The organism is Agromyces albus, assembly GCF_004134825.1.
GTDB lineage: Bacteria > Actinomycetota > Actinomycetes > Actinomycetales > Microbacteriaceae > Agromyces > Agromyces albus.
Genome location: NZ_SDPN01000010.1, coordinates 1 through 111,660 on the forward strand (window position 1 = coordinate 1; position 111,660 = coordinate 111,660).

A 111,660-nucleotide genomic window follows, 5' to 3' on the forward strand; every position below is an offset into this window, starting at 1 on the left:
CGGGCGGCGGCCTCGCCGCGGGCACGGCGCTCCTCGCGCGCGATCGCGGCGGCCCCGCGCTCGCCGGGCAAGTGCTGATCTACCCGATGATCGACGACCGCGACGCATCCGTCTCCACAGTCCAGGTCGACGGCATCGGCGTCTGGGACCGCACCAGCAACCTCACGGGCTGGAACGCGCTCCTCGGCGACCGCCGCGGAACCGACGACGTGTCGATCTACGCGGCACCGGCTCGAGCCACCGACCTCTCGGGCCTGCCGCCTGCGTTCATCGACTGCGGCAGCGTCGAGGTGTTCCGGGACGAGGATGTCGCGTACGCCACGCAGCTCTGGGCCGACGGCGTGCAGGCCGAACTGCACGTGTGGCCCGGCGGCTTTCACGGCTTCGACATGATGGCGCCGCACATCGCCATCTCGCAGGCGATGACCGCCGCACGCGACAACTGGGTGGGCCGAATCCTCGGGGCCTGACTCCCTTCGGCACGTGACCTCCCCCGCCACCTGAACCTCCCGCGGCCGCGAGCCCGCCTGCCCCATCTCGCGGCCGCGGGACGACACCGCTCCGAGCGGAGCGTAGGGTGAGTGCACACGCGCAATGGAGCCCGATCATGCAAGAACTCGTCGGCCGCCTGACGGCACTCGATCCCGAGGCGAGTGAGACCCTCAAGGTGGTCTCGTACTTCGACACGCTCGTCGGCGGCAGCGTGGGGCCCGAGGCGCTCGTGCGCGGCGCGGCCGTGCTGAGCGGAGCGGTGGCCGGGTATCGGTCGGGCGGCCGGGTCATCCGGGTCTCGCACGACGGCGTGCGCATGGCGGATGCCGCAGCCGACGACCCCACGTGGCCGAGTCACGACGTCGGCCCCGACGCCGACGTCTGGATCGAGCGCGTGGGTGCCCCGCATGCGAACGACACGATGGTCGTGGAGCGCCTCGCCATCGCGATGGCGATCACCCTCGCACGGCGGGCGCCGGCCGCCGAGGGTGCCGTCGAGGTCGCGGTGAGCTCGGCCGCGACCGCCGAGGAGCGCGCGGTCGCCCTGTCGCGACTCCGGCTCGACGCCACGCCGCTCGTGCGGGCCGTCGCGCTTCCCGCCGATTCCATCGCCGCTCCCGAGGGGCCGTCGTCGATCGTCGCGACCGCGCACGGTCTCGCTCGCGCGGTGCTCGTGCGCGACGCTCCGACGCTGGCTCCCGGCATCCGCGCCGGCATCGGCCTGCCCGTCGCCCCCGAACACCTGCCCGAATCGTGGTCGTCTGCGCTCATCGCGCTGCGGCTGGGCTCCGCCGACGAGCCCGTCGTCGATGCGACCGAGCTCGGCGCCGTGCTGCTCGTCGCCGAGGCCGCCGAGGGACGGGCGCACCGGCATCCGGATGCCGCGGCCCTCGCCGAACTCGACCCGCGATCACTCGAGACGCTCGACGCGCTCGCCGACACCGGCAGCGTGCGTGCCGCCGCAGCGCGGCTCGGCATGCACCACTCGAGCGTGCAGGCCCGCGTGGCCGGGTTGGCGACGACGCTGGGATACGACCCGCGCACGCCGCGCGGTCGCACGCGGTATGCCCTCGCGCGGGCGCTCCTCTCGCTCGGCGGCCCAGAGCTCGGCTGATCGCGCCCGCGGTCAGCCATCGGGGTGGCCACCGTAGCTGCGGAGCTTGTACTCGGTGGTCACGAGGGCGAGCGTGAGTTCGCGCAGCTGCCGCCGAATGCGATCGCGCTGGGCGAGCATGATCTCGCGCCGCTCGCCTTCGGTCTCGGCGCCTCGTTCGACGAGGGCGATGTAGCGCTTGAGATCCTGCATGGTCATGCCCGACATGCGCATCCGGGTGAGGAAGACGAGGCGGCGCAGATTGAGTGCGGAGTATTCGCGGTAGCCGGCGCTGTTGCGGCCCGGCCGCACGAGGCCTTCCTGCTCGTAGTAGCGCAAGGTGTGCGGTGAGAGGCCGACGAGCGCGGCCGCTTCGGCGACGCTCTTCGGCGAGTCGTCGGGCGCGAACGTGGAGTCGTCGAGCGCCTGGAGCGCGTCGATGACACCTTCGAAGGCGTCGCTCTCGGTCGTGTCGAGCAGCCGCTCGATCAGCTCGTTCGTAGCCATCTGCACACCATAATCCGCGCAGTGTCGCCGTCAGAAGGCCCGCACTGCGGGCGCGACGCCGGGGAAGTCGGCGGACTCGCTCAGCGAAGCCCAGTGCCGCACCTCGTCGAGGGAGCGCTGGTAGGCGGACGACAGGTTGCGCACCGCCTCGGCTCCGAGCGGCAGGCGCAACGGCGCATCCGGCGCGTCGAGCACTTGGCGGATGATCGACGCCGCCCGCACCGGGTCGCCCTCCTGGATGCCGTCGGCCTCCGCCATGTTCACCCGCACGGCGCCGATCACTTGGTCATACTCGGCACTCTTGGCCGCGGTCCGCAGCACCTCGCCGGCGTTGAACTCGGTACGGAACCGGCTCGGCTCCACGATCAGCACCCGGATGCCGAACGGGGCGACCTCCCCGGCCAGCGCCTGCGACCAGCCCTCGAGGGCGAACTTGCCCGCCGAGTAGCTGCCGACCGCGGGGAACGACATCCTGCCGCCTTGGCTGCTCATCTGCACGATCGCTCCCGATCCGGCGGCGCGCAGGTGCGGGAGCACCGCGCGAACGAGCGCGGCAGGACCGAACAGGTGCTGCGCCAGCATGTCCCGCAGTTCTGCGTCGCTCACCTCCTCGGCGGCGCCGACCTGACCGGCGCCGGCGTTGTTCACCAGCACGTCGACGCGGCCGAAGTGTTGGATCGCACGGTCGACCACCTCTGACGCCGCATCCGTGTCGCGGACGTCATGAGCGAGCGGCAGCAGTCGTGCCGGGAACCGTTCGCGGAGACCGTCGAAGCGCTCGAGCCGCCGCGCCGTGGCGACGACGTGCTCACCCGCTTCGAGGGCCGCCTCGACCAGTGCCCGGCCGAGGCCGGAGCTGCCGCCGGTGATGATCCACGTCTTCTGCGACTCGTGCGACTCGTATCCGTTCATGTCCTCGACGCTACGGATTCGAGTGCACTCGAAGGCAAGCCCCTGTTTCACTGGTTTCGCTAACGTACGAGATACGCACCCCTCGTCAGGAGAGTCCCCATGTCATTGATCCGGCGACCAGTTTCGGGTTCTCGGCACCTCGCCACGCGCAAAGCCGGCCGATGAGCGCCTCCGTCGCGGCCGCCTGGCTTCTCATAATGTTGCCGATCGCGTTCAACGCTGCGTTCGCGGCCCTGGCCGTGAAGTTCGACTATCCCGACATCCTGCGCCGACCGACGGAGGAGATTCTCGAACGGTTCCGCACAGGCGGCTCCGGCCTCGTGCTGATCTGGTGGGCGTTCGCCATGACCGCGGTCCTGTTCGCGCCACTCGCTGTGCTCGTCTCCGGTGCGCTGCCCCGCGCCGACGCGACGCTCCTCGCCGTGGGAACCGCCGTCGGCGTGCTCGCGGCGGCTGTGCAGTTCCTGGGGCTGATCCGCTGGCCGTTCCTCGTGCCCTACCTTGCCCGCGCCGCTGCCGAGCCCGACGCCACTCCGACGCGCAAGGAGGCGATCGACGTCGTCTTCCAGGCCTTCAACCGGTATCTCGGGGTCGCCGTCGGCGAGCATCTCGGCTTCCTCCTCACCGGTGCGTGGAGCATCCTGGTCGGCGCCGCCGTCATCCAAGACGCTCATCTTCCCGTGTGGCTCGGCGTCGCCGGAATCGTCATAGGAGGCGTCCTCGCCGTGTGCTCGCTCGAGTTCGTCGGCCCGTTCGAACGCACGGGTTGGAAGCTCGCCGCAACGCTCACCCCCACCACGTACATCGTCTGGTCGCTCTGGCTCGTCGCGACCGGCATCACGCTGCTGGTGCTGTGACCGGGCGCTAGGGCGCGGCGACTCGGGCCCGGTCGCCGGCCACGAACAGTGCGCCGACCACGATGAACAGCCAGGCTCCCGACACCGGCAGCAGGCTCGCGCAGAAGACGCCCCAGATGGCCAGTATCCAGCCGAGCACACCCGGCACCCGGTTGCCCTGCCGGGCGGAGAACACCACGAGGATCCCGAGCGCGAGCAGCGGCACGGCGAAACTGCCCGGGGTGATCCAGAACGCCTCGGCGAACCGAAGCTGCTCAGCGCTCGGCCGCAGCGTCACCGTGCCCCACCAGCCGGCCGAGGCGATGTCTCGCCAGACATCCGCTCGCGCGATGGACGTCAGCACCAGGTGGATCACACTGCCGCCGATCGCCACCCAGCCGCCGGCCGCAGTGAGGCCGGATCTCTTCACGTCACGTTGTGCTTCGGTCGCCGTCATGGTCTGATCCTCGCAGGGCGATCGCAGCGAACGAACACCCGTTCGGAGGATGCGCCTGTCGTCGCGCGCACGCGCAGGCCCATCCAGGTCAGACGATGGATGCCGCGACGCCCGCTTGCCCGAGCCCGGCGCGATCGAGCGCCTCGATGCCGCCGTTCACGAACGCCGTCACCGCGTCGAGCGTGGCGTCGACGCCGAGGATGCGCGAGTGGCCGGCGCCCTCGGTGACGAGCAGTCGTGAGCGCTCGCCGTGGGCGGCGTGCAGCCGAGTTCCTTCGCTCGCCGCCACCTCGCGATCGCCGCGATCGTGCACGACGAGCAGCGGCACCCCGGCCGGGAGCGGCGTGGCCACGGCGTCGAACCGCGCGTAGGGATCCTGCCGGTCGGGCATGACGATGCGCGCGAACTCGCGAGCGAGCACGTCGGCGGTGGGCGCGCTGAGTCCCAGGCGGCCGGCGAACGAGTCGACGAGGAAGCGGGCATCGGCCATGCCCGAGATCGCCACGACGCCGCCGGTTGCCAGTCCCTCGCGCACCGCGGTGAGTGCTGCGAGCCCGCCGAACGAGTGGCCGATCACGGCGCGGAACCTGCCGTGGCGTGACTGCAGCGCCTCGATCGCGGCGAGGTAGTCGCGGATGTCGGTGCGCCGGCCTCTCGACTCCCCGTTCGCCGGCGCATCGAAGGCGACGAGTCGGTACCCCTCGGCCCGGAGCTCCCGCACGATGGGCGCGAACTGGGCGGCGCGGCCGCGCCATCCGTGCACCAGCAGCACGGTCTCGGGGCCGTGGCCCCATTCGTAGGCGGCGACGTCGCGGCCGCGAACGTGGAGTGAGCTGCGGGCGGCCGACTCGTGCACCGCGCGCTCGCCGGGGCGAACCGGCAGGGCGGGCCCCACCTTCTTGAAGAGTGGAAGCGCCAGTCGTGCCGCGACCTCGGGCGAGACGCGATCGGCGGCGCGGATGGCGGCGAGCGTTGCGGTCAGGGCGGGGTGCATGAGTGTCTCCGATCCGGGAAGCGAGTCGCGCCGAGGTGCGAATGCTCAATCAATACGAACGGTCGTACGTACACTATACGAACGATCGTGCGTAAACTGAAGGGCATGGACGAAATCGACGGTCGGCGATTGCGCGGCGACGCCTCACGGCGCGCCGTGCTCTCACGTGCCGCCGACCTGGCTTCCGTCGCAGGACTCGACGGGCTCTCGATCGGACGGCTCGCAACGGACGCGGCGGTGAGCAAGAGCGGGGTCGCGACGCTCTTCGGCAGCAAGGAGCGCTTGCAGCTCGCCACGGTCGAAGCTGCACGCCAGCGTTTCGTCACCTCGGTGATCGAGCCCGCACGTGCAGAGCCGCGCGGTCTCGGCCGAATCGTCGCGCTCCTCGACAACTGGATCGCCTACTCGCGCGACCGTGTCTTCCCGGGCGGCTGCTTCTTCGCCGCCGCGGCGGCCGACTTCGATTCGAAGCCGGGCGATGTGCGCGACGCCCTCGAGCGCGCGCTCGACGACTGGAGCGGCTACCTCGCCGCCTCGTTCCGCTTCGCGATCGAGCTCGGCGAGCTCCCGGCGCTCCACGATCCCGAGCAGCTCGCCTTCGAGTGCACCGCACTCCTCGACGCGGCGAACACCCGTTCGATCATGCACGGGTCGAACACGCCGTACCGATTCGCGCGCATCGGCGTCGCCGATCGCCTCGCATCACTCGGCGGGTCGCCCGACGTGATCGCGCGACTGCGCGACGTCGACGACGAGGCGGTTGCACGCCCCGGTGGTTGAGTAGCGCCGGGCGAAGCCCGCCGCGTATCGAAACCACCAGTCGTACATGGTGGTTTCGATACGGCTGCTTCGCGGCCTACTCAACCACCGGGGGTCAGTGCTCCACTGCCTGCGGGGGCAGCGCGGCCACGACGGGGTGGTCCTTGGCGATCAGGCCGACCTTCGCGGCGCCGCCGGGCGAGCCGAGGTCGTCGAAGAACTCGACGTTCGCCTTGTAGTAATCGGCCCACACGTCGGGGAGGTCGTCTTCGTAGTAGATCGCCTCGACCGGGCACACCGGCTCGCAGGCGCCGCAGTCGACGCACTCGTCGGGGTGGATGTAGAGCGAGCGCTCACCCTCGTAGATGCAGTCGACCGGGCACTCGTCGATGCACGCGCGATCCTTGACATCGACGCAGGGCAGCGCGATGACGTACGTCACGAGCCGACCAGTGCGCCGTCGCGGGAGATGCCGACCTGCTCGTCGCGGGGCACGACCTTCACGCGCTCGCGGACGAACGCGTCGGTCTCGCCGAGGGCGCGCTCGTGCGCGTCGAGCGCGAGCCAGCCCTCCCACGTCGTGTAGTGGACACCGCGGTCGTCGAGCAGCTCGAGGAGCGCATCGGGCTCGGCGACCGTCGGGGCGGGCAGCGCGTCGCGGTCCTCGATGAGGTTCGCGATCGTCTCCATCGCGTCGCCCTTCGTGTGGCCGATGAGGCCCACGGGGCCGCGCTTGATCCAGCCGGTCGCGTAGAGGCCGGGCACGGGCGAGCCGGCGGCGTCGAGCACGCGCCCGCCGTCGTTCGGGATGACGCCGTTGCGTTCGTCGAACGGCGCTCCGGGCACGGGCGAGCCGTAGTAGCCGACCGCGCGGTAGACGGCCTGCACCGGGTAGTCGACGAACGTGCCGGTGCCGACGACGGCGCCCGATCCGTCGCCGACGGGGGCGTTCCGCTCGAAGCGCATGCCCTCGACGCGTCCTTCGCCGAAGATCTCGACGGGCGTGTGGAAGAAGTGCAGGTGCAGCCGGCGCGAGGCGCTGCCCACCTCACGGGTACGCCAGCTCTGGAGCGTGCGCAGCATGACCTTGATCTGGTTGTTCGCAGCGGACGCGGCATCCACGCCGGCGAAGTCCTCGTCGGAGACGACGATGTCGACATCGGGCACCTCGCCGAGCTCGCGCAGCTCGATCGGGGTGAACTTCACCTCGGCGGGACCGCGACGGCCGAAGACGTGCACGTCGGTGACGGGCGAGCCCTCGAGGCCCGCGTAGACGTTGGCCGGGACATCCGTCGACCGCAGGTCTTCGGGGTGCTTCGCGAGCACGCGGGCCACGTCGAGTGCGACGTTGCCATTGCCGATCACGGCGATGTCGGTCGCGTCGAGCGGCCACGTGCGCGGCACGTCGGGGTGACCGTCGTACCAGGCGACGAAGTCGGCCGCGCCGTAGGAGCCGGGCAGGTCGACGCCCGGGATGTCGAGGTCGGCGTCGCGGATCGCGCCCGTCGCAAGGATCACGGCGTCGTAGTGCGCGTGCAGCTCGTCGAGCGAGATGTCGCGGCCCACGGTGACGTTGCCGATGAGGCGGATGATGCCGGCGTCGAGCATCTCGTGCAGCGAGTTCACGATGCCCTTGATGCGGGGGTGGTCGGGCGCCACGCCGTAGCGGATGAGTCCGTAGGGGGCGGGCAGCGACTCGAAGAGGTCGATCGCGACCTCGCCGCCGCGCTCTCGCACGGCATTGTTCAGGATGTTGCCGGCGTAGATCCCGGCGGGGCCGGCTCCGACGATCGCGACGCGAAGGGTCGGGAGGGTCATGGCTGTTGTGCCTTTCGATTGGAGATGGCCTCGGGGGCGTAGGGGCTGAGGGTGACGACATCGCCGACGACGATCACTGCAGGAGAGCGGATGCCGCGGTGCGCTGCCTGCACCGCGATCGTCTCGAGCGTGCCGACCGTGACCCGCTGGCCGGGTCCGTACCCATCTTCGACGATCGCGACTGGGCAATCGCCTCCGCGCTCGCCGCGGGCGAGGGTGGCTGCGGAGTTCGCAAGGGTGTTCATGCCCATGAGCAGCACGACCGTGTGGTCGCGGCCGCCACTGAGCTCGCGGAGCTGCTCGTGGCCCGTGACGACGCTGAAGGCGGTGGCGAGGCCGCGGTGGGTGAGCGGGATGCCCGCGATCGCCGGCACCGAGATCGCGCTCGTGATGCCGGGCACGACCTCGACGTCGATGCCCGCGGCGCGGCAGTGGGCGACCTCTTCGCTGCCGCGGCCGAACACGTAGGGGTCGCCGCCCTTCAGGCGCACGACGCGCTTGCCCTCGAGGGCGAGCGACACGAGCAGTTCGTTGATGCCGTCTTGCGGCACCGGGTGGTGGCCGGGGAGCTTGCCCACGTCGATGATCTCGGCGTGCAGGGCGACACCCTCGGCTGTGAGCCCGTCGAGCACGCCGCGCGCACCGAGCCGGTCGGCCACGATGACGTCGGCGGCCTCGAGGGCGCGGAGGCCGCGGATCGTGAGCAGGCCGGGGTCGCCCGGTCCGGCGCCGACGAGGGTCACGCGGCCCGGGATGACGGCGCTCACTTCGCACCCGCCACGAGGAGGCCCCGGCGGCGCAGCATCCGCCGCTCGAGGGGGGCGAAGAACGCGAGCTCGATCAGGATGCCGATCGCGAGGATCACGAGGATCGTCGCGAGCACGCCGCCGAGGTCGGCGAGTTCGCGGCTCTGATCGAGCATCGACCCGAGACCGAAGCCGATCGTGCCGCCGGTCGCGATGATCTCGGCGGCCATGAGCGAGCGCCACGAGAACGCCCAGCCCTGCTTGAGTCCGGCAACGTAGCCGGGCAGGGCGGCAGGCAGTACGACGAGCGTCGCGAGCCGGCCGGGCCCGGCCCCGAGAACGGTGCCAACGCGGCGCAGTTGCGGCGGCACCTGCTCGACGCCTGCGATGAGTCCGTTGACGATCGACGGCGTGGCGCCCATGAGCACGACGAAGTACACCGTGGCATCCGTGAGCCCGAACCAGAGGATCGCGGCCGGCACCCACGCGACCGACGGCAGCACCTGCAGACCCGAGATGATCGGCCCGATCGCGCGGCGCAGCGGCTTCACCTCGGCCAGTAGCAGCCCGAGCGGCGTGCCGACGACGACCGCGATGAGGAAGCCGAACACGCCGCGCTCGAGGCTCGTGAGGACCGCGAGCTGCAGGCGCCCGGCCTCCCACGCGTCGCCGATCGCGGCCGCGACGGCCAGCGGGCTCGGCACGATGTCGGGCCGCGGCTGCGCGATCACGACGTAGAGCTGCCACACGGCGATGAGCGCGACGACGAAGACGATCGGGGGCAGGACGCTCGTCGTGAAGCGATTCCACGCGCTCGGGGCGCGTTCTGGGTCGGTCTGCAGTCGGTCGAGGCCGGCCTCGAGGCTGCGGAAGTCCTCGTGGTCCGAGGGTCGAGTAGGCAGCGAAGCAGCCGTATCGAGGCCCGGCACGGATGCCTCGCCGGCGGAGTCGGGTCTCGATACGCGTCCGGCTTCGCCGGGCGCTACTCGACCGGCGGTCTTTGCGAGTGTCGTGTCATGCGGCATTTCGGCGGATCTCCTTTCGGAGCTGCTCGGTGATCTCGATCGAGAGCGCCGCGACCTCGGGCGACTCGATGCGGCGGCCGGCGGTCTCGGCGATGCGCCATTCTCCGGCGACACGGCCTGGCCGGCTCGAGAGCAGTACGACGCGCTGCCCGAGGCGCGCGGCCTCGCGCACGTTGTGCGTGACGAACACGATCGTGCGGCCGGTGCGGCGCCACACCCGCTCGAGCTCCTCGTGCAGGAGGTCGCGCGTGATCGCGTCGAGTGCAGCGAAGGGCTCGTCCATGAGGAGCACGGGCCGGTCCTGGGCGAGAGCGCGCGCGAGGGCGACGCGCTGGCGCATGCCGCCCGAGAGCTCGTGCGGACGCTTCTCGGCGGCATCCGCGAGGTTCACCGTGTCGAGGAGTTCGAGTGCCTCGCCCCGGCGGGCCGCGCGGGGCACCCCGCGCAGGCGCAGCGCCAGCTCGACGTTCTGCCGGGCGGTGAGCCACGGCATGAGCGCCGACTCCTGGAACATCACGGCGGCGCCCTCGGCCGGCACGTCGATGCTTCCCGTCGTGGGTCGGTCGAGACCCGCGATGAGGTTCAGCAGCGTCGACTTGCCGCAGCCCGAGGCGCCGAGCAGGCAGACGAACTCACCCGCCTCGACCGTGAGGTTCACGTCGTCGAGCACGAGCGGCCCGGCGCCGAAGCGCTTGCCGAGCTGCTCGATGCGGATGGCCGTCTGCCCGCTCATGTGGTGCTCCTACTCCTGGCCGAGGCCGCCGGCCGAGACCGGCTCCCCGCCATCGGACTCGAGGAGGCCGTTCAGCAGGCGCAGGTCGAAGAGCCCGTCGATCGAGCCGTCCTTCTGCGTGCCGGCTGCAAGGCCGTTCTTCACGAGGGTCTCGAAGGTCTCGGCGTGCGGGTCGACCGAGAAGGTCACGTGCTCGAGCGCGCGGGTGATGACCTCGTCGGCGAGCGGCTTGCCGGTCTCGGCCTCGATCGACGCGTTGATCACGGCAGGCGCCTCATCGGCGTGGTCGCCCAGCCAGGCGACGGAGGCCACGTGGCCCTCGAGCAGCGCCTCGACCGTCTCGGGGTGCTCGGCCAGGAACTCGGCACGCACGAGCAGCACCGTCGTCGGGAACGCGCCGTCCTCCCACAGGTCGGCCTCGTCGACGAGCACGTGAGCGCCCGCGTCGACGATGAGACGGGAGACCCATGGCTCGGGCAGCCAGGCGCCGTCGATTCCGCCCTGCTGGAACAGGGTGAGGGCCTGGGCGTTCTCGGTCGGCGTGATGTGCACGTCGCCGCCGCCCGTGGTGTCGGTCTCGAAGCCCTCGTCGGCGAGCCACGAGCGCAGCGCCACGTCTTGCGTGTTGCCGAGCTGCGGCGTCGCGAGCGTCGTGCCCTCGAGGTCGTCGACCGAGTCGATACCCTCGCGCACGACGAGTGCCGCACCGCCGGTGGCCGCGCCGGCGACGATGTGCGCCGACTGGCCTGCCGACTGGATGAACGTGTTGATCGACGGGTTCGGGCCGATGTACGTGGCATCGATCGCGCCGGCCGAGAGGGCCTCGATGGCCGCGGGGCCGGCGTTGAAGACCTGCGTCGTGAGCTTCGTCTCGCCGAGTGCGTCGGTGAAGAGGCCCTCCTCGAGCCCCACGAGCGCGGGCGCGTGGGTGACGTTCGAGAAGTAGCCGAGGCGCAGCTCGTCGGCGGGCCCGGTCGAGGCAGCGGCATCCGCCTCGGAGGCCTCGCCCGCGGAGGCGGAGCAGCCCGCGAGCATCATCGCAGCCACTCCAAGAGCGGTGATCGTCAGGGTGGTGCGGGTGGTTCGAATGTTCACGGTTGTCGCCTCCTTTTACTGTTCGGTGATGCCGGCGGCCAAGGTCTGGCCGTCGGCGGGGTGGATCACGAGGAACGAGCCGGCATGCCGGTTCGCTCCGTACGGTTCGAGCGGCAGCGGTGCCGCGAGGCGCAGGCGCGCCCTGCCGATGTCGTTCGCCTCGAGCGTCTCGGCGGGCTCATGGGCGAGCGTGTCGAGGTCGCGCTTCGAGTCGACGGATGCCACGAGTGCCTGCACCGTAGCCGTGCCGTGCTTCACGAGCACTCGTGCCCCGGGCAGCAGCGGCCGCGGGTCGAGCCAGAAGAGCTCGGCGTCGACGTCGCGGCGTCCCTCGGGGAGGGTGCCCGTCTCGACGATCACGGCGCCGCGCGCGGCGTCGATGTCGTCAGCGAGGCGCAGCGCCACCGACTGGGGTGCCACGGCCTCGTCGAGGGATGCGCCGGCCTGGTCGATGCCCGCGACGGTCGTCTCGATTCCCGAGGGGAACACGCTCACGCGGTCGCCGACCCGCACCCGGCCCGAGCCGATGCGGCCCGCGAAGGCACGGTAGTCGCGGAACGACTCGGCGCGCTCGGGGTCGCTCGCGACATCCGAAGCCAGGCCTCCCTGCGGGCGCAGCACGAGCTGCACCGCGAGGCGGAACGCGTCGAGCTCGGTCTCGAGCTCGTCGAGCGAGGGCAGTTGCTCGAGCAGTTCGAGGAGCGCGGGGCCGTCGTACCAGGGCGTGCGATCCGAGCGCGTGACGATGTTGTCGCCTTCGAGCGCCGATACGGGCAGCACATGCACGTCGTCGAGGCCGAGCTCGGCGGTGACACGGCGCACGTCGGCGTCGACCTCGATGAACGCCTGCTCGTCGTAGCCGAGCAGGTCGATCTTGTTCACCGCGATGATGACGTGCGGCACGCGCAGCAGCGCGACCACCGAGAGGTGGCGGCGGGTCTGCTCGAGCACGCCCTTGCGACCGTCGATGAGCACGACGACGGCGTCGGCCGTGGTCGCTCCGGTGACCATGTTGCGCGTGTACTGCACGTGGCCGGGGCAGTCGGCGAGGATGAAGCTGCGCGCCCCCGTGGTGAAGTACCGGTAGGCGACGTCGATCGTGATGCCCTGCTCGCGTTCGGCGCGGAGGCCGTCGGTGAGCAGTGCGAAGTCGAAGCCCGTGCCGTCGCCGAAGCCGCGCTCGGCCGAGGTGCGCGCAACGGCCTCGAGCTGGTCGGCGAGGATCGCCTTCGAGTCGTGCAGCAAGCGGCCGACGAGCGTGGACTTGCCGTCGTCGACCGAGCCGGCGGTCGCGAAGCGGAAGAGCGTGCCGGTCATCAGAAGTACCCGTCTTTCTTGCGGTCCTCCATGGCGGCCTCGGAGATGCGGTCGTCGGCGCGCGTGGCGCCGCGCTCGGTGAGGGTGGACTGGGCCACCTCGCGCACGACGCCGGCGACGTCAGCGGCATCCGATTCGACGGCGCCCGTGCAGCTCATGTCGCCGACGGTGCGGTAGCGCACCGTGCGGAGTTCGACGGTCTCGTTGGGACGCGGGGGCGAGACCTCGCCCACTGCGCGCCACATGCCGTCGCGGCGGTAGACCTCGCGCTCGTGGGCGAAGTAGAGCCCGGGCAGCGGGATGTTCTCGCGCTCGATGTAGCTCCACACGTCGAGCTCGGTCCAGTTGCTGATGGGGAACGCGCGCACGTGCTGGCCCGGGGTGTGACGCCCGTTGTAGAGGCTCCAGAGCTCGGGGCGCTGGTTGCGCGGGTCCCACTGGCCGAACTCGTCGCGCAGCGAGATGATGCGCTCCTTGGCGCGCGCCTTGTCTTCATCGCGGCGGGCGCCGCCGAAGACCGCGTCGTGCCGGCCGGCCGCGATCGCGTCGAGCAGCGGCTGGGTCTGCAGCGGGTTGCGGGTGCCGTCGGCGCGCTCGTGGAGGCGACCGTCGTCGATGTAGTCCTGCACGGATGCCACCTCGAGGCGCAGGCCCAGGCGCTCCACCGTGGCGTCGCGGAATGCGAGCACCTCGGGGAAGTTGTGGCCGGTGTCGACGTGCAGCACCGGGAACGGCACGCGCCCCGGCCAGAACGCCTTCGCGGCGAGGTGCAGCACGACGACGGAGTCCTTGCCGCCCGAGAACAGCAGCACGGGGCGCTCGAACTCCGCGACGACCTCGCGGATGATGTGGATGGCCTCGGACTCGAGCACGTCGAGCGCGTCGAGTTCGGACCCTCTGGTGGTCGAGTAGCGCGCGCCAGCACGCGTATCGAGGCCACCTTGCTCGATGTGGGTGGCCTCGATACGCGCCTCCGGCGCTACTCGACCACCGGTGGTGGGCGCCTCGGGCGCTACTCGACCACCGGCCGTGACGATCTCGGTCATAGGTGCAATCCGCATTCGGTCTTGGCGAGGCCGGCCCAGCGACCGGACCTCGGGTCTTCGCCCTCGGCGACGGGCTTCGTGCATGGCTCGCAACCGATCGACGGGTAGCCGTGCGACATGAGGAGGTTCACCGTCACTTGGTTGGCACCCGCGTAGTCGAGCAGTTCGTCGAAGGTCCACGCCGCGAGCGGGTTCACCTTGACGAGCCCGTTGCGCTCGTCCCACTGGAGGAGCGGCGTGTTCGCACGGGTCGGCGCCTCTTCGCGGCGCACGCCCGTGAACCACAGCTCGTAGCCGCCGAGGGCCCGCTGGAGCGGCTCGACCTTGCGGCGTGCACAGCAGAGGCCCGGGTCGCGGGCGAAGAGCTCGGCGCCGAACTCGGCGTCCTGCTCGGCCACGGTCTGCTCGGGCAGCACGTCGACGACGCGCACGTCGAGCGCACGGGCCACCTCGTCGCGGGTCACGTAGGTCTCGGTGAAGTGGTATCCGGTGTCGAGGAACAGCACGTCGACGCCGGGCAACTGCGCGGCGACCACGTGCGGCAGCACGGCGTCGGCCATCGAGCACGCGACCGCTGCGGCATCCGCCGAGAAGTTCTCGGCCACCCAGGCCACGACCTCGGCAGCGGATGCCTCGGGGCCGCCCTCTGGCGAGAGCAGCGCGTTGCCTGCCTCGACGAGCGCGCGCAGGGTGTCGGCGTCGCGACGGGTGGTGGCCTCGATACGCGTCGCCTGCGGCGTCGCTACTCGACCACCGGAGGCACCGAGGTTGCGGGCGCTCACTGGAGCGCCTCCTCGTCGGCTCGGTGCGCCCACTCGGCGAACGTCTCGTCGATCGCGGCGTCGCGGTCGGCGAGGAACCGGCGCACGAGGCGCTCGACGTAGTCGACGAGGCCGTCGGCGGTCACCTTGAGTCCGCGGACGGTGCGGCCGAGGCCGGCCTCCTCGCGATCCTTGGATGCGAGTCCGCCGCCGAGGTGCACCTGGAAGCCCGGCGTCTGGCCGCCGTCGCCGTCGGGGAGGAGCTGGCCCTTGAGCCCGATGTCGGCGGTCTGGATGCGAGCGCAGGAGTTGGGGCATCCGTTCACGTGCAGGCTGAGCGGATGCGGGAGGTCGAGCCCTCCGAGCCGCTCCTCGAGCGCGAGCACCGCGTCGGTTGCGGTCTGCTTGGTCTCGACGATCGCGAGCTTGCAGAACTCGATGCCCGTGCAGGCGATGGTGCCGCGGCGGAAGACGCTCGGCTTCGCCGAGAGGCCGAGCTCGTCGAGCTCGGCGACGACCTTCTCGAGGTCGCGCTCCTCGATGTCGAGCAGCACGAGCTTCTGGTGCGGGGTCGTGCGGAGGCGCCCCGAGCCGTGGCGCTCGAGGAGGTCGGCGAGGGCCGTGAGCTTCGAGCCCGAGACGCGTCCGACGAACGGGGTGACGCCGATGTAGTAGCGGCCGTCGTGCTGGCGGTGCACGCCGACGTGGTCGCCCTGGGTGCGGGGCTTCGGAGCCGCAGGCCCGTCGGGAAGCGGGGCGTCGAGGTACTCGGTCTCGAGCACCTCGCGGAACTTCTCGGGGCCCCAATCGGCGACGAGGTACTTGAGGCGCGCCTTGTTGCGCAGCCGCCGGTAACCGTAGTCGCGGAAGATCGCGGCGACGCCGAACCAGACATCGGGAACCAGCTCGGGGGCGACGAAGGTGCCGAGCCGCACCGCAAGGTGCGCGCTCGTCGAGAGGCCGCCGCCGACCCACAGGTCGTAGCCGACGCCGAGCTCGGGGTGGGTCACGGCGACGAAGCCGACGTCGTTGATCTCGTGCACGACGTCTTGGCTCGGGTGGCCCGTGATCGCCGTCTTGAACTTGCGCGGCAGGTTCGCGAGCTCGGGGATGCCGATGTAGCGCTCGGTGATGGCGTCGATCGAGGGTGTCGGGTCGATGAGCTCGTCGGCGGCGATGCCGGCGACCGGGGAGCCGAGCACGACGCGCGGCACGTCGCCGCACGCCTCGGTGGTGCCGAGCCCGACGGCTTCGAGACGACGCCAGATCTCGGGCACGTCTTCGACGCGAACCCAGTGCAGCTGCACGTTCTGGCGGTCGGTGAGGTCGGCGCTGTCGCGCGCGAACTCGGTGGAGATCTCGCCGATCACGCGGAGCTGCTGCGTCGTGAGCTGTCCGCCGTCGATGCGGACGCGCAGCATGAAGTACTCGTCTTCGAGCTCATGCGGTTCGAGGGTCGCGGTCTTGCCGCCGTCGATGCCGGGCTTGCGCTGGGTGTAGAGGCCCCACCAGCGGAACCGGCCGTGCAGGTCGGTCGGGTCGATCGACGCGAAGCCGCCCGCGGCGTAGGTGTTCTCGATGCGCTCGCGCACGGCGAGCCCGCCGTCTTCCTGCTTCCACACCTCGTTGGCGTTGAGCGGGGCGGTGCCGTCGATCTTCCACTGGCCGTGCGGACGCGAAGCGGGGCGCGGCGGACGGTTGCCACGTTCGGTGCCGGCCGGGCGCTGGGGAGCGGCATCCGTCGTCGTCGGGGTCGTCACGGGCTTCCTCCTTCCTCAACCGGCGCAGGGTGCGCGAACGGTGCTATTCGCTCGAAGCTAGGCGAGGTCGGCTGCTGCCGACAATGTTCGTTGTCACGCCCGGTCACGTCGTGTCTCATTACGTCACAGAGCGACGCGATTGTCCCCGTTGGGGTTGCGAAGCGCGAAAGTGTGATCGTGCGACGAGGTCAGCCGAGCTGAGCGGATGCCTCGGCGTAGCGGTCGAGCACGATGTCGACGAGTTCGGACGGCGCCGGCTCATCGGGCACGAGCAGCGGGCGCGCGGTGACGTCGGCGCCGGCGCGCACGGCGAGGCGGTCGAAGTAGCCCGGAGCGAGCAGGTAGTTCGCCACCACGACGCGCTCGCCGTCGGCCGCGGCCGAGCGCGCGGCGGCCACCGCGTCGGGAAGCGACGGCTCGGCGGCCGACAGGAAGCCGAGTGAGATGTCGCGGCCGGATGCCTCGGCGAGCCGCTCGGCCATGTCGCGGCAGTGCTCGACGGCACGAACGTCGCTCGACCCGGCGACGGCGAGCACGACATGGTCGCCGTCGCGGAGCCCTGCCTCCTCAAGGCGGCGCAGGAGCACGGTGACGAGTCGATCGTCGGGTCCGAGCGCGCCGGCGAGCACGACCGTGCGGTCGGTCTCCGCCTCGACGGCCTCGGTGAGGTCGACGTGCACGTGGTAACCCGCCGAGAGGAGGAACGGCACGACGATCGCGGGCTCGCCCGGCGCCAGGGTGGCGAGCGTCGCCGGCACGTCGGGCTGCTCGACGTCGACGTGCCCGAGCCGAACGGACGAGGCAGCCGACGGATGCCGCGCGGCCACGGCCGCCTCGACGGCCTCGTGCAGGCCGCGCACGGCCCGCCTTCCCTCATCGGAGGAGGTGCCGTGCGAGATGCCGACGAGAGCAGGGGGCCGTGCAGTCATCCGCCAATGGTGCCAAATTCGCCGAGGAGATGCATTTCGATGCGTCGTCTCGTGACCGCAGGCGCCGCGACGTCAGCCCTCGAGCACGAGCGCGAGCGACGTGTCGCCGCACGGCACGATGGTAGCGCCGCTCGGCAGCACCGCGGCATCCGTCTCCGTGACCGCATTGCGCAACGGCGTGAGCGCGTCGACGAGGCCGTCGAGCCGGAGCAGGGCACCCGTGGCACGATGCGGGTCGGTCGAGGTGACGATGCGGCCCGAGGCGTTCACGAGGGAGCACGGATGCCCCGACTCGCGGATCACCGGAAGCAGCACGCGCTCGAGGCGCGCGACGTAGAGGTCGGTTCCGACCATGCCCGCGAGCTCTCCGGCGGCCATCACGGGCGTCGTGATCGTGACGGTGTAGTCGTCGGTGCAGAGGTAGTCGACGTACGGGCCGGTGAGGTGCCGGGTGCCGGTGCGCTCGGGCACCCGCCACCACTCGAGCGTCGTGTAGTCGCGGAATTGCTCGGAGTCGGGGTCGTTCACCGCGTCGAGGCGGCGAAGCCCGGCGTCGGGCGCCGCGCGGAAGGTGTTCGCGCCGCTCAGCCACCACGCGAGGTGCCACGGTGCGTCGAGGAGGAATCCCGGCGTCGCGACGAATCCGGCTCCCGTGATGAGGCTGCCGGGTCGCTCGAGCTCGGGAGCCACGAGGGCGGCGATGATCGGGTCGAGCGTCGCCGCTCGTGGCTCGGGTTCGGTCGCGATCGCGCGCTCGACCGCGTCGCGCCAGCCATCGATCATCGCGAAGACGGGATCGATGGTCGAGGCGATGCGCTGCGCGATCAGTTGCGCGGTGACATCGACGGTGACGGTCATGCCGCGCCTCCTTCCGTTCGTTCGGCGACGGATGCCCCTGGCGGCCCGGTTGCCCCGGACGCCCCTGGCGGTTCGCTCGCCTCGAGCCGCACCTTCTCTTCGATGAGCCATTCGACGGCCGAGGCGATGTGCTCGGTCGTCACCCGGCGGGCCCGCTCGGGCTCCACCGCTCGGATCGCCTCGATCACCTCGAGTCGCGCCTGCCTGCTCCGGTCACGATAGTCCTGCTCACGCATGCAGAGCCAGAGCAGGCTTCCGGTCTCGGCCTGCAGGCGCAGCTCCTCGTGCACGAGTCGGGGCGACTGGCTGACCGCGGCGATCTCCAATTGGAAGCGCCCGACGGCCCGTCGGGCGCCACCCGGGGTCGTGAGGTCGGCGCGCTCGTCGATCTCGACGAGGCTCTGCACGTCGTCGTCGCTCGCGCGATCTGCCGCGACCTCGGCGGCCATGCCGGCGATCGCCGCGTAGTGCAGTGAGAGGTCGCGCAGCTCGATGCGGCTCTGCGCTCGCACGCGCTCGTCGACCATTCGCGTGGTCGCGTCGCGGTCGTGGGTGACGAAGCTACCGCCGTCGCGACCGCGCCGGGTGAGCACGAGACCCTTGTCGCGCAACGACTCGAGCGCCTCGCGCGCCGTGACGACGGCCACGCCGAGGCTGCGGGCGAGCTCGGATTCGCTCGGCAGGCGCTCGCCGTCGCGCAGCACGCCCGCGACGATGGCGTCGGTCAGGCGCTGCTCCACGAGCTCGGCGCGACCGGCGGCGTCGAGCGGGGAGAAGACGACCGCGCGCGTGGCGTCGGAGCGTCCGGTGGCCTGCGGCATCCCACCTCCCGGCATCCGTGCTCGCGATTCTGTGACATGACCGTAACACGGGCCTCTGGACATTTACATCTGGAGTCATATGATTTTGGAATCACGAACATCTGGTTCCAGATGTTTTGGAATGTCGAAGGAGATCCCATGACCGACGCGCAGCCGGCCATCCGCCTGACGGGGCTCACCAAGGAGTTCGGCTCGGTCACCGCCGTCGATCACGTCGACCTCGAGATCGCGGCCGGCGAGTTCTTCTCGATGCTCGGCCCCTCGGGCTCGGGCAAGACCACCGTGCTGCGCCTCATCGCGGGCTTCGAGCAACCCAGCGGCGGCACGATCGAGCTCTTCGGGCACGACGTCACGAAGCGCGCGCCGTTCGATCGCGACGTCAACACGGTGTTCCAGGACTACGCGCTCTTCCCGCACATGAACGTGCTCGACAACGTCGCCTACGGCCTCCGCGTGCGCGGCATCGGCCGCAAGGAGCGCAACGAGCGGGCGATGCGCGCGCTCGCCGCGGTTCGGCTCGAGCAGATGGCCGCTCGCAAGCCCTCGCAGCTCTCGGGCGGGCAGCGACAGCGCGTCGCACTTGCCCGCGCGACCGTGGTCGAGCCGAAGGTGCTGCTGCTCGACGAGCCGCTCGGCGCCCTCGACCTCAAGCTCCGCGAGCAGATGCAGGTCGAGCTCAAGGAGATCCAGCGCGAGCTCGGCATCACCTTCATCTTCGTGACGCACGACCAGGAGGAGGCGCTCACCCTCTCCGACCGCATCGCCGTCTTCAACGACGGCCGCATCGAACAGCTCGGCACGCCCGCCGAGCTCTACGAGCGACCCGGCTCCCGATTCGTCGCCGACTTCGTCGGCACCTCGAACCTCCTCGACGACGAGCGCTCGCTCGCACTCCTCGGCCGAGCAGGCGAGCACTCCGTGCGTCCCGAGAAGATGATCGTCGGCACGGCAGAGCAGTCGGGCGACGGGGTTCGCAACGCGTGGGGCACCGTGGTCGAGGCGATCTACCTCGGCAGCGGCATCCGTCTCGTCGTCGACCTCGACGCCGGCACCCGCGTGACCGTGCTCGAACAGAACGACCGGCACCGGGCGCACGACGACGAGCGCGGCGACCGCGTCGTCGTGAGCTGGCACGACGCCGACGTCGTCGCGCTCGCGACGGTGACGGATGCGGCGGCGTGACAGCTGCGTGAACAGACCAGCACCACACGGCACACCACACAGATACAGGAGAGAACCATGAAGCGCATTCCCCCCACGGCACGCCGTGGCGCGGCGACAGTGGGCCTCGCGATCGCCTCGATCGCGCTGCTCACCGCTTGCGGCACGACGGCGGCCAACGATGGAGGCGGCGAGGCGGCCGAAGAGCTCGGCGAATTCGAGGGCCAGGTCTCGCTCCTCGCGTGGCCCGGCTACGTCGAGGACGGCACGAACGATCCCGCCGTTGACTGGGTCACCCCCTTCGAGGAGGAGACCGGTTGCGAGGTCACCTCGAAGACCTACGGCACGTCGGATGAGGCGTTCAACCTCATGAAGACGGGCGAGTACGACGTGGTCGCGGCATCCGGTGACGCCTCCTTGCGTCTCGTCGCCGCCGGCGACGTCGCGCCCGTGAACACCGACCTCATCCCGAACTACGAGGGCATCTACGACTTCCTGAAGATGCAGTCGTGGAACTCGGTCGACGGCGAGGCCTACGGCGTGCCGCACGGCTACGGCGCGAACCTGCTCATGTACAACACCGAGGTGTTCCCCGAGGCGCCCACCTCATGGGACGTCGTCTTCGACAAGGCGAGCGAGAACTCCGGCAAGGTCACGGCCTACGACTCGCCCATCTACATCGCGGATGCCGCGGTGTACCTCATGCACCACCAGCCCGACCTCGGTATCGAGAACCCGTACGCGCTCGACGAGACGCAGTTCCAGGCGGCCGTCGACCTGCTGAAGGAGCAGCGCGCGCACATCGGCGAGTACTGGTCGGACTACCTCAAGGAGATCCAGGCGTTCGAGACCGGCGACACCGTCGTCGGCACGAGCTGGCAGGTCATCCAGAACGTGCTCGAGGGCTCGGGAGCGCCGACCGCGGTCACGCTGCCCGAGGAGGGCACGACCGGTTGGTCCGACACGTGGATGATCGCGTCGGAGGCGAAGAACCCGAACTGCGCGTACGCCTGGCTCGACTACATCGCGAGCCCCGAGGCGAACGCCCAGGCGACCGAGTACTTCGGCGAGGCGCCGTCGAACGAGGCCGCGTGCGAGTTCCGCTCCGAGGGATCGTGCGAGGCGTTCCACGCCGGTGACGAGGAGTACGCATCGCAGATCTGGTACTGGTCGACCCCGATCGCCGAGTGCCTCGACGGGCGCACGGACGTCGAGTGCGTCGACTACTCCGGCTGGACCGAGGCCTGGTCGGAGATCAAGGGCTGATGACGTCGACCCCCGCGGAGCTCCGTCCTCGTCGCACAGCGGCGAGGGCGGGCTCCGTCTTCCTCAGCACGCACCCGCGGGCTCGGCTCGCGCTGCTGCTCAGCGCACCGCTCTTCTGGCTCGGGCTCGTCTACATCGTGGCGCTCGTGCTGCTGCTCGTGACCGCGTTCTGGTCGGTCGACAGCTTCACGGGGCAGATCAGCCAGACGTGGACGCTCGACAACATCCTCACCGTCATCACGGGCTCGCTCTACCAGACGGTGACCCTGCGCACCCTCGGCGTCGCGCTGCTCGTGACCCTCATCGACGTTGCGCTCGCGCTGCCGATCGCGTTCTACATGGCGAAGGTCGCGACGCCGCGGATGCAACGCATCCTCGTCATCGCGGTGCTCACGCCGCTCTGGGCTTCGTATCTGGTCAAGGCGTACGCGTGGCGCTCGGTGCTCTCGCAAGACGGGATCCTCGAGTGGCTCGTCGCACCCTTCGGCGGACACACCCCGGGTTACGGACTGCCCGCCACGATCATCACGCTCGCCTACCTGTGGCTGCCCTACGTGATCCTCCCGATCTATGCGGGCCTCGAGCGCGTGCCCGACTCGTTGCTCGAGGCATCCGGAGACCTCGGCGGCAAGACCTGGTCGACACTGCGGCTCGTCGTCTTCCCGCTCGCGCTGCCGGCGATCATCGCCGGCACGATCTTCAGCTTCTCGCTCTCCCTCGGCGACTACATCACGGTGAACATCGTGGGCGGCGCGAACCAGATGCTCGGCAACCTCGTCTACACGAACGTCGGTGCGGCGAACAACCTGCCACTGGCATCCGCGATCGCCCTCATCCCGATCGTCATCATCTTCGGCTACCTCTTCCTCGTGCGCCGCACCGGTGCGCTCGACAACCTCTAGGGATCACGGATGCGACTCTCCCGCCTCTCCCGCACGACGCTCGGTCTCGTGACCGGGCTCATCCTCCTGGTCGTCTACGTGCCGCTGCTCGTCGTGCTCGTGAACTCGTTTTCGACGTCGACGTCGCTCACGTGGCCGCCGCCGGGCCTCACGCTCGAGTGGTGGGGGCGCGCGTTCCGGAGTGCCGGCGCCCTCGAGGCCGTCGGCACGAGCGTGCAGGTCGCGATCGTCTCGACGATCATCTCGCTCGTGCTCGGCACGCTCATCTCGCTCGCGCTCCAGCGATTCGAGTTCTTCGGCCGCGAGGCGATCAGCCTGCTCATCATCCTGCCGATCGCGCTGCCGGGCATCATCACGGGCATCGCGCTCAACAACTTCTTCCGCACGATCATGGGCGTGCCGCTCTCGATCTGGACGGTCGTCATCGCCCACGCGACGTTCTGCATCGTCACGGTCTTCAACAACGTCATCGCGCGACTGCGGCGACTCGGCACGAATCTCGAGGAGGCCTCGGCCGACCTCGGCGCCGGAGTGTGGACGACGTTCCGGCTCGTGACGTTCCCGCAGTTGCGCTCGGCGCTGTTGGCGGGTGGTCTGCTGGCGTTCGCACTCTCGTTCGATGAGATCATCGTCACGACGTTCACGGCGGGGTCGGGCGTGACGACGCTGCCGATCTTCATTCTGAACAACATGTTCCGGCCGAGCCAGGCGCCGATCGTGGCGGTCATCGCGGTCGTGCTCGTACTCGTGTCGATCCTCCCGATCTACATCGCGCAGCGGCTGTCGGGCTCTGAGCAGCGGCGCTGACTGCGAGGAGGCAGAATGTCCGGTATGGATGCCTCCCTCGCCACCGACTTCTCCGCGTCGCTGCCCTCGTGGCTCGTCGACGACCTTGCCACGCTCGCTGCGTCGCCGCTCGACACCCCCGAGGATCGGATGCGGCTCGTGAACGAGCTCGCCGATCGCAACTGGCGTGCGGGCAACGGCGGGCCGTTCGCGGCGATCGTCGTCGACGCGGCATCCGGAGCCCTCGTCTCGATGGGCGTGAACGTGGTGCTCGCGAGCGGGATCACCTCGATGCACGCCGAGGTCATGGCGCTGAGCCTCGCGCAGCGCGCGGTCGGCCGGTGGGATCTCGGCGCGGGCGGCGCCGACCTCGAGCTCATCGTCAACTGGCGGCCATGCGTGATGTGTTACGGCGCGACGATGTGGTCGGGCGTGCGGCGGCTCACGATCGCGGGCGAGGGGGCGGAGCTCGAGCGGCTGACGGGCTTCGACGAGGGGCCGATGACGGAGGACTGGGACGGCGAGTTCGAGCGGCGCGGAATCAAGGTGTCGGTCGGCGTCGGACACGACGACGCGATCGAGGTGTTCCGCGCCTATGGGGCGTCGGACGCGGTCGTCTACAACGCGCGCGGCTTGACCGAGACCGGCGGGGCGTAGCGGTTCACTCGGTCTCATCCGCGCGGTCGGTGCCGCGGTCGCGATCAGCACCGTGGGCGTGTCCGTGCGGTAGTCCGTGCCCATGCCCATGCCCGTGCTCGCTGCGGTGGGCGACGCCGTGGCCATGCTCGCCCGGTCGGCCGTGGCCGAACGAGCGGCCGTGCTTGCGCGGCATCCGCTCGTCGTCGCTCCAGCCGAGTTGGCGGGCGATGGCCTCGAGCGAGCTCATGGTGGTGGCGAAGTCCTCGGGGCTGACCGCGTCGGCGATGGTGGCGCGGAGTGAGGAGACGCGGCCATGCAGTGAGTGCAGGGCGGCGTCGCCGGCCTCGGTCAGGCTCCAGGAGCGGGGTTCGCCGGTGACCCAGCCGCGCTCGATGAGCGGTGCAATGCGCTCGGGGCGCGCCGCGAGCCGGTCGATCATGCGCGGGTCGGAGACGGTGCCGGCGATGAGGTTCAGCCGGCGCCAATCGCGGCGGCTGATGCCCTCGGCGGCGAAGAGGTCGCGCATCGTGTCGTCGAGGCGACGGTCGATGACGCGGAGCCAGTAGCCGAGGGGCCGCGGGCTCGTGGGGACGGTGGTGTCGTTGTGGTTGTCGTGGGTGGTCATGGGTGTTCCTTCCGTGACGCGGTGCGCGTCGGTGTTGCGGACGGCACTCGAGGCTCGCCCGCTGTGGGAGGTGCTCACGGGCGGCGGATCCGCTCACGCCCGTGTCGGGCACCTGATCAATTACATGCACTATTACATGTGCATGTAGACTTACATACATGAACGGATCGCGTCAAGTGCCGCCCGGCGAACGCTCAGAGTCGGATGACGCGCCCGACCACAACGATCCGGTAGCCATCATCGAAGCCGCCCTCGTCACGATGCGCCGCGATCAGGGCCGGCGTCGGCTGCAGCGCCGCGCCGAGGCGATCGAGCACGGGTCCGGGCACGCGCGCGGGCATGGCGATGGCCCCAGTTCCGGGCATGCTCACGCGCGCGATGAGCACCCGCGCGACGAGCACTTTCGTGGACACGGCCACCAACGTGGCGGCCGCCGGCCGGGCGGGCCGGACACCGACGGCGCCGAGGGCGACACGGGGCTGCGGCATCCGCATCTCCACGGCGGCCGCCGCGGGGATGGACTCGCGCAGGCCGCGCGCTTCCGCTTGCTCGACGCCCTCGAGGGCACCGAGCGCCCGCCGTCGGTCAGCGAGCTCGCCGACGCGATCGGGGTCGACCAGCCGCGCGCGAGCCGTCTCGTGCAAGCGGCGGTCGAGGCAGGCCACGCTCGGCGCGAGGTCGACCCGGTCGATGCGCGTCGCAGCGCGATCGTGCTCACCGCGGCGGGCCGAAAGCTCCTCGCCGACGCGCGGGGCACGCGCCGCGACGCCGTCGTGACCGCGCTCGCCGAGTTCACCCCCGAGGAGCGGGCCGAGCTCGCCCGCTTGCTCTCACGCTTTGTGGCGGCCTGGCCGCGCGACTGACCCGCTCGATCACGCGCGCCGAACGTTCGACGGGCCAGGTTCGGAGGACTTCGGGCACTTGGTAGGACGGACGCGCGGCTCCGCGTCCTACGAATCGGCCGAAGTCCGCCAAAACCGAAGCAGCATCTCGCAAACCCGAAGCAAGGTCATGCTGCCGACCTCAGGTGCGGTCGGTGACAGGCACCTTCACGAAGAGCATGAGCACAAGGCCCGCCGCCACGACGATCATGATGCCGAGGATGCCCCAATACGTCGCTCCGAATGCTGCGATGAGCGCCGCCCACAGCAACGGCGAGAGGAAGCTCGCCGCGCGACCGGTCGTCGCATAGAGGCCGAAGATCTCGCTTTCGCGGCCCGCGGGCGTCACGCGTGCGAGGAAGGACCGCGACGCTGCCTGGGCCGGGCCCACGAACAGCGTGAGCACGAGGCCGAAGATCCAGAACACGAGCTTGCCCGAGTCGTGGAGGAAGAAGACCGTGAGGCCGGCGACGAGCAGGCCGCTGAGCGAGAAGATGATGACGGCTCGCGGTCCGAACCGATCGTCGAAGCGTCCGGCGAGGATGGTCGAGAGACCGGCGATGAGGTTGGCGGCGATGCCGAAGGTCAAGACCTCGTTCGAGGTGAAGTGGAATGCGACCGCCGCGATCACCGCGCCGAAGGCGAACACGCCCGCGAGGCCGTCGCGGAACACGGCGCTCGCGAGCAGGAACCAGAACGTCGGCCGGGTGTCGCGCCAGAGCGCAATGACGTCCCTGACGAGCACCGCGTAGCTGCGGAAGAACGACACGCGCTCGCGATGCGGTGCGGGCGGGGCCTCGGGCACGTACACGAGCACGGGCCAGGCGAAGGCGATCGTCCACACGGCACATCCGATCGCGATCACTCGGAACGCGAGCCCGTTGTCGGTCGGCATGCCCCACCAGTCGAACGTGGTCGCGACCACCACGAGCACGAGCGCGACGATGCCGCCGATGTAGCCGAGGCCCCAGCCGAGCCCCGAGACCTTGCCGACCGTCTTCGGCGTCGACACCTGCACGAGCATGGCGTTGTAGTTGACGCCCGCGATCTCACTGAACACCGTGCCGGCGGCGATGAGCGAGACGCCGAGCACGAAGAACGCGGGCGCGCCCTGCACGAAGAACAGGGCGAACATGCACAGCACGAGCGCTGCGGTGGCGCCGCCGAGCCAGAGCTTGCGCCGCCCCGCGACATCCGCTCGCTGACCGAGCACCGGGGCGAGCACCGCGATGAGGATGCCCGCGATCGTGATCGCCCACCCGAGCCCGCTCGCCAGATCGGCCAGCCCGCGCTCGCGCAACGGGTCTCCCTCGGCGAGCTCCGCGACCGCCGGGTCGAGGAACGTGTCGCTCGTGAGGTACAGGGCCGTGAACACGAAGGTGAGGATCACCGAGTTGAACGGCTGCGTTGCCCAGTCCCACAGCGCCCACGAGAACACCTGTCGCCGCGGGATGACCCGACCCTCCTGCAACTCGAGGCCCATCACCTTCACGGCGTCGCTGTCGATGGGCGGCGGTTCGGGATGAAGGGTCATGACGTAAGCCTCGTTCGGTCGGATGAACGGAAGATGACGTGCCCCGAGGGGCCCGGCATCGCGGTGGATCGACGCTGATCCTGCTGCACTGTAACGCCCGCGGATGCCGCGGCGGAAGAGGACCTGCACGGCCGCGTCGACCGCCGTGCGTGCTTGACTGGGGCATGGCCACCGACGACGACCTCACCGAGTTCCTGCGCGTCACCGAGGTGGTGCGTATCGTCACCACGACCCGCGACGGCCGCACGATCGCCACCCCGATCTGGGCGGTCGACGTCGATGGCGTGAGTTTCATCCGCTCGGAGTACGGACACGACGGGAAGTGGTTCCGCCGGGCGACGACGAATCCCGGCGTCGGGTTCGAGACGCCCGCCGGTCGCCGGGCCGTCGAACTCGAGGCGATCGATGAGACCGACCCGCTCGAGGCCGCCGTCGACGACGCGCTGCGTGCGAAGTACGGGCGGAAGAAGGCATCGCTCGCCGCGATGCTCACCCCGCTCGCGCACGGCACGACGCAGCGCGTGGTGCCGCTCGGCCGCGCGCTGTAGCCCACCTGTGCGGTGGCGGCTCGCGCACGCGCGTTCGCCCGTGGCGATCACCTGCAAGGCGCCTGCCCGCGACTGCTTCACTGGACGCATGGCAGAGCACGACGAACTGTTCGACTACCTCCGCTCCACCGACACCGTGCACATCGTCACGACGACCCGCGATGGGCGCACGATCCCGACGCCGATCTGGGCCGTCGCGGTCGACGACGCGATCTACGTGCGCTCCGCGTACGGGCCCGACGCCAAGTGGTACCGGCGTGCAACCACCAATGGTGGTGTCGCGTTCGATACACCGGCGGGGGCACGCGCGGTCACCATCGAGGAGCCGAACGATGCGGAGCTCGAGGCGCGGGTCGACGACGCGCTGCAGGAGAAGTACGCGGCAGAACCGGCATCCGTCGCCGAGATGCTCACCCCGCTCGCCCGGGGCACGACGCAGCGGGTGACGCCCGCGCCCTAGCCCGCGTGCAGGGCAAGGGCAAGGGCGCGGGCAGGGGCACGAGCACACGCAACAGCACCGGCACCCCCACCTCACGCCTCACCGGTACACCTCGGCGATCAGCTCGCTGAAGAGCTCGTCGGCGTCGCACTCGAGGCGCTGCCGGCTGAACCAGTCGCACACGTTGACGCAGTCGCGGTGCAGCAGGTCGAAGCCCTGCGGATTCGACACCAGGTCGACGACCTGCGGCAGGTCGATCGCGACCACCCGCCCGTCGTGCACGAGCAGGTTGTACGGCGAGAGGTCGCCGTGGGCGAGCCCAGAGCGCGCGAGTGTGCGCGTGAACTCGACGATCTGCTGGAACAGCTCGCGCAGCTCGCCTGGTGTCGCGCGCACCTGGGCGAGCCGAGGTGCAGCGACGCGGCCGTCGCCGATGAACTCCATGAGCACCTCCGTGCCGCCCACCTGCACCGGGTAGGGAACGGATGCCCCGAGCTCGGTCAGCCGCTTGAGCGCCTCGAACTCGGCATAGGCCCACTGCACGCGGGCGACCTCCCGGCCGAACGTCGAGCTCTTCGCGACGGCGCGGGCGTCACGGCTGCGGCGGGTGCCGCGGCCCTCGGTGTAGATGTTGGAGCGGTGGAACTGGCTGTGCTCGCTCCCGCGGTAGCGCTTGGCCGCGAGCAGCACGCTCTGGCCCGGTGTGCCGGGCTCGGCTCCGGGCACGGCGCGTTCGATGAGGTTGACGTCGGCCTCCTTGCCGGTCTTCACGACGCCGAGCTCGGTGTCGATCGCCGCGGCATCCGTGACGAGCCAATCGGGACGCGGCATCGGGCCGCGTTCGGAGGGAGTGGTGGCCGGCCAGGTCGACCAGCGCTGGTCCTCGCCGGGTTCCGTGAGCTGGAACGCGAGGTCGCCCGCGTCGAAGCGCGGGGTCGTGAAGGGGCGGGATGCCGCGTGCGAGCGCACGACGGCGGATTCGTCGAGTGACGGGGTGATGTGCAAGGTGGTTCTCCGAGATTCACGGAGGCCACCGAGCGCCGGCGCGAATGCGCTACAGGCGGGCGGCCTCACAGGGAAGGGTGTCTGCGATGCGCACGACAAAGACGGTGTTCATCGATCTCTCCTTCCGATCTCGGGCGACGGATGCCGCGACGAGCGGCCCGCACGAGAGCATACGCCGCCGCCCAGCGCCGTGTCTACGGAATCCCGGCAGCTGTTCGCGCCGAGCCGAGTTGCCATTTGCGGCCGATTCGCGGCCTTACATGCGGCCGAACGTGGCAACTCAGCGCGCCGGCCCGCTCCAACCGCGCGCGCGAAGCGCTCGATCGAGCTGCGCGAGTGCGCGCCGAAGGGGCAGGCGACGCCCGACGCGGATGACGATCCAGCCATCGGTTGCGAGGTCGTTGAGGCGCTCCACGTCTCGGTGGAACTGTCGATCATCGGTGCGGTGTTGCTCGCCGTCGTACTCGAGCAGCACGCGGTGCTGGCGGAAGACGAGATCGCCATGCGTCATCCAGCCGGCCGAGAGCTCGATCGCGCCGTTGCATTCGGGTTCTGGGTAGCCGTGGCGCAAGACGTTGAGTCGCAACAGCGTCTCCCTTCGTGAGCATTGCCGCGGTGCGGTGGCTGAAGACCTGCCCCCGCGGCATCCGCGTGGCGTACGCCGTGCAGAGGGCGGCCAGATCGAGGTCGCCTTGGGAGGTGCGCACGCCCCGGAACGGTGTCGTCAGGTCGCGCGCACGAGTGCGCCGACGCGTGAGGCCGTAGGCGGCCGCCTGTCGCACCGTGAACGGCGCGGCTTCCAGTTCGGCCGGGAGTCGAGATGCTTTCGCCACGCGCGAGATCGTCTCCCGGACACGGCTCGCGGTTGCCGCGTCCGCTCGAAGCGTGGTCTGTCAGCGCGCCATCTGTGCCTGTCGAGGACCAGTCCAGCTGCCCGGTTGCCAGTTTGGGCCGCCTTCGGGCTGGCGGGGCGGCCGAAAGTGGCAATTGGCTCGGTGGACGGCCCGGATGTTGGGGGTGCGAGGTAGGGTCGGCGCCATGCGGGCAGGCGAGCGGCACGAGGCATCCGCCACCGTCGTGCTCGTCGAGGGCGAGAGCGACCGGCTTGCGGTCGAGACGCTCGCGGCTCGGCTCGGGTGCGACCTGGTTTCAGCGGATGCCACGGTCGTCTCGATGGGCGGCGTCACGAACTTGCGCCGACACCTCGCCGAGCTGTCGGCGGCTCCGGTCCGCCCGCGGGTGCTCGGGCTCTTCGATGCCGGTGAGCTGGCGTACGTGCATGCCGCCGTCGAGCGTGATGGGCTCGGAGGTGCGGGCGTCACCAGCGGCAGCGGCAGCGGCACCGACCCCGGCGCGACAGGCACGCTCGCCGGGCTCGCGTCGCTCGGCTACTTCGCGTGCGACCCCGATCTCGAGGGTGAGCTCATCCGCGCGCTCGGCACCGATCGGGTGGAGCAACTGCTCGCCGAGCACGGTGAGCTCGCGCGATTCCGCGGCTTCCAGCGGCAGCCCGCGCAGCGAGCGAGGCCGACGGATGCGCAGCTCAGGCGCTTCATGGGCACGCACAGCGGCCGCAAGGCGCGCTTCGCACCGATTCTCGTGGGCGCGCTCGAGGAGTCGCGCATCCCCGCGGTCCTCGCCGCTCTCGTCGCGGCGATCGGGGCGGGGGCGACGTGACCGGGGGTGGTTTCGATACGGCTGCTTCGCTGCCTACTCAACCACCGGGGGGTCGAGGAACGGCTGGAGGGCGTCGACCTCGGCCGGGTCGAGGTCGTCGGCGTAGAAGCGGTAGATGTTCGCCACCTGAATCGCCGCGGCTCCTTCGGGGTCGCGGGCGCTGATCGCCTCCACCAGGCGCGCCCCGTCGAGGGCGCTGCGCTGCACGATCGCGAGCTGGTCGGCATCTGTGCGAAGTCGACGCACCATGAGCTCGGACATGATGCCGCCGACGACATTGCCGCAGATCTCGATGAGCTGGTTGCCGGCAGCGCGCCGGATCGCGGCGTGGAACCGGGCGACGTGGTCGCTGAAGAACTCCGCGCCATCGGCCTTGATGCTCGCCTCGAGCTCGCGGTGGCGAGTCGTGATCAGGTCGAGATCGGCCTCGCTGCGATTCCTGGCCGCGAGCCGCGTGGCGCTGCCCTCGAGGAGCAGCCGGAACTGGAGCACCTCGACCCGCGAGACGCTGTCGAGGCGCGCGAGCTGCGACATCGACTTCTCGAGCAGGCGGGGAGAGTAGTGCGAGATGACCGGCCCGCGCGGGTCGCCCGGGCGGGACTCGACCACACCCGTCGCCTGCAGCACGCGCAGCGCTTCACGCACAGTTGCACGGCTCACCGAGAAGTCCGCCATGAGCTTGCGCTCGCCGGGCAGGCGGTCGCCAGCCTTCAGGTCGCCGTTCGCGATCGCGCTCTCGATCTGCAGCACGATCGACTCGTAGGCGCTGACCTTCTGCACGGGGGTGAATGGCACGAGGCTCCTTCGGTCTCAGAGGTCGAACGTAAACAGTGTGTTTCACGGCTTGACCGCGCTGGCTGGTTCATCATAGCTTTCCGTGTACTGGTCAGGCCAGTAAACCTCGTGGGTTCGATACGGCTGCTTCGCGGCCTACTCAACCACCGAACCAGTCCACCCACATTGGAGCCGTGCAGTGTCCCCCACCACTCGAACTCTCGCCGCCACGGCCGCCGTGGGCGGCCTCCTCGCCCTCACCGCCTGCACCGCCGGCGCCACCGCCGACTCCGCGAGCGGCGAAGCCCACGACGCATCCGTCACCATCGGTCTCACCGGCGAACCCGTGAACTTCGACCTGACGACGACCGCGGGATCCGCGATCCCGCAAGTACTCATGAACAACGTCTACGAGGGCCTCGTCGCGCTCGATCAGGACGGAGAGCTCCAGCCGAAGCTCGCCGAGTCCTGGACCGTGAGCGACGACGGCACGACCTACGACTTCGTGCTCGAGGAGGGCGTCACCTTCGCGAACGGCGAGGAGTTCACCGCCGACGACGTGAAGTTCTCGCTCGAGCGCATCGCGACCGACTGGGCGATCAACCAGCCCAAGATGGCCCTGCTCGACCACGTCGAGGTCGTCTCGCCCACCGAGGCGAGGGTCGTGCTGCAGAAGCCGAGCAACATCTGGCTCTACGACATGGCCGGAACCGTGGGCCTGATGTTCGACCCGAGCGGCATCGGCGATCTCGCCAACACGCCCGTCGGAACCGGGCCGTACACCGTCACCGAGCGCGTCACGGGCGACCACATCAGCCTCGCCGCTCGTGAGGACTACTGGGGCGAGGCGCCCGCGATCACCGACGTCGACCTGCGCTACTTCGCCGACGTCGTCGCGAGCACCAACGCGCTGCGCGCGGGTGACGTCGACATGCTCTACAACATGCAGGCGCCCGACCTGATCCCGCAGTTCGAGGCCGATGACGAGCTCCAGGTGATCCAGGGCTCGTCGAACGGCGAGATCCTGCTCTCGCTGAACAACGAGGTCGCGCCCTTCGACGATGTGCGCGTGCGCCAGGCGATCGCCTACGCCCTCGACCGCCAGGCGATCATGGATGCCGCGTGGGCCGGCTACGGCGAGAGCATCGGCGCCATGGTGCCGCCGACCGACCCGTACTACGAGGACCTGAACGACCTCTATCCCTACGACCCCGAGAAGGCCGAAGAACTGCTCGCAGAAGCCGGCGTCGAAGGCCTCTCGATCACCTTCGACGTGCCGACGCGCCCCTACGCGACGGCGGTCTCCGAGGTCGTCGTGTCGCAGCTCGCCGAGGTGGGCATCACCGCGACGATCGCGAGCGACGAGTTCCCGGCCGTGTGGCTCGACAAGGTGTTCACGAAGCACGATTACCAGATGTCGGTCATCCTGGCCGTCGAGGCCCGCGACCTCCTCGCGACCTTCAACAACCCCGACTACTACATCGGCTACGACAACAGCGAGATCGCGCCGATCGTGGCAGCCGCCGATGCGGGCTCGGAAGAGGAATGGGTCGAGGGCATGAAGGAGGTCGCAGAGATCACCGCAACGGATGTCGCGTCGCTGCCGTTGTTCCTGTTCCCGAACATCGTGGTCGCCGACGCACAGCTCGGCGGGATCGCGGGGAACGCCGTGACCGAGTCGCTCGTGCTCTCGGGACTCCACTGGAACTGACCGCCCGGCTGCTCCCGGCCGGCGCTCGATCGCGCCGGCCGGGGGCGGCATCCGCTGCATTCGATCCTGAAAGGGGGTGACCGTGGCCATTCGATTGCTGAAGCTGCTCGGCAGCTTCATCGCCACGGTGCTCGTCTCGACCGTCGTGGTCTTCCTGCTCCTGCGCGTGCTGCCCGGAGACCCGGCCACGGTCGCCCTCGGGATCGAGGCGACGACTGAGCAGCTCGCCGCCTGGCGCGAGCAGTACGGCATGAACACGCCGCTCGTCGTGCAGTACTTCGAGTGGCTCGGCGGGCTCCTCCGCGGCGACTTCGGGGTGTCGTACGTGACCGGGCAGAACATCAGCCCCGTGATCACCGACCGACTGCAGGTCACGCTCATCCTCGTCGGGCTCGCCATGGTGATCGCGATCGCGGTCGCCGTGCCGCTCGGCACGATCGCCGCCATCCGTCACCAGCGTCCGTCGGGAGCGATCATCTCGGGCGTCTCGCAGTTCGGTGTAGCCGTTCCCAGCTTCCTCGTCGGCATGCTCCTCATCGTGTTCTTCGCGATCGAACTGGACTGGCTCCCGTCGGGCGGCTGGGTGCCGCCGTCCGAGCCCGCCGAGTTCCTCCAGCACGTGACGCTCCCCGTCATCGCGCTGGGCACGGTGCAGGCGTCGATCCTCACGCGCTACGTGCGGTCAGCCGTGCTCGAGATCCAGCGCGAGGACTTCCTGCGCACGGCGCGCTCGAAAGGGCTCACCGCGAACGTCGCGCTCGTGCGCCATGGACTCCGGAACGCGGGCATCCCGGTGCTCACGGTCGTCGGCCTGCAGATGGCGGGACTCCTCGTCGGAGCGGTCGTCGTCGAGCGGGTGTTCACGATTCCCGGACTCGGCAGCTACCTCGTCGACTCCGTCGGAAACCGCGACCTGCTCGCCGTGCAAGCCGTCGTCGTGGTGCTGGTCATCGCGATCGTGCTGATCAACTTCCTCGTCGACCTCGCCTTCACCCTGCTCGACCCGAGACTCAGGAGGGCCGCATGAGCATCGTCACCACCACGTCAGGGGAGGCATCCGCTTCCGCCCCCGTCACCGCTGTTCCCGAGCCCGACACGACGAGGGACCAGGGCACCAATCCCGTCGGCAGCTCGGGCAGACGTCGCCGCGGCCCGAATGCGCAACTCGTCGTGGGCGGCGGTCTCATCGCCCTCATCGCGTTGGCGGCGCTCGTCTCCCTCGTCTGGACGCCGTACGACCCGACCCACGCAGTGGCGGTCGACCGCCTCCAGTCGCCGAGCCTCGCTCACCCGATGGGCACTGACCGTTACGGGCGCGACGTGCTGTCGGGCATCATGGCGGGTGCCCAGATCACGCTCCTCGTCGGCACCGTCTCGGTGCTCATCGGCGCGGCGATCGGCGTTCCGTTCGGAATCCTCGCCGGCATGCGGCCGAAGCGGCTCGGCGTGCTCATCATGAGCGGCAGCGACGTGGTGATGGCCTTCCCGGGCCTCCTGCTCGCGATCGTGTTCGGCGCCGTGTTCGGGGGCGGCACACTGAGCGCCATGATCGCGCTGGGCATCGGCTCGGCGCCCGCGTTCGCGCGCGTCGCCCGGTCGGGAACGCTGCAGGTGATGTCGATGGACTACATCTTCGCCGCGCGGGCGGCCAATCGCTCGGGCCTCGCGATCGCCCTGCGCCACGTGGTGCCGAACATCGGCGGCATGGTCATCGTGCAGTGCTCGGTGAACTTCGCGATCGCCGTGCTCGCCGAGGCGGGCCTCTCCTTCCTCGGCCTCGGCACGCTGCCGCCGACCCCGTCGTGGGGCCGGATGCTGCTCGACGCGCAGCAGTTCCTTGCGACCAGCGCGTATCTTGCGATCTTCCCGGGCGTCGCCATCGCCCTCGCGGTGCTCGGCTTCAACCTGCTCGGCGACGGGCTTCGCGACCGCTTCGACCCCAAGATGAGGAACCGATGACCTCCACCGCGCACCCCTTGGCGAACCGCATCCCCGTCGCCGACCACCCTGCACTCGACGTGTCGGGCCTCACCGTCGCCACTGACGAGCACGAGCTCGTCTCGAACCTCACCTTCCGCATCGAGCGCGGCGAGCGGGTCGGGCTCATCGGCGAATCGGGCTCGGGCAAGTCCGTCACCTCACTCGCCGTCATGGGCCTCCTGCCAGACTCGCTCACTGCGACCGGCCGGGTCACCGTCGGCGGCGACGACCGCAACGTCATCGGGCTCGGCGAGGCGCAGGCCGCGAAGCTCCGCGGCGCGAACATGGCGATGGTCTTCCAGGAGCCGATGACCGCGCTCAACCCGCTCTTGCGCGTCGGCCGGCAGATCGCCGAGTCGATGCTGATCCACGGCACGCAACCGGATCGCGCCGCCGCCGAGCGGCGAGCGGTCGAGCTGATGACGGATGTCGGTCTGCCGACGCCGGCCGAGACGGCGCGCGCCTACCCGCACCAGCTCTCGGGCGGCCAGCGCCAGCGCGTCGTGCTCGCGATCGCGCTCGCCAACGACCCCGAGCTGCTCGTCTGCGACGAGCCCACGACCGCGCTCGACGTGACCGTGCAGAAGCAAGTGCTGAAGCTCGTGCTCGAGACGGTGTCCCGCAGGTCGACCGGGCTGCTCTTCATCACGCACGACCTCGCGGTCGTCGGCGAGACGTGCGAGCGAGTGCTCGTCATGAACAAGGGCGTCGTGGTCGAGGAGGGCCCGATCGACCGGGTGTTCACGAGACCGCAGCATCCGTACACCCGAGGCCTGCTCGCGGCATCCGATCTCGATGCCACCGACACCGCCGGCCGACTCTTCACGGTCGCGACCGCCGCGGACTACGTGCTCGGCCGGTCGGTGCTGCGGACGGCTCAGCGGCCGAGCGCACCTGCGGCACCGGCTGCGCCGGCTGCACCCACGTCGGCGGCGCTCGTGCGTGCCGAGCAGCTCACGAAGCAGTACCGCCGCGACCGCACGTCGCTGCGCACGCCGGCGCCGACGGTCGACGCGCTACGCGGGGTGTCGTTCGAGATCGAGGCGGGGCAGCGGTTCGGCATCGTCGGCGAGTCCGGATCGGGCAAGTCGACCCTGCTCCGCATCCTCTCGGGCCTCGACCAGCCGACGTCGGGAACCATCGACGTCGTCGGGCGGCGCCTGAACGGCGCCCGCCATGCCGACCTCGCCGAGCTCCGCAAGAACCTGCAGATCGTCTTCCAGGACCCGATGGCGTCGCTCGACCCGCGCATGCGCATCGGCGAGATCATCGCCGAGCCGCTCATGAACGCCGCGAACCTGCAGGGCGGAATCGCCGTCTCGCGCAAGGAGCGCGCCGCCCTCGTCGCCGAGATGGTGCACGCCGTCGGGTTGCCGACCGACTCGGTCGAGCGGTTCCCCCACCAGTTCTCGGGCGGGCAGCGGCAGCGCATCTCGATCGCCCGGGCACTCGTGTGCCGGCCCCGCATCCTCGTCGCCGACGAACCGGTCAGCGCACTCGACGTGTCGGTGCGCGCCCAGGTGCTGAACCTGCTCGCCGACCTCGTCGACGAGTACGAGCTCACGCTCGTCTTCGTCTCGCACGACCTCGGCGTCGTGCGTCACCTCTGCGACCGCGTCGCGGTCATGCAGCGGGGCGAGATCGTGGAGCAGGGGGAGACCCGCGCCATCTATGACGACCCGTCCCACCCGTACACGCGCAGTCTCATCGAGGCGACGCCGACCATCCGACACACACAGGAGCAGGAATGACCGAGTCCGCCGCAGCGGCGACCTCCACCGCCGCCACGACCGCCTCGGCCCGCGCCTCGCTCTCCGGCGCGGCTCTCACCACTGCCTACGCTTCGGGCGACCTCTCGCCGGTCGAGGTCGCCGGCGCGATCCTCGACGACATCGACGAGCGCAACCCGGTCATCAACGCGTTCAGCGATCTCGACCCCGAGCAAGTGCTCGCCGACGCGCGCGCGAGCGAAGCACGCTGGGTGCGTGGCGAGCCGCTCGGCCGCCTCGACGGGATCCCCTGCACCGTCAAGGAGAACCTGTACCGTGCCGGCATCCCGGCCTTCGCGGGGTCGGGTGCCAGCGTGCCCGTCATCCCGGCGCGGAACTCTCCGGTCGTCGACCGCATCCTCGAGGCGGGCGGCGTCATCATCGGCTCGACCACGATGCCCGACTGGGGGATGCTCTCCTCCGGGGTGTCGAGCGTGCACGGCATCACGCGCAGTCCGTGGGACTCCACCCTCACGGTCGGAGGATCGAGTTCGGGAGCCGGGGCCGCCGCCGCTGCGGGATTCGGCACCGTCCACGTCGGCACCGACATCGGCGGATCGGTGCGACTGCCCGCCACGTGGCTCGGCCTTGCGACCCTGAAGCCGAGCGACGGCCGAATCCCCATCGACAATCCCTACCTCGGCCGAGTGGCGGGCCCGATCGCGCAGTCGGTCGCCGACGTCGCGCTCGGCATGTCGGTGCTCTCGCGTCCCGATGCGCGCGACTACACGTCGTTGCCACCCGAGGACCTCGACTGGGACGACCTCGACATCGACGTGCGCGGCAAGCACATCGCCGTGCACCTGGAGCCTGGCGCCGGCATGCTCGTCGACCCCGAGGTGCGAGCCGCGATCGAACGCGCCGCTGCCGCGTTCTCCGACGCGGGCGCCGAGCTCGTCGAGCTCGCGCCGTTCATCAACGACCGATTCCTCGACGAGCTCGACCTGTTCTGGCGCGTGCGCTTCTGGCGCACGTATGTCGACCTGAGCCCCGAGGCCAAGGGCCGGGTGCTCCCGTTCATCTCGACCTGGGTGCACGGCGGTGCGGATGTCTCGGGCCGCCGCGCACTCGAGGCCTACGACGCGATCGCCGAGATGCGCCGGGTCACGGTGGAGGCGACGCATCCGTTCGATGCCGTGCTCTCGCCGGTCTCTCCGGTCGCCGCGTTCCCGGCGGAGTGGCCGATGCCGTGGGGAGACGACGATCAGCGGATGTCCCACATCGCCTTCACGGCGCCGTACAACATGACGGGACAGCCCTCGTCGAGCGTCAACTGCGGCTTCACCGCCGATGGACGCACCATCGGGCTGCAGATCACGGGCCGGCGCTTCGCCGACCTCGAGACGCTGCGCTTCACGGCCTGGTACGAGCGCACGCGGCCAGAGTCGGCGGTGCCGAAGTGGGGCTAGCCCTGCCGGGCCTTCATGCGCGGGTTCAGCTTGTTGATCACGAACGTGCGGCCGCGTCGGCGCACGATCTGCGCTCCCGGGATCTTCTTCAGGGCCTTGAGCGAGTTGCGAACCTTCATGGCGTCTCCTTGTTGAGAATGATTATCAGCTAGCCTAGCTCCCAGTCGAGACGAACTGGGGCAGCATGCAGCACGATCCACCAAACCGAGGCGCAGGGCCGGTGCTCGGTGTCACCCTCGTCAGCGGCTTGCGCTCAGCCGACCGGAGCCGGTTCGCGGCATTGGCAACCGGCACGGCCGCGACGCAGCAGGTGCATCCGTCCTCTGCCGGCCACCAGGACTTTCCCCTCGAGCTCGCCGATCATCTCCTCGAACTCGCGGCACGGGGCCACGCGGGCAGGGTCGTCGTCGACCTCGACCCACGCGTGGACTGCCTCGAGGCCGGTCTCGTGCTCCGGCACCTCTTCGCGGCAGAGGCATCCGACGGGGTGCGGGTTCAATTGCGCGAACTCGTCACGACCGCCCGGGTCGCAGACATCCGCCGATGGCTCTTCCGTGAGGGGCCCGACCACACGCAGCAAGGCGACTACGACACGAGCGAGCGACTTGCGGCCCAGCTCGAATCGGCGAGCACGATCATTCTGGCCGACCTGACGGATGCCCCGTCGGTCGCCGCCCGCGAGGTCATCGCGCTCCTGAATCGCCTCAACCCCACGGCGAGGATCCTCCCTCCGAGCGAAGCCGAGCACCCCGCGGCCCGCTCGGTGCCCAGCGGCGACCGGCTCGAGGCACTCGGCCGCGACATGGGGTGGATGCTCGAGCTCGAGGGGCGCGCCGGCTTGCCCTCGACGATCGCCGGGATCGGCGCCTTCGTGTTCCGAGACCCGCGCCCGTTCCACCCGACGCGGCTCGGACAGGTCGTCGAGCACTTCCTCGATCCCGAAGACGCCGGCCTCATCGTGCGATCCCGAGGCCTCGTGCGTCTCGCCTCACGGCCGGGGAGGGTCGGATCGTGGTCGACGGCAGGGCGGGTGCTCTCACTCGACCCGACCGCGATGCTCAGCTGGGATGCGGATTCGCCGCAAGGACAGGAGCTCGTGTTCTTCGGCCGAGAGCTGCAGGCCGAGTATCTCAGCAACGTGCTCGGGGCGGCGCTGCTCGCCGACGACGAACTGCTCGCGGGGCCGATGGAGTGGGCGCGGTATCGCGATCCGTTCCCGGCTTGGGAGCTCGAGCACGATCACTGAGGTTCGGTGCGGGTCCCGGTCGTGGTGGTTTCGATACGGCTGCTTCGCGGCCTACTCAACCACCGGCTTGTCGCCGACCGACGCGCGCGCCTCCGCGATCACGAGCCCGATCTCCTCGAGGTGCACGGCCATGGCGCGCTCGGCCGCGTCGGCGTCGCCGGACTCGATCGCCGCGAGGATCCGGGCGTGACCCAGGCGGGAGACATCCCGGCCGCGCGGTTGCAGGTGTGAATACGCGCGTTCGCTGATCGTCCAGCTCGCGGTGAGGCCGCTGAGCGAGGAGAGCAGGCGGTTGCCGGCCGTCTCGGCGACGGCCAGGTGGAACTCGATGTCGAGCGACATGGATGCCTCGACGTCGAGCTCGGTCGCGGAGGCGTCGAGGATCTTCCGCATCTCGGCGACGGTGTTCGGGGTGGCGCGATTGGCGGCGAGGCGCGCGATCTGCGGCTCGACGACCGCGCGGAGCTCGGCCGACTCTGCGAAGTCGCGCTCCTCCTGCGAGAGGTGGGCCACGAGTCGCGCCGATGATGAGGGATCGTGCGTGACCCTCGTACCGCTGCCCTGCTGGCTGTGCACGAGTCCGGCGCTCTGGAGCTGTTGCAGGGCCTCACGCAGCGCCGCTCGCGAGACACCGAGCTCTGCCGCGAGCGCACGCTCGGCCGGCAGACGCCCACCGTTCGGGAATGCGCCGGTGACGATGAGCCGCTTCAGGTGCCGCGCCACGTCGTCGGCGACCGACGCACCATGCCTCGGCATGGGCCCGATCGGTTCGGCAGCTGCTGGCATCGAACTCATTCTCGACCTGAAGACGGAACTGGTGGGTGCCCCTGACGCGACACCCACCAGTTTCCCACGTGCACGTTACGCGTTCGCGTTCGCGCTCTCGAGCTGAACGGCGTCGACGTTCTGGGAGGAGAACGCCGCCCGCATCTGGTCGTAGTCGAGCTGCTTCTCCCATCGCGACACGACGAAGGCGGCGACGCAGTTGCCGAGCAGGTTCACCGAGACGCGCATCGAGTCCATGATGCGGTCGGCTCCGAGGAGCAGGGCGACCCCCGCGACGGGGAAGAGGCCGAGCGCGGTGGCAGTGGCCGAGAGCGCCAGGAACGACGACCCGGGAACGCCCGCCATGCCCTTCGAGGTGAGCAGCAGGATGCCGAGGGCGCCGAGCTGCTCGCCGAGCGAGAGGTCGACTCCGAACGCCTGCGCGAGGAAGAGCAGGGCGATCGACAGGTAGATGGCTGCGCCGTCGAGGTTGAACGAGTAGCCGGTCGGCACGACGAGGCCCGTGATCGAACGTGGGCAGCCGGCTGCGGTGAGCTTGGCCATGATGCGGGGCAGCACCGCCTCGCTGGAGGCGGTGCCGAGCGCGAGCGCGAACTCCGAGCGCGAGTACTTGATGAACTGCCAGAGCGGCACTCGAGCGAAGCCCCAGGCGACGAGGAAGAGCAGGCCGATGAAGATGATCGCGGCGCCGTAGCAGGCCGCGATCAGCACGGCATAGGTGCCGAGCGTCGCGATGCCGTACTGGCCGATGATGAACGCCATCGCACCGAACGCGCCGATCGGCGCGACCTTCATGATCCAGCCCATGATCTTGAAGATGATCGTCATTCCCGAGTCGAGCAGGTCGACGACGGGCTTCACCTTGTCCTTGCCGATGACGACGATCGCGGCGCCGACGAACACCGAGAAGAACAGCACCTGCAGGAGGATGTTGCTCGCGAACGCGCCCATCACGCTCTCGGGGATGACATTGAGCAGGAACTCCGACGCGGTCGGCAGTTCGCCGCCCGCCGTCTTCTCCTCGAGGGCGGAGGTGTCGAGCGACGCCGGGTCGATGTCGAGTCCGGCACCGGGCCTGACGATGTTCGCGACGATCATGCCGAAGACGAGCGCGAAGGTCGAGGCGATCAGGAAGTACGTGAGTGCCTTCACGCCGACCCTGCCGACCGACCTCACATCGCCGACGTGCGCGATGCCCGTGACGATGACGAGGAAGATGAGCGGCGCGATGATCATCTTGATGATCCGGATGAAGGCGTCGCCCAATGGCTTCAGCTGCGCGCCGAGGTCGGGGAAGAGCCATCCGATGCTCACACCGAGCACGATCGCCACGATGATCTGGAAGAACAGGGACTTGTAGATCGGTTGCTTCACACGGATCTCGTGCTCGGGTGTCTCTTCGAACAGCCCGTCAGAGGTATTGGCCATTGGTCGTTCCTTCGCGTCGGTCCGAGTGGACACGGAAAGTGGTCTGACCAATTAAGGCGGTGCGATGTTGCCCCGGCTTCGCCTCGGTGTTACGAAGGCGTAAAGCTTTCGGCGTGGATGAGCAGCGTCGCCACAATCGGCGCTGCCACGGAAAGGATGTTGCTGATGAAGGTCACCGTGAACCCCGTCACGTGCATTGCCTCGGGGAACTGCGGGCTCACCGCTCCGAACGTGTTTCGCAACCCGCCGGAGGATGGCGGTTTCGTGGAACTGATCGACGCGAACCCGCCGGAGTCCGAGTGGGAGGCGGTGCGCGAGGCGAAGGAGCTGTGCCCGTCGGCGACCATCTACGTCGAAGGTGACGACAGGCGCATCTAAGGCTGCAGTTCCTTGTGATGGATCACGAGGGTCTCAGCGGTCGAGCAATTCGCGCGCGGCGGCGGCGATGTGGTCGGCGTCGAGGCCGGCCCACGCGAGGAGCTCGGGACCGGATCCGGAGCCTGGCATGTCGCGAACCGCGAGGTGCGCGAGGGACAGGCTCGTGGGGCCCCCGGCGAGGAGCGCGTCGGTGACGGCCGAGGCGAGTCCGCCTTCGGGGTGGTGGTCCTCGGCGACCACGATCCGCCCCGACGTTGCGCCGACCGCGGCGATCAGGGTGTCGGCGTCGATCGGCTTCACCGAGTAGCAGTCGATGACCCGGGCGGCGACGCCCCCGTCGGCGAGGATCTCGGCGGCGCGCAGGCACGCGTGGAGTGTCACGCCGGCGCCGACCAGGGTCACCTGGTCGTGGTCACTCGAGCGCAGCAGCTTGGACCCGCCGACCGGGAACGCTTCCCCGTCCTCGTACAGTACGGGGTAGGCGCCGCGAGTGGTGCGCAGGTAGCTGATGCCCGCCGTCGACGCCATCGCCTCGACGAGCGCGGCGGTGCTGGTGGCGTCACTCGGGTAGAGCACCGTCGACCCGTGCACGGCGCGCATCATGGCGAGGTCCTCGAGTGCCATCTGCGAGGGGCCATCGGCCCCGATCTCCACGCCCGCGTGCGAGCCGACGAGTCGGAGGTCGACGCCCGAGATGGCGCCCATCCGGATGAAGTCGTGTGCACGAGTCAGGAAGGCGGCGAAGGTCGACGCGAACGCGCGATAGCCGCGAACGCTGAGGCCGGTCGCGGCAGCCACGAGCTGCTGTTCGGCGATGAACATCTCGAAGTACCGGTCGGGATAGGCGTGCGCGAACGCATTGGAGTACGTCGAGTTGCTCACCTCACCGTCGAGCGCGAGGATCCGCGGGTCGGCAGCGCCGAGCGCGACGAGCGCGTCGCCATAGGCCTTGCGCGTCGCCACTTCGTCGCTGAGGGCGTAGTGCGGGAGCGTCGCGGCCACCCCGGCCGGCTCGGTCGTCGCGTCGTCGGCGGACGCGGGCTCGGGCCGCGGGCCGCGAAGCACGAGATCGCGGATGCCGCCGAGCTCGGCGATCGCCCGGTCGGCCATGTCGTCGGGAAACGGCTTGCCGTGCCAGTCGGGCTTGTCCTCGACCTCGGAGAAGCCACTGCCCTTCACCGTCTTGGCGAGCACCACCGTCGGCCGTCCATCGTTGGGCTCGGCGGCCGTGCCCAAGGCGTCGTCGATGGCGCTCAGGTCATGGCCGTCGACGACGAGCACACGAGCGCCGAACGCCTCGGCCCGGCGGGCATACGCGTCGAGATCCCAGCCCAGCTCGGTCGGTCCGCTCTGGCCGAGGCGGTTGACGTCGACGATGGCGATGAGGTTCGACAACTCGTAGTGGGCGGCCTTGTCGAGCGCCTCCCAGATGGATCCCTCGGCCAGCTCGCTGTCGCCGCACAGCACCCAGGTTCGATAGGGCTGCCGATCCAGGTACTTGCCGGCCAGGGCGATCCCCACGCCGTCGGGCAACCCCTGGCCGAGCGATCCGGTCGCGACATCCACCCATGGCAGCACCGGAGTGGGGTGCCCCTCCAGGCGTTGCCCGAATCGCCGGTACCCGTTCATCAGCTCGTCGTCCGAGACGACGCCGACGGCCTTGTACACCGAGTACAACAGCGGGGAGGCATGCCCTTTGGAGAAGATCAGGTGGTCGTTGCCGGGCGCTGTCGGGGCGTCCCAATCGAAGCGCAAGTGCCGGGTGACGAGCACGGCGAGCAGGTCGGCCGCCGACATGCTGGAGGTCGGATGCCCCGAGCCGGCGCTTGTGCTCGAGCGGATCGAGTCGACGCGTAATTGGGCGGCGAGCTCGGCCACGGTGTCGAGGTCGATCTGGGACGTCTGGGTGATGGTCACGGTCGCTCCTTCATGACTGCGCCGCCGACGACGACGCTCCTGACGACGATGCGAGGAATTGCGTTCACCACCTCTTATTCACCCACGAGCTTGAGGCCTCCTGTGTGTCGTCGGCTTAGCGGGGGGCACCCGCTTCATCGTCGCGCTCGCGTCGTCTGGCTGGGGGGACCGGCGCTCTACGCACTCGGCCAGCGCTTCGCGCATGATGTCGCTGCGTTCACGGCGCATTTCCTCGATGGATGCGTTAAGGAGCGCTTCATCAGCGGAACCAGCATTAGGGACTCGATGCTCATCGTCGGCGTGCGCATGAACATTGGTTCAAGGATCGGCCCCATCGAGGGCATGTACCGAACCCTTAGCGCGCACTGCGACGCATCCGTGCCCCCCATCTGCACATGGTGGGCATAATCGTCTCGTGAGCAACGACGCCGAACGCAATGTGATCGATCTTGCACGCCACGGCACGTACATCGAAAGGCTGCAGGTCTCCGGCCTCCAGGCTATTGATGCTGAGGTACTCGAGGTGTTGCTCGCGGATCCGGATCCGCGAATTGTCCGTGCGACTCTTCAGAACACGAGGGTCACAACGGAGATGCTTCGGCATCTTGCGAGGACTCGTCCTGAGTTCACCGAGCCGGCCGCTCGTCATGTCAACGCGCCGCCGGAGCTGATGGGGATCGACATCATTTGGCACCTTGGTGCTGAATCTGTCGACAGGTTCTCGCGGCACAAGGCGGCTACGGAGGCTCAACGAGCTGCATTCATTCGCGAGTACCGCCAGGCCGGAGAGCGGCACCTCCACCGGTCGGTAGCAGATGTGTGGAGCATCGCCGAGCGAGAGGGCTAACAGCCGCCGTCGTCCAACGGCGGTAACGGCTCACGAGCGTGCCGGGGGTGTCGCCCAATGGCGACACCCCTTCTCGTCCGCGCGGCGGCTTGCCGTCTCCTAACGCCGCGCGCTGTCAAGCTTGACCCGGGTGCGCTGCCGACCGAGAGCCGCGGCCTTGTGCAGCGACACGTAGCCCACTTCCAGATTGGAAGGCAACGGCCCTAGGCGTGCATGCGCGCGCCTTTGATGAGCCGATCCACGAGGTTGCGGGGTCCTCGGATTCCGATGCCGACCAGGTCGAGACTCTTGGAGGCGACCGAGCGGACCGCGGCCCGGTTGGCCGCGTCGTGGGAGGTGGCGAAGAGCTCGCGGGTGTAGACCGCGACGGCGAGGCCGCGCTCCACCGACTTGCTCCTCGCCGCGCGCATCACAGCTGCATCCGCGCCGTAGACGAGGATCGGCTGGCGCAGCATGGGCAGGTACGTCGCACCGTCGGCATCCTCGTACGGCTCGCCGACCAGGTCGGGCTCGCTTGTGGCGATGCCGCTGACGAGGAAGGCGGTGACGTTCAGCTTCTGCCAGGGCAGGAGATCGTCGCCCACGAGGATGGCGACTTTGGTGTCGAAGCGGATGGGTGCACTCTCGGTCATGGTTCCAGCATCGCGTCGACTCCACGATCGGTCTTGTACGTTTCATACATGTCAGATGTGGTGCGTGCCTGGGGGCCCGACGTGCCCGGCATCCGGGAGGTGCTGCACGCGACCTTCGAGACTCACGCCTACCCGGCGCACACGCACGACGAGTGGACCGTCCTGCTCGTCGACGAGGGCGTGGTGGAGTACACCCTCCACCGGGAGGCGCATCGCACCAGCCCGTCGACCGTGTCGATCCTTCCGCCGCACGTCTCACACGACGGCAGCTCCGCGCTGCCGGGCCGGCCGTTCCGAAAACGAGTGCTGTATCTCGACGCCGGGTGGCTGCCCGTCGCCGCCGCATCGGCGGCGGTCGCACGGCCGATCCTCGACGACAGGGAGATCGTGCGGGCGGTCCGCGCGTTGCACCGAGCCGTCGTCCACCCCGCCGAGGACTTCGCCGCCGAGGTGCTGCTGCACGAGCTCCGGGACCGCATCCTCGACCAGGGCGGGGAGCGTCGCCCTACGCCGGCGGATCGACCGCTTGCACGCCGGCTACGGGACCTGCTCGACGAGCGGCTGACCGAGTCGTACACGATCGAGGAGGCCGCGCGAGTGCTCGGCGCTCATCCCAGCCACCTCGTGCGGGCCTTCTCCCGCGCCTATGGCATCGCCCCGCACCGCTATGTCATCGGCCGCCGGCTGCAACTCGCGCGCCGGCTCCTCCTCGTCGGCGAGCCGCCCAGCACCGCCGCAGTGGTGGCCGGATTCCACGACCAGGCGCACCTCACCCGTCACTTCCGCCGCGTGCTCGGCGTCACTCCGGCAGCGTTCGCGCGCGCGAGCTGAACCCGATCCGCCGCGATAATCCGCCGCCGCCAGCGCCGGAATACTGGGCATCCACTGTGAGTTGAGTCAGGTGCACTCAAGTTCCACGGCGTCAACTTGACACGTCGAAATGGCGTTGAGACACTTGAGTCGTCAGGGCTCAAGTCTTGACGCACCGACTTCGGTCGCGGGCCAGCACGGCCGGGCCGACAGCTCTGGAGCGCTGCGGCATCCGCTCGCGAGGCCTCCAGGCAGAAGGAGAGACAACATGTCACGAGCAGTAGGAATCGACCTCGGCACGACCAACTCGGTCGTCTCGGTCCTCGAGGGTGGCGAGCCCACCGTCATCGCCAACGCAGAGGGCTTCCGCACCACCCCCTCGGTCGTCGCATTCACGAAAGACGGCGAGGTGCTCGTCGGCGAGACCGCGAAGCGCCAGGCCGTCACGAACGTCGACCGCACGATCGCCTCGGTCAAGCGCCACATGGGCACCGACTGGAAGTCGTCCGAGATCGACGGCAAGAACTACACGCCGCAGGAGATCTCGGCGCGCATCCTGCAGAAGCTGAAGCGCGACGCCGAGCAGTACCTCGGCGACACCGTCACCGATGCGGTCATCACCGTGCCGGCGTACTTCAACGACGCCGAGCGCCAGGCCACGAAGGAAGCCGGCGAGATCGCGGGCCTCAACGTGCTGCGCATCATCAACGAGCCCACGGCGGCCGCGCTCGCCTACGGCCTCGACAAGGGCAAGGAAGACGAGCTCATCCTCGTCTTCGACCTCGGTGGCGGCACGTTCGACGTCTCGCTCCTCGAGGTGGGCAAAGACGACGACTTCTCGACCATCCAGGTGAAGGCGACCGCCGGCGACAACCGGCTCGGCGGCGACGACTGGGACCAGCGGGTCGTCGAGTGGCTCATCAAGCGCTTCAAGGACTCCACCGGCGTCGACGTCTCGAAGGACAAGATCGCCCTCCAGCGTCTCAAGGAGGCTGCGGAGCAGGCGAAGAAGGAGCTGTCCTCGAACATGAAGGCCAGCATCCAGCTGCCCTACCTCTCGCTCACCGAGAACGGCCCGGCCAACCTCGACGAGACGCTCAGCCGCGCCGAGTTCGAGAACATGACGAGCGACCTGCTCGACCGCACGAAGAAGCCCTTCGACGACGTCATCCGCGAGGCCGGCATCAAGCTGTCGGATGTCGCGCACGTCGTGCTCGTCGGCGGATCCACGCGTATGCCCGCCGTCTCCGAGCTCGTGAAGCAGGAGACCGGCCAGGAGCCCAACAAGGGCGTCAACCCCGATGAGGTCGTCGCCGTGGGCGCCGCCCTCCAGGCGGGCGTCCTCAAGGGTGAGCGCAAAGACGTGCTGCTCATCGACGTCACCCCCCTCAGCCTCGGCATCGAGACGAAGGGCGGCATCATGACGAAGCTCATCGAGCGCAACACCGCCATTCCCACGAAACGCAGCGAGACCTTCACGACCGCCGACGACAACCAGCCGTCGGTCGCCATCCAGGTCTTCCAGGGCGAGCGCGAGTTCACGCGCGACAACAAGCCGCTCGGCACGTTCGAGCTCACCGGCATCGCGCCCGCGCCCCGCGGCATCCCGCAGATCGAGGTCACGTTCGACATCGACGCCAACGGCATCGTGCACGTGTCCGCGAAGGACAAGGGCACCGGCAAGGAGCAGCGCATGACGATCTCCGGCGGCTCCGCGCTGCCGAAGGAAGACGTCGAGCGCATGGTGCGCGACGCCGAGGAGCACGCCGCCGAAGACAAGAAGCGCCGTGAGTCCGCCGAGACGCGCAACTCCGCCGAGCAGCTCGCCTACTCGATCGACAAGCTCATCAAGGACAACGACGACAAGCTGCCCGCCGACGTCAAGTCCGAGGTGCAGGGCGATGTCGATGCGCTGAAGTCGGCGCTCGCCGGCGACGACGACGAGGCCGTGAAGACCGCGTTCGACAAGCTCTCGCAGTCGCAGGGCAAGCTCGGCGAGGCCATCTACGCCCAGAGCCAGACGGCGGATGCCACGGCCGGCGCCGGAGAGGACTCGAACCCCACGGGCGAGCAGGCCACCTCCGATGAAGACGTCGTCGACGCCGAGGTCATCGACGACGAAGACACGTCGACGAGCTCAGAGCAGGCCAGGTAATCATGACCGACGAGAACCAGATCCCCGAAGAGCCGGTCATCCGCGACAAGCGGCGGATCGACCCCGAGACGGGCGAGGTTCGCCGTCCGGCGCACGAGGCCGAGACTGCCGAAGACGCCGAGGCGACGGAGGCAGCTGAGGCGGTCGAAGGCGCCGATGGCCCCGAAGCCGCCGCCGGCGCGGGCGAGACGATCGAGGAGACGGATGCCGCGGCATCCGAAGCCGACGACGACGTGCCGCTCACGGTCGACGACATCCTGAACGCAGCCACCGCCGAGATCCGGGAGCCGAGCGACGAGCACCTCGCCGACCTCAAGCGGGTCACCGCCGAGTACGCGAACTACCGCAAGCGCACCGAGGCGAACCGCGAGGTCGAGCGCGAGCGCGCCGTCGGCGCGGCCGTCGCCGTGCTGCTGCCCGTGCTCGACGACCTCGACCGGGCCGAGAAGCACGGCGACCTCGAGGGCGACGCCCCGTTCTCGACGATCGCGGCGAAGCTCCGCGCGGCCGTCGAGAAGCTCGGGCTCTCGTCGTTCGGCGAGATCGGCGAACCGTTCGACCCGCAGCGTCACGAGGCGATCTTCCAGCAGCCGAGCGACGAGGTCGACACCGACACCGTGGCCGACGTCGTCGAGACCGGCTACCTGCTCGGCGGCACGCTGCTTCGCGTGGCGAAGGTCGTCGTGAAGACCCCGCAGTAGCTCGATCCGGTGGTTGAGTAGGCAGCGAAGCAGCCGTATCGAAACCACACTGCACGGTCACTGGTTTCGATACGCGTCGGGCTCCGCCCGGCGCTACTCAACCACCGGTGTCGACCACCGGGCGAGTAGATTTCGAGAGAGGAGGTGCCGATGGCCAGTCAGGATTGGTTCGACAAGGACTTCTACGAGGTGCTCGGCGTCTCCAAAGACGTGAGCGACGCGGAACTCAAGAAGGCGTACCGCAAGCTCGCGCGCAAGTACCACCCCGACTCGAACCCCGGTGATGACGCGGCCGAGGCGAGGTTCAAGGAGATCAGCGAGGCGCACTCGGTGCTCTCCGACCCCGAGCAGCGCAAGGAGTACGACGCGATCCGGGCGATGGGCTCAGGTGCGCGATTCACCGCGCCCGGCGGCGGCGGCGCGGCAGGCGGCTTCGAAGACGTCTTCGGCACGATGTTCGGCGGTCAGGGCGGTCGCACGTACCAGCAGGGCGGCCAATACGACGACTTGCTCGGCGGGCTGTTCGGCGGCGGCCGATTCGGCCAGCCCACCGGTGGATTCCGAGGCTTCGGCGGCCCCTCGAAGGGCCGCGACGTCACCGCCTCGACGACACTCGACTTCCTCACCGCCACCAAGGGCCAGCAGATCACCCTGCAGGCCTCCGACGGCAGGCCGATCACCGTGAAGATCCCCGCGGGGGTCGCCGACGGGCAGAAGATCCGGCTGCGAGGCAAGGGCCAGCCCTCGCCCGACGGCGGCGAACCCGGTGACCTCGTGCTGAGCGTCTCGGTGCGCAAGCACCCCGTGTTCGAGCGCGACGGTCTCAACCTCCGGGTGACCGTGCCCATCACGTTCGCCGAGGCGGCACTCGGCGCGACCATCCAGGTGCCGACGCTCGGGGGCGACCCCGTGAAGCTGCGCGTCGCCCCGGGCACTCCGAGCGGACGCGTGCTGCGCGTGAAGGGCCGCGGCGTCGAGACCTCGAAGGGCACGGGCGACCTCCTGGCCGAGGTGCAGGTCGCGGTGCCCTCGCACCTGTCGAAAGACGCCGAGGAGAAGCTGCGCAACTTCATCGCCGAACTGCCCGACGAGAATCCCCGAGACGGGCTCATCGCGAAGGCCAGGGGCTAGGAGCGACCATGAACGAGCTGAGTCCGCTGTTCGTCATCTCCGTCGCGGCGGAGCTCGCGGGAATGCACCCGCAGACGCTGCGACAGTACGACCGGCTCGGTCTCGTCTCTCCGACGCGCACCGCCGGCAAGTCCCGCCGGTACTCGATGCGCGATGTCTCGCAGCTGCGCGAGATCGCCCAGCTCTCGAGCGAGGGCGTGAGCCTCGAGGGCATCCGGCGCGTGCTCGGCCTCGAAGACCAGGTCGCGTCGCTCGAGACACGCGTGCGCGAACTCGAGGCGGCGCTCGCCGACGAGATGCTCAATCGCCCCGGTCGTCGCGTGTTCGCGGCCGGCGCTGCTGGCGAAGTCGTCTCGATGCGCGCGGGCACGCGAGTGCGGCGCGAGAACGCCGTCGTCGTGTGGCGTCCGCTCGACCGCGAGTAACCAGCGCGCCAGAGATATCGCCGGCGTATCGAAAACCGCATACGTCGTGACAACACCGGGCTGCCTTGACTGGAGGCATGGCCTACAGCGAACACGCACGAACAGCGCCCCGCGGCATCCGATCGCTGCCGTCCACGTTCTCCTCGGCTGCCGCTGACCACCGCGGTGCGCTCGGCAGGGCGGATGCCGTCGGCACGGGAATGGGAATTCGATCTACGGGTGCGGGCCGGATGAGGCCGTCGTGTTCCGCGAGGTGGCGCCTCGCTTCGGCGTCGCACTGACGATCACCGATGCCGCGGCATCCGAGGCTACTGTTGGGCTGGCCATCGGGAATCGATACATCAGCGTCGGCCACAAGACTCCGATCACCAATTCCACACTTCGTTCGCTCAGCGAAGCCGGAGTCGCCTACATCTCCACCAGGAGCACGGGGCATGACCACATCGACGTGGACTTCGCGCGCAGCGTCGGCATCTCGGTCGAGGGTGTCGAGTACTCGCCCGACGGCGTGGCCGACTACACGCTGATGCTGATGCTGATGGCCGTGCGGAACGCGCGATCGATCGTCACCCGCGCAGAAGCCCACGACTTCAGGCTGAATCGCGTGCGCGGCAGAGAGCTCCGCGACCTGACCATCGGGGTCATCGGAACCGGCCGCATCGGTGCGGCAGTCGTGGAGAGGCTGCAGGGCTTCGGATGCCGCGTGCTGGCTCATGACCGCAATCCCAATACCCCTGCGGACCACGTCCAACTCGATGAGCTGCTTCAGCGGAGCGACCTCGTCACGCTGCATACGCCACTCAGCGCGGAGACGAGACATCTCCTGAATCGTCAGCGGATCGAGCAGATGAAAGATGGAGCGATCATCGTCAACACGGGCCGCGGTTCGCTCATCGACACCGAGGCTCTGCTCTCCGCGCTCGAGAGCGGCAAGTTGGGCGGCGCGGCGCTCGACGTGCTCGAGGGAGAGGAGGGCATCTTCTACGCCGACCGGCGAAACAGGCCGATCGAAAGCCGACTCGTCCTGCGATTGCAACGGCTGCCGAACGTGCTCATCACTCCGCACACCGCCTATTACACGGAGCACGCACTGTACGACACGGTCGAGAACACCATTCGCAATTGCCTCGAGTTCGGACGGCGGCAGCATGGCTAGGTTGAGGGTCGCGGTCATCTTCGGAGGGGCCTCGGAAGAGCACCCCGTCTCGGTCAAGTCTGCGCAAGAGGTCGCGCGAAACCTGAACCTCGCCAAGTACGAGCCGTTCTATCTCGGGATCACCACAAGCGGCGAGTGGAGGCTCTGCGAGAGCCCCGACCCGGGCTGGGAGAACGGCAACGGCCGTGCGGCAACGCTGTCGCCCGACCGAGGCGTCCACGGAGTGCTTGTTCAGACGGATGGCGGATACGACACGGTCCACCTCGACGTGGCGCTTCCCGTGCTGCACGGCAAGCTCGGCGAGGACGGCGCAATTCAAGGCCTGTTGGATCTCTCCGGCATCCCCTATGTGGGGTGCGACGTCCAGAGCTCCACCCTCTGCATGGACAAGTCCCTTGCCTATCTCGTCGTTCGAAGCGCAGGAATCGCCACCCCGAGGTTCTGGACGGTCGCGGCCGACGGGCAGGTCGACCCCGACCCGCTGCCGTATCCCGTTTTCGTGAAGCCCGCCCGATCGGGATCGTCGTTCGGCGTCAGTCGCGTGGACCGAGCGGAGGACCTGCCGGGCGCGGTGGAAGCCGCACGACGGTACGACTCGAAGGTGCTGATCGAGGAGGCGGTCCTCGGCAGCGAAGTCGGGTGCGCGGTGCTCGAGAGCGCCACGGACCTCATCGTCGGCGAGGTCGATCAGATCCGTCTGTCCCACGGCTTCTTCAGGATCCATCAGGAGGACGCGCCGGAAGTGCGCTCCGAGAACGCGGCCGTGGTCGTTCCCGCCGACATCACGGCAGAGGCGCGCCTTCTCGTGCAGCAGACGGCACGAGCCGTCTATCGCGCGTTGGGATGCAGGGGACTCGCACGGGTCGACATGTTCCTGAAGGAAGACGGAGAGGTCGTGCTCAACGAGGTCAACACGTTCCCGGGCATGACCTCGTACAGCCGATATCCGCGAATGATGGCGGCCGCCGGGCTCCCGCTCGCCGAGGTCATCGACCGGTTGGTGTCGTTCGCACTGAACGGACGACGTCGATGAGTGATGACTTCGTCTTCGTGGACGAGCTGGTTCCCGGCATCCGCTGGGATGCGAAGTACGCCACCTGGGACAACTTCACCGGCAAGCCCGTCGACGGATACCTCGCCAATCGGGTCATCGGTACGAGAGCCCTGTGCGGAGCTCTGGAGCGCGCGCGCGACCGAGCGACATCCCATGGCTTCGGGCTCCTCCTGTGGGATGGCTATCGCCCTCAGCGGGCCGTCGACGACTTCCTGCGCTGGTCACGGGCGCCGGAGGATGGCCGCACGAAACTGCGGCACTATCCGAACATCGACCGACCCGAGATGTTCGAGTTCGGCTATGTGGCCGCGAAGTCGGGCCATAGCCGGGGCAGCACCGTCGACATGACGCTCTTTCAGCTGGCGACCGGCGAACTCGTCGCCATGGGCGGCGACCATGATCTGATGGACTCCGTCTCACATCACGGAGCCGAGGGAATCCCGGAAGCCGAGGCTCGGAACCGGCAACACCTGCGTTCGATCATGGAGGCCTGCGGGTTCAGCTCCTATCCGGCCGAATGGTGGCACTACACGCTGCGGAACGAGCCGCATCCCGACACCTATTTCGACTTTCCGATCACGTAGGGCTGGTCGTCATCCGGTGTGCGCTGGCGCGGCAGGTAACTGCACCGTGACTCGGAGCCCTCCAGCGTCGAGCGGGGTGAGGGTGAGGGTTCCATCGTGCGCCTGGGTGATGCTCTTGACGATGGCCAGGCCGAGGCCGACACCTGCGTGGTGGGCGCGGATGCGTCCGGTGCCGCGCTGGAACGGTTCGGTGAGGGTCGAGACCAGCTGTGGCGTGAGCTTGTCGCCGCTGTTCTCGACCGTGAGCACGACGGACTCGGGGCGGGCGGTGGTGCTGACCTGCACGGTGCCGTGCTCGGTGACGTTGTGGACGATGGCGTTGTGCAGGAGGTTGGTGGTCAGCTGCAGCAGGAGCGCGTGCGAGCCGATGGTGGGGGTGATGTCGCCGGAGGTCTCGATGGTGAGCCCGCGTTCTTCTGCAAGGGGGAGGAGCGTCTCGGTGGCTTCTTCCGCGATGAGCGACAGGTCGAGGTGTTCTCGCGTGAAGGATCGCTGGTCGGTGCGGCTGAGCAGGAGCAAGGCCTCGGTGAGTTCGATCGCCCGGGTGTTGACGGCGTGGAGGCGATCGACGAGCTCGCGGGCGTCGCCGTTCGGATCGCTGCGGGCGACGTCGAGCAGCGTCTGCGTGATCGCCAGCGGGGTGCGCAGTTCGTGCGACGCGTTGGCTGCGAACCTCTGCTGTTCGGCGACGTGGGCTTCGAGCCGTGCGAGCATGGCGTCGAACCGGTCGGCGAGTTCGCGGAACTCGTCGTTCCGGCCGTCCAGTTCGATCCGGTGCGAGAGCGATCCCTTCGCAGCGATGCGCGTGGCCTCCGTAATCCGGGCCAGAGGCGCGAGCATGCGGCCGGCGAGGATCCACCCTCCCAGCAGACTGAACCCGAGCAGGAAGACCATCGCCCAGGCCGCGGCCGGAATGAAGGCGCGCTCGAGATCGCCGCGGTTGGGCATGCCGGGTCCGGGGGTCAGGATCGGGCCGTCTGGGACGTAACGCAGGAGGAACACCCACACGACCGCGAGCAGCAGGGCACCCGCGATCATGAGGAACCCCGCATAGCTGAGGGTGAGCTTGAGGCGAACGCTCAACCCGGGCGCCCTAGCCATCGTCGCCTTCCCCTTGACCGGCGCCGGGCGCTGCCTCGATGCGGTAGCCGACGCCGGGCACCGTGGCGATGATCGAGGGTTCGCCGAGGCGTTTGCGCAGCGCCGAGACGGTGATGCGCACGGCGTTGGTGAACGGGTCGGCGTTCTCGTCCCACGCTCGCTCCAGGAGCTCTTCGGCGCTGATGACCCCGCCTTCGGCGGCGACGAGCACCTCGAGCACGGCGAACTGCTTGCGGGTCAGCGCGATGTAGCGGCCGTCGCGGTAGACCTCACGGCGGAACGGATCCAGTCGCAGGCCGGCGATCTCTCGCACGGGCGGCCTGCTGTGCGCGCGCCTGCGGTCGAGTGCCCTGAGACGCAGCACGAGCTCTCGGAGTTCGAACGGCTTGGTGAGGTAGTCGTCGGCGCCGAGCTCGAAGCCGGAGGCCTTGTCGTCGATGCGGTCGGCCGCGGTGAGCATCAGGATCGGGATGCCGCTGCCGGAGGCGACGATGCTCTCGGCGATCTCGTCGCCGGATGGACCCGGGATGTCGCGGTCGAGGACGGCGATGTCGTAAGCGTTGATGCTCAGCAGTTCCAGGGCGGTGTCGCCGTCACCGGCGATGTCGGCCGCGATCGCCTCCAGGCGCAACCCATCGCGGATGGCCTCCGCCATGTAGGGCTCATCCTCGACGACCAACACGCGCATACTCGCAATGCTAGGAGCCGGTGCATATCGCCGGCGTATCGAAAGACCGATGGTTGAGTAGCCCGCGAAGCAGGCGTATCGAAACCACTGGGCTGCTCGGGGGGTGGTTTCGATACGCGTCGCGCTTCGCGCGGCGCTACTCAACCACCGGGGTCACCAGGCGGAGGGCGGGGCCTGGATGATCGGCACGGGCGACGTGGTCCAGTTCGCGCCGTTGCCGTAGTGGCTCGACGCCCACGGTGACGCCCAGATCGCCTGAGCCACCGCCGCGGCCGACGTGCCATCCTCGAGCGCAGCGACGATCGCGGTGTAGAACGAGCGCTTCAGCAGGTTGTCGGCCGCGTAGAACGCCGCGGTGTCGAGGCTGTCGTAGCTGCCGAGTCCGCTGCCGCCGCCCGAGCCGTGGCCGTTGTTCAGCGGGTTGTTGCGGTTCCACCAGTTGTCGGGACCGTTCTCCTCGCGCATCCACTGCAGGATCACGGTGACGTTCTGCTCGGTCACCGGCCAGTCGCCGTAGATGAGCACGAGCTTCGCCCAGTCCTCGTTGGTGCCGCTCGCGATGAGCGTCTCGGGGCCGGTCGCCGCCGTGTACGACTCGTGCGAGACCGGCGGCGCCGTGACATCCGGAGCGACGGTCACCGTCTGTGCCGTGCCCACCGATGCGCCCGCCTCGGCGACCGACATGTCGACGCCGGCGGGCGTGACCGGCGCGAGCGCGAGCGTGGCGACGATCGCGAACACGGCGATGGCAGCGCTCGGGGCGGCGAACCGGCGCTTCGATCTGCGGGCATGAGCGCCGCGCGCTGCGGCCGAGTTCCTGGCCGCGCGCGATTCCGCTGGTTGCCGTTCATTTGCGCCCCGCATGCGGACCCGAGGGTAGCAAACGTGCCCGAGAACCGCACCCAGTCGCCCGAACAGCTCGGCGCCCCGGCGCCGCCGCCCGTACCCTTGGGGCATGGCCTTCGACTTCGGCGCCCTGCGGCGTCACCCCGACGTCGAGGGTCACGGACTCGAGGCGTCGGATGCTGCAGACCGCCTCATCCTCGATGAAGCCGCCGCCCGCATTGCCGCAACCGACCCGGGCGAACTCGTGGTCGTCGACGACGCGTTCGGCGCCCTCGCGCTCGCCGCCGCAGGGGCCGGCGCCCGCGGCATCCGCTCGCATCAAGACGCGATCACGGGCGAACGCGCGCTCGCCGAGAACGCCGAACGCGCCGGCCTCGCGGATGCCGTGCAATCGATGCCGCTCGACCCCGAGCTCGTCGCGGGCGCACGACTCGTGCTCCTGCGCCTGCCGCGCTCGCTCGACCGGCTCGACGAGGTGGCGGGCCTCATCGCTATGCATGCGGCTCCCGGCGTCGCCGTGGTCGCCGGCGGGCGGATCAAGCACATGTCGCTCGCGATGAACGACGTGCTCGGCGCGTGGCTCGAACGGGTCGACGTGAGCCACGCCCGGCAGAAGTCGCGCGTGCTCACCTCGACGGGGCCGCGCGCGTCCCGGCATCCGGCGGCCGAGCCATGGCCGCGCAGCGAGCGGCACGACGACCTCGACATGACGGTCGTCGCGCACGGCGGGGTGTTCGCGGGCACGGGCGTCGACATCGGCACGCGCTTCCTGCTCGAGCAGCTCGGCGACGCGGTTCCGGATGCCGCGAGCGCCGTCGATCTCGCCTGTGGAACCGGGATCGTGGCCGCGTGGCTCGCGCGCGCCAGGCCCGCGCTGACGGTGACGGCGAGCGATCGCTCGGCGGCGGCCGCGGCATCCGCTCTCCAGACGGCCGAGGCCAACGGCGTCGCCGACCGCGTGCTCGTGCACCGGGCTGATGCGCTCGAGTCGCTCGCCGATGCGAGTGAGCCGTTCGTCGTGCTGAACCCGCCGTTCCACAGCGATGCCGCCGTGCACGCGGGCATCGCGGCCCATCTCTTCACGGATGCCGCGCGCGTGCTCGCCCCGGGCGGCGAACTGTGGTGCGTGTGGAACTCGCACCTGCGGTACCGGCCGTTGCTCGAGCGGCTCGTCGGCCCCACGCGCCAGATCGCACGCAACGCGAAGTTCACCGTGACGGCGTCGACGGTGACAGACGACGCACGCTGACGCACGCCTGACGGGAGGGGTGCCACACGACGACACGCGCGTTTGCATGATCGCAATGCAACCGGGTTCCCTCGCGGGAAAGGTCGTGTCAGGCTTGTGGGATGACCGACACACTCGAGCACCTCGACACGGAAAGCGTCGTGAACACCGCGATCGACATGCCGTGGAGCACGATCGTGTGGGACGACCCGGTCAACCTCATGACCTACGTGAGCTACGTGTTCCGCAGCTACTTCGGCTACCCGCGCGAGGAGGCCGAGCGGCTCATGCTGCGGGTGCACCAGGAGGGCCGCGCCATCGTGGCCACGGGCAACCGCGAGGCGATGGAACGGCACGCCGAGGCGATGCACGGCTACGGCCTGCAGGCGACGGTGTCGAAGGCCGCGCCATGATCGTCGCGGGCCGCGACGGCGGCGAGGGAGTGCGGCTCGTGCTCGAGACCGAAGAGGCGATGCTGCTCTCCGAGCTCGCCGACCAGGTCGACTCGGTGCTCCTGCTCGGCGAGGTCGACGACCCGGCGCTCGGCCGGCTGCTCCCGAACGCGTATCCCGACGACGTCACGGCGGCCCAAGACTTCACCCGCTACACGCGCGACAGCCTCGTCGACGGCAAGCGGCAGGCCGCCCAGCAGGTGCGCGACGCCACCGCCGTCGACGACGACACCGGCCTCGTGCAGATCGAGCTCGACCAGGCCGAGGCATGGAGCTGGCTCACCTTCCTCACCGACTTGCGGCTGATCCTCGCCGAGCGGGTCGGCATCGTCGAGGAGGGCAGCGACGAATCCGACGAGACCCGCGACGACTACCTCCGGGCCGCCTACGAGTGGGCGGGATTCGTGCAGGGCTCGATGCTCGAGGTGCTCGACCCCATCAAGGGCTGACGCGCCGCGGGCAGCTGCGGCCGCACTCTGCGCGCCGCACCGGACGCGCCGAACCCTCGTGCCGCTGCCGCCGAGCGCGAACGTCTGCCTAGACTGAATCATGGCCGTCACGCTCAGAGCTGTTTCGACCGCGATCCCGCCGACCACCCTGGTGCAGAGCGAGGTGCGAGACGTCTTCGCGGCGCAGCCGGGCCTCAACCGCCTGGCGCAGCGCATCGTCGCCACGTCGTTCAACGTGTCGGGCATCGAGACCCGGTACACCGTGCTCGACGAGCTGAGCTGGGACGCGCATCCCGAGGAGCCCGTGTTCTTCGACATCGCGAGCGGCGAGCTCCTGCTGCCGGGCACGAAGGCGCGGAACGAGGTCTACGCAGCCGAGGCCACCAAGCTCTACGTCGAGGCCGGCCGCGCTGCACTCGCTGCGGCCCCGGGCATCGAGGCATCCGATGTCACGCACGTCATCACCGTGTCGTGCACGGGCTTCTACGCGCCGGGCCCCGACTTCATGCTCGTTCGCGATCTCGGGCTCGGCCCGGCCGTGCAGCGCTACCACCTCGGTTTCATGGGCTGCTACGCGGCGATGCCGGCGCTGCGCACCGCGAAGCAGTTCTGCGAGGCCGACCCGAACGCCGTGGTGCTCGTGGTGAGCGTCGAGCTCTGCACGCTGCACCTGCGCTCGTCGAACGACCCCGACACGATCGTCGCCTCGTCGCTCTTCGCCGACGGCGCCGCGGCCGGCATCGTCTCGTCGCGACCACTCGCCGCCGATGAGCGCGCACTCGACCTCGATCGGTTCGAGACGCGCATCACGCCCGTCGGCGAGGGCGACATGGCCTGGAAGATCGGCGACCACGGGTTCGAGATGGTGCTCTCGAACGCGGTGCCCGCGATCATCGACGACCACATCACGGGCGCCCTCGAGCCGCTCCTGGCGCACGAGCCGGCGCTCGGCGAGGCGCTCGCGACGGATGCCTCGAGCGACGCGATCGAGCACTGGGCGATCCACCCCGGAGGTCGCAGCATCCTCGACAAGGTCGAGTCGCGCCTGGGACTCAGCGAGGCGCAGCTCGTGCCGGCCCGCGAGACGCTTCGCGACTTCGGCAACATGTCGAGTGCGACGGTGCTCTTCGTGCTGAAGAACATCCTCGAGTCGGATGCCGCGGGCGACGGCGATCGCGTCGTGGCCATGGCGTTCGGCCCGGGCCTCACGGTCGAGTCGGCGCTCATGACGGTGCGCACGTGACGTCGTGACCGGTGGGCTCAGGGGCATCCGCTCGGTCGATGCGCTCAGAGCGCTCGGAGTGCTCGATGCGCTCGGGTCGCTCGGTTCGCGTGACGAATCGGCGACCGAGCTCATGGACGACCCCGCCGCCGACCTCGCGATGCTCGAGCGCACCTACGACCGGTTCCGCCTCGTGAACGTCGTCGTCTCGAACATGCGCGCCGTGTACCGACGGTGGATCCGGCCGCGGTTGTCGCCGGCGGCCACCTGCCGGGTGCTCGACATCGGAACCGGCGCCGCCGACGTGCCGCGCGCGCTGCTCGAGTGGGCTCGGGCCGACGGCGTGCGGCTCGAGGTCGTCGCGATCGATCCCGATCCGCGCGCCCTCGATTGGGCGCTCCGCCAGCCTGCAGAGCCCGGCCTGTCGCTGCGCCGCATCTCGAGCCGCGAGCTCGCCGTCGTAGGCGAGCGATTCGATGTGGTGATGTCGAACCACGTGCTGCACCACCTCGACGGTCGCGAGTTCGGCGAACTGCTCGCCGACTCCGAGCGCCTCACGGCGGAGGGTGGCGTGGCGGTGCACTGCGATATCGAGCGCTCCCGGCTCGGGTACGCCGGCTTCGCCCTCGGCACCTGGCCGTTCGCCCGCAACCTGCTCGCGGGTTCGTACATCCGCGCCGACGGGCTCACCTCGATCCGCCGCAGCCACACCGCGGCCGAGCTCGCGGCGTCGCTGCCGCCCGGATGGCGAGTGCGTCGCGGCTTCCCCTCACGGCTCGAAGTGATCTGGAGCGCGGATGCCGCGAGCTGACGCACACCGCGAGGCCCAACCCCGACGCGAGGCGTCGGGGCCCTCGGCCGCGCAGCCGCACCACGACGTCGTGATCGTCGGCGCCGGCGCCGTCGGACTCCTGCTCGGATGCCTGCTCGCGCGCCGCGGCCTCGACGTCGTCGTGCTCGAGCGCCGCACCGAGCGCGGCGGGCGGTCGCGCGCGATCGGCATCCACCCGCCGGGGCTGCGCGCGCTCGGGCTCGTGGGACTCGAGCCCGAGGTGCGATCTCACGCGGTGGAGATCCGCTCCGGCCGGGTCATCTGCCGCGGGCGCGTGCTCGGCGCCCTGTCGTTCGCGCGCGCGGGAACGGTGCTGTCGCTGCCGCAACTCCAGACGGAGGACGTGCTCGAGCGCCGCCTCGAAGAGCTGCAGCCCGGGAGCCTGCGCCGCGGCGTCGAGGTGGTCGGGCTCCGCGACCGCGGCACGCACGTCGAGGTGGCGGGCACGGCCGGCGGCGAGCCGGTGCACGTGAGTGCGCGATACGCCGTCGGCGCCGACGGGGTGCGCAGCGGCATCCGTCACCTGCTCGGACTCGGCTGGGAGCAGCGGCGCGGACGTGCGCACTACGTGATGTGCGACACGCGCGATGACACGGGCGAGCCGTCGACGGCGTTGCTGCACTTCGAGCCCGCCGGCGTGGTCGAGTCGTTCCCGCTGCCGGGGGGTGGGCGTCGATGGGTCGCGTGGGTGCACCGGCCGCCGGCCGAGCCGTCGGCGCAGCAGCTCGAGACGATCGTGCGATCGCGCACGGGCGCCGCCTTCGACGTCGACGACGCGGGCGTGCCGAGTGCGTTCGAGGTCCGCCAGCACCTCGCCGAGCGGATGTCGCGCGGCCGGGTCGCGCTCGCCGGCGACGCCGCGCACGAGATCAGCCCCATCGGCGGCCAGGGCATGAACCTCGGCTGGCTCGACGCCGTGCGCCTCGACCACGAGCTCGCCGCGGCGCTCTCGGCGGGCGCACCGTTCGAGGCGTTCGAAGCCTACGACCTGGTGCGTCGGCGGGCCGCCGCGCGCGCCATCCGGCAGGCCGCGTTCAACATGGCGATGGGGGCGCCGGCGCACGGCCTGCGTCTCGCCGCGCGCAACGCCGCGGTGCGCGTGCTCGCCATTCCGCCGTTGCGTGCGCTGCTCGCCAACGCGTTCACGATGCGCTGGCTCTGAGCGGTTGCGGCTCCGCGCCCCGTCGGCTTCCGCGGCGGCCGCCGTTCCTGTGGCGGGCTGCGAAACGAAAGAATTCCGATCGGCTCTTGACAACGATGTCAGCACGTGGTCAGAATGAATCCGCTCAATCGTTTTAGCAACCACGACGAAGTGGAGGAGGTGCCGTCACAATGCCACGAGTTCGAATCTCAGATGTCGCTGCTGCGGCCGGCGTATCCATCTCCACCGTCTCGCTCGTCATGAACGATCGCGACGCCCGAATCCCGCTCGAGACGCAGGAGCGCGTGCGGGCGGCCGCCGCCGCGACCGGGTACACCCCGAACTCGGTCGCCCGCGGCCTGCGGATGCAGACCACCCGCACCATCGGCCTCGTCTCCGACACGATCGCCACGACGCCCTACGCGGGTCGCATGCTCGCGGGGGCCCAGGATGTCGCGCGCGAGCACGGTCACCTCGTGATCCTCGTCGACACCGGCGACGACGCCGAGGTCGAACGCGATGCGATCCGCGCCCTCGCCGACCATCAGATCGACGCGCTCATCTATGCGTGCATGTGGCACCGGGTCGTCGACGCGCCCGATCACCTTCCGGCCCGCACGGTGTTCCTCGACTGCCGACCGGTCGGCGGAGGGCACCCGGCCGTCGTGCCCGACGACCGCGCGGGCGGCGCCACCGCCGTGCGAGAGCTCGTCGCGGCCGGCCACCGTCGCATCGCCTTCGTCGACGTCGACGAGCCCAATGCCCCCATCGCCTCGGCGCTTCGCCTCGAGGGGTACATGGAGGCGCTTCGCGAGGCGGGCATCGAACCCGACCCCGAGTTGCACGTGTACGGCGCCACCACCACCGCAAAGGGCGGCCGCAGTGCCACTGACCTCCTGCTCGACCTGCCCGAGTCGCGCCGCCCGACGGCGCTGTTCTGCTTCAACGACCGCATGGCTGCCGGCGCGTACGTCGCCGCGCGTCACCGTGGTCTCGAGATCCCGCGCGATCTCTCGATCATCGGCTTCGACGACCAGCAGCTCGTCGCCGCCGAACTCGACCCGCCGCTCACGACCGTGGCCCTGCCCCACTACGAGATGGGGCGATGGGCGACCGAGGTCGCGCTCGGCGTTCGGACACCGGATGACCCCGGTGCCGTGCACCTCATGGAGTGCCCGATCATCCGACGAGACTCCGTGAGCCCGCCGCCGGCAGCAGGTCGTGACCCCGGCCGACGGCGGACCTGACGAAACCCAGAGACCGCCGACGGCGGTCGCCGAGTGGTACCCGACCTGGACGTCGGGCACCGTGAAAGGAATCAAGCAATGAAGCGCAGATCCCTCCCAGTGATGGTATCGCTGGCTGCCGCGTCAGCCCTCGCGTTGACGGCGTGCGGGCAGGCCGGCCAGGGCGGCGGGTCCGGAGACGGGCCCATCGAACTGACGATGTGGACGCACTCGGCCGGCAACCCCGCCGAGCTCGAGGTCTACGAGAAGATCATCACCGAGTTCAACGCGTCGCAAGACGAGTACAAGATCGTCGAGGAGTCGTTCCCGCAGGGTGCATACAACGACGCGATCACGGCGGCCGCCGCTGCGGACGACCTGCCGTGCCTCCTCGACATGGACGGCCCGATCATGCCGAACTGGGCGTGGGCCGGATACCTCCAGCCGCTCGACCTGCCTGAGAGCATCACCGACGAGCTGCTGCCGACCGCGGTGGGCACCTACGAGGGCGAGATCTACTCGGCCGGGTACTGGGATGCCGCGCTGTCGATCTTCGCTCGCAAGTCGGTGCTCGACGCGAACGGGGTTCGCATCCCGACGATTGACGAGCCGTGGACACTCGGCGAGTTCGACGCCGCGCTCGCCACCCTCCAGTCGGCCGGATACGCCACGCCGCTCGACATCGGCGCGGAGGACGCGGGCGAGTGGTGGTCGTACGCCTACTCGCCGATCCTGCAGAGCTTCGGCGGCGACGAGATCGACCGCGACACGTTCCTCACCGCCGAGGGCGCGCTGAACGGCCCCGAGGCGGTCGACGCCTTCACCTGGTTCCAGGACGCCTTCAAGAAGGGCTGGGCGTCGAACTCGGGCACGATCGGCAACCAGGAGTTCGTCGACGACCAGGTGGCGCTGAGCTACACCGGCGTGTGGAACGCGCTCGCGTCGATCGAGGCGGTCGGCGACGACCTGCTCATCCTGCCTCCGCCGGACTTCGGCAACGGGCCGAAGATCGGCGGCGGTTCATGGCAGTGGGGCATCTCGTCGAACTGCTCAGAGGAGCAGACCGAGGGTGCGCGCCAGTACCTGGAGTTCAGCTTCCAGGACGAGTACATCGCCGAGTTCGCCGACAAGCAGATCGTCATCCCGGCGACCGCCGGCGCGGAGGACCTCTCCGAGCACTTCGGCGAGGGCGGCGACCTGCAGCCGTTCGTCGAGCTCTCCCAGAAGTTCGCCGTCCCGCGTCCTGAGACGCCGGCCTACCCGGTCATCTCGAGCACCTTCGAGAAGGCGGCGAAGGACATCATGAACGGCGCAGAAGTGAAGTCGACGCTCGACGGTGCCGTCAAGGAGATCGACGCGAACATCGAATCGAACGACGGGTACGGCTTCTAGCCGACCGTCCTGAGCGGTGGGGGCGGCGCGAGCCGCCGCCCCCACCGGATCGGAATCATCAGCCATGCTCGATACCTCGACGCCGGCAACGGAGATTTCCGCCCGCCCGGCAGCAAAGCCCCCGAAGGGGACCGCACCTGCACAGCGTGGGCGCGGCCGCCGCCGCAACAGCCTGGCCCGCCGACGCGAGTTCCGCGCCGGTCTGGCGATGTCGACGCCCGCGATCCTGCTGCTCACGTTCTTCCTCGTGATCCCGGTGCTGCTCGCGTTCGGGTTGTCGTTCACCAACGCCAGGCTCATCTCCCCGAACGCGCCGCGACTCGTCGGCTTCGACAACTTCCTCCGCGCGTTCGAGGACCCGGTGTTCCTGCAGTCGCTCTGGAACACCTTCGCCTTCGCGCTCGTCATCGTGCCCGTGCAGTCCGCCCTCGGGCTGCTGCTGGCCGTGCTCGTCAACCAGCGGATCCGCGGCGTCTTCCTCTTCCGGGTCATCTACTTCATCCCCGTCGTCACCTCGATCGTCGTGGTCTCCATCCTCTGGAAACTCATGTACAGCGAGGACGGGCTCATCAACTCGTTCATCAACACGGTCACGTTCGGGGCTTGGAACGGCGTCGACTGGCTCGGCGAGCAGAGCACCGCGATGCCGGCGATCATCGTGCTCTCGATCTGGCAGGCCGTCGGCTTCCACATGGTCATCTGGCTCTCGGGACTGCAGACGATCCCCGGAGAGCTCTACGAGGCGGCGCGCGTCGACGGCGCGAGCACGTGGCGGCAGTTCACCAACGTCACCTGGCCCGGACTGCGCCCGACGATGATCTTCGTGCTCATCACGATCACGATCGATGCACTCCGGCTGTTCGTCCAGGTCGACGTGATGACCCAGGGCGGCCCGATCGACGCGACGACCACGCTCGTCTACCACGCGGTGCGAGCCGGCTACCGCCAGCAGGAGGTCGGTTACGGCGCGACGATCTCGCTCATCTTCTTCGTGCTCGTGCTCATCATCGCGCTCGTGCAGCGCTGGCTCACTCGAGAGAAGGACTGAACCATGGCCCTCACCACCACCAGGCCTGAGGTCCGGCCCGCAGGCCGCGACCACGAGTCCGGCGAGCGGCGGCTGCGCCGCCGCCGCAAGCTCTGGTCGTACCTCGCCATGTCGGGCATCGGCGTCTTCTTCCTCTTCCCGCTCGTGTTCATGTTCGTGTCGAGCCTCAAGCCGTCGGGGCAGATCCTTTCCGACTCGGGGTCGCTCAACGCCTTCCTCCCCGTCGGCGACATCAGCCTCGACAACTACTTCGGCGTCTTCGAGCGGGTACCGGTCGCGCAGTTCCTGATCAACTCGGTATTCGTCACGGTCGTGACCGTCGCCCTCGGGCTCCTCGTGAACTCGATGGCCGGTTTCGCGCTCTCCCGGCTGGAATGGCGTGGACGCGGGCTGCTGCTCAGCGTCGTGATCGCGGCCCTCATCGTGCCGTTCGAGACGATCGCGGTGCCGATGGTCTACTGGGTCTCGAAGCTCCCGACGCTCGTCTTCGAGGGTGGCCTGCTGAAGTACGACTTCGGATGGCTCAACTCGTATCAAGTGCAGATCATCCCGTTCGTCGCGCACGCGTTCTCGATCTTCCTGTTCACGCAGTATTTCTCGACGATCCCGAAGTCGCTCGACGAGGCCGCTCGCATCGACGGCGCCGGATGGTTCACGATCTACCGCCGCATCATCGTGCCGCTCTCCGGCCCGGCGTTCGCAACGGTCGCGATCCTCACCTTCCTGCCCGCCTGGAACCAGTACCTCTGGCCGCTCATGGTGGTGCAGCAGGAGGAACTGCGCCCCGTCATGGTCGGCATGCAGTACTTCTTCCAGCTCAATCCGGCGTGGGGTGAGGTCATGGCGTACACGACGCTCATCACCCTGCCCGTGCTGATCGTGTTCCTGTCGTTCCAGCGTGCGTTCGTCTCGAGCGTCGCTGCCAGCGGCGTGAAGGGATAGGCGGGTGTTCGCGCTTCCCGATTCCTGGGTGTGGGACTTCTGGCTCGCCGACGACGGCGAGCGGTACCACCTGTTCTTCCTCTACGCGTCGCGCGCGCTGCACGACCCCGATGCCCGGCACTACCGGGCCTCGATCGGCCACGCCGTCTCCGACGATCTCGAGGAGTGGACGCGCGTCGCCGACGCGCTCGTGCGCGGCGACGCGCCCGCGTTCGACGGCCTCGCGACGTGGACGGGCTCAGTGGTGCGGCATCCCGACGGCACGTGGTTCATGTTCTACACGGGCACGAGCCTGACGCCCGGTGGCAACATCCAGCGCGTCGGTTACGCGACCTCGGCCGATCTCATGGAGTGGCAGAAGTCGGCGGCGAACCCCGTCGCGCAAGCCGACGCCCGCTGGTACGAGACCCTCGGCACGGGCCAATGGCGCGAGGAGGCCTTCCGCGACCCATGGGTGTTCGCGGACCTGGCGGGCGACGGATGGCACATGCTCGTCACTGCGCGCGCGAACACGGGCCCCGCCGACGACCGGGGTGTCGTCGGCCATGCCTGGTCGCCCGACCTGCGGAACTGGGAGGTGCTGCCGCCGCTCAGCGAGCCCGGACAGGGCTTCGGCCACCTCGAGGTGTTCCAGGTCGAGGTCGTCGACGGGAAGGCGGTGCTGCTCTTCTCGTGCACGGCCGCCGACTTCGCCGAGAGCCGGCGCGCGAACGGCACGACCGGCGGCGTCTGGGCGAGCCCCGCGGCATCCGTGCTCGGGCCATTCGACATCGCGGGGGCGCAGCTCGTCACCGACGACTCGCTCTACGTCGGGCGACTGCTGCGACGGCGTGACGACGGCGAATGGGTGATGTTCGCGTTCCACAACATCGCGCCCGACGGGTCGTTCATCGGCAGCATCAGCGATCCGATGCCCGTGCGGTGGGAGGGCCGCGACCTGCGCGTGACGCCGGCGGCCGTCCCCAGCTCGAGCAGGTGACCTCGCCGCGAGTGGGCCGCGGCCGGGTGCGCCGCGTCAGCCGTCGGTGTGGGCGTTCACGATGCGGTGGCTGTTGGCGTCGGTGACGCCCTGGAGGCTATTCACCCTCGTCACGCACCAGCAAGTCGAAGAACGCCGAGTTGATGAACAGGCGCTCGCGACCGGCCTTGATGTCGTAGAGCACACCTGCCGCCACGAGGGCGTTGAGCCACGATGTCGCCGTCGGGCGTGAGACGTGGCAACGCTCGACCACGTTCGCGATGCGAGAGTACGGCTGCTCGAACAGCACCGCGAGCAGGTCGGCGTTCGCGCCCGCTCTGGTCGTGCTGCGAATCGTCGTCATCACCTCCGCCTGGAGCTCGGAGATGCCGTCGATCTTCGCAATCGTCGACTCGGCGGTGCGCCGCACGCCCTCCAGCACGAACAGGATCCAGTCTTCCCAGGAGCCCTTCGAGGTCACCTCGAGCAGCAGCCGATAGTAGTCCTCTCGGTGCGCGATGAAGTAGCGCGACAGGTAGAGGATCGGATGGGTCAACACGCCCGCCTCGACGAGCATGAGCACGTTCATGATTCGGCCTGTGCGTCCATTGCCGTCACTGAACGGGTGGATCGCCTCGAACTGGTAGTGCGCGATCGCCATCCGAATCAGCGGATCGAGCTCATCGGCTGAATGCAGGAACTGTACCCAGTCCGACAACTTCTCGCTCAGCACGGCTTTGCCGCTCGGAGGCGTGTAGATCGCCTCGTTCGTTCCGGCATTCCCGATGAACGTCCCTGGCGCCCAGCGAATGTCCACATCTCGGCCATGGATCATCGAGCACACCTCGACCGCCGTGTTCGTGGACAACGGGCGGGCACGAATCAAGTCGATGCCGGCAAAGAGCGCAGCTCGATAGCGGAGGGTCTCCTTCGTCGCGGGGATGGTCGCGCCGGCCTCGTTCTGCGCGAACGCGAAGAGATCGTCGGCCGTGGTGACGATATTCTCGATCTCCGAGCTCGCCTGGGCTTCTAGCAGCGGCAGCGAGTTGAGGAGCACCGTCGGGTTCGGAATGCGTTGCGCAGCCTGGTCGAGGGCGGCGAGCGAGGCTCGCGCTTCGATCGCTGCCTTCAGAATCGGCTTCGTCTCGACATCTGCCTTCGGGGGCAGTGCGGGAAGGTCGTTGTAGGCGACGGTCGGGCTCCACGGCATGTGCAAACTGTAATGCAACGTGGCTACGATGTGTAAAGAAATCCATCGAATTTTATCACGTCGCGAGAACGTGTCAACGGACTTCTCAGATCACGCGGACGGCGGGACCAGCTCTTCGGGTTGGCTGCGCCGTCGGTTGACGGGAGGGCTCAGGGCACGGTGCGTGTGAGCAGGAATACCGGGATGACCCGGTCGGTCTTCGTCTGGTAGTCGGCGTAGGCCGGCCAGACCTCGAGCGCCCGCGCCCACCAGGTCGCGCGCTCGTCGCCGTCGAGCTCGCGCGCGAGGTAGTCGTGCTTCTCGGCACCGTCTTGCAGCTCGACGTGCGGGTGCTTCTTCAGGTTCCAGTACCAGGTCGGATGCTTCGTAGTGCCGCCGTTGGAAGCGACCACGGCGTACTCGCCGTCGTGCTCGACGCGCATGAGCGCGGTCTTGCGGAGCTTGCCCGACTTTGCGCCGATCGTGGTCAGCACGATGACTGGCCGGCCGCGCAGCGTGTTGGCCTTCTCTCCGCCCGAGGCCTCGAAGGTCTCGGCCTGCTGACGAGCCCAGGCTGAGGTGCTCGGCGCATATTCACCCGTGAGTGGCATGTGTCTCCTCGATGATTCAGGTCTGCTCACCCCAACGACGGTGCGCCGGCGGGAATTCCCTCCCGCCGGCGCGCTGAATCGTGAAGGGTCACGCCTGCTGGATCACGAGCGAGAACTCCACGAAGCCGTCGGGCTCGACCGAGACGAAGCCGAGGTTCGGCGCTTCGACGCCGTAGTCGGCGAAGGCGATGGGGATGCTGCCGGCGACCTGTCCGCCCGAGCCGTCGAAGACCGCCTCGAGGTCGACGGTGACGGGGTTGGTGACTCCCGCGATGGTGAGCTCTCCTGTGGCCGTGAGCTGCTGCACCTCGCCGGCGACGGGAGGAGCCTCGGCCGTGATCGGCCCGGTGAGCGCGAACGTCGCGGTCGGGAACTCGGCCACGCGCAGCGCGGTGTCGCGGAAGTAGGCGTCGCGGTTGTCGGAGTCGGTCGCGATCGAGGCGACGTCGACGGTGAATTCCGCATCGGTGAGGGTGAGGTCGTCGACGGTGAGGTTGCCGGTGACCTGCTCGGTGCGGCCGGTGACCGTGACATCCGTTCCGTTCAGCACCTCGTCGACGCGATAGCCCGCGAACGAGCCCTCACCCACGGTCCATGAGCCCGAGAGCTCGGAGGCATCCACCGATGCATCCGTCGAGGGTGCCGCCGTCACCGAGGGCGCCGCTTCGGCGGGCCCGACGATCAGGTCGCGGTAGACGATCGGGCCGGCGACGGCCGCCGTGGTGCCGAGGACGACGACCCCGGCGATGATCGAGATGATGACGGTACGTTTGCGCATGGGGCGGCTCCTGAGCGTTGGGGGAGAGCGGTAGGTGCTCCGCAGTCGAGCCTGCCGAAGCTCTATTTGAACTCTCTATGTGTTGCCTTCCGTGTCGCTGGGAGGTCGTCGGGTGTCGTGGCGGGATGCTCGGAATAGCACTCGCCCGAGAAAACTTGACTCTAGTAGACTCAAGTTTGTCGAAGGGAACAGCTGTGGCCAATATGCAGGGTGCGCCGGGCACGCAAGAGGAGCAGAAGTCGGCGCTCGAGCAGTTCGGCATCAACCTCACCGAGATCGCCAAGGCGGGCAAGCTCGATCCGGTGATCGGGCGCGACGCCGAGATCCGTCGTGTCAGCCAGGTGCTGACCCGCCGCACGAAGAACAATCCCGTGCTCATCGGAGAGCCCGGCGTCGGCAAGACGGCCGTCGTCGAGGGGCTCGCCCAGCGCATCGTCGCCGGCGACGTCGCCGACTCACTGAAAGACAAGCAGCTCGTCGCGCTCGACATCTCGGCGCTGGTAGCCGGTGCGATGTACCGCGGCCAGTTCGAGGAGCGCCTGAAGGCCGTGCTCCGAGAGATCAACGACGCCGAGGGCCAGATCATCACCTTCGTCGATGAGCTGCACCTGCTCATGGGTGCCGGCGGCGGCGAGGGCTCGGTCGCTGCATCCAACATGCTGAAGCCCATGCTCGCGCGCGGCGAGCTGCGGCTCATCGGCGCCACGACCCTCAACGAGTACCGCGAGCACATCGAGAAGGACGGCGCGCTCGAGCGCCGCTTCCAGCAGGTGTACGTGGGCGAGCCGAACGTCGAAGACACGGTGGCGATCCTCCGAGGGCTCAAGGGCCGGTACGAGGCGCACCACGGGGTGACGATCTCGGATGCCGCGCTCGTGGCCGCGGCATCCCTCTCCAATCGCTACATCCCGGCACGCCAGCTGCCCGACAAGGCCATCGACCTCGTCGACGAGGCGATGTCGCGCCTCAAGATGGAGATCGACTCGTCGCCTGTCGAGATCGACCAGTTGAAACGCCAGGTCGACCGCCTGAAGCTCGAGGAGCTCGCGCTCAAGAAGGAGAAGGACGAGGCGTCGAAGGAGCGGCTCGCGAAGCTGCGCGAGACCCTCGTCGATCAGGAGCGAGAGCTCGCGTCGCTCGAGGAGCGGTGGGCGCGTGAGCGCATGAGCCTGAACCGGGTCGGCGAGCTGAAGAAGCGACTCGACGAGGCGATCACCGAGCGCGACCGCGCGATGCGCGAGGCCGACTACCAGCGCGCCTCGAAGCTCGAGTACGAGACCATCAAGCAGCTCGAGCGCGACCTCGCCGAGGCCGAGCAGGCCGAGAGCGCACCCGACGAGCCGCGCATGGTCAACGAGCAGGTCACCGAGGAGGACATCGCGCAGGTCATCGCCGCGTGGACCGGCATCCCCGTCGGCAAGCTGCTGCAGGGTGAGACCGAGAAGCTGCTGCAGCTCGAGAGCGAGCTCGGCAAGCGGCTCATCGGCCAGAAGCGCGCGGTCATGGCCGTCGCCGATGCCGTGCGCCGTTCGCGGGCGGGACTCAGCGACCCGAACCGGCCCACCGGCTCGTTCCTCTTCCTCGGCCCCACGGGTGTCGGCAAGACCGAGCTCGCGAAGGCGCTCGCCGAGTTCCTCTTCGACGACGAGCACGCGATGGTGCGCATCGACATGTCGGAGTACGGCGAGAAGTTCTCCGTGTCACGGCTCGTTGGGGCGCCTCCCGGGTACATCGGATACGAGCAGGGCGGCCAGCTCACCGAGGCCGTGCGTCGGCGCCCCTACTCGGTGATCCTCCTCGACGAGGTCGAGAAGGCGCACCCCGAGGTGTTCGACGTGCTGCTGCAGGTGCTCGACGAGGGCCGATTGACCGACGGTCAGGGCCGCACGGTCGACTTCCGCAACGTCATCCTCGTGCTGACGTCGAACCTGGGCTCGCTGTACCTCATCGACCCGACCCTCAGCTGGGACGACAAGGAGCAGGCCGTGCTCGCCGCGGTTCGCGAGGCGTTCAAGCCCGAGTTCGTGAACCGGCTCGACGACATCGTCGTGTTCTCCTCGCTCTCCGAAGAGGAGCTCGGCGAGATCGTGAACCTCTACGTCGACCGGCTTTCGGCCCGGCTGCACGAGCGGCGACTCGAGCTCGGCGTCACGCCCGATGCGCGGGCCTGGCTCGCCGAGCGCGGCTACGACCCGCTCTACGGCGCTCGTCCGCTGCGCCGCCTCATGCAGCACGAGATCGACGACCGGCTCGCGCGGGCGCTGCTCACGGGCGAAATCCGCGACGGCGACACGGTCATGGTCGCGCTCGCCGACGACGGCGAGTCGCTCACGGTCGCCAAGGCGGAGGACCTCGCCGCCGACGGTGGCGGCGAGCCCGACGACGGCGTCATCGAGGCCGAGATCATCGAGTAGGCGGATGCCGCGGCTCGAGCTGGGCGCGCCTAGCGCTGCTCGGGCGCGGCGTCTGCGCTGGCCGTCTCTGGCTGGGGCACGCCGTTCGCGCTCGCCGGGATGCGGCGTTCGAGCGCGGCCGCCAGCACGCCGATGCCGACGCAGCTGACGACCATGATGATGATGAACACCTCGTTCAGGCCCCAGTCGAGCAGCAGGCCCGCGGCGATCGGCCCGGTGATCGCGCCACCCTGGAACGCCGCCGAGTTGATCGCGTTGTAGCGGCCGCGGTTGTGATCGGAGGCGAGGTCGTTGTAGATCGCGGGCACCGTGGGTTGCAGCAGGGTCTCGCCGAACGCGAAGATGCCCATGAATGCCAGGACCCCGATGGCGGCCGCCACCGAATCGGGCAGCAGCCCGGCGAACCCCAAGGCCAGCCACGCAACCGCCCACACCGCTGCCATCACCCACATGACGCGAGTGCGACGGTGCCCGCTGATGCGTCTGAGCACGATGAACTGCAACAGCACGATCACCGCGGTGTTCACGGCGAACGCGAGGCCGACCACGCGGGTCGACACCTCGGCCACTTGCCGCGCGTAGGCCGGGAACCCGGCCTCCAACTGGCCGTAGCCGATGAACATCGCGAGGAACGTGAGCAGGGTCAGCCACAGCACCGCCGGTTGCCGGAGGATCTCGCGATAGCCTCCGACCGGCGGGGCGTCGTCGTTGTGCGCGGCCTGGGTTCGGACGTGCCGGAGCGGCCCGAGCAACAGTGCCACCGGTACGAGGCAGCTGATGGCGTCGACGAGGAAGATCACGGTGAACGTCTCGGGGGAGTCGACGTCGATGTAGAACCCGCCGATGATGCCGCCCACGCCGATGCCGAGGTTGACGAGCGCGAAGTTGACGCCGAAGTACTGCTGACGCAGGTCGCCTTGGACCACTGCCGCAATCAGTGCGTTGAAGCCCGGCCAGGAGACGCCGAAGTTCACGCCGATGAGCACGAGGGCGACGGCGGCGACCGCAGGGTGCGTCGCGAACGCGAGCAGCGTGCAGCCGGCGATCATCGCGGCGAGCCCGATGAGCAGGATCTTCCGGGCGCCGAACCGGTCGATCAGGGTGCCGCCCGGTCCGGTCACGATCAGTCCGACGATCGCGATCAGGCTCATCAACCCGCCGGAGAGCCCGAGGTCGAAGCCCCGCACCTCGTGCAGGTAGATGATCGTGAACGGCAGGGTCAGCCCGCGGCCGAGCGTCTGGATGGCGACTGTCGACAGCAGCCATCGACCCTCGGTGGGCAGCGCGCTCCAGAACCCCCTGATGCCGATCACCTCAGTATTCTGCCGGACTCCACCGACATCGCATGTCGGTACCTCCTGTTGGGTATGGATGCCGGGCCACCGGAGTGCCATCGTGGGTTCATGACGCGCATCGTCGAAGCGGACTACCTCGTGGTCGGAGCCGGTGCCATGGGGATGGCCTTCACGGATGCCCTGACGGACCACGCCGAAGTGCGCGTCGCCCTCGTCGATCGCCGCCACGGCGTGAGCGGGCACTGGCTCGAGGCGTACCCCTTCGTCCGGCTGCACCAGGCGTCCGCCTTCTACGGGGTCGCCTCAACCCTGCTCGGCGGCGGGCAGGTGCAGCAGCGTGGGCCGGAGAAGGGCCTGCAGGAGCGCGCCACCCAGGCCGAGATCTGCCTCTACTACGCGCGGGCGCTCGACCGGATGGTCGAGTCCGGCAAGGTCGAGTTCTTCGCCAACAGCGAGTACGTCGGCGGCCGTACCTTCGTCTCGCGCATCTCCGGCGAACGGTTCGAGGTGCCGGAGCACTGCCGGATCGTCGACGCCCGCTACCTGGCACCCAGCATCCCGGCGGAGAAGCCTCCCCCCTTCGGGGTCGCCGACGACGTACACGTGCTGCCGGTCAACGACCTCGCCCGGCTCGAAGACGCGCCGAGCCAGTACGTGATCGCCGGCTCCGGCAAGACGGCGACCGACGCCTGCATCTGGCTGCTCTCGCGCGGCGTGGACGCCGATGCGATCTGCTGGGTGCGGCCACGGGAGCCGTGGATGCTCAACCGTGCCGTGGTGCAGCCCGAACCGGCCGTCTTCCTGGGCATGGCCGCCGACACGATGCAAGTGGCAGCGGGCGCAACTTCCCTCGACGAGGTGTTCCTCCGGCTCGAGGACGCCGGCGTCATGCTGAGAATCGATCGTGCGGTCATGCCCACGATGGCGAAGGCGCCCACCCTCGCGACGTGGGAGCTCAACCAGCTGCGGACCCTCGAGAACGTCGTGCGTCGCGGGCACATCGTGACCGTCGACCGGGGCAGGCTCGGGTTCGCCGACGGATCGGTCGCCGTCGCCGACGACGCGGTCGTCGTGCACTGCGCGGCCGACGGGCTGAAGTATCCGCCCCTGGTCCCCGTCTGGCGGCCCGATGCGATCACCCTCCAGCCGATCCGGGCAGGCTTCCCGTGCTTCGGAGCGGCGCTGATCGGGTACGTCGAGGCGACCCGCCACGACGACGAGGAGAAGAACCGGATCTGCGCGCCCTCGCCCCTCCCCGACTCGCTCGCGGAATGGGCGCGCATGGTCGTCATCGGCACGCGGTCCGCGATGGCGTTCGGCGCGGAGCCCGACATCGCCGAGTGGTCCGCGGGCGTGGCGCTCAACCCGGCGCGGATCCCGCCCGGGCACCCCGGATCGCCGGCGCTCCTCGACGCGCGAGCGCGGCTGCGGGAGTACAGCCCGCCGGGGCTGGAGGCGCTCGCGCGGCTCATCGGGGCGTCGGACGCATAGCTCGCGTCCTTCTGTTCACTCGCCGAGGTAGAGCGCGATGTCCTCGCAGAAGTCGCGCTCGCCGGTGTCGAAGCGGCCGTGCAACTCGTCGTCCCCCACCGGTCCGATGAAGGTGTCGTCCTCGGGATCCGACGGCGTGTCGTTGTCGTCGACGATGAAGGCTCCCTCGGCGAGGCCGGAGTCGTGGAACAAGAATTCCCCATCAAGCAGAACTTCCGTCCGCACCGAGTTCTTGAACCAGATGGTCAGGGTGCCGTCGCCGTTGTCTTCGATCTTGTGGTCCCGGACATTCCCCTGTTGGTCGACCACGAAGGTCTTGCCGTTCGCGCTGTACGTGTCCACCCACTGGAACGTCGCGGCGAAGCGAATGAGACCGTCGCGGTCGGCAGTGATGCGGTCGATGCCGCTCCCCTCCCAGCTGTGGGCGACCTCGAAGTCGACGATCTCAGCCGGGCACCAGTCTTCCGCCCCGACCTCGAGCACCTCGGAGCCGCTGTCCTCCCAGTGAACGACCTCCACCGGGTCAGCGAAGGCCGGTGCAGGAACGGCCATCGTCAGTACGGCTGCGACGGCGATCCCGCCGATGATCAGTGAGCGCTTCATTGTCGTCTCCGTCTCCGATAGCGAGTACATCTGAGCAATGCTCGGGTTCAGGGTACGCGCCCTTGGGCCGGGCGTCCATGCTGCGAATCCTTCCGACCTCGCCGTAGGCTCGAAGCATGCTGCTGCTCGGCGCGACTCGCACCGACGCTGCCCTCGTCGCGGATCTCGCGGAGGGCGCGGTGCGCGGCATCCGCCGGCGAGGGGTGCGCTTGTGGCGGGGCATCCCGTATGCAGCGGCGCCGGCGGGCGAGCTGCGGTTTCGTGCGCCGCGACCGCCACCCGGGTGGGACGGCGTGCGCGACGCCTCGGTGTTCGGCCCGGTCGCTCCCCAGAAGCGCAAGGGCCAGTTCATCGGCGCGGCCGATCACCTGCCGCGCAGCGAGGACTGCCTGAGCCTGAACGTCACCGCGCCCGACGACGGCGAGGCGCCGGGTCGCGGGCGCCCGGTGATGGTCTTCATCCACGGCGGTGCGTACAGCGTCGGCTCCTCGGGCGAGTATCCGCGTCAGGGCGAACGCCTCGTGCGCCGACACGGCGTCGTCTACGTGAGCCTCAACTATCGCCTCGGGGCGCTCGGATGGCTCGACTTCCGCGCCTACTCCACCGCCGATCGCCCCATCGAATGCAACCTGGGACTCCGCGACCAGGTGGCCGCGCTCGAGTGGGTGCGCCGCAACATCCGCGCCTTCGGCGGCGACCCCGACAACGTCACCCTGCTCGGCGAGTCCGCCGGCGCCAACTCGGTCACGACGCTCATGACGGTGCCCTCCGCAGAGGGGCTGTTCGCGCGGGCGATCGCCCAGAGCTCGCCGGCGAACGCGGTCTACCTCCCCGAGACGGCGGCGACTTGGGCGCGCGAGTATGTGGGCATCCTCAGCGGCATCGTCGACGACGACGACCTCGAGAGCGAGTCGACGGATGCCGCGGCCGCGATGCTCTGCGCGGCCGATCCGATGGTGCTCGCCGAGGCGACGACCGCCCTCACCATCCGCACGCCCGATGAGAACCCGGGCACGATCAGCCTCGCGCCCGTCATCGACGGGGAGTTCCTCCCGCACCGCCCGCTCGACGCATTCCGCGACGGCCTCGCACACCGCATACCGCTCATCATCGGCACGAACGACCGCGAGGGCTCGCTCTTCGAGGGGCGCATCAGCATCCTGCCGACGACGAAGCCGCGCATTCGCGCGATCTTCACGAACACGAGGAAGAAGTCGCGCAAGGCGATCAAGCGGCTGTATCCCGGCCTTCCCGAACGCCGGCCCGCAGCCGACTTCGCCGGCGACTTCACGTTCTGGTTCCCGACCGTGAAGGCCGCCGAACGGCACTCCCGCTACGCGCCCGTGTTCTTCTACCGGTTCGACGCAGCGCCTCGAACCGCTCGGCTCATGGGCCTCGACGCGACGCACGGGCTCGAGCTCTTCGCTTTGTTCGAGCGGTTCGACACGGTCGTCGGCACCGGGCTCACCCTGCTCGGCGGGCGGCGGATGTTCCGCGAGGTCGGACTACGGATGCAGCGGCACTGGATCCAGTTCGCGGCATCCGGTGCCCCGGGCCCTGACTGGCCCGCCTACGAGGAGGGCGAGCGCCGCACCCTGATCTTCGACGGCGTGGACCGCGTCGAAGCCGACCCCCGGCGCGAGAAGCGACTCGCGTGGCAGGCGTTCGTGCCGCACGTGTGAGGCGACGGAACGTCGCGTCAGCCGCTTCGCAACTCCCCAGAACGGGGGTTGTGAAACGCGGCCGACCCAGCCCGTTTCTGCCTTAGGCTGCGATCACCCTACCTTCGAGAGACTGGATTCCTGCCCCGTGTACCCGAACAACTCGGGGCGGCGACCGCGGTCGCTTGTTGCCCTGCTCGTCGCGCTCGTGACCCTCCTTTCGATCTGGCAGCCGTCGGCTGCGATGGCCAGCGAGATCGCTCCGAACCTGGTCTCGCTGCACCGGACCTCGGCTGATGTCGTGGCGCAGGGCGACGACGTCGTCGTGGCCTGGGAGTTCGATGCGCCGGTCGAATATGTGTCGGTGATTCTGCGCGACAGTTTGGACGAGCACCAGCACCTCCACGGCGGTTCCGGCGCGATGACCTCAGGCGAAGCCCGGGCAACGGTCGACACGTCGATATGGCCGGGCGGCTCGATCGCATTCGCCGGGATCAGGTACGCCTGGACGACGGGCGAGAAGTACTACTCGGTCGAGCTCGACGCCACCGGGGCAGTGGTGTGGAAGAGCGAGGGGCTCGCCGAAGTTCCGTCCGCAGGGCAGGCCATCGACGTGGTGGGCTTCGACGTCACGTCCGACATCGACCTCTCGATTCCCGCCATGCTGGTGAGCGCGACACGCACATCTGGCGACGTGCTGGCAGACGGCGAGGCGGTCGAGATCGCTTGGGAGTTCGACCGGCCCATGTACTCGGTGGTCTTCCGCCTTCGGGATTCCATCGGCAGAGATCACCGCGTCGAATGGAGCGCTTGGAACGACGGCGGCTCCAGTGCCAACGCGGGCATCGCGCGTGCGCAGGTCGACACACCCGCCTGGGCTGGAGGCGAGGTCGTCTTCTCCGGCATCGAATACTCCTGGAGCGGCGGCTCGATGTCGCTCGATGGATCCGGAACCGTCAACTGGAAGCAGCCGACGGGTCTCGCCGACGCGACCCTTCCGGCGAGCGGACTCGGCCAGCTGACGTTCGTCGTCGACTCCGCCTACGACCCCGGTGCCGCGCCGCTGCTGACCTCGCTCACCCGCACCTCGCCCGACGTCGTGCGCAACGGTGACGAGGTCTGGGTCGAGTGGGCCTTCGACAGCCCAGTCGACTCGGTGTGGATCATGCTGCGCGACTCCCTGGGCGGCGTGCATTCCCTGTCCGCCGGAATGTGGAATGGTGCCGCCGAGTCCGGCCGGGCATATGCCGACGTCGATACGGCGCGATGGCCCGCCGGCAAAATCGAGCTCGAACAGATCCAATACAACTGGGGCTCCGGCGCCGCCTCCAGGTCGGTGACGCTCGACGCGAATGGCGAGCTGCGCTGGACGTCGGGCGACACGGGCGAGATCCCCCCGGCCACCGCGGCGATCTCGTACACGCCGTTCACGGTGGAGTCCGATATCGATCTCTCGATTCCGCCCACGTTGTCGAGCGCGTCGCTCCTCTCGCCCGAAGTGGTCACCGACGGCGGAGAGCTCCAGGTCGCATGGTCGTTCGACCGCCCGGTAGAGAGTGTGCAGGTATATTTCCGGGATGCGGTCGGACAGCGGCACGCTGCCTACTGGACGAAGTGGGCGACCGGGGAACCGGCGGCGACCGAGGGCGTGGCCCGGTGGGAGATCGACACCGCAACCTGGGCGGGCGGAGAGACCGTCTTCGACGGCATCCACTATGAGTGGGGGAACTCCTGGATGGCGCTCGATGCGACCGGCGCAGTGACGCAGAAGAGTCCGCCGGGCGTCGCGGATGCCGTCCTTCCGTCGGGCGGTCTCGCGGGGCTCGCATTCACCGTCGACTCCGACGTGGACCTCGCCGCGGTGCCGTCGCTCACCTCCGTGACCCGGGTCTCCGGCGACGTCATTCACGACGGCGAGGGCGCCGCGATCGGGTGGGAATTCGACGCGCCGGTGCAGTGGGTCTCGTTCGCGTACCTCGACGGGCTCGGTCGACAGGTGTATGTCATGTGGAACGGCGAACCGGCCACCTCGGGCGTAGCGTCCGTGCCGCTCGAGGGCGCGACCTGGGCTCCGGGCGTCGCCGAGCTGGTCGAGGTCCGTTACTCGTTCCCCGGCGACCATACGGTCACTCTCTCCCGTGACGGAACACGGTTTTCGAAGTGGCCCAGCGGCATCGACGATCCCGTTCCCTACGAGCCAGGATTCGCCGCGCTCGACTTCGCGGTCGAGACCGACGCCGTGTTCGAGACCGTGACCGTTCCCGCACCGGTCTTCACCGATGCGACCTGCGAAGCCGGGGCGCACGTCCTCCTCGAGGACTTCCCGCACGGGTCGTGGAACTGGAACCCGAACAACGGCATGTACGGCGACGGTGGCGAGTCGTACGACGGTGAGCCGTGGAGACCCAATGAAGGGGTCACCTATACCGTGACGGCCCGGTTCGACGACGGTTGGGGCACGACCGGCGAGTCTCGGTGGACGCATGAGTTCGTCGACCCCGGCTCTTGCGAGCCGTTGCTCGAATTCCCCGCGCCGCCGACGCCGACGATCATCGGTGATCCGGTGGTCGGATCGATGCTGATGGCTGTGCCGGGCGACTGGCAGCCGGCTCCCGTCGAGTTGTCGTTCCAGTGGACGCGCGACGGACTCCCGATCGCCGGTGCCACCGAGACGAGTTACGAGCCCTCGGCGACCGACGCCGGCACGGCGATCGCGGTCGAGGTCATTGCCACGAAGGAGGGGTACCAGGCCACGACTCGGGCGAGCGAGCCGGTGTTGATCCAGGAAGCCTCGGAGCCGCCGTCGGCTCCGGTGTCGCGTGTGGCTGGTGCTGATCGGTTTGCGACGGCGGTGGCGGTGTCGAAGGAGCAGTTCGAGCCTGGTGTCGAGGTCGTGTATGTCGCGAACGGGTTGAACTTCCCCGATGCCTTGGCTGCGGGGCCGGTTGCCGCGTTGCGTGGCGGGCCGGTGCTGTTGGTTGCCCCGTGGATGGTGCCCGAGGTCGTGAAGGGTGAGTTGGAGCGGCTTCAGCCCAAGCGGATCGTGGTGCTCGGTGGCGAGAACTCGGTGAACCCGTCGGTCGCTGCTGACTTGGGTGGATATGCCTCCGAGGGGGTGTCGCGTGTGGCTGGTGCTGATCGGTTTGCGACGGCTGTGGCGGTGTCGAAGGAGCAGTTCGAGCCTGGTGTCGAGGTCGTGTATGTCGCGAATGGGTTGAACTTCCCCGATGCCTTGGCTGCGGGGCCGGTTGCCGCGTTGCGTGGCGGGCCGGTGCTGTTGGTTGCCCCGTGGGTGGTGCCCGAGGTCGTGAAGGGTGAGTTGGAGCGGCTTCAGCCCAAGCGGATCGTGGTGCTCGGTGGGGAGAACTCGGTGAACGCGTCGGTCGCTATTGACCTGGGTGGCTTCGTGGTCCCCTGAATTCGTGATGCCGTCGTTCGAATAGGCTCGATTCCATGCTTGCGACCCTCATTCACGCAGAACGTGACATCCGCGTCGAGACCGTGCCCGACCCCGTGCTGTCGACCGGCGTCGACGCGATCGTGAAGGTCGTCGCCGCCTGTGTGTGCGGCTCCGACCTCTGGCCCTATCGTGGCATCACGCCGACGCGCGAGCCGCACCGCATCGGGCATGAGTTCGTGGGCGTCGTCGAGGAGATCGGGCCGGATGTCGCGAACGTCGCCGTCGGCGATTTCGTGATCGCCCCCTTCTACGTGTGCGACAACACATGCGCGAACTGCCGCAACGGCGTGAGCACCTCGTGCCTGGGCGGCGGCTGGTGGGGAGGCAACGACAAGACGGGCGCCTTCGCCGACGCCGGCCAGGGCGAACGAGTGCGCGTGCCGCTCGCCGACGGCACGCTCGTGGTCGTGCCCGGACCGGTCCCCGATGAGCTCGTGCCCGGGCTGCTGACCCTCAGCGACGTCATGGGCACCGGCCACCACGCCGCGGTATCGGCCGGCGTCGGCGAGGGCGACACGGTCGCCGTCGTCGGCGATGGCGCCGTCGGGCTGTGCGCGATCATCGCGGCGAAGCGGCTCGGGGCGTCGACGATCATCGCGATGTCGCGGCATCCTGAGCGACAGGCGCTCGCGCGCGCGTTCGGCGCGACCCACATCGTCGAGGAGCGCGGCGACGAGGGCGTCGCCCGGGTGCGTGAGCTCACCGGCGGCATCGGCGCCGATCAGGTGCTCGAGTGCGTCGGCACGAAGGAGTCGATGGACCAGGCGATCCGCTCGACGCGCCCCGGTGGCATGGTGGGCTACGTCGGCGTGCCGAACGGCGGGCCCGAATTGCCCGTGCGCCCCTTGTTCGACCGCAACGTCGGCGTCAACGGCGGCGTCGCGCCCGTGCGCGGCTACATCGAGGAGCTGCTGCCCGACGTGCTCTCAGGAGCGATCGAGCCCGGCCGGGTCTTCGACCTCGAGCTGCCGCTCGCCGAGGCCGCCGAGGCGTATGCCGCGATGGATGAGCGCCGGGCGATCAAGGTGCTGCTGCGCCCCTGAGCCAAGTACGCAGAACGTGAAGCCAGAGGGCCCGTCGACGCAAGATTCGTTCATACGACGCAAGAACTTGCCCGCCTGATGAACGAGCGCGCGGATTCGCCGGGACGTTGCGAGTCCCCCTTGTCCCGCGTTCGAGGGGCGTGGAAGGATCGCGCTCATTGACCGCTCACGGATTGGACGCATATGCCCGGATTGAGATCTCTCGCCGCGACATCCACCCTCGCACTGGCCTTGACGGCGCTCGTCGCCTCGCCGGCCGGTGCGATCACTTCGGCTGAAGGCGAGGTGGCTGGCGAGCAGCAGTACGTCGTGCTGTTCGCCGAGGGTGCCTCCGCAGCGGCGACGCGAGCCGCAGTCGAGGCAGCGGGTGGCACGATCGTCGCCGAGAACACCGAGGTGGGCGTCGCGACGGTGGTCACGACCGAATCCGACTTCGCTTCCGAGGCAGCCGCACAGGCCGTGATCGAAGGCACCGCCCTCAACCGCGTCTTCGCCGACGTTCCCGAGTCTCAGAAGGGTGCTGGTGCTGCCGAGAAGTCGGATGCTGCGAAGAACGATCTCCGGAGCAGCGGGCCTGGGGCAGCGGCCGCGACCGGAGCGCCTGCGACGCGCCCCTCGAAGGGGAAGCCGGTCGCCGAGCCGCTCGCCGACCTCCAATGGGACATGCAGGCGATCGACGCGACGGTCGACGGCTCGTACCGCCACGACAAGACTGCGGGCGTGCTCGTCGGCATCATCGACACGGGCGTCGACGGTTCGCACCCCGACATCGCCCCGAACTTCGACGCTGAACTGAGCCGCAACTTCACGGTCGACATCGAGGTGGACGCGAACGGTGATCCGATCGACGGCCCCTGTGCGGACGAGCCCGACCAGTCGTGCGAGGACGCCGCCGACGTCGATGAGAACGGACACGGCACCCATGTCGCCTCCACGATCGGCTCGCCCATCAACGGCATCGGCATCGCGGGCGTCGCGCCCGACGTGAAGCTCGTGAACCTGCGCGCCGCCCAGGACTCGGGCTACTTCTTCCTGCAGGCATCCGTCGACGCGCTCACCTACGCCGGGGACGTCGGCATCGACGTCGTGAATATGAGCTACTACGTCGACCCCTGGTTGTTCAACTGCACGTCGCACCCGGCCGACTCGGCTGAAGACCAGGCCGAACAGCAGACGATCGTCACCGCCATGCAGCGCGCCCTCGACTACGCACGCGATCACGGTGTCACGCTGGTATCCGCGGCGGGGAACGGCGCGACCGACTACACCAAGGTGATCTCCGATTCCTCGAGCCCCGACTTCGCGAGCGAGCCCGGCGAGGTCGCGTACACGCGTGACCTCCTCGACCCGGCTTCGTGCACCTCGATGCCGAGCGAGGGTGCCGGCGTGATCACGGTGAGCAGCACGGGCCAGAGCGACCGCAAGGCCTACTACTCCGACTACGGCAATGGGTACGTGGATGTCGCCGCCCCCGGCGGTGATGTGTACGACAACGCCGAGGGCACCCGCCAGTACCCCGGCGGCATCCTCGCGGCCTACCCGGCCGCTCTCGCTGAAGAGGAGGGCGCGATCGACGAGAACGGTGACGTCGTCGTTCCGTGGGCGGTGAAGAACTGCGATGCCTCGGGCGAGACCTGCGCGTACTACCAGTACCTGCAGGGAACGTCGATGGCCTCCCCGCACGCTGCCGGTGTCGCCGCGCTCATCGTCGGGCAGTTCGGCCATGCCGACAAGGCGCACGGAGGCAAGACGCTGTCGCCCGCGATGACCGAGTCGATCCTGCTGTCGTCAGCCGTCGACACGGCGTGCCCCGACCCGGCGGCGTTCACCTACGTGCGGCACCTGCCGACCGGGGTGACCGCCACCACGACGCACACCTGCGAAGGCGGGCCGACGAAGAACGGCTTCTTCGGCGACGGCATCGTGAACGCGTTGGCCGCGATCGGGCGCTGATCCGCGGCATCCGCTGACGCACATCGACGGGCCGGTCTCTTCGGAGGCCGGCCCGTTTGCGACTTCCGCGCCCCCGCATCGGAAACGTAGGAAGAAACGCCGATCAGCCCTCTCCGCGGGCGGTGACACGCCGGAAGGAGGCTCGAGAGTTCCTACATTGCCGTGAAGCGCTTCGGAAACGCCGCTGCTACTCGCCCGCGAGCACGAGCTCGCCGAGCGGCTTGCGCAGACGCGGTGCGGACTCGCGCTCACGCAGCACGTCGGGGAGCGTGTCGATGTCGCCGAGCACGCCGATCGCGGTGATCGAGACGACCTCGAGGTTCGCGTCGAGGCCGAACGCCGCGTGGAGCCTCGCGGCGTCGAACCCGCCGAGCTGGTGGGTGTGCAGGCCCTCGTGCTGCGCCTGCACCGTGAGGTGCGCGACGGCCTGGCCGAGGTCGTAGCGGGCGAACGCACGCGCCTTGCCTTCGGGGTCGATGATCTCGGCGACGTTCACGATGAGCACGGCGGCCGAGTCGGTCCACGCCTGGTTGAAGCCCACCATCGTGTCGTGCACCTTGGTGAATGCATCGGTGCCGCGATGCGCAACGAGGAAGCGCCACGGCTGGGTGTTGTTCGCCGACGGCGCCCAGCGAGCGGCCTCGAGGATCGTTCGGATCACGGCGGGGTCGACCTCAGCGGTCGGGTCGTAGGCGCGCGGGCTCCAGCGCTCGACGAGCGGGGTGATCAGCGCGGCCTCGGTCTGGGCGTTGCGAGAGGTGATGTCGGTGATGAGGGTCATGCGAACACGGCTTTCATGGGGGATGAACGGATGCCGGGGCGTCGTCGACCCACGCGGTGCAACGCTGCGCGGCATCCGCTATTCCATGTCTCTGCATACTCTCAGGCAGGGTGCCTGTTTTGGCGGGCTTTGCCCAAGCCGCCCTACGCGCGCGCGAGCTCCTCGCGGATGCCCGCGACGAATGCGTCGATGTCGGCCTCGCTCGTGTCGAAGGAGCACATCCAGCGCACCTCGCCCTTCGCGGCATCCCAGTCGTAGAACCGGAAGCCGCGCTCGCGAAGGCGGTCGGCGACCCCCGCCGGCAGCGTCGCGAACACGCCGTTCGACTGGGTCTGCTGCGTGAAGCCGAGGCCGGGCAGTTCGCCCGCCGCGATGCCGGCATCGAGCGCGTCGCGCAGGCGTCGCGCCATCGCGTTCGCGTGCCCGGCGCTCTCGAGCCAGAGGTCGCCCTCGAGCAGCGTGATGAGCTGCGCCGAGACGAACCGCATCTTCGACGCGAGCTGCATGTTGAGCTTGCGCAGGAACTTCAGGCCCTCGGATGCCTCGGGGTTCAGCACCACGATCGCCTCGGCGCCGAGCGCCCCGTTCTTGGTGCCGCCGAAGCTCAGCACATCGACGCCGGCGTCGCGCGTGAAGGCCCGCAGCGGCAGGTCGAGGGATGCCGCGGCGTTCGACGCCCGGGCACCGTCCATGTGCAGCTTCATGCCGCGTTCGTGCGCGTGGTCGGCGATCGTGCGGATCTCGTCGGCCGTGTAGGCCGTGCCGAGCTCGGTGGTCTGCGTGATCGAGACGACGAGCGGCTGTGCGCGGTGCTCATCGCCCCAGCCCCACGCCTCGCGGTCGATGAGCTCGGGCGTGAGCTTGCCGTCGGGCGTCGGCACGGTGAGCAGCTTGATGCCGCCGACCCGCTCGGGCGCGCCGCCCTCGTCGGAGTTGATGTGCGCCGTGGTCGCGCTGATGACCGCGCCCCAGCGGGGCAGCATCGACTGGAGCCCGGTGACGTTCGCGCCCGTGCCGTTGAAGACCGGGAAGACCTCGACGCCCTCGCCGAAGTGCTGCGCGAACACCTCCTGCAGGCGGTCGGTGTAGACGTCTTCGCCGTAGGCCACCTGGTGCCCGCCATTCGCCGTGGCGATCGCGGCGAGCACCTCGGGGTGCACGCCGGAGTAGTTGTCTGAGGCGAAGCCGCGCACGGCGGTGTCATGGAGCTGCTCGGTCACCGGTCCATCCTCCCACCCGGCGGCATCCGCTCAGCCGCGCAGCGCCTCGGCGAGCTTGACGCGCGCGCCCGTCTTCAGGAGCGAGTTGCGGTAGATGCGTTCGCCGATCACGACCGCGAGCGCCGTCGTCGCGACGAGGATCACGAGCGACACGAGCGGCTCCCACCACTCGGCCGAGCCGAGGAACAACCGCATCGGCATGCCGACCGGAGCGGAGAACGGCACGTAGCTCATGATCGCGAGCACCGTGGGGTTGTCGTTGAAGAAGATGACGAGGAAGTACGGGATCATCACGAGCATCGTCACGGGCGTCGTGACCGAGCCGATGTCCTCCGCTCGCGACACCATCGCGCTCGTCGCGGCGAAGAGCGCCGCGAGCATCACGAAGCCGATCGCGAAGAACACGACGAACCACACGACCGAGGTGCCCAGACCGCCGAGCAGCACCCGCTGTCCGGTGAGGATCATGCCGAGCGTCGCGAGCACCGCGATCGCGACGATCTGCCCGAGCGCGAGCACGCTGTTGCCGATCACCTTGCCCGTGAGCAGTGCCCGCGCCGACACCGTGGACAGCAGGATCTCGACGACGCGCGTCTGCTTCTCCTCGACGACCGATTGCGAGATCGTCGTGCCGAACGTGAGCGCCGACATGAAGAACACGAGCCCGAAACCGAAGGCCACGAGGTAGGCGAGCCCGGGGTCGGTCGCGGCGGGTTCGAGCAGCTCGACCGAAGGCGACACCGAGAGTGCACCGACAACCTCGCGGGGCGCCGAATCGAGTCCGATCACCGTGATGCCGAGAGGGTCGGATGCCGCGGGCGCCACGATCGCGTCGACATCGCCGGCTCGCAGCATCCGCTCGCCCTCCGCCTCGTCGGCCACGGGCACCGCCTCGAGCTCGTCATTGCCGTCGACGACGGAGGACGCCCCCGCGACGACGGCGACCTTCGGCGTCTGCTCCTGCCCGCCGAACACGCTGCCGAGCACGACCGAGGCGAGCACCGCGAGCATGAGCACGCCCGTGGAGATGAGGAACGCCTTGCTGCGCAGCCGCATGGTGATCTCGCGCCCCGCGATGAGCGAGACGCTGTCGACGAAGCGCGGTGTGCGCCGCTCGCCCTCCGGTGGTCGAGTAGGACGCGAAGCGCCCGTATCGAGGCCACTGCCCGCACCCAAACCTTCGTTCCGGGTCACAGCACGACCTCCTTGAAGATCTCGGCGAGCGTCGTGTGCTCGCGCGTGAAGGTGACGACCTCGCCGCGGGCGACGGCCTCGGCGAGCGCGGCCTGCCTCGCGGCATCCGTCTCGGCCTCGAAGACCGCCCACCCGCCGTCGAACTCGACGACCGTGATGCCGGGCGCCTCGCGCAGCCAGCCGGCGTCGCCGTTCATGAGCAGCTCCCACCGCTCGGAGCCGTGCTGCTCGCGCAGTGCCTCGCCGCTGCCCGCGGCCCGGATGCGGCCGCCCGCGATGATCACGAGGTCGTCGCAGAGCCGCTCGACGATGTCGAGCTGGTGCGACGAGAAGAGCACGGGGGCGCCGGATGCCGCGACGTCGGCGAGCACGCCCTGCACCGTCTCGACGGCCATCGGGTCGAGCCCGGAGAACGGCTCGTCGAGCACGAGCACCTCTGGGCGATGCACGAGCGCCGCCGCGATCTGCGCGCGTTGCTGGTTGCCGAGTGAGAGCGACTCGATCGTGTCGTTCACGCGCTCGCCGAGGTCGAGCCGTTCGAGCAGCTCGAGGGCGTTGCGCCGTGCGGCCGCCGGCGCCCAGCCGTGCAGGCGAGCGAGGTACACGGTCTGTTCGAGCACGCGCATCTTCGGGTAGAGGCCGCGTTCCTCGGGCATGTAGCCGAAGCGGCGGCGGTCGACGTCGCCGAGCGGCATGCCGCCGAGGGTGACGCGGCCCGAGTCGGCGGCGAGCACGCCGAGGATGATGCGCATCGCGGTGGTCTTGCCGGCGCCGTTGCCGCCGACGAATCCCGTGAGGCGGCCGTCGCCGACGGTGAAGCTCACCGCATCGAGGGCGGGTCGGTCGCCGTAGCGCTTGCTGACGTCATGGAGTTCGAGCATGGCTCAACGCTACGGATGCCGCGTGGCCGGGGCATCCGCCGCACGACGGGTTCTCGTGCTCTGTCGTGCCCCTCCGCCTCCGTCGTGCGGCGGAGGCGGAGGGGGCTTTCGGATGTCGCTGCCGCTGGTTAGGATCGCACGGTGACCAACGGATTCAACGGATCCGAGGCGGGGGAAGCGTCGGCGTCAACGTCGACCCCCACGTCGTCTGCCGCCGTGTCGCCTCCGCCGGGCGGCATGCGGATGTTCCTGCACGTGCTCGCGAACACGATGATCGCGAACGTCACGACGAGCTTCCTCTGGTTCGCGCTCACGTTCTGGGTGTACCTCGAGACCCGCTCGGTGCTCGCGACCGGCATCATCGGCGGTGCGTACATGCTCCTCATCGCCGTGTTCTCGATCCTCTTCGGCACGATCGTCGACCGCCACCGCAAGCACCGGGTCATGGTGCTCTCGAGCGTGATCACCCTCGGCGCGTTCATCGTGGCCGGGATCCTGTACCTCTTGCAGCCCGAGTCGGCCCTCGTCGACCTGGGCAGGCCGTGGTTCTGGCTGTTCTCCGGCATCATCCTCTTCGGCTCGGTCGTCGAGAACATGCGCAACATCGCGCTGTCGACCACGGTCACCCTGCTCGTGCCCGAGGAGCGGCACGCGAACGCGAACGGCATGGTCGGCACGGTGCAGGGGCTCGCGTTCATCGTCACGAGCGTGTTCAGCGGGCTCGCGATCGGCTTCGTCGGCATGGGCTGGACCCTCGCGATCGCGATCGCGGCGACCCTCGTCGCGCTCGTGCACCTGTTCTTCGTGCGCATTCCCGAGGACCACCCGGTGGCCGACGGCGAGCGGCCGCCGCCGATCGACCTGAAGGGCAGCATCTCCGCGATCCGGGCCGCGCCCGGACTGTTCGCCCTCATCCTGTTCTCGACGTTCAACAACTTCATCGGCGGCGTCTACATCGCACTGATGGACCCGTACGGCCTGACGCTCTTCCCGGTCGAGGCGTGGGGTGTCGTGCTCGGCGTCACCGCGACGGGGTTCATCATCGGTGGACTCGTGATCGCGAAATGGGGGCTGGGTCGCAACCCGATCCGCACGATGCTGCTCGTCGTCGTCATCATGGGGTTGCTCGGTGCGCTGTTCACGATCCGCGAGTGGTGGCTGCTCTACGCGCTCGGCATCTGGCTCTACATGACGCTGATCCCGGTGGTCGAGGCGGCCGAGCAGACGGTCATCCAGAAGGTCGTGCCGTTCCGTCGCCAGGGTCGCGTCTTCGGCTTCGCGCAGGCGTTCGAGGCGGCGGCCGCGCCGATCACGGCGTTCCTCATCGCCCCCATCGCGCAGTTCTGGATCATCCCCTACATGGACTCCGCCGACGGGCGAGCGACCTGGGGCTGGCTGCTCGGCGAGGGTGACGCTCGCGGCATCGCGCTCGTGTTCTTCTTCTCCGGGCTCATCATGGTCGCGATGGCCCTCGTCGCGTTCGGCACGCGCTCCTACCGGCTGCTGTCGGCTGAGTACCAGGGCGCTCCCGCCGAGGAGCCGGAGGGCGAGACGGATGCCGCGGGCGAGCCCGGGGAGCCGGAGGGCGAGCCGGGGGCGCCGGAGGGCGAGCCCGAGGCATCCGACCCCGCGTCGACTCAGCGCACGAGGTAACGGAGGCTGACGACGCCGCCCGGCCTCGCCTCGACGTGGTCGAGCTCGAGCCGGCGGTCGCCGACGTCGGCCGGGGTGAACGAGCGCCCGTCGCCGAGGAGCACCGGCACGATGCGCAGGTGCAGCTCGTCGACGAGTCCCGCGCGAAGCAGCGCGTCGGCGAGCGTGAGGCTCCCCCACACGATGACGGCCGTGAAGCGCTCCTTCAGGGCAGCGGCCGCATCGGCGCCGTCACCGCGGAGGATCTCGATCCGGCCGCTGCCCCACGGCGCTTCCGTCAGCGTGTTCGAGACCACGAACTTCGGCAGCCGGTTGATGAGCTCCGCGACCTGCTCGACGTTCGGGTCGACCTCCGGCCAGTAGTCGGCGAACATGCGGTAGGTCGTGGCGCCGAAGAGGATCGCGTCGGCCTGCGAGACGTAGTCGAGCTGCTCGGCGTCGTTGAGGTCGACCTCGCCGTTCTCGCCGGGCCGCACGAGCGCTTCGAAGAACTCGATGCCACCCTCGGGGTCGGCCGCGTAGCCGTCGGCGGTGACCACCTGCTCGACGATGAGGCGGCCCATCAGCGTTGCCCTCCTTCGTCGAGCCGCTCGACGAGCACGTCGAACGCCTCGCTCCAGCCGTCGTAGACGTTCTCGTCGCCGGGCACGCCCGCGATGCCGTGGAGGTGGAAGGTCATCTCCGTTCGGCCGCCGAGGTCGGCGAGGGTCACCGTGATGAGCGGGGCCGCGTCGTCGGCATCGTCGGGCGAGCCCCACGTGAAGACGAGTCGCTCGGGCTCGACGACCTCGCGGTAGACCCCTGCGGTGGGGTACTCGGTGCCGTCGGGTGCGATCATCGTGTACCGGTAGCGGCCTCCGGGGCGCACGTCGATCTCGACCGACTCGCGCGGAGTGGTGACCCCTCGAGGGTGCCACCACGTGGCGGCCTCGTCGGGATCGGTCCATGCCCGCCAGATGGCTTCGCGGGGCGCGTCGAAGACCCGCGTGATGGTGAACTGCTTCTCGCTCGTGGCAGTCTGCTCAGGCATCCGTCTTCCCTTTCAGTTCGCGGAGTCGCTCATCGAGCAGGTCGAACCGCTCCGCCCATTCGCCGCGATGGCGATCGACCCAGGCGGATGCCTCGTCGAGCGGCTCGGTGCGAAGGGTGCACGTGCGCCACTGTGCCGAGGCGGTGCGCTCGATGAGGCCTGCCCGCTCGAGCACCTTGAGGTGCTGCGAGATCGCGGGGCGGCTCATCGCGAAGGGCTCGGCGAGTGCGCCGACGGTCATCGACCCGTCGCGGAGGCGCGAGAGGATCTCGCGACGCGTCGGATCGGCGAGCGCCTGGAACACCCGGCTGAGCTCATCGGGCGAATCAACCAAGGTAAGCAACTCCTTATGTAAGGACTTCCTTAAACATAACTCGGGATGCCGGCGCCGTCAACCCTTGACGCTCGCGTGAACGGTCCGAACCGCTTGCGGAGGGACTTCCCGTCCCACCAGGGGTAGCCATCGTCGCCGGGGACCTTGAAATCGGTCTCCGACCACTCCTCGCCGTCCCACCAGCGCAACAGGTCAGGCGACTCCGGATCGGTGTACCAGCCAGGCTCGGCCACCTCATCGTCGGTGACGGGTCGGGGCAGCGCGTCGGGCATGGCGTCGAGTATGTCAGGAAACGTCGTGTGAGCCCCGCCTCATGTGAGGCAGAACTCACATGACGAAATCGCACGATACTCGCGGTGACGTATCGGAAGTGACAGCGCGTCGGGACGCCGGGACGTGGAGGTGGCACGAACGGCACGAACAGTACGAACAGCGCCCGTCAGCCCGCCGGCCGCACGACGCCGTGCTCGTAGGCGTAGACGACGGCGTGCACGCGGTCGCGCAAGCCGAGCTTCATGAGCACCTTCGACACGTGCGTCTTCACCGTCGCCTCGCCAACCCACATGCGCGCCGCGATCTCGGCGTTCGAGATGCCCTCGGCGAGGAGCTCGAGCACCTGCCGTTCGCGCTCGGTGAGGCTCGCGAGCGCCGCGTGCTGGGCAGGTGGTGCAGCATCCGTCTCGAGACGTGGATCCTTGGCGTCTTGGCGCACTGCCTCGATCACCCGCCGCGTGACATCCGGCGACAGCAGCGCATCGCCCCGGGCGACCACCTGCACCGCCTCGATGAGGTGCTCGGGGCTCGAGTTCTTCAGCAGGAACCCGCTCGCTCCGGCCTCGAGTGCCGCGAACAGGTAGTCCTCGCGGTTGAAGGTCGTGAGCACGAGCACGGCGGCAGCGGATGCCGCGTCGGCCGTGATGCGGCGAGTGGCCTCGAGCCCGTCCATGCCGGGCATCTGCACGTCCATGCACACGACATCGGGCGCGAGCCGCGCGACCTCGGCGATCGCCTCGTCGCCCGTCGCGGCCTCGCCGACCACCTCGATGCCGTCCTCCGAATCGAGGATCGTGCGGAAGCCGCCGCGCACGAGCGCCTGGTCGTCGACGACGAGCACCCGGATGCTCACGCGCCCGCCCCTGCCGTGCGGCGCAGCGGGAAACTCGCCCGCACGAGGTAACCGCCTCGCGCCCGCGGCCCGAGCTCGAGCACCCCGCCCACGGCGGCGACGCGCTCGCGCATGCCGAGCTGCCCGAGTCCGCCGGCTCCCGCGCCGCCACCGGTACCCGCACCGGCACTGCCACCGCCACCAGGGGCACCAGAGGCGGTGGCAACAGCACCGCCCGTCGCCCGCGTCACGACCCCGGTGTTCGTGACCTCGATCTCCACGGCGTCTTCCGACCACCGCACTCGCACTTCGGCGGTGGCCCCGGCGCCCGCGTGCTTGCGGGCATTCGTGAGCGCCTCCTGCACGATGCGGTACGCGTTCAAGCCGACGAGCGCCGACGCGGGTCGCTCGTCGCCGACGACGGCGATCGTCGTCGGCAGCCCGTTGGCAGTGGACTCGGCGACGAGCTCGCCGAGGCGATCGACGCCGCGAGTGCTCGTGCTCGTGGTCGCCGGCTCGGCGTCGGCGCGCAGCGTGCCGAGGAGCCCGTGCAGCTCGTCGACCGCTTCGCGCGCGCTCGACTCGATCGCCGAGAGCGACGTGGCGGCGGCATCCGGATCCTTCGCGAGCACCCGGCGGGCGGCACCCGCCTGCACGCCGATGACCGACACGTGGTGGGCGACGACATCGTGCAGCTCGCGCGCGATGCGCACCCGCTCGAGCGCGGCGGCCTGCGCGCGGGTGCGCTCTCGCTCGGCGGCGAGCTCGCCGGTGCGCTGCTCGAGCTCGGCCCGCGCTCGAGCCGAGCGGTGGGCGGCGTCGCCGAAGTACCACGCTCCGCCGAAGTAGAGCAGGTTGGTGATCACATTGATGAGCCCGTAGGCGAGGTACGGCGAGAGCGGCCCGTCGCCGCCGCGCGAGAGCTCGGGCAGGTAGTCCTGCACGGCCGAGTAGAAGATGAGGTTCCAGAACAGCCACGTGAACATGCCCAGGATGATCACGGCTCGCACGACCGTCGCGACGCGGCGGCTCCTGCCCCACGCGCCGACCGTGTAGATCGCCACGAAGAGGCAGATGTTGCTGAAGAGCAGCTCGCCGACCTCGGTCACCCCGCCCACGACGAAGGCGACGGATGCCACGAGCGCGACGGCCTCGGGCCAGCGGCGCCGCACGGCGAGCGGCAGCGTCATTGCCACGACCCAGAGCGCCGAACCCCACCACGGCGCGCCCTCGCCGAAGCCGGTGGCGCGATAGAGCACGACACTCCCGGCCGTGCCCGCGGCGAGCACGAGCGCGATCACGAGGTCGCGGCGGAGCCCCACGCGATCCGGGCGAGGGCGCACCCACTCGACCCCGTCGACGACGGGGGGCGCGGCGGTGTCGGACATGGTCCAACGGTATCGGCGGGCGTCGCCGCAGCGAATCCGTCGCGCGGCGGAGATCCGGCCGCGGCGCGCCGGGACGACGACGGACATGTTCCTCCGCGGCTGAAGGTCACCCAACGGTGCCGACGAAGCCGAAGCTCCCGCCGGAATGCCCCTGCGGCGGGGGCGCGTCGCCGCTACCCACGAGCAGCTTCCTCGTGAGCTCGGCACGCGTGGAGAGCAGGTCCCCGAGCGCGCGCGCCAGGTCGCCGTCCTCAGGATCGCGTCCCTCGGATGCCGCGGCGAGCACGGTGCGACGCATGAGCTCCTTCGCGAACGACCCGGTGGTGCCGTCGGCCTCATCCGCCGCGGCGTCGAGTGCCTCACTCGAGAGTGGCAGGCCGTCGGCGTACAGCCGGAACAGGCGCCGGCGGGCCGCGCCATCGGGCATGGGGATCTCGGCTGCGTGATCGATCCGGCCGGGCCGGTCGGCGAGGGCCCGTTCGAGCACCTCGACGCGGTTCGTCGTGAGGATGAACGTGACGTCGGCGTCGCCCTCGAGGCCGTCGAGGGCGTCGAGGATCATGAACAGCACCGGGCTCGACGGCGAGATCGAGCGGTCGTTGGCGACAAGGTCGACGTCCTCGAGAACGACGATCGACGGCTGCATGACGCGGGCGACCTCGGCGGCCATCGTGATGAAGCGGATCGACGGCCCGTTGAGGAGGATCGCGGTGGTGCCGGCAGTTCGCCCGAGCAGGTGCCGGACCGTCAGGGTCTTTCCGGTGCCGGGCGGGCCGTAGAGGAGAAGTCCCCTTTTCAGATGCTGGCCGGCCTTCGCGAGGGCGTCCCGGTGCTCTCCGATGCCGACGACGTGCCGCTCGATGCCGGCGAGCGTCGTCTCATCGAGCACGATGCGGTGGGCGGAAACCTCGGGGCGCTCGAGGAAGGTCATCTGGCCGGTTCCGCGGCCGAACTCGGTGCCGCCGATCGTGAGCACCTGGCCGCGAAGCACGCTGCGCTCGAGCATCAGGCGGCGCACCTCCGCGAGGAACGACTCGCCGCTGGCTGGGTCACTCGCGATGACCTCCAGGCGCGCGTCCTCGCGGCCGTGTTCGGGTGGGCTCGCCCGCTGCAGCACGGCGACAGGGCGCCCGTCGTGGTGGAGCAGCCGAAGGCCGAACGCCACCGTGCGTCGCTCCGAGTGCGGTCCGGTCGCGGCCGCCCGGTAGTCGACGGGTCCGGCGTCGAACGCCGCGTGGGGGTTCTCGAGCAGTTCGGAGAACGAGTGATGGCCGCGCTGCTGCCCACCACCGACGCCCAGGAGTCGCCCGTCGCCCGCGTCGCTCAACTCGTCGAGGGCGATGTCGGCATCGGCGAGACGATGCGGGGGCATCGATTCGGTGAGGACCGGCAGGCTCGATACCTCGGCGCCCAAGTGCTCGGCGACGAGTTCGCCGAGCGGTGTCAGCTTGGACGCGACCGGCCGTGGCGCGTTGACGACCTCGCCCAGGAATCGGCGATACGTCTCGACGAATGCCGCAGTGTCCCGGTCCATCTGCACCTCCAGTGGTGTCGTGCGAGGGCGTTGCCAACGCGACGTATGGTGACGGATGACGCAGTCGGGCGGCATCCGCTCGGTTCAGTCTCGCGCCCTGCGTCGCTCCCGCGCGCGGTCCTTCAGGAAGATCAGCGGCAGGAGCCAGGTGCCGAGCGCAGTGACGAGCCAGACGATGACGGTGGCGAGCACCCACGTGAGCAGCCCGTCGATGCGCAGCCCGTTCGCGATGACCGTCGCGAGCAAGAGAGAGATGAACGTCGAGATGAGCCCGACGCCGCCGAGCACGGCCGGCGCGTGCCGCGCGGCGAGCTTCGAGACGAGGGGACTGAGCAGCGACTGGGCGATTGCGAAGACGATCATGGCGACGAGGAAGCCCGCCCAGTCGATGTCGAAGCCGGGAAGGAGGATCCAGGCGACGAGGAGTCCGAGGGCGGCGGTGCCGAGGAAGATCGCCACGCGGATCAGGAAGCGCACCATGCCCGGAGAATATCGGTGCCCGTGCGGCCCGTTGGGCGCAACACTCGGCCTTCGCGTGATGCGCGCGAACGATGGCAGCGCCGCGCGTACGCGCCTCTTGGCGTGGGGCGCCGCGTCGAGGAAGATGAATCCATGAGCCGTCGGGGGAGCGCATGAGCCGGTCCGCCGCGCCCGCCGCGCCCAACCCGGCGGCCCGCCGCGTGCAGTCGATCTACTTCACGCTGCTCGTCGGCAACACGCTCGCGGCATCCTTCATCTGGGGCATCAACACGCTGTTCCTCCTCGATGCAGGCCTCACGAATCTCGAGGCCTTCGCCGCCAACGCCTTCTTCACCGTCGGCATGGTGATCTTCGAGGTGCCCACCGGCGTGGTCGCCGACACCTGGGGCCGGCGCGTGTCGTACCTGCTCGGCACCGTGACCCTCTCCGTCACGACCTTCCTCTACTACCTGATGTGGGTCGTGTCGGCGCCGTTCTGGGCCTGGGCGGTCGTCTCGGTGCTGCTCGGACTCGGCTTCACGTTCTTCTCGGGGGCGGTCGAGGCGTGGCTCGTCGACGCGCTGCACGCGACGGGCTACCGCGGCAGCCTCGAGAAGGTGTTCGGGCGCGGCCAGGCGGCGTCGGGGGCGGCCATGCTCGGCGGCTCGGTGCTCGGCGGCGTGCTCGCGCAGGTGACCGACCTCGGGGTGCCGTTCCTCGTGCGCGCGGGCATTCTCATCGTGATGTTCATCGTCGCCGCGGTCGTCATGAGAGACCTCGGCTTCACGCCGGCCGGGCGGGCCCACCCGCTGCGGGCGACGCGCGAGGTGTTCACGGCATCCGTCAGGCACGGGCTCGGCAACCCGCCGGTGCGCTACGTGATGCTCGCGTCGTGCTTCAGCGCCGGCGTCGGCATCTACGTGTTCTACGCGCTGCAGCCGTACCTGCTCGAGCTCTGGGGAGACGAGGGCGCCTACTCGATCGCCGGTCTCGCCGCCGCGATCGTCGCCGGCGCGCAGATCGCAGGCGGATGGCTCGCGCCGAGCGTGCGCCGGTTGTTCCGCAAGCGCACCACGACGATCATCATCGCCACCATCTCGAGCGCGACGATCCTCGTGGTGCTGGGCCTGAACCGCAGCTTCTGGGTCGCGATCGTGCTGCTCGCACTGTGGGGCCTCGTGTTCGCCGCAGCCGGCCCGGTGCGGCAGGCCTACCTGAACGACATGATCCCGTCGAGCCAGCGGGCCACGGTGCTCTCGTTCGACTCGCTCCTCGGCAGCGCGGGCGGCGTCGTGATCCAGCCGGTGCTCGGGCGCTCGGCCGACGTCTACGGCTACCCGGGATCACTCCTGATCGGCGGGCTCATCGACCTCATCGCGGTGCCGTTCCTGATCGCGAGCCGGCGGCAGGGATCGGCGTCGGATGTCTCGACCGGCGTCGCGTCGGAGCCCGAATCCGATGACGCCGATGCGGCCCCAGGGGCGCCGCCGGCGTCATCCGCCTGACCGTCGCCGTTCACGTCCGCGTCACCGTGACACCCCCCGTTCGCGGGTGGACCGTGTAACATGACCGGACACGCCGGAAGGCCGAGGGGCCGAGCGGTGCGGGCGATCTGGGGGTGCGCGGTGCGAAAGGTCATGCTGGCGAGCGTCGCCGCGATGGCCCTGCTCATCGGCGCGGTGTTCATGGGCGTCGCTGCAGCCACGACGGGCGCGCCGATCAGTGAAGACGCCCGCTACGTGCAGCCGGCTCCCGTGGCGACCGACCGATTCGGCGTCGTCGAGGGCCCTGACGGCGAGGTCGCTCCCGACCCGGCTGCGCCCGTCGACGAGGCGGACTCCGACGACGCTGCACCGCCGAGCCCCGAGCCGACGCCGGCTCCCGAGCCGACTCCGACGCCGACGCCGACGCCCACTCCGACTCCGACTCCCACTCCGACCCCGACGCCCACTCCCACGCCGACCCCGACCCCGACGCCCGATCTCGACGGCACTCCCGATCCCGGCGCCGCCCCCGAGGCGACCCCGTCCGCGGCCGAGCAGGAGGCATGGCGCGCGTTCCAGCAGCTCGTGCGCGACTGCATGGCCGGCGCCGGCCAGGGCTATGTCATGTGGGAATGGTGGAACACGGACCATTCGACCGGCACCCACCCCGGCATGCCCACCGGCCTCACCGAGGCCCAGGCCGCAGCGTGGGAGCTCGCGCTCGACGGCGACACCGGAACGGGCGACGACTACCGCTGGGAAGACGCCGGCTGCTGGGGCTACGCCGTGCACGTTTCGGCCGGCCCGAGCTGAGCCGTCGCGACGAGCGCCCGGGTCAGGCGGTGAGCTCCGTCACGGTTCCGTTGAGCGTCGCGGCATCCGCTTGCCAGAGGTCGACGACGGAGGTCGCGAGCCGGTCTTCGAGCCCCGCGAGCGCGCGCACGCGGAACGTGACCGCCGCGGCCGTCGCGCCGGCCCCCTCCCCGGCCGTGGTGAAGCCGTGGGCGAGCGACCGCATCCACGACTCGCTCGCGGCCTTGACGGCGGCGTAGTTCGCCCCGCCCGCGGTGGGAGCGGCGACCGTCGTCGAGGAGACGATCGCGATGCGACCGGCGTGGGAGGCGAGCAGGTCGTCCCAGAATGCCCGGCTCACGTGCCGCAGCGCGGTGAACGAGCGCTCGAGGAATCGGTAGTCCTCGTCGCTCTGGCCCGGGATGCCACCGCCGCCGCGCCAGCCGCCGACGAGGTGGATGATGCCGTCGATGTCGCCCACCCTGGCGTGCACGCGCATCGCGAGCTCGAGCACGTCGTCGCCGTCGGTGAGATCGGCGTGCTCGCCGATGGCGCCGGGCAGCTCGTCTTCGAGGGCGCCGAGGCGGCCGTCATCGCTGCCGACCGCGACCACTCGCGCGCCCGCGCCGAGGAGCGCGCGAACGACGATGCGGCCCGACGCGCCGGTCGCGCCGGTGACGAGCACCGTGCGACCGGCCACGCCCACGTCAGTCATCGGCTCGCGATCCCGTGATGCCGACGGTCGACTCGATGACCGGCTTCATCTTCTTGTCGAGCGCCTCGTAGAACATCGAGAGCGGGAACTCGTCGTCCATCACGAGGTCGGTGTAGCCCTTCGGCGGACCGGCGAGCACCTCGCGGGGCAGGCCGGAGGCCCACACCGACGCCGGATTCGGCGTGAGCACGCTGCGCACGAGTTCGTACGCCGCGAGCCAGTGCGCCGTCTTCGGGCGGTCGATCGATTTCCAGTACAGCTCGTCGATCGCGTCACCGAGCGCCACGACGGCGTCGGGCACGGCGTCCCAGTCGAAGCTCAGCGAGACATCCGTCCACTCGAGCACGCCCTTCTGGTGCAGCCACGCGAAGAGCAGCTGCCCGCCGAGTCCGTCGTAATTGCGCACGCGCGAGCCCGTGATCGCGAACCGGAAGATCCGGTCGAAGATCACGGCGTACTGCACGAGGGTCGCGTGCTCGAGCATCTCGCCCTCGAGCGCGCTGAGTGTCTCGCCCGCGGCGGCGCGGGCGCGCAGGGCCCGGGTGATCTTCACCGATTCGCGGAACGCGGTGAGGTCGCACCGCAGCTCTTCAAGCGAGTAGAGGAAGAACGGCATGCGCTGCTTGATCATGAACGGGTCGAACGGCAGGTCGCCACGCATGTGCGTGCGGTCGTGGATGATGTCCCACATCACGAACGTGCGCTCGGCGAGCTCCTGGTCGTCGAGCAGGCGCGCAGCGTCGTCGGGAACGTCGAGCTTCGTGATCTCGGATGCCGCGCGCACGACGGTACGGTACCGCGCGGCCTCGCGATCCTGGAAGATCGCCCCCCACGTGAACGCGGGAATCTCGCGCATCGCGACGGTCTCGGGGAAGAGCACCGCCGAGTTGGTGTCGTATCCCGGCGTGAAGTCCACGAAGCGCAGGCTCACGAACAGCTTGTTCGAGTAGTCGCCCGCCTCGAGCGCGGCGATGAACTCGGGCCAGATCGTCTCGACCACGAGCGCCTCGACGTGCCGGTCGGTCGACCCGTTCTGCGTGTACATGGGGAAGACCACGAGATGACGGATGCCGTCGATGCGATGCCGTTGCGGCTGGAACTCCTGGAGCGAGTCGAGGAAGTCGGGCACGCCGAGGCCCCCGGCCTGCCAGCGCCGGAAGTCCTGCACGGATGCCGCGAGGTACGCCGCCTCGTGCGGGAACCGCGGCGCGAGCGCCTCGATCGACTCGACGATGGCGTCGACGAGGTCGGATGCCGCGGACCGGTCGCCCTCGTCGGGAACCGAGCCGTCTTTCGCCTGCAGCGGCTGCAGTGCGGTCGCCGACTCCTTGAGGCGGAGCCATGCCGGGTCGTGCTCGACGCCGTCGGCGAGGGCGAGCTGCGTCGCCGTGATCTTCTCTTCGAGAACCTCGGGTTCGCCGATGATGGCGTCGACACTGGTGGTGCTCGACATGTGAACCTCCGTTCCCGGTTGCGTGCCCGCGCGTGCGGCGCGATGCGTGGGTGATGCGGCCGATCGGCCCTGCATCAAGGCTAGGTGCAAGCTTCCCGCGATGTGTTGCGGCTCGGTGCAGCCTTCTTGCGCGCACGCAGGCTTTCGCGGCGGACTTCGCCGCTCCGCGCAACGCCCGCGCCGCGCGAGGGCTCTCAGGGTGCGGAGGCTCCGTTCGGAGTGGTCGCGCGGCATCGACACTGAGAAATCCTCAGGAAGATTCCGAGGTCAAGGGCCGGGACTCCCCGGATTCCGCGTGCCCTCGGCGCGCATACCTTCAGGGCATCCCCACTCGAAAGGAATGGAACCATGAACACAAGGAAAGCGGCACCGGTGCTCCTCATCGGGTCGCTCGCAGTACTCCTGAGCGGTTGCGCTGGTGCGGCCGTGGAGCGCCAGGTGAACGACAACCTCAAGCCGTTGGAGAACGCCGCGGCCATGGGTCTCGCACGTGGCCACGTCATCGAGAAGGACGACTTCTCATCGCAGCCGTTCAGCGCCGAGGTCATCCGTGAGCTGAAGGGCAGCGCGCCGACCACGGTCGAGCAGCCGTTCAGCGCCGAGGCGATCCGTGAGCTGAAGGGCAGCGCACCGACCACGGTCGAGCAGCCGTTCAGCGCCGAGGTGTGGCGTGAGCTGAAGGGCAGCGCACCGACCACGGTCGAGCAGCCGTTCAGCGACGCAGCGAGGCGCGAGCTGAAGGGAAACGCACCGGTCGCCGAGAGTGCTGCCGACACGCAGGGCAGGCGTCTCACCGCGTACGCGGAGGCATACGCAGCTGCCGGCGTGACCGCTGCAGAGATGCAGGGCGCGCGGCTCAGCGAATACGCCGAGGCACGCAGCGATGCGGAGAAGCGCGAATTGAAGGGCAGCGCGCCGATCGAGGTGAACGACTACCTGTCGCCACTCGGAGGCCCGCGCTGACCGGCGACCGGGAATCTCCGACCCCCTGACGGGCGCGGCGTGTCGATCATGACACCGCGCCCGTCCGGCTGCCCGGGTATCGTGCGGACCATGGACCTCTCCACGGACGTCACCGCCGAAGCGGTGGTGGCCGTGCTCGCGGAGCATGCCTCCGCCGACCGTGCGGCGGTGGCCGTGCGCTTCTTCAAGACGGGGCCCGGCCAGTACGGCGAGGGAGATCGATTCATCGGAGTGAGCGTGCCCGCGACCCGATCGGTCGTCGCACGCTTCCCCGGGCTTCCGCCCGTCGAAGCGGGAAAGCTGCTCGAGAGCCCCGTGCACGAGCACCGGCTCGCCGCGCTCCTTGTGATGGTGCGGCAGTTCCGGGTCGCGAGGCGGCCCCGAACCCGCGACGACGACGCGCGGCGTGCGCTGCACGAGGCGTACCTCGCCGCGGTGCGCGCCGGGCGCGTGAACAACTGGGATCTCGTCGATTCCTCGGCCGAGGTACTCGTGGGCGAGTTCCTGCGGGCGGCGGGGCGCGGCGAGGATTCGCTGCTCGACGAGCTCGCGGCATCCGACTCGCTCTGGGAGCGCCGGGTGGCGGTGCTGGCGACGTTCGCCTTCATCAGGGCCGGCGACGGCGTGCCGATCCTGCGGCTCGCGCCGCGGCTGCTCGGCGACCGCGAAGACCTCATGCACAAGGCGGTGGGATGGATGCTGCGCGAGCTCGGCAAGCGCGTCGATCGCGACCTGCTCCGCGGGTTCCTCGACGAGCACGCCCCGCGGATGCCCCGCACGATGCTCTCCTACGCGACCGAGCACCTCTCACCCGACGAGCGAGCGGCGTATCGCGCACAGCGCTGACGGCACCGCGTCGGCACATGGGCACCGCTTTCCATTGACAGCGGGTCGGGAGCGCTGCCAGTATGCCGTTCGGCAGTTCGCCGATCTCAAACACAGCAAGGAACCCTCATGACTACTCCCGCGCCCGCTCCCGTCCCCGCTCAGTCGGCGCCCGCCGAGAAGTGGAATGTCCTCTCGATCGTCGCCTTCGTGCTCTCGCTCGTCGGCGGCGGCGTCATCGCGATCGTGCTCGGCTTCATCGGCCTCAACCAGGTGAAGAAGACCGGTGAACGTGGTCGTGGCCTCGCGCTCGCTGCGGTCATCATCGGGTTCGTCGGGCTCGTTATCACCATCATCTGGGTGATCGCGGCCGTCGCGCTCGTTGCGGCGAACCCCGGGCTCACGACGACGTACTAGGCCCCTGCCTCCCGAGGTTCCAGGGAGGCTTCACCGAGGTCTTCACGCACACGGAGTCCCCGACCGGCCGAGCCGGACGGGGACTCCGTTCGCATTCGTCCTGTCGTGAGCGGCCACGCCACGCCATGATGTGGAGCATGGAATCCCCGGTGGCGAAGCCAGACCGAACCCTCATCGTGATCCTCGGCGTCATCGGCGCGCTGGTGATCGTGGCGCTCATCGTCGTGTTCACGACCGGTGAGCCCGAACTCCTCGACGAATCCACGCCCGAAGGCGTCGTTCAGCGATACTCGGCCGCGGTGATCGACGGCGATGAGGCGGCGGCCATGGAATACCTGGTTCCCGAGCTCGCCGACTCCTGCGAGCGCACGGCGATCGGCCCGGTCGACGGCATGCGGGTCACCCTCGTCTCCACCACGGAACGCGACGACTCGGCCGACGTGAACGTGCTCATGGTCACGTCGTACGACGGCGGCCCGTTCGGATCGTCGGAGTACGAGGAGGAGGCCGTGTTCGACCTCGTCGCGGCCGACGGAGGCTGGCTCATCGAGTCGGCCCCGTGGTCGCTCGCAATCTGCGCTCCGAAGATGGTGCAGTGATGACCGCCACGACACTCCCAGCGGCCCCCGGCCCAGGCCCGGGACCGAGCCCCGTCACAGGATCGGCGCAGCGCACCGTGCGCCGCCTCATCGTCTACTCGCTTCTCTTCGTACTGGTCACGATCGCCGCCATCGGCCTGAGCGGCCTCGTCGGGCGGCTGCTCGAGACCGGCACTCCGCTCGCCGCCGGCGGCAACGCGGGCCTCGCGCTGTCGCTCGCCTTCACGCTCATCGGCGGGCCGCTCGCGGCGCTGCTCTGGTGGGTGGTGTGGCGCCGGCTCACGGATGACTCGGAGCGGTCGTCGCTGGCGTGGGGCCTCTACCTCGCCCTCATGTACACGGTCTCGCTCATCGTGGCGACCTCGGCGCTCGTGGGCACGTTGTCGTCGCTCGTGAGCGACGGGTGGCGTCCGGGAGACTTCTCCACCGGCGTGGTGTGGGCACTCGTGTGGGCCTGGCACCGCTGGATGTGGCGGCATCCGGCCAAGGGCCCGATCAGGCTGGCCACGGTGCCTGCCGTCGCGGCCTCGGTGTACGGCCTCATCATCGGCATCGGTGGCGGCGTGACCGCGCTCGGTTCGCTCTTCGACACGGCGATTCGGCGAGCCTCCGAGCAGGTGTTCGCCGGCACCACGTGGTGGCAGGCGCCGCTCGAGTCGCTCATCTGGGCGGTGGCCGGCGGGGCGATCTGGGCGTGGCACTGGTTCCGCGACGATGCCAGGCGACTCGACGCCGGCCTCGCCCGAGTGGCGCTCGTCGTCGTCGGCGTGCTGTGGGCGGGCTTCGTGATGCTCGCCGGACTCGGCACCGTGCTCTTCGTGCTGCTGCGGCTCGCATTCGACTCGAGTGACCCGGCGAGCGAGATCCTCCGCCCACTGGGAATGGCGCTCGCCGCGGCATCCGTCGGTGCTCTCGTGTGGGTCTATCATCGCGGCGTCGTGGCCAGGCACTCGGCGGGCACTCGTCGTGCCGGCGCGCTCGTCATGTCGGGCCTCGGCCTCGTGGCGGCCGCGTCGGGAATCGGCGTTGTCATCAACGCGACGCTCGCCGCGCTCGTCAGCCCCATCGCGGCATCCGACACCCGCTCGCTCCTCCTCGGCGGCATCAGCGCGCTCGTCGTCGGCGGGCCGGTCTGGTGGCTCAACTGGAAGCCAGCTCGGCGAGTCGAAGCCACGGAGGCCGGCTCGACCGGACGCCGGGTGTACCTGATCGCCGTGTTCGGCATCAGTGCCATCGTGGCGCTCATCACCGTGCTCGTGGTCGGCTACCTGCTGTTCGAGTTCGGGCTCGATCCCACGACGACGGCCAGCCTCGTCGACAAGGTGCGCGCGCCGTTCGGGCTCCTCGTCGCCACCGGGCTCGTGTTCGGCTACCACTTCGCGCTCTGGCGCCGCGACCGCTCGGTGATCGCCGCCGAGGGCCTTGCCCCTGCGCGACGGATCGGGCGAGTCATCCTCGTGACCTCCGGCGACGCCGTCGCACTCGAGCAGGCGATAACGGATGCCACGGGCGCGTCGGTCACGGTCTGGCGCTCTCTCGACGAGCCGGGTGTCGGTCCGGATGCCGCGGCGCTCGCCGGTGCGCTCGAGGGCGTCACCGGGAAGCGCGTGCTCATGCTCGCCGGCCCGGGGAATCGCGTCGAGGTCGTGCGGCTCGCGGACTGAGCCAACAGCAGACCGGCAGGAATACACTGCAGGTGATGTGGGGAGCCTGAGATGGTCGAAAGTTCTGTGCACCCGACACTCCTCGAGGCGGCATCGGCGTGGGTGCTGGTCGTTGCCTTCGCCATCTCGTTGCTGTACGAGCTCTGGCGGGCGATCGCCAAGGCGGGCACGTCACGCCACGACTCGCTCCGCGCATTCCTGATCCAGGACGTCGCGCTGTATGTGGTCGCGGCCGTCGTGATCATCCTGCTCTTCGCCGGCGTCCCCTTCGCCGCATGGGTCGGGCTGATCTTCTCGGTCGTCGTGATCCTCGCGTCGATCTTCTACTACAACCCGAAGATCATGATCGAGCGCAAGCCCGGCCCCATCGATTGGTTCGAGGATCTCGTGTACACGGGCCTGCTGTTCGTCGTGGCGGCCTTCCTGTTCCTCGAGATCTCGGGCCTCACCCTCGCCTAGACGGTCTGCCCAGGCCTTCGATCATCCCGTCGACGCCGATCCGGGCGACGCCTCAGAGCCGCTTCTGCTTGTGCATCGACGCGGTCTCGTAGCCGAGTTCGTCATAGAGGCGGATGGCGCCCTCGTTGTCGGCGAACACGTTGAGCCGCACCGAGGTCGCGCCCTGCGAGCGGGCGACGTCTTCGGCCAGCAGCATGGCGGCCCGGCCGATGCCGCGCCGCCGGAACGCCTCGTGCACCCTGATGTCCCAGACCCACCAGCTCGACGCGTCGCTCGAGGGCCCGATCCAGAGCCATCCGGCGTCATCCCCATCGGCGACGATCGTGAAGAGGAAATGGCCGTCGATGAGCGTGCCGTCGGGGAAGAACTGCTCCTCGGAGGCGTGCCGGGCGATGGCCGCCGCCTCGGGGGTGTCGCCCGCGGCGATGCGCGCCTGTTCGTAGGCCGACATCGCGATCGGCAACCATTCCGCGGTCTGCTCGACGGACTTCGGCACGAGGCTCAGGTCGTTCGTCACCATCAGTCCATGCTCGCATGACGATCAGGATCATCATTGAACTATTTGGTTCAGTGATTCTCCTCGCCCTGCGAGCCGGCGGGAGGAGCAGACTGTGAGCATGACAGTGGCATTCGAGACGGTCGACGAGTACATCGCCTCCTTCCCGCCCGACGTGCAGCCCGTGCTCCAGGCCGTGCGCGAAGCGATCCATGCGAGCGTGCCGGGGGCCGAGGAGAAGATCCGCTACGGCATCGCGGCCGTCATGCTCGGCGGCCGGTACGCGATCCACTTCGCGGGGTGGAAGCACCACGTCGGCCTCTACCCCGTGCCCGCATTCGACGGCGAACTCGAAGCGGAGGTGTCCCCGTACCGGGCGAAGAAGGACTCGGTGAACTTCCCGTACTCCCAACCCGTGCCATACGACCTCATCCGCCGGATGTCGGCAGAGATCGTGCGGCGTCGAGGCGCTGCATCCGCCGACTGAGCCAGGCGCCGCTCACGGGCGTGCGCGCATTGGTTGCGAGAATGGGGGGATGACGAGAACGGTGCGCGGCGCGAAGGTCCTCATCACCGGCGCGGCCGGTGGCATGGGTCGCCTGTTCGCCGAGCGAGCGGTGGACGAGGGCGCGACCTCCGTCACCCTCTGGGATCGCGACGTCATCGCCCTCGCTCGTGCGGTCGACGAGTTGGGCGCCGCCTCGCGCGGGCGCACTCGCGTGCAGTCGTACGTCGTCGACGTGAGCGACCCTGGTGCGATCGCGAAGCACGCGCAGCGGGTGCGGCGCGACGTCGGCAATCCCGACGTGCTCATCAACAACGCCGGAATCGTGCGCGGCAATCGCTACTTCTGGGAGACCGACAGCGGTGACGACACCCGCCCGACGATGCAGGTCAACGCCCTCGCGCCCATGTACATCACCCGCGAGTTCCTGCCGGGCATGATCTCCTCGTCGTACCGCGCGGCGCGCATCGTGAACATCGCCTCGGCCGCCGGAACGCTCGCCAACCCGCGCATGGCCGTGTACGCGGCCTCGAAGGCCGCGCTCATCGGCTGGAGCGAATCGCTGCGCATCGAGCTCGAGCAGGCCGACCACACCAACGTGCGGGTCACGACGGTCACGCCGGGTTACGTCTCGACGGGGATGTTCGCGGGCGCCAGGGCCCCGCGGCTGGCTCCCATCCTCGAGCCCGAGTACGTCGTCGACCGAGTGTGGCGCGCGATGCTCGCGGGCAAGCCGCTCGTGGAGCTGCCACGCAGCGTCGGGCTCTCGCGTGCGGTGCGCGGCATCCTGCCGACGCGGGTGTTCGATCGCGTCGTGGGCGACGCCTTCGGGGTCTACCGCTCGATGGAGCGGTTCACCGGTCGCCCGTAGCTGCTCGGCGAGCGCCGTCGCTGCTCGGCGAGCGCCCGTCAGAGCCCGTGTTCGCCGAGCCAGTCGAGCAGCACGAGCTCGAACTCGGCCGGCCGCTCGAGGTTCGGCAGGTGCGCGGCATCCTCGAAGCTGAATCCCGTCGCGTCGGGCAGCGCTTCGAGCACGTGTTCGTAGTGTGCTCGCGTGGGCCCCAAGTCGTACTCGCCGACCAGGACGAGCGCGGGGACCCGGATGTCGCCGAGCCGGCCGTACGCGGGCGGCTCGAGCGGCTCGGGGCTCACCGCCTCCTCGGCGTGCGCCACGTTCGCCGCCGCGATCTCGTGGACGAGCGCGACGAACTCGGGATCGAGATCGTCTTCGAGCCGATTGCTGCCCGCGACCCACAGGGCGGTCTCGAGGCGTGCGAGGCGTCGCCAGTCTGATGCCGCGAACGCGGCGTCGAGCTCGTCGATGCGGCGATGCTCCTCGTCGGAGAGCGGCAGCTCGGGGAATCCGCTCGGGCCCGATCCCACCGCCACGACCCCGGCGACGCGGTCGGGTGACTCGAGCGCGAGGTCGAGGGCGGTGGTGCCGCCTCGGCCGGCGCCGATGATCGTGGCACGCTCGATGCCGAGGTGGTCGAGCACCGAGCGCACGTCGTCGCGATCGGAGAAGGGCGCGCCGTCGTGCCGCGTGGCACCGAAGCCGCGTGCGTCGAGCCGCACCACGAGGTGGCCCGCGGTGAGCGCCGGCATTTGCGGTTCCCACATGCGCATCGTCGCGATTCCCGAGTGCAGCAGCACGAGGGCGGGCGCCGACGCATGGCCGGCGGATTCGTAGGCGAGCTCGGCACCCGGGACGGCGAGGTGGGGCATGTCTCGAGGGTACGTGACACGGTGCGCGCGGCGAGCCGGTCACCGGCATCCGTCAGTCCTTCTGTGAACCCTTGCCCTTGTCGCCGTCTTTGCCCTTGTCGCCGCCCTTGTCGTCGCCGTTGCCCGGATCATCGTCGTCTTCGGGCTCGGTTGTCGGCGTGGGGGTGGGGCTCGGGTTGCTCGCTGCCTCGGCGGCCTCGAGGTCGGCCCGCACGAGCGCGATGGCGTCGCGGATGTCGCGCTCACGCGCCGCGTCGAGGTCGCCGTCGGCGAGGGCGTCGGCGACCTCCGCTTCGAGGAGATCGAGCGCAGCGCGGGATGCTGCGAAGTCGCCGCTTGCAGCATGCGTCGCGATGCTCACGACGGAGCCGTGGAAGTTCTCGGACGGCGATGCCTGTGCCGCGCACGAGCCGAGGCCGAGGCCGAGCGCGAGCACCAGGGCGACCGCGGCAGCACGCGGAGCGGATCGACGGCGGCGCGCGCGAGCACCGGCGCCAGAGCTTGCGACCACGGCGCTCAGCCCTCGCCCTCGTCGTCGGGAGCGTCGGTGGCGGGTGGCTCGGTGGCGGGCGGCTCGGTGACGGGTGGCTCGGTGACGGGCGGTTCGGTGGCGGGAGGCGCAGTGGTCGGCGGCTCGGTGCTGTCGCCCGAGCCGCTTCCGCCGCCGTTCCCGTTCCCGGAGTTCCCGCCGTTCTCGTTCCCGTTGCCGTCGCCGTCGTCTCCCTCGTCGTCGGCGGGCGCAGGCGCAGGCGAAGGCGAAGGCGTCGCGGCCGCCAGGGCCGCCTCGAGGTCGGCACGCACGAGATCGATTGCCGCGCGGATCACCTGCTCGCGATCGGCATCGATGCTCCCGGTATCGAGCGCGACCGTGACGTCGCGATCGAGCAGTTCGAGCTCGGCAAGGGCACCGACGAAGTCGCCCGCCACGGCGCGTTCGGCGATCTGCACCACCGAGGAGTGCATCGCGTCGGCCGTCTGCTCAGCCGAAGCGCACGCCGACAAGCCGAACGTGAGGGCGGCGGCGATCGCCGCGGCGGGAAGAACCGCGTGCCGGCGCGCGAAGCGCTGTGCACTGCGCGTCATTCGCCGGTCACCGCCTCGTCGAGCTCTTCGAGGTGCACGCCGAGCTCGCCCGGCACCGCCGGCAGCGGCTCGGGGGTCGTGGCGGCCTGCTCGGCAGTGAGCGACGAGAACACGAGCACCGCGACCACGGCGCCGATGACGGCGAGGAGCGAGATCGCGATCGTCGGCCGCACCCAGCGGCGCGAGCGCTGCTCGGATGCCGCGTGGGCCGCGCGCGTCGTCGGCTCGGCCGTTTCCGTGCCGGCCGGAGCCTCGAAGAACGACCGATCGGGCGACGGCAGCACCTGCGTGGCGGCGGCCGTCGCGGGGTCGTTCTCGGATGATACGGCCGCTGATGACCCGGCCCCCGATGCCGCGACCTCGGCCGGCTGGGTCGCTGCGGCCGAGACGTCGGCGAACGAGATCGTCGGCGCGGTGACCTCGCGATCGGCGGTGCTCGACGTGTCGAGCGTCGTGTCGAGGGTCGTGGCGGCGACGGCGATGTCGAGTGCACTCGGCCGGTCGCCCGGCTCGCGAGCGGTCATGCTGCGAAGCAGCGACACCCAGTCTGGGCCGAGCGAATCGGGGATCTCGGGATCGCGCACGAGCCGGGCGCTCGCCGCCTCGACGGCTGGCCCGGGGAACGCCGTCACGCCCGTGCGCGCCTCGAGCACGAGCAGGCCGAGCGAGTAGATGTCGGCCGCGGGACCCGGCGCCGCGCCGCTCACCTGCTCAGGGCTGAGGTAGCCGGGTGTGCCGACGAGAAGCCCCGTGCGGGTCAGCCGGGCGTCGTCGATGAGCCGCGCAATGCCGAAGTCGGCGAGCTTCGCATTCCACGCGCGACCGGGCAGGTGCGCGGGTTCGAGCAACACGTTCGCGGGCTTCACGTCGCGGTGCACGATGCCGCGGGCGTGGATGACGTGCAGGGCCTCGGCGAGGTCGGCGAGCAGGCCTGCGGCATCCGCGGGGCCGAGGGGCCCGAACTTCAGGGCCTCCCGCAGGTCGCGGCCGTCGACGAGCTCCATCACGAGGAACTCGCGACCCGTCGCGGGATCGCGGCATGCGTCGTACAACCGCACGAGCGCACGGTGCGTGAGGCTTGCGAGCAGCGCGGTCTCGGATTTGCGGCGGTCGCTGTCGTCGATGCCCTCGGCGGCCTCGGCGAACACCTTCACCGCGACGGAACGGCCCAGGGCCAGGTCTTCGCCGCGGTACACGGCCGCCATTCCGCCGCGGCCGATGAGGGCGTCGAGGCGGTATCGGGAGTCGAGCGTGGCGCCGACGAATGGATCGCCGACCACGCGATCAGGGGAGGTCGTCACATATTCGAGCGTACCCGCCCCGCCTGAAAGAGCTCCGTTTCGCCGTCCGGGGTTGGCTGTGGAGCCGAGGTGCGGTATTACGCCGACCTGTCAGTCGAACGTCAGTCGAACCTCAGCCGAGTGTCAGCCGAGTGTCAGCCGAAGATCATCGGGAGGTCGTCGGCGTCTTCGGAGAGGGCGACCTCGACGAGCACGGGCACGTGGTCGGACGGCGCGTCGCCCTTGCGCTCATTGCGGTGGATCGAGGCATCCGTCACCGCTTCTGCGAACTTCGCCGAGCCGAGGATGAAGTCGATGCGGAGCCCCTCGTTGCGCGGGAACTTCAGCTGCTTGTAGTCCCAATAGGTGTAGCCCTCGGGGATGCGTGGGCGCACGACATCCGTGACGCCGGCGTTCTCGAGGTTGAAGAAGGCCTGCCGCTCGGGCGGCGACACGTGCGTCGTGAGGCCCTCGACGACGGCCGGGTCGCCGTTGTCCTGGTCGAAGGGTGCGATGTTGAAGTCGCCCATGAGCACGAACGGCAGTTCGGGCCGTGCGGAGGTCTCGGCTCGAGTGTGTTCGGTGAGGGCCGCGAGCCAGTCGAGCTTGTAGGTGTAGTGCGGGTCGCCGAGCGAACGGCCGTTGGGCACGTAGAGGCTCCAGATGCGCACGCCGTCGACGGTCGCCCCCATGGCACGCGCTTCCTTCGGCAGGTCGGGGCCCTCCTCGCCCTTCAGGAAGCCGGGCATGCCGGGGAAGCTCGTGGCAACGTCGAAGATGGGCGAGCGACTCGCGATCGCCACGCCGTTCCACTGGCTGAAGCCATGGATCGCGAGCTCGTAGCCCGCCTCCTCGAACGCCGCCGCCGGGAACTGCTCGGGAGTGCACTTGATCTCCTGCATCGCGAGCACGTCGACGTCTTCGCGCACCATCCAGTCGACGACACGGCCGAAGCGGGTGCGGATCGAGTTGACGTTCCAGGTGGCGATGCGCATGGACCAAGCCTAGGACGGCCGGGCGACAGGGCGTGTGCCTGTCGGCGAGCGTCAGTCTCCGGTGGCCGCGTCGACCACGTCCGCGTCGTCGCCGACCTCCGCGGCCTGCAGGCGCGGCAGTACGAGCCAGAGGGCCGCGAGGATGACGGCGCCGATGCCGAGCGCCACGAAGCCGGCGATCCGGCTGAGGGCGAAGTCGAAGACGAGGCTCGTCACGCCGATGACGAGCAGGGCGACCACGGCGAGGTCGGCGATGAGCAGCCGGTTGCCGGTGCGCACCACTCGGTCCTTCGCCTGCCGCCGGAACAGCGTGCGATGCAGGGTCACCGGGGCCAGCCCGATCACGGTCGCGAGTCCCGCCAGGGCGACGAGTACGAGGTAGAGCGTGAGCTGGTAGGCGTCGAGTTCCTCGAACCGCGGCTGGAACGCCACGGCGAGCAGGAAGCCGCCGATGAGCTGCGTGCCGGTGAGTGCCACGCGGAGCTCTTGGAGGATGTCGTTCCAGTTGCGGTCGCTGCGCTCGTTGGGCGTCTCATTGCGTCCGTCGTCGGCGCGGTGGTTCACGTGGTTCGCCGGATCGGCGCGGCGGCTGGTGCCGGCGGGGCCGACCTCGGGCCTGGCGTGGCGACGGTTCATGCTCGATCGTAGCCACGAGGGGGGAGGTGGGTTCAAGCCCTTGCGCGGCGGCCGTGGAACGCGCCAGCCTCCATCGCCGCGGGATCCATCGCCCGCGACCGGCATTCTGGCAGGGCCGCACGGATGCTGCCAAGATCGAGGAGTATCGACGAGCTGGGGGTGGCCGTGAAGTTCAGCATCGAAGGCGTCGAGGGGCTCCCCGAGATCGCGCGCGGCGACGACCTCGCCGCGCTCATCGTCGACGCGGTCGACCTCGCCGAGGGCGACATCCTCGTCATCACGTCGAAGATCGTCTCGAAGGCCGAGGGCCGCTTCGTGCAGGCCGCCGACCGCGAGCAGGCGATCACTGACGAGACCGTGCGCGTCGTCGCGACGCGCGTCTTCGAGGGCGGCGTCACCCGCATCGTCGAGAATCGCCAGGGCATCATCGGTGCGGCGGCGGGCGTCGACGCGTCCAACGCACCAGATGGCACGGTGCTGTTGCTTCCGGTCGACCCGGATGCCTCGGCGCGCGCGCTCGCCACCGGCATCCGTGCGCTCACGGGCGCTGCCGTCGGCGTCATCCTCTCCGACACCCTCGGCCGGCCGTGGCGCGAGGGCCAGACCGATATCGCGATCGGCGCCGCGGGCGTGCACGTCTTCGAGGACCTTC

General features: G+C 69.5%; 115 protein-coding genes (1 of these 115 only partly in view). 58 read left to right on the forward strand and 57 right to left on the reverse strand.

Going from position 1 to position 111,660, the window contains the following annotated elements; all coding sequences use genetic code 11:
* The coding region (locus ESP51_RS07095; RefSeq protein ID WP_164990450.1) for an alpha/beta hydrolase fold domain-containing protein at window positions 1-470 on the forward strand (470 nt) is incomplete at its 5' end.
* A gap of 137 nt (window positions 471-607) precedes the next feature.
* Complete coding sequence (locus ESP51_RS07100; protein ID WP_129520206.1) at window positions 608-1,606, forward strand: helix-turn-helix domain-containing protein; 999 nt, start codon at window positions 608-610, stop codon at window positions 1,604-1,606.
* Window positions 1,607-1,618: 12 nt separating this feature from the next.
* On the opposite strand, the gene ESP51_RS07105 is transcribed toward ESP51_RS07100, so the two are convergent.
* Together ESP51_RS07105 and ESP51_RS07110 are read right to left on the reverse strand one after the other, a co-directional pair.
* Window positions 1,619-2,092 carry a MerR family transcriptional regulator gene (locus ESP51_RS07105; protein ID WP_129520207.1) on the reverse strand — a complete coding sequence of 158 codons (474 nt, stop codon included), beginning with the start codon at window positions 2,090-2,092 and terminating at the stop codon, window positions 1,619-1,621.
* 30 nt (window positions 2,093-2,122) lie between these two features.
* Entirely contained in the window at window positions 2,123-3,004 is an 882-nt protein-coding gene (locus ESP51_RS07110) for an SDR family NAD(P)-dependent oxidoreductase (RefSeq protein WP_129520208.1), read from the reverse strand.
* 161 nt (window positions 3,005-3,165) lie between these two features.
* Between ESP51_RS07110 and ESP51_RS07115 the strand changes: the two genes are divergently transcribed.
* Entirely contained in the window at window positions 3,166-3,861 is a 696-nt protein-coding gene (locus ESP51_RS07115) for a DUF4386 domain-containing protein (protein WP_129520209.1), read from the forward strand.
* A gap of 7 nt (window positions 3,862-3,868) precedes the next feature.
* Here ESP51_RS07115 and ESP51_RS07120 read toward each other — a convergent pair whose 3' ends face one another.
* On the reverse strand, window positions 3,869-4,297 hold the full coding sequence (locus tag ESP51_RS07120) for a DUF6463 family protein (protein WP_129520210.1): 429 nt from the start codon (window positions 4,295-4,297) through the stop codon (window positions 3,869-3,871).
* Between the two features lie 88 nt (window positions 4,298-4,385).
* On the reverse strand, window positions 4,386-5,291 hold the full coding sequence (locus ESP51_RS07125; protein WP_129520211.1) for an alpha/beta hydrolase: 906 nt from the start codon (window positions 5,289-5,291) through the stop codon (window positions 4,386-4,388).
* Window positions 5,292-5,396: 105 nt separating this feature from the next.
* On the opposite strand from ESP51_RS07125, the gene ESP51_RS07130 reads away from it, so the two are divergent.
* Window positions 5,397-6,071, forward strand: a complete 675-nt coding sequence (locus tag ESP51_RS07130; protein ID WP_129520212.1) for a TetR/AcrR family transcriptional regulator — start codon at window positions 5,397-5,399, stop codon at window positions 6,069-6,071.
* A 94-nt stretch (window positions 6,072-6,165) separates the two neighbouring features.
* Here ESP51_RS07130 and fdxA read toward each other — a convergent pair whose 3' ends face one another.
* From fdxA to ESP51_RS07195, 13 genes are all read right to left on the reverse strand, one after another.
* On the reverse strand, window positions 6,166-6,492 hold the full coding sequence (gene fdxA, locus ESP51_RS07135; RefSeq protein WP_129520213.1) for a ferredoxin: 327 nt from the start codon (window positions 6,490-6,492) through the stop codon (window positions 6,166-6,168).
* Window positions 6,489-7,868 (reverse strand): FAD-dependent oxidoreductase, encoded by a 1,380-nt coding sequence (locus tag ESP51_RS07140; protein WP_129520214.1) that lies wholly within the window; start codon window positions 7,866-7,868, stop codon window positions 6,489-6,491. The genes fdxA and ESP51_RS07140 overlap by 4 nt, the downstream gene beginning before the upstream one ends.
* A complete protein-coding gene (gene cobA, locus ESP51_RS07145; protein WP_241843030.1) occupies window positions 7,865-8,635 on the reverse strand; it encodes a uroporphyrinogen-III C-methyltransferase in 771 nt (256 codons plus the stop codon). Before cobA ends, ESP51_RS07140 begins: the two co-directional genes overlap by 4 nt.
* Window positions 8,632-9,639, reverse strand: a complete 1,008-nt coding sequence (locus ESP51_RS07150; protein ID WP_129520215.1) for an ABC transporter permease — start codon at window positions 9,637-9,639, stop codon at window positions 8,632-8,634. The genes cobA and ESP51_RS07150 overlap by 4 nt, the downstream gene beginning before the upstream one ends.
* A complete protein-coding gene (locus tag ESP51_RS07155; RefSeq protein WP_129520216.1) occupies window positions 9,629-10,372 on the reverse strand; it encodes an ABC transporter ATP-binding protein in 744 nt (247 codons plus the stop codon). Before ESP51_RS07155 ends, ESP51_RS07150 begins: the two co-directional genes overlap by 11 nt.
* 9 nt (window positions 10,373-10,381) lie before the next feature.
* Window positions 10,382-11,467 carry an ABC transporter substrate-binding protein gene (locus ESP51_RS07160; protein WP_241843031.1) on the reverse strand — a complete coding sequence of 362 codons (1,086 nt, stop codon included), beginning with the start codon at window positions 11,465-11,467 and terminating at the stop codon, window positions 10,382-10,384.
* Window positions 11,468-11,482: 15 nt separating this feature from the next.
* Window positions 11,483-12,784: a sulfate adenylyltransferase subunit 1 gene (locus ESP51_RS07165; RefSeq protein ID WP_129520217.1), complete on the reverse strand. Its 1,302-nt coding sequence runs from the start codon at window positions 12,782-12,784 to the stop codon at window positions 11,483-11,485.
* Window positions 12,784-13,830: a sulfate adenylyltransferase subunit CysD gene (gene cysD, locus ESP51_RS07170; protein ID WP_241843032.1), complete on the reverse strand. Its 1,047-nt coding sequence runs from the start codon at window positions 13,828-13,830 to the stop codon at window positions 12,784-12,786. The genes ESP51_RS07165 and cysD overlap by 1 nt, the downstream gene beginning before the upstream one ends.
* Window positions 13,827-14,552, reverse strand: a complete 726-nt coding sequence (locus ESP51_RS07175; RefSeq protein ID WP_206737242.1) for a phosphoadenylyl-sulfate reductase — start codon at window positions 14,550-14,552, stop codon at window positions 13,827-13,829. The genes cysD and ESP51_RS07175 overlap by 4 nt, the downstream gene beginning before the upstream one ends.
* Window positions 14,553-14,608: 56 nt before the next feature.
* Window positions 14,609-16,351: a nitrite/sulfite reductase gene (locus ESP51_RS07180; RefSeq protein WP_129520219.1), complete on the reverse strand. Its 1,743-nt coding sequence runs from the start codon at window positions 16,349-16,351 to the stop codon at window positions 14,609-14,611.
* 188 nt (window positions 16,352-16,539) lie between these two features.
* Window positions 16,540-17,280, reverse strand: coding sequence for a sirohydrochlorin chelatase (locus ESP51_RS07185; RefSeq protein ID WP_129520220.1), 741 nt, complete (start codon window positions 17,278-17,280; stop codon window positions 16,540-16,542).
* 72 nt (window positions 17,281-17,352) lie between these two features.
* Window positions 17,353-18,138, reverse strand: coding sequence for a cache domain-containing protein (locus tag ESP51_RS07190; protein ID WP_129520221.1), 786 nt, complete (start codon window positions 18,136-18,138; stop codon window positions 17,353-17,355).
* Window positions 18,135-18,959 carry a FadR/GntR family transcriptional regulator gene (locus ESP51_RS07195; protein ID WP_164990451.1) on the reverse strand — a complete coding sequence of 275 codons (825 nt, stop codon included), beginning with the start codon at window positions 18,957-18,959 and terminating at the stop codon, window positions 18,135-18,137. The genes ESP51_RS07190 and ESP51_RS07195 overlap by 4 nt, the downstream gene beginning before the upstream one ends.
* A 138-nt stretch (window positions 18,960-19,097) precedes the next feature.
* Between ESP51_RS07195 and ESP51_RS07200 the strand changes: the two genes are divergently transcribed.
* From ESP51_RS07200 to ESP51_RS07220, 5 genes are read left to right on the forward strand one after another with little or no spacing between them, the layout of a single operon-like run.
* Window positions 19,098-20,141 (forward strand): ABC transporter ATP-binding protein, encoded by a 1,044-nt coding sequence (locus ESP51_RS07200; RefSeq protein WP_129520223.1) that lies wholly within the window; start codon window positions 19,098-19,100, stop codon window positions 20,139-20,141.
* 57 nt (window positions 20,142-20,198) lie between these two features.
* Window positions 20,199-21,386 carry an ABC transporter substrate-binding protein gene (locus ESP51_RS07205; protein ID WP_129520224.1) on the forward strand — a complete coding sequence of 396 codons (1,188 nt, stop codon included), beginning with the start codon at window positions 20,199-20,201 and terminating at the stop codon, window positions 21,384-21,386.
* Window positions 21,386-22,288: an ABC transporter permease gene (locus tag ESP51_RS07210; RefSeq protein ID WP_129520225.1), complete on the forward strand. Its 903-nt coding sequence runs from the start codon at window positions 21,386-21,388 to the stop codon at window positions 22,286-22,288. Before ESP51_RS07205 ends, ESP51_RS07210 begins: the two co-directional genes overlap by 1 nt.
* 9 nt (window positions 22,289-22,297) lie before the next feature.
* Window positions 22,298-23,095: an ABC transporter permease gene (locus tag ESP51_RS07215; RefSeq protein ID WP_129520226.1), complete on the forward strand. Its 798-nt coding sequence runs from the start codon at window positions 22,298-22,300 to the stop codon at window positions 23,093-23,095.
* Between the two features lie 24 nt (window positions 23,096-23,119).
* Entirely contained in the window at window positions 23,120-23,731 is a 612-nt protein-coding gene (locus tag ESP51_RS07220; protein WP_129520227.1) for a nucleoside deaminase, read from the forward strand.
* 4 nt (window positions 23,732-23,735) lie between these two features.
* Here the strand turns inward: ESP51_RS07220 and ESP51_RS07225 are convergent, their stop codons facing one another.
* On the reverse strand, window positions 23,736-24,338 hold the full coding sequence (locus ESP51_RS07225; protein ID WP_129520228.1) for a hypothetical protein: 603 nt from the start codon (window positions 24,336-24,338) through the stop codon (window positions 23,736-23,738).
* A gap of 194 nt (window positions 24,339-24,532) precedes the next feature.
* The gene (locus ESP51_RS21010; protein WP_241843033.1) at window positions 24,533-24,826 is read right to left on the reverse strand and encodes a hypothetical protein; all 294 of its coding nucleotides are present in this window, start codon (window positions 24,824-24,826) and stop codon (window positions 24,533-24,535) included.
* Between the two features lie 57 nt (window positions 24,827-24,883).
* Here ESP51_RS21010 and ESP51_RS21015 point away from each other — a divergent pair, with 57 nt between their 5' ends.
* Window positions 24,884-25,201: a MarR family winged helix-turn-helix transcriptional regulator gene (locus ESP51_RS21015; protein WP_241843034.1), complete on the forward strand. Its 318-nt coding sequence runs from the start codon at window positions 24,884-24,886 to the stop codon at window positions 25,199-25,201.
* Window positions 25,202-25,361: 160 nt separating this feature from the next.
* Here the strand turns inward: ESP51_RS21015 and ESP51_RS07235 are convergent, their stop codons facing one another.
* The gene (locus ESP51_RS07235; protein ID WP_129520229.1) at window positions 25,362-26,753 is read right to left on the reverse strand and encodes an MFS transporter; all 1,392 of its coding nucleotides are present in this window, start codon (window positions 26,751-26,753) and stop codon (window positions 25,362-25,364) included.
* Between the two features lie 164 nt (window positions 26,754-26,917).
* Here ESP51_RS07235 and ESP51_RS07240 point away from each other — a divergent pair, with 164 nt between their 5' ends.
* The gene (locus ESP51_RS07240) at window positions 26,918-27,301 is read left to right on the forward strand and encodes a DUF2255 family protein (protein ID WP_129520230.1); all 384 of its coding nucleotides are present in this window, start codon (window positions 26,918-26,920) and stop codon (window positions 27,299-27,301) included.
* Between the two features lie 88 nt (window positions 27,302-27,389).
* A complete protein-coding gene (locus ESP51_RS20570) occupies window positions 27,390-27,761 on the forward strand; it encodes a DUF2255 family protein (protein WP_164990452.1) in 372 nt (123 codons plus the stop codon).
* A gap of 78 nt (window positions 27,762-27,839) precedes the next feature.
* Here the strand turns inward: ESP51_RS20570 and ESP51_RS07250 are convergent, their stop codons facing one another.
* Together ESP51_RS07250 and ESP51_RS07255 are read right to left on the reverse strand one after the other, a co-directional pair.
* Window positions 27,840-28,745, reverse strand: a complete 906-nt coding sequence (locus ESP51_RS07250; protein WP_241843035.1) for a serine protein kinase RIO — start codon at window positions 28,743-28,745, stop codon at window positions 27,840-27,842.
* A 280-nt stretch (window positions 28,746-29,025) separates the two neighbouring features.
* A complete protein-coding gene (locus ESP51_RS07255; protein WP_129520232.1) occupies window positions 29,026-29,331 on the reverse strand; it encodes a DUF559 domain-containing protein in 306 nt (101 codons plus the stop codon).
* Window positions 29,332-29,783: 452 nt separating this feature from the next.
* Between ESP51_RS07255 and ESP51_RS07260 the strand changes: the two genes are divergently transcribed.
* Window positions 29,784-30,422, forward strand: a complete 639-nt coding sequence (locus tag ESP51_RS07260) for a TOPRIM nucleotidyl transferase/hydrolase domain-containing protein (RefSeq protein WP_129520233.1) — start codon at window positions 29,784-29,786, stop codon at window positions 30,420-30,422.
* 33 nt (window positions 30,423-30,455) lie between these two features.
* On the opposite strand, the gene ESP51_RS07265 is transcribed toward ESP51_RS07260, so the two are convergent.
* Entirely contained in the window at window positions 30,456-31,217 is a 762-nt protein-coding gene (locus ESP51_RS07265) for a FadR/GntR family transcriptional regulator (RefSeq protein ID WP_129520234.1), read from the reverse strand.
* Window positions 31,218-31,395: 178 nt separating this feature from the next.
* Between ESP51_RS07265 and ESP51_RS07270 the strand changes: the two genes are divergently transcribed.
* From ESP51_RS07270 to ESP51_RS07290, 5 genes are all read left to right on the forward strand, one after another.
* Window positions 31,396-32,907, forward strand: a complete 1,512-nt coding sequence (locus ESP51_RS07270) for an ABC transporter substrate-binding protein (RefSeq protein ID WP_129520235.1) — start codon at window positions 31,396-31,398, stop codon at window positions 32,905-32,907.
* Between the two features lie 82 nt (window positions 32,908-32,989).
* On the forward strand, window positions 32,990-33,934 hold the full coding sequence (locus ESP51_RS07275; RefSeq protein ID WP_129520236.1) for an ABC transporter permease: 945 nt from the start codon (window positions 32,990-32,992) through the stop codon (window positions 33,932-33,934).
* Entirely contained in the window at window positions 33,931-34,866 is a 936-nt protein-coding gene (locus ESP51_RS07280) for an ABC transporter permease (RefSeq protein ID WP_129520237.1), read from the forward strand. The genes ESP51_RS07275 and ESP51_RS07280 overlap by 4 nt, the downstream gene beginning before the upstream one ends.
* Window positions 34,863-36,638: a dipeptide ABC transporter ATP-binding protein gene (locus ESP51_RS07285; RefSeq protein ID WP_129520238.1), complete on the forward strand. Its 1,776-nt coding sequence runs from the start codon at window positions 34,863-34,865 to the stop codon at window positions 36,636-36,638. The genes ESP51_RS07280 and ESP51_RS07285 overlap by 4 nt, the downstream gene beginning before the upstream one ends.
* Entirely contained in the window at window positions 36,635-38,065 is a 1,431-nt protein-coding gene (locus ESP51_RS07290; RefSeq protein WP_129520239.1) for an amidase, read from the forward strand. Before ESP51_RS07285 ends, ESP51_RS07290 begins: the two co-directional genes overlap by 4 nt.
* Here the strand turns inward: ESP51_RS07290 and ykgO are convergent.
* Window positions 38,062-38,184 carry a type B 50S ribosomal protein L36 gene (gene ykgO, locus ESP51_RS07295; protein WP_129520240.1) on the reverse strand — a complete coding sequence of 41 codons (123 nt, stop codon included), beginning with the start codon at window positions 38,182-38,184 and terminating at the stop codon, window positions 38,062-38,064. The two genes, ESP51_RS07290 and ykgO, sit on opposite strands and share 4 nt — an antisense overlap.
* Before the next feature lie 101 nt (window positions 38,185-38,285).
* Here ykgO and ESP51_RS07300 point away from each other — a divergent pair, with 101 nt between their 5' ends.
* Window positions 38,286-39,311, forward strand: coding sequence for a GTP-binding protein (locus tag ESP51_RS07300; protein WP_164990453.1), 1,026 nt, complete (start codon window positions 38,286-38,288; stop codon window positions 39,309-39,311).
* 51 nt (window positions 39,312-39,362) lie between these two features.
* Here the strand turns inward: ESP51_RS07300 and ESP51_RS07305 are convergent, their stop codons facing one another.
* Both ESP51_RS07305 and ESP51_RS07310 read right to left on the reverse strand, forming a co-directional pair.
* Entirely contained in the window at window positions 39,363-40,097 is a 735-nt protein-coding gene (locus ESP51_RS07305; RefSeq protein WP_164990454.1) for a FadR/GntR family transcriptional regulator, read from the reverse strand.
* A gap of 75 nt (window positions 40,098-40,172) precedes the next feature.
* A complete protein-coding gene (locus tag ESP51_RS07310; protein ID WP_129520243.1) occupies window positions 40,173-41,525 on the reverse strand; it encodes a cation:dicarboxylate symporter family transporter in 1,353 nt (450 codons plus the stop codon).
* A gap of 165 nt (window positions 41,526-41,690) precedes the next feature.
* Here ESP51_RS07310 and ESP51_RS07315 point away from each other — a divergent pair, with 165 nt between their 5' ends.
* A complete protein-coding gene (locus ESP51_RS07315; protein ID WP_129520244.1) occupies window positions 41,691-41,903 on the forward strand; it encodes a ferredoxin in 213 nt (70 codons plus the stop codon).
* 33 nt (window positions 41,904-41,936) lie between these two features.
* On the opposite strand, the gene ESP51_RS07320 is transcribed toward ESP51_RS07315, so the two are convergent.
* Complete coding sequence (locus tag ESP51_RS07320; RefSeq protein ID WP_129520245.1) at window positions 41,937-43,820, reverse strand: transketolase; 1,884 nt, start codon at window positions 43,818-43,820, stop codon at window positions 41,937-41,939.
* Between the two features lie 415 nt (window positions 43,821-44,235).
* On the opposite strand from ESP51_RS07320, the gene ESP51_RS07325 reads away from it, so the two are divergent.
* The gene (locus ESP51_RS07325) at window positions 44,236-44,667 is read left to right on the forward strand and encodes a hypothetical protein (protein ID WP_129520246.1); all 432 of its coding nucleotides are present in this window, start codon (window positions 44,236-44,238) and stop codon (window positions 44,665-44,667) included.
* A 203-nt stretch (window positions 44,668-44,870) separates the two neighbouring features.
* Here ESP51_RS07325 and ESP51_RS07330 read toward each other — a convergent pair whose 3' ends face one another.
* Entirely contained in the window at window positions 44,871-45,299 is a 429-nt protein-coding gene (locus ESP51_RS07330) for a DUF2000 domain-containing protein (RefSeq protein ID WP_129520247.1), read from the reverse strand.
* A 48-nt stretch (window positions 45,300-45,347) separates the two neighbouring features.
* On the opposite strand from ESP51_RS07330, the gene ESP51_RS07335 reads away from it, so the two are divergent.
* The 8 genes from ESP51_RS07335 to vanX all read left to right on the forward strand — a co-directional run bounded on the left by ESP51_RS07335 (window position 45,348) and on the right by vanX (window position 53,315).
* Complete coding sequence (locus tag ESP51_RS07335; RefSeq protein WP_129520248.1) at window positions 45,348-46,130, forward strand: AraC family transcriptional regulator; 783 nt, start codon at window positions 45,348-45,350, stop codon at window positions 46,128-46,130.
* A gap of 247 nt (window positions 46,131-46,377) precedes the next feature.
* Window positions 46,378-48,264 (forward strand): molecular chaperone DnaK, encoded by a 1,887-nt coding sequence (dnaK, locus tag ESP51_RS07340; RefSeq protein ID WP_129520249.1) that lies wholly within the window; start codon window positions 46,378-46,380, stop codon window positions 48,262-48,264.
* A 2-nt stretch (window positions 48,265-48,266) separates the two neighbouring features.
* Entirely contained in the window at window positions 48,267-48,965 is a 699-nt protein-coding gene (locus tag ESP51_RS07345; RefSeq protein WP_129520250.1) for a nucleotide exchange factor GrpE, read from the forward strand.
* Window positions 48,966-49,115: 150 nt separating this feature from the next.
* A complete protein-coding gene (locus ESP51_RS07350) occupies window positions 49,116-50,096 on the forward strand; it encodes a DnaJ C-terminal domain-containing protein (RefSeq protein ID WP_129520251.1) in 981 nt (326 codons plus the stop codon).
* Window positions 50,097-50,104: 8 nt separating this feature from the next.
* Complete coding sequence (locus tag ESP51_RS07355) at window positions 50,105-50,521, forward strand: heat shock protein transcriptional repressor HspR (RefSeq protein ID WP_129520252.1); 417 nt, start codon at window positions 50,105-50,107, stop codon at window positions 50,519-50,521.
* 211 nt (window positions 50,522-50,732) lie between these two features.
* Window positions 50,733-51,677: a D-isomer specific 2-hydroxyacid dehydrogenase family protein gene (locus ESP51_RS07360; protein ID WP_129520253.1), complete on the forward strand. Its 945-nt coding sequence runs from the start codon at window positions 50,733-50,735 to the stop codon at window positions 51,675-51,677.
* Window positions 51,670-52,710 (forward strand): D-alanine--(R)-lactate ligase, encoded by a 1,041-nt coding sequence (vanA, locus tag ESP51_RS07365; protein ID WP_129520254.1) that lies wholly within the window; start codon window positions 51,670-51,672, stop codon window positions 52,708-52,710. The genes ESP51_RS07360 and vanA overlap by 8 nt, the downstream gene beginning before the upstream one ends.
* Complete coding sequence (gene vanX / locus ESP51_RS07370) at window positions 52,707-53,315, forward strand: D-Ala-D-Ala dipeptidase VanX (RefSeq protein WP_129520255.1); 609 nt, start codon at window positions 52,707-52,709, stop codon at window positions 53,313-53,315. Before vanA ends, vanX begins: the two co-directional genes overlap by 4 nt.
* A 9-nt stretch (window positions 53,316-53,324) precedes the next feature.
* On the opposite strand, the gene ESP51_RS07375 is transcribed toward vanX, so the two are convergent.
* The 3 genes from ESP51_RS07375 to ESP51_RS07385 form a co-directional block, all read right to left on the reverse strand.
* On the reverse strand, window positions 53,325-54,398 hold the full coding sequence (locus ESP51_RS07375; RefSeq protein ID WP_277871066.1) for a sensor histidine kinase: 1,074 nt from the start codon (window positions 54,396-54,398) through the stop codon (window positions 53,325-53,327).
* A 10-nt stretch (window positions 54,399-54,408) separates the two neighbouring features.
* Window positions 54,409-55,104 (reverse strand): response regulator transcription factor, encoded by a 696-nt coding sequence (locus tag ESP51_RS07380; protein WP_129520257.1) that lies wholly within the window; start codon window positions 55,102-55,104, stop codon window positions 54,409-54,411.
* Between the two features lie 153 nt (window positions 55,105-55,257).
* Window positions 55,258-55,968, reverse strand: coding sequence for a hypothetical protein (locus tag ESP51_RS07385; RefSeq protein WP_129520258.1), 711 nt, complete (start codon window positions 55,966-55,968; stop codon window positions 55,258-55,260).
* 91 nt (window positions 55,969-56,059) lie between these two features.
* Here ESP51_RS07385 and ESP51_RS07390 point away from each other — a divergent pair, with 91 nt between their 5' ends.
* The 11 genes from ESP51_RS07390 (at window position 56,060) to ESP51_RS07440 (ending at window position 66,861) form a co-directional block, all read left to right on the forward strand.
* Window positions 56,060-57,199: a class I SAM-dependent methyltransferase gene (locus ESP51_RS07390; RefSeq protein WP_129520259.1), complete on the forward strand. Its 1,140-nt coding sequence runs from the start codon at window positions 56,060-56,062 to the stop codon at window positions 57,197-57,199.
* A gap of 101 nt (window positions 57,200-57,300) precedes the next feature.
* Window positions 57,301-57,591, forward strand: a complete 291-nt coding sequence (gene clpS, locus ESP51_RS07395; RefSeq protein ID WP_129520260.1) for an ATP-dependent Clp protease adapter ClpS — start codon at window positions 57,301-57,303, stop codon at window positions 57,589-57,591.
* Window positions 57,588-58,079 carry a DUF2017 family protein gene (locus ESP51_RS07400; protein WP_129520261.1) on the forward strand — a complete coding sequence of 164 codons (492 nt, stop codon included), beginning with the start codon at window positions 57,588-57,590 and terminating at the stop codon, window positions 58,077-58,079. The genes clpS and ESP51_RS07400 overlap by 4 nt, the downstream gene beginning before the upstream one ends.
* 100 nt (window positions 58,080-58,179) lie before the next feature.
* Window positions 58,180-59,322, forward strand: coding sequence for a type III polyketide synthase (locus ESP51_RS07405; RefSeq protein WP_129520262.1), 1,143 nt, complete (start codon window positions 58,180-58,182; stop codon window positions 59,320-59,322).
* Between the two features lie 4 nt (window positions 59,323-59,326).
* A complete protein-coding gene (locus tag ESP51_RS07410; RefSeq protein WP_241843036.1) occupies window positions 59,327-60,112 on the forward strand; it encodes a methyltransferase domain-containing protein in 786 nt (261 codons plus the stop codon).
* Window positions 60,099-61,295 carry an FAD-dependent oxidoreductase gene (locus ESP51_RS07415; protein ID WP_129520263.1) on the forward strand — a complete coding sequence of 399 codons (1,197 nt, stop codon included), beginning with the start codon at window positions 60,099-60,101 and terminating at the stop codon, window positions 61,293-61,295. The genes ESP51_RS07410 and ESP51_RS07415 overlap by 14 nt, the downstream gene beginning before the upstream one ends.
* 170 nt (window positions 61,296-61,465) lie before the next feature.
* The gene (locus tag ESP51_RS07420) at window positions 61,466-62,521 is read left to right on the forward strand and encodes a LacI family DNA-binding transcriptional regulator (protein WP_129520264.1); all 1,056 of its coding nucleotides are present in this window, start codon (window positions 61,466-61,468) and stop codon (window positions 62,519-62,521) included.
* Window positions 62,522-62,599: 78 nt separating this feature from the next.
* On the forward strand, window positions 62,600-63,892 hold the full coding sequence (locus ESP51_RS07425) for a sugar ABC transporter substrate-binding protein (RefSeq protein ID WP_129520265.1): 1,293 nt from the start codon (window positions 62,600-62,602) through the stop codon (window positions 63,890-63,892).
* Between the two features lie 208 nt (window positions 63,893-64,100).
* Window positions 64,101-64,940: a carbohydrate ABC transporter permease gene (locus tag ESP51_RS07430; RefSeq protein ID WP_129520266.1), complete on the forward strand. Its 840-nt coding sequence runs from the start codon at window positions 64,101-64,103 to the stop codon at window positions 64,938-64,940.
* Between the two features lie 3 nt (window positions 64,941-64,943).
* Complete coding sequence (locus ESP51_RS07435; protein ID WP_129520267.1) at window positions 64,944-65,882, forward strand: carbohydrate ABC transporter permease; 939 nt, start codon at window positions 64,944-64,946, stop codon at window positions 65,880-65,882.
* A gap of 4 nt (window positions 65,883-65,886) precedes the next feature.
* Entirely contained in the window at window positions 65,887-66,861 is a 975-nt protein-coding gene (locus ESP51_RS07440; protein WP_129520268.1) for a glycoside hydrolase family protein, read from the forward strand.
* Window positions 66,862-66,958: 97 nt separating this feature from the next.
* On the opposite strand, the gene ESP51_RS07445 is transcribed toward ESP51_RS07440, so the two are convergent.
* From ESP51_RS07445 to ESP51_RS07455, 3 genes are all read right to left on the reverse strand, one after another.
* Complete coding sequence (locus tag ESP51_RS07445; RefSeq protein ID WP_129520269.1) at window positions 66,959-68,050, reverse strand: Fic family protein; 1,092 nt, start codon at window positions 68,048-68,050, stop codon at window positions 66,959-66,961.
* Window positions 68,051-68,199: 149 nt separating this feature from the next.
* Complete coding sequence (locus ESP51_RS07450; RefSeq protein ID WP_129520270.1) at window positions 68,200-68,640, reverse strand: nitroreductase family deazaflavin-dependent oxidoreductase; 441 nt, start codon at window positions 68,638-68,640, stop codon at window positions 68,200-68,202.
* 88 nt (window positions 68,641-68,728) lie between these two features.
* Window positions 68,729-69,418, reverse strand: a complete 690-nt coding sequence (locus ESP51_RS07455; protein ID WP_129520271.1) for a YceI family protein — start codon at window positions 69,416-69,418, stop codon at window positions 68,729-68,731.
* Between the two features lie 203 nt (window positions 69,419-69,621).
* Here ESP51_RS07455 and ESP51_RS07460 point away from each other — a divergent pair, with 203 nt between their 5' ends.
* The gene (locus tag ESP51_RS07460; RefSeq protein WP_129520317.1) at window positions 69,622-71,832 is read left to right on the forward strand and encodes an ATP-dependent Clp protease ATP-binding subunit; all 2,211 of its coding nucleotides are present in this window, start codon (window positions 69,622-69,624) and stop codon (window positions 71,830-71,832) included.
* 29 nt (window positions 71,833-71,861) lie between these two features.
* Here the strand turns inward: ESP51_RS07460 and ESP51_RS07465 are convergent, their stop codons facing one another.
* Window positions 71,862-73,145 carry an MFS transporter gene (locus ESP51_RS07465; RefSeq protein ID WP_241843037.1) on the reverse strand — a complete coding sequence of 428 codons (1,284 nt, stop codon included), beginning with the start codon at window positions 73,143-73,145 and terminating at the stop codon, window positions 71,862-71,864.
* 90 nt (window positions 73,146-73,235) lie between these two features.
* Between ESP51_RS07465 and ESP51_RS07470 the strand changes: the two genes are divergently transcribed.
* Window positions 73,236-74,618, forward strand: a complete 1,383-nt coding sequence (locus ESP51_RS07470; RefSeq protein WP_129520273.1) for an NAD(P)-binding protein — start codon at window positions 73,236-73,238, stop codon at window positions 74,616-74,618.
* Between the two features lie 15 nt (window positions 74,619-74,633).
* On the opposite strand, the gene ESP51_RS07475 is transcribed toward ESP51_RS07470, so the two are convergent.
* Window positions 74,634-75,221 (reverse strand): hypothetical protein, encoded by a 588-nt coding sequence (locus ESP51_RS07475; protein WP_129520274.1) that lies wholly within the window; start codon window positions 75,219-75,221, stop codon window positions 74,634-74,636.
* 116 nt (window positions 75,222-75,337) lie between these two features.
* Here ESP51_RS07475 and ESP51_RS07480 point away from each other — a divergent pair, with 116 nt between their 5' ends.
* The 4 genes from ESP51_RS07480 (at window position 75,338) to ESP51_RS07495 (ending at window position 83,338) form a co-directional block, all read left to right on the forward strand.
* Window positions 75,338-76,903, forward strand: coding sequence for a carboxylesterase/lipase family protein (locus ESP51_RS07480; RefSeq protein WP_129520275.1), 1,566 nt, complete (start codon window positions 75,338-75,340; stop codon window positions 76,901-76,903).
* A 187-nt stretch (window positions 76,904-77,090) separates the two neighbouring features.
* The gene (locus ESP51_RS07485; protein WP_129520276.1) at window positions 77,091-80,300 is read left to right on the forward strand and encodes a cell wall-binding repeat-containing protein; all 3,210 of its coding nucleotides are present in this window, start codon (window positions 77,091-77,093) and stop codon (window positions 80,298-80,300) included.
* 35 nt (window positions 80,301-80,335) lie between these two features.
* Entirely contained in the window at window positions 80,336-81,385 is a 1,050-nt protein-coding gene (locus ESP51_RS07490; protein ID WP_129520277.1) for a zinc-dependent alcohol dehydrogenase family protein, read from the forward strand.
* Window positions 81,386-81,568: 183 nt separating this feature from the next.
* Window positions 81,569-83,338, forward strand: coding sequence for a S8 family serine peptidase (locus ESP51_RS07495; protein WP_129520278.1), 1,770 nt, complete (start codon window positions 81,569-81,571; stop codon window positions 83,336-83,338).
* A gap of 187 nt (window positions 83,339-83,525) precedes the next feature.
* Here the strand turns inward: ESP51_RS07495 and ESP51_RS07500 are convergent, their stop codons facing one another.
* From ESP51_RS07500 to ESP51_RS07515, 4 genes are all read right to left on the reverse strand, one after another.
* The gene (locus ESP51_RS07500) at window positions 83,526-84,119 is read right to left on the reverse strand and encodes a nitroreductase family protein (RefSeq protein ID WP_129520279.1); all 594 of its coding nucleotides are present in this window, start codon (window positions 84,117-84,119) and stop codon (window positions 83,526-83,528) included.
* A gap of 143 nt (window positions 84,120-84,262) precedes the next feature.
* Complete coding sequence (locus ESP51_RS07505; protein WP_129520280.1) at window positions 84,263-85,339, reverse strand: threonine aldolase family protein; 1,077 nt, start codon at window positions 85,337-85,339, stop codon at window positions 84,263-84,265.
* Between the two features lie 30 nt (window positions 85,340-85,369).
* Complete coding sequence (locus tag ESP51_RS07510) at window positions 85,370-86,533, reverse strand: ABC transporter permease (protein ID WP_422386832.1); 1,164 nt, start codon at window positions 86,531-86,533, stop codon at window positions 85,370-85,372.
* Window positions 86,530-87,414 carry an ABC transporter ATP-binding protein gene (locus ESP51_RS07515; protein ID WP_129520281.1) on the reverse strand — a complete coding sequence of 295 codons (885 nt, stop codon included), beginning with the start codon at window positions 87,412-87,414 and terminating at the stop codon, window positions 86,530-86,532. Before ESP51_RS07515 ends, ESP51_RS07510 begins: the two co-directional genes overlap by 4 nt.
* A gap of 237 nt (window positions 87,415-87,651) precedes the next feature.
* Between ESP51_RS07515 and ESP51_RS07520 the strand changes: the two genes are divergently transcribed.
* Window positions 87,652-89,067, forward strand: a complete 1,416-nt coding sequence (locus tag ESP51_RS07520) for an MFS transporter (protein WP_129520319.1) — start codon at window positions 87,652-87,654, stop codon at window positions 89,065-89,067.
* Here ESP51_RS07520 and ESP51_RS07525 read toward each other — a convergent pair.
* From ESP51_RS07525 to ESP51_RS07560, 8 genes are all read right to left on the reverse strand, one after another.
* A complete protein-coding gene (locus ESP51_RS07525) occupies window positions 89,052-89,630 on the reverse strand; it encodes a dihydrofolate reductase family protein (protein ID WP_129520282.1) in 579 nt (192 codons plus the stop codon). The two genes, ESP51_RS07520 and ESP51_RS07525, sit on opposite strands and share 16 nt — an antisense overlap.
* Window positions 89,630-90,097, reverse strand: coding sequence for an SRPBCC family protein (locus tag ESP51_RS07530; protein ID WP_129520283.1), 468 nt, complete (start codon window positions 90,095-90,097; stop codon window positions 89,630-89,632). Before ESP51_RS07530 ends, ESP51_RS07525 begins: the two co-directional genes overlap by 1 nt.
* Window positions 90,090-90,431 (reverse strand): ArsR/SmtB family transcription factor, encoded by a 342-nt coding sequence (locus ESP51_RS07535; RefSeq protein WP_129520284.1) that lies wholly within the window; start codon window positions 90,429-90,431, stop codon window positions 90,090-90,092. Before ESP51_RS07535 ends, ESP51_RS07530 begins: the two co-directional genes overlap by 8 nt.
* 29 nt (window positions 90,432-90,460) lie before the next feature.
* Entirely contained in the window at window positions 90,461-90,703 is a 243-nt protein-coding gene (locus ESP51_RS07540; RefSeq protein ID WP_129520285.1) for a DUF2510 domain-containing protein, read from the reverse strand.
* A gap of 167 nt (window positions 90,704-90,870) precedes the next feature.
* Window positions 90,871-91,557, reverse strand: a complete 687-nt coding sequence (locus ESP51_RS07545; RefSeq protein WP_129520286.1) for a response regulator — start codon at window positions 91,555-91,557, stop codon at window positions 90,871-90,873.
* Window positions 91,554-92,924, reverse strand: a complete 1,371-nt coding sequence (locus ESP51_RS07550; RefSeq protein WP_129520287.1) for a sensor histidine kinase — start codon at window positions 92,922-92,924, stop codon at window positions 91,554-91,556. Before ESP51_RS07550 ends, ESP51_RS07545 begins: the two co-directional genes overlap by 4 nt.
* A gap of 106 nt (window positions 92,925-93,030) precedes the next feature.
* Entirely contained in the window at window positions 93,031-94,458 is a 1,428-nt protein-coding gene (locus ESP51_RS07555; RefSeq protein WP_129520288.1) for an AAA family ATPase, read from the reverse strand.
* A gap of 84 nt (window positions 94,459-94,542) precedes the next feature.
* Window positions 94,543-94,938: a phage holin family protein gene (locus ESP51_RS07560; RefSeq protein ID WP_129520289.1), complete on the reverse strand. Its 396-nt coding sequence runs from the start codon at window positions 94,936-94,938 to the stop codon at window positions 94,543-94,545.
* A gap of 152 nt (window positions 94,939-95,090) precedes the next feature.
* Here ESP51_RS07560 and ESP51_RS07565 point away from each other — a divergent pair, with 152 nt between their 5' ends.
* Both ESP51_RS07565 and ESP51_RS20575 read left to right on the forward strand, forming a co-directional pair.
* On the forward strand, window positions 95,091-96,422 hold the full coding sequence (locus tag ESP51_RS07565) for an MFS transporter (RefSeq protein ID WP_129520290.1): 1,332 nt from the start codon (window positions 95,091-95,093) through the stop codon (window positions 96,420-96,422).
* Between the two features lie 120 nt (window positions 96,423-96,542).
* A complete protein-coding gene (locus ESP51_RS20575; RefSeq protein ID WP_164990449.1) occupies window positions 96,543-97,214 on the forward strand; it encodes a hypothetical protein in 672 nt (223 codons plus the stop codon).
* Between the two features lie 22 nt (window positions 97,215-97,236).
* On the opposite strand, the gene ESP51_RS07575 is transcribed toward ESP51_RS20575, so the two are convergent.
* Together ESP51_RS07575 and ESP51_RS07580 are read right to left on the reverse strand one after the other, a co-directional pair.
* Window positions 97,237-97,908: an SDR family NAD(P)-dependent oxidoreductase gene (locus ESP51_RS07575; protein ID WP_129520291.1), complete on the reverse strand. Its 672-nt coding sequence runs from the start codon at window positions 97,906-97,908 to the stop codon at window positions 97,237-97,239.
* Complete coding sequence (locus ESP51_RS07580; protein WP_129520292.1) at window positions 97,901-99,361, reverse strand: DUF6421 family protein; 1,461 nt, start codon at window positions 99,359-99,361, stop codon at window positions 97,901-97,903. Before ESP51_RS07580 ends, ESP51_RS07575 begins: the two co-directional genes overlap by 8 nt.
* Window positions 99,362-99,709: 348 nt before the next feature.
* Here ESP51_RS07580 and ESP51_RS07585 point away from each other — a divergent pair, with 348 nt between their 5' ends.
* From ESP51_RS07585 to ESP51_RS07610, 6 genes are all read left to right on the forward strand, one after another.
* On the forward strand, window positions 99,710-100,324 hold the full coding sequence (locus ESP51_RS07585; protein WP_129520293.1) for a hypothetical protein: 615 nt from the start codon (window positions 99,710-99,712) through the stop codon (window positions 100,322-100,324).
* Between the two features lie 90 nt (window positions 100,325-100,414).
* Window positions 100,415-101,170, forward strand: coding sequence for a DNA alkylation repair protein (locus ESP51_RS07590; protein ID WP_129520294.1), 756 nt, complete (start codon window positions 100,415-100,417; stop codon window positions 101,168-101,170).
* A 108-nt stretch (window positions 101,171-101,278) separates the two neighbouring features.
* Complete coding sequence (locus tag ESP51_RS07595) at window positions 101,279-101,566, forward strand: DUF4190 domain-containing protein (RefSeq protein ID WP_129520295.1); 288 nt, start codon at window positions 101,279-101,281, stop codon at window positions 101,564-101,566.
* Between the two features lie 149 nt (window positions 101,567-101,715).
* The gene (locus tag ESP51_RS07600) at window positions 101,716-102,165 is read left to right on the forward strand and encodes an LpqB family beta-propeller domain-containing protein (RefSeq protein ID WP_241843038.1); all 450 of its coding nucleotides are present in this window, start codon (window positions 101,716-101,718) and stop codon (window positions 102,163-102,165) included.
* Window positions 102,165-103,829, forward strand: coding sequence for a DUF5671 domain-containing protein (locus ESP51_RS07605; protein ID WP_129520297.1), 1,665 nt, complete (start codon window positions 102,165-102,167; stop codon window positions 103,827-103,829). The genes ESP51_RS07600 and ESP51_RS07605 overlap by 1 nt, the downstream gene beginning before the upstream one ends.
* Window positions 103,830-103,880: 51 nt before the next feature.
* A complete protein-coding gene (locus ESP51_RS07610) occupies window positions 103,881-104,288 on the forward strand; it encodes a hypothetical protein (protein ID WP_129520298.1) in 408 nt (135 codons plus the stop codon).
* 52 nt (window positions 104,289-104,340) lie between these two features.
* Here ESP51_RS07610 and ESP51_RS07615 read toward each other — a convergent pair whose 3' ends face one another.
* Complete coding sequence (locus ESP51_RS07615) at window positions 104,341-104,808, reverse strand: GNAT family N-acetyltransferase (RefSeq protein WP_206737241.1); 468 nt, start codon at window positions 104,806-104,808, stop codon at window positions 104,341-104,343.
* Between the two features lie 97 nt (window positions 104,809-104,905).
* Here ESP51_RS07615 and ESP51_RS07620 point away from each other — a divergent pair, with 97 nt between their 5' ends.
* Window positions 104,906-105,271, forward strand: coding sequence for an iron chaperone (locus tag ESP51_RS07620; protein WP_129520299.1), 366 nt, complete (start codon window positions 104,906-104,908; stop codon window positions 105,269-105,271).
* Between the two features lie 49 nt (window positions 105,272-105,320).
* The gene (locus ESP51_RS07625) at window positions 105,321-106,160 is read left to right on the forward strand and encodes an SDR family oxidoreductase (RefSeq protein ID WP_129520300.1); all 840 of its coding nucleotides are present in this window, start codon (window positions 105,321-105,323) and stop codon (window positions 106,158-106,160) included.
* Between the two features lie 38 nt (window positions 106,161-106,198).
* On the opposite strand, the gene ESP51_RS07630 is transcribed toward ESP51_RS07625, so the two are convergent.
* The 6 genes from ESP51_RS07630 to ESP51_RS07655 all read right to left on the reverse strand — a co-directional run bounded on the left by ESP51_RS07630 (window position 106,199) and on the right by ESP51_RS07655 (window position 111,008).
* On the reverse strand, window positions 106,199-107,014 hold the full coding sequence (locus ESP51_RS07630) for an alpha/beta fold hydrolase (RefSeq protein ID WP_129520301.1): 816 nt from the start codon (window positions 107,012-107,014) through the stop codon (window positions 106,199-106,201).
* Window positions 107,015-107,066: 52 nt separating this feature from the next.
* Window positions 107,067-107,525: a hypothetical protein gene (locus ESP51_RS07635; protein WP_129520302.1), complete on the reverse strand. Its 459-nt coding sequence runs from the start codon at window positions 107,523-107,525 to the stop codon at window positions 107,067-107,069.
* 5 nt (window positions 107,526-107,530) lie between these two features.
* Entirely contained in the window at window positions 107,531-108,097 is a 567-nt protein-coding gene (locus ESP51_RS07640; protein WP_129520303.1) for a hypothetical protein, read from the reverse strand.
* On the reverse strand, window positions 108,094-109,398 hold the full coding sequence (locus ESP51_RS07645) for a serine/threonine-protein kinase (RefSeq protein ID WP_129520304.1): 1,305 nt from the start codon (window positions 109,396-109,398) through the stop codon (window positions 108,094-108,096). The genes ESP51_RS07640 and ESP51_RS07645 overlap by 4 nt, the downstream gene beginning before the upstream one ends.
* A 134-nt stretch (window positions 109,399-109,532) precedes the next feature.
* On the reverse strand, window positions 109,533-110,372 hold the full coding sequence (locus tag ESP51_RS07650; RefSeq protein WP_129520305.1) for an exodeoxyribonuclease III: 840 nt from the start codon (window positions 110,370-110,372) through the stop codon (window positions 109,533-109,535).
* Between the two features lie 51 nt (window positions 110,373-110,423).
* The gene (locus ESP51_RS07655; RefSeq protein ID WP_241843039.1) at window positions 110,424-111,008 is read right to left on the reverse strand and encodes a DUF6328 family protein; all 585 of its coding nucleotides are present in this window, start codon (window positions 111,006-111,008) and stop codon (window positions 110,424-110,426) included.
* A 159-nt stretch (window positions 111,009-111,167) separates the two neighbouring features.
* Between ESP51_RS07655 and cofE the strand changes: the two genes are divergently transcribed.
* Window positions 111,168-111,660 carry the 5' portion of a coenzyme F420-0:L-glutamate ligase gene (gene cofE / locus ESP51_RS07660; protein ID WP_241843040.1) on the forward strand. 290 nt of this gene lie beyond the right edge of the window, so 493 of the gene's 783 nt are visible here — the first part of the coding sequence; it begins with the start codon at window positions 111,168-111,170; its stop codon lies off the right edge, out of view.

Excerpts from the sequence above, each read along its gene's own strand:
- ESP51_RS07195 (WP_164990451.1), bottom strand. The coding sequence starts at position 18,959 with ATGCCGCAGGCCACCGGACGCTCCGACGCCACGCGCGCGGTCGTCTTC.
- ESP51_RS07350 (WP_129520251.1), top strand. The coding sequence starts at position 49,116 with ATGGCCAGTCAGGATTGGTTCGACAAGGACTTCTACGAGGTGCTCGGC.
- ESP51_RS07385 (WP_129520258.1), bottom strand. The coding sequence starts at position 55,968 with ATGCGGGGCGCAAATGAACGGCAACCAGCGGAATCGCGCGCGGCCAGG.
- ESP51_RS07555 (WP_129520288.1), bottom strand. The coding sequence starts at position 94,458 with ATGGACCGGGACACTGCGGCATTCGTCGAGACGTATCGCCGATTCCTG.
- vanA (WP_129520254.1), top strand. The coding sequence starts at position 51,670 with ATGGCTAGGTTGAGGGTCGCGGTCATCTTCGGAGGGGCCTCGGAAGAG.
- ESP51_RS07650 (WP_129520305.1), bottom strand. The coding sequence starts at position 110,372 with ATGCGCATCGCCACCTGGAACGTCAACTCGATCCGCACCCGCTTCGGC.
- ESP51_RS07155 (WP_129520216.1), bottom strand. The coding sequence starts at position 10,372 with ATGAGCGGGCAGACGGCCATCCGCATCGAGCAGCTCGGCAAGCGCTTC.
- ESP51_RS07280 (WP_129520237.1), top strand. The coding sequence starts at position 33,931 with ATGAGCATCGTCACCACCACGTCAGGGGAGGCATCCGCTTCCGCCCCC.
- ESP51_RS07435 (WP_129520267.1), top strand. The coding sequence starts at position 64,944 with ATGGCCCTCACCACCACCAGGCCTGAGGTCCGGCCCGCAGGCCGCGAC.
- ykgO (WP_129520240.1), bottom strand. The coding sequence starts at position 38,184 with ATGAAGGTTCGCAACTCGCTCAAGGCCCTGAAGAAGATCCCGGGAGCG.
- ESP51_RS07615 (WP_206737241.1), bottom strand. The coding sequence starts at position 104,808 with ATGGTGACGAACGACCTGAGCCTCGTGCCGAAGTCCGTCGAGCAGACC.
- ESP51_RS07400 (WP_129520261.1), top strand. The coding sequence starts at position 57,588 with ATGATCGTCGCGGGCCGCGACGGCGGCGAGGGAGTGCGGCTCGTGCTC.
- ESP51_RS07200 (WP_129520223.1), top strand. The coding sequence starts at position 19,098 with ATGACCGACGCGCAGCCGGCCATCCGCCTGACGGGGCTCACCAAGGAG.
- ESP51_RS07415 (WP_129520263.1), top strand. The coding sequence starts at position 60,099 with ATGCCGCGAGCTGACGCACACCGCGAGGCCCAACCCCGACGCGAGGCG.
- ESP51_RS07190 (WP_129520221.1), bottom strand. The coding sequence starts at position 18,138 with ATGACCGTCACCGTCGATGTCACCGCGCAACTGATCGCGCAGCGCATC.
- ESP51_RS07310 (WP_129520243.1), bottom strand. The coding sequence starts at position 41,525 with ATGGCCAATACCTCTGACGGGCTGTTCGAAGAGACACCCGAGCACGAG.
- ESP51_RS07540 (WP_129520285.1), bottom strand. The coding sequence starts at position 90,703 with ATGCCCGACGCGCTGCCCCGACCCGTCACCGACGATGAGGTGGCCGAG.
- ESP51_RS07110 (WP_129520208.1), bottom strand. The coding sequence starts at position 3,004 with ATGAACGGATACGAGTCGCACGAGTCGCAGAAGACGTGGATCATCACC.
- ESP51_RS07260 (WP_129520233.1), top strand. The coding sequence starts at position 29,784 with ATGCGGGCAGGCGAGCGGCACGAGGCATCCGCCACCGTCGTGCTCGTC.
- ESP51_RS07580 (WP_129520292.1), bottom strand. The coding sequence starts at position 99,361 with ATGTCGAGCACCACCAGTGTCGACGCCATCATCGGCGAACCCGAGGTT.
- ESP51_RS07630 (WP_129520301.1), bottom strand. The coding sequence starts at position 107,014 with ATGCCCCACCTCGCCGTCCCGGGTGCCGAGCTCGCCTACGAATCCGCC.
- ESP51_RS07560 (WP_129520289.1), bottom strand. The coding sequence starts at position 94,938 with ATGGTGCGCTTCCTGATCCGCGTGGCGATCTTCCTCGGCACCGCCGCC.
- dnaK (WP_129520249.1), top strand. The coding sequence starts at position 46,378 with ATGTCACGAGCAGTAGGAATCGACCTCGGCACGACCAACTCGGTCGTC.
- cysD (WP_241843032.1), bottom strand. The coding sequence starts at position 13,830 with ATGACCGAGATCGTCACGGCCGGTGGTCGAGTAGCGCCCGAGGCGCCC.
- ESP51_RS07460 (WP_129520317.1), top strand. The coding sequence starts at position 69,622 with ATGCAGGGTGCGCCGGGCACGCAAGAGGAGCAGAAGTCGGCGCTCGAG.
- ESP51_RS07475 (WP_129520274.1), bottom strand. The coding sequence starts at position 75,221 with ATGAAGCGCTCACTGATCATCGGCGGGATCGCCGTCGCAGCCGTACTG.
- ESP51_RS07125 (WP_129520211.1), bottom strand. The coding sequence starts at position 5,291 with ATGCACCCCGCCCTGACCGCAACGCTCGCCGCCATCCGCGCCGCCGAT.
- ESP51_RS07525 (WP_129520282.1), bottom strand. The coding sequence starts at position 89,630 with ATGGGCCGCCTCATCGTCGAGCAGGTGGTCACCGCCGACGGCTACGCG.
- ESP51_RS07495 (WP_129520278.1), top strand. The coding sequence starts at position 81,569 with ATGCCCGGATTGAGATCTCTCGCCGCGACATCCACCCTCGCACTGGCC.
- ESP51_RS07330 (WP_129520247.1), bottom strand. The coding sequence starts at position 45,299 with ATGACCGAGAGTGCACCCATCCGCTTCGACACCAAAGTCGCCATCCTC.
- ESP51_RS07590 (WP_129520294.1), top strand. The coding sequence starts at position 100,415 with ATGGACCTCTCCACGGACGTCACCGCCGAAGCGGTGGTGGCCGTGCTC.
- ESP51_RS07345 (WP_129520250.1), top strand. The coding sequence starts at position 48,267 with ATGACCGACGAGAACCAGATCCCCGAAGAGCCGGTCATCCGCGACAAG.
- ESP51_RS20570 (WP_164990452.1), top strand. The coding sequence starts at position 27,390 with ATGGCAGAGCACGACGAACTGTTCGACTACCTCCGCTCCACCGACACC.
- ESP51_RS07185 (WP_129520220.1), bottom strand. The coding sequence starts at position 17,280 with ATGACTGCACGGCCCCCTGCTCTCGTCGGCATCTCGCACGGCACCTCC.
- ESP51_RS07445 (WP_129520269.1), bottom strand. The coding sequence starts at position 68,050 with ATGCCGTGGAGCCCGACCGTCGCCTACAACGACCTTCCCGCACTGCCC.
- ESP51_RS07130 (WP_129520212.1), top strand. The coding sequence starts at position 5,397 with ATGGACGAAATCGACGGTCGGCGATTGCGCGGCGACGCCTCACGGCGC.
- ESP51_RS07595 (WP_129520295.1), top strand. The coding sequence starts at position 101,279 with ATGACTACTCCCGCGCCCGCTCCCGTCCCCGCTCAGTCGGCGCCCGCC.
- ESP51_RS07625 (WP_129520300.1), top strand. The coding sequence starts at position 105,321 with ATGACGAGAACGGTGCGCGGCGCGAAGGTCCTCATCACCGGCGCGGCC.
- ESP51_RS07285 (WP_129520238.1), top strand. The coding sequence starts at position 34,863 with ATGACCTCCACCGCGCACCCCTTGGCGAACCGCATCCCCGTCGCCGAC.
- ESP51_RS07620 (WP_129520299.1), top strand. The coding sequence starts at position 104,906 with ATGACAGTGGCATTCGAGACGGTCGACGAGTACATCGCCTCCTTCCCG.
- ESP51_RS07105 (WP_129520207.1), bottom strand. The coding sequence starts at position 2,092 with ATGGCTACGAACGAGCTGATCGAGCGGCTGCTCGACACGACCGAGAGC.
- ESP51_RS07315 (WP_129520244.1), top strand. The coding sequence starts at position 41,691 with ATGAAGGTCACCGTGAACCCCGTCACGTGCATTGCCTCGGGGAACTGC.
- ESP51_RS07305 (WP_164990454.1), bottom strand. The coding sequence starts at position 40,097 with ATGCCAGCAGCTGCCGAACCGATCGGGCCCATGCCGAGGCATGGTGCG.
- ESP51_RS07140 (WP_129520214.1), bottom strand. The coding sequence starts at position 7,868 with ATGACCCTCCCGACCCTTCGCGTCGCGATCGTCGGAGCCGGCCCCGCC.
- ESP51_RS07100 (WP_129520206.1), top strand. The coding sequence starts at position 608 with ATGCAAGAACTCGTCGGCCGCCTGACGGCACTCGATCCCGAGGCGAGT.
- ESP51_RS07220 (WP_129520227.1), top strand. The coding sequence starts at position 23,120 with ATGGATGCCTCCCTCGCCACCGACTTCTCCGCGTCGCTGCCCTCGTGG.
- ESP51_RS21010 (WP_241843033.1), bottom strand. The coding sequence starts at position 24,826 with ATGCCGCAGCCCCGTGTCGCCCTCGGCGCCGTCGGTGTCCGGCCCGCC.
- ESP51_RS07150 (WP_129520215.1), bottom strand. The coding sequence starts at position 9,639 with ATGCCGCATGACACGACACTCGCAAAGACCGCCGGTCGAGTAGCGCCC.
- ESP51_RS07235 (WP_129520229.1), bottom strand. The coding sequence starts at position 26,753 with ATGACCCTTCATCCCGAACCGCCGCCCATCGACAGCGACGCCGTGAAG.
- ESP51_RS07565 (WP_129520290.1), top strand. The coding sequence starts at position 95,091 with ATGAGCCGGTCCGCCGCGCCCGCCGCGCCCAACCCGGCGGCCCGCCGC.
- ESP51_RS07500 (WP_129520279.1), bottom strand. The coding sequence starts at position 84,119 with ATGACCCTCATCACCGACATCACCTCTCGCAACGCCCAGACCGAGGCC.
- ESP51_RS07205 (WP_129520224.1), top strand. The coding sequence starts at position 20,199 with ATGAAGCGCATTCCCCCCACGGCACGCCGTGGCGCGGCGACAGTGGGC.
- ESP51_RS07290 (WP_129520239.1), top strand. The coding sequence starts at position 36,635 with ATGACCGAGTCCGCCGCAGCGGCGACCTCCACCGCCGCCACGACCGCC.
- ESP51_RS07550 (WP_129520287.1), bottom strand. The coding sequence starts at position 92,924 with ATGTCCGACACCGCCGCGCCCCCCGTCGTCGACGGGGTCGAGTGGGTG.
- ESP51_RS07455 (WP_129520271.1), bottom strand. The coding sequence starts at position 69,418 with ATGCGCAAACGTACCGTCATCATCTCGATCATCGCCGGGGTCGTCGTC.
- ESP51_RS07425 (WP_129520265.1), top strand. The coding sequence starts at position 62,600 with ATGAAGCGCAGATCCCTCCCAGTGATGGTATCGCTGGCTGCCGCGTCA.
- ESP51_RS07215 (WP_129520226.1), top strand. The coding sequence starts at position 22,298 with ATGCGACTCTCCCGCCTCTCCCGCACGACGCTCGGTCTCGTGACCGGG.
- ESP51_RS07520 (WP_129520319.1), top strand. The coding sequence starts at position 87,652 with ATGCGGATGTTCCTGCACGTGCTCGCGAACACGATGATCGCGAACGTC.
- ESP51_RS07335 (WP_129520248.1), top strand. The coding sequence starts at position 45,348 with ATGTCAGATGTGGTGCGTGCCTGGGGGCCCGACGTGCCCGGCATCCGG.
- clpS (WP_129520260.1), top strand. The coding sequence starts at position 57,301 with ATGACCGACACACTCGAGCACCTCGACACGGAAAGCGTCGTGAACACC.
- ESP51_RS07420 (WP_129520264.1), top strand. The coding sequence starts at position 61,466 with ATGCCACGAGTTCGAATCTCAGATGTCGCTGCTGCGGCCGGCGTATCC.
- ESP51_RS07655 (WP_241843039.1), bottom strand. The coding sequence starts at position 111,008 with ATGAACCGTCGCCACGCCAGGCCCGAGGTCGGCCCCGCCGGCACCAGC.
- ESP51_RS07605 (WP_129520297.1), top strand. The coding sequence starts at position 102,165 with ATGACCGCCACGACACTCCCAGCGGCCCCCGGCCCAGGCCCGGGACCG.
- ESP51_RS07490 (WP_129520277.1), top strand. The coding sequence starts at position 80,336 with ATGCTTGCGACCCTCATTCACGCAGAACGTGACATCCGCGTCGAGACC.
- ESP51_RS07470 (WP_129520273.1), top strand. The coding sequence starts at position 73,236 with ATGACGCGCATCGTCGAAGCGGACTACCTCGTGGTCGGAGCCGGTGCC.
- ESP51_RS07585 (WP_129520293.1), top strand. The coding sequence starts at position 99,710 with ATGAACACAAGGAAAGCGGCACCGGTGCTCCTCATCGGGTCGCTCGCA.
- ESP51_RS07240 (WP_129520230.1), top strand. The coding sequence starts at position 26,918 with ATGGCCACCGACGACGACCTCACCGAGTTCCTGCGCGTCACCGAGGTG.
- vanX (WP_129520255.1), top strand. The coding sequence starts at position 52,707 with ATGAGTGATGACTTCGTCTTCGTGGACGAGCTGGTTCCCGGCATCCGC.
- ESP51_RS07390 (WP_129520259.1), top strand. The coding sequence starts at position 56,060 with ATGGCCTTCGACTTCGGCGCCCTGCGGCGTCACCCCGACGTCGAGGGT.
- ESP51_RS07610 (WP_129520298.1), top strand. The coding sequence starts at position 103,881 with ATGGTCGAAAGTTCTGTGCACCCGACACTCCTCGAGGCGGCATCGGCG.
- ESP51_RS07515 (WP_129520281.1), bottom strand. The coding sequence starts at position 87,414 with ATGCTCGAACTCCATGACGTCAGCAAGCGCTACGGCGACCGACCCGCC.
- ESP51_RS07210 (WP_129520225.1), top strand. The coding sequence starts at position 21,386 with ATGACGTCGACCCCCGCGGAGCTCCGTCCTCGTCGCACAGCGGCGAGG.
- ESP51_RS07225 (WP_129520228.1), bottom strand. The coding sequence starts at position 24,338 with ATGACCACCCACGACAACCACAACGACACCACCGTCCCCACGAGCCCG.
- ESP51_RS07430 (WP_129520266.1), top strand. The coding sequence starts at position 64,101 with ATGTCGACGCCCGCGATCCTGCTGCTCACGTTCTTCCTCGTGATCCCG.
- ESP51_RS07120 (WP_129520210.1), bottom strand. The coding sequence starts at position 4,297 with ATGACGGCGACCGAAGCACAACGTGACGTGAAGAGATCCGGCCTCACT.
- ESP51_RS07405 (WP_129520262.1), top strand. The coding sequence starts at position 58,180 with ATGGCCGTCACGCTCAGAGCTGTTTCGACCGCGATCCCGCCGACCACC.
- ESP51_RS07480 (WP_129520275.1), top strand. The coding sequence starts at position 75,338 with ATGCTGCTGCTCGGCGCGACTCGCACCGACGCTGCCCTCGTCGCGGAT.
- ESP51_RS07115 (WP_129520209.1), top strand. The coding sequence starts at position 3,166 with ATGAGCGCCTCCGTCGCGGCCGCCTGGCTTCTCATAATGTTGCCGATC.
- ESP51_RS07355 (WP_129520252.1), top strand. The coding sequence starts at position 50,105 with ATGAACGAGCTGAGTCCGCTGTTCGTCATCTCCGTCGCGGCGGAGCTC.
- ESP51_RS07380 (WP_129520257.1), bottom strand. The coding sequence starts at position 55,104 with ATGCGCGTGTTGGTCGTCGAGGATGAGCCCTACATGGCGGAGGCCATC.
- ESP51_RS07575 (WP_129520291.1), bottom strand. The coding sequence starts at position 97,908 with ATGACTGACGTGGGCGTGGCCGGTCGCACGGTGCTCGTCACCGGCGCG.
- ESP51_RS07640 (WP_129520303.1), bottom strand. The coding sequence starts at position 108,097 with ATGACGCGCAGTGCACAGCGCTTCGCGCGCCGGCACGCGGTTCTTCCC.
- ESP51_RS07530 (WP_129520283.1), bottom strand. The coding sequence starts at position 90,097 with ATGCCTGAGCAGACTGCCACGAGCGAGAAGCAGTTCACCATCACGCGG.
- ESP51_RS07450 (WP_129520270.1), bottom strand. The coding sequence starts at position 68,640 with ATGCCACTCACGGGTGAATATGCGCCGAGCACCTCAGCCTGGGCTCGT.
- ESP51_RS07165 (WP_129520217.1), bottom strand. The coding sequence starts at position 12,784 with ATGACCGGCACGCTCTTCCGCTTCGCGACCGCCGGCTCGGTCGACGAC.